Source organism: Vibrio sp. WZ-1 (genome assembly GCF_052037695.1).
In the GTDB taxonomy this organism is placed as follows: Bacteria; Pseudomonadota; Gammaproteobacteria; order Enterobacterales; family Vibrionaceae; genus Vibrio.
This window is the reverse complement of record NZ_JBQEQR010000083.1, coordinates 1-115343: the sequence shown is the minus strand read 5'-3', so window position 1 is coordinate 115343 and position 115343 is coordinate 1. Positions and strand designations below refer to the sequence as shown.

Annotated in this window: 94 protein-coding genes and 2 other annotated features (1 of these 96 running past the window's edge); of the genes, 55 read left to right on the top strand and 39 right to left on the bottom strand. The window is 45.1% G+C overall.

The features are described from left to right. The 3 genes from ftsA to lpxC form a co-directional block, all read left to right on the top strand. Window positions 1-1216 carry the 3' portion of a cell division protein FtsA gene (ftsA, locus tag ACTS60_RS20405; protein ID WP_010445869.1) on the top strand. Its footprint begins 47 nt before the window's first position, so the window shows 1216 of its 1263 coding nt (coding positions 48-1263); its start codon lies beyond the left edge, outside the window; its stop codon occupies window positions 1214-1216. 30 nt (window positions 1217-1246) lie between these two features. Further along, the gene (gene ftsZ, locus ACTS60_RS20400) at window positions 1247-2485 is read left to right on the top strand and encodes a cell division protein FtsZ (protein ID WP_440889746.1); all 1239 of its coding nucleotides are present in this window, start codon (window positions 1247-1249) and stop codon (window positions 2483-2485) included. A gap of 100 nt (window positions 2486-2585) precedes the next feature. Beyond that, complete coding sequence (gene lpxC / locus ACTS60_RS20395; protein WP_440889745.1) at window positions 2586-3503, top strand: UDP-3-O-acyl-N-acetylglucosamine deacetylase; 918 nt, start codon at window positions 2586-2588, stop codon at window positions 3501-3503. Window positions 3504-3564: 61 nt separating this feature from the next. Here the strand turns inward: lpxC and ACTS60_RS20390 are convergent, their stop codons facing one another. Next, the gene (locus ACTS60_RS20390; protein WP_440889744.1) at window positions 3565-4026 is read right to left on the bottom strand and encodes a DUF721 domain-containing protein; all 462 of its coding nucleotides are present in this window, start codon (window positions 4024-4026) and stop codon (window positions 3565-3567) included. Between the two features lie 406 nt (window positions 4027-4432). Between ACTS60_RS20390 and secA the strand changes: the two genes are divergently transcribed. From secA to carB, 5 genes are all read left to right on the top strand, one after another. Next, window positions 4433-7162: a preprotein translocase subunit SecA gene (gene secA / locus ACTS60_RS20385; protein ID WP_440889743.1), complete on the top strand. Its 2730-nt coding sequence runs from the start codon at window positions 4433-4435 to the stop codon at window positions 7160-7162. A 61-nt stretch (window positions 7163-7223) separates the two neighbouring features. Then, window positions 7224-7622: an 8-oxo-dGTP diphosphatase MutT gene (gene mutT / locus ACTS60_RS20380; RefSeq protein WP_440889742.1), complete on the top strand. Its 399-nt coding sequence runs from the start codon at window positions 7224-7226 to the stop codon at window positions 7620-7622. Window positions 7623-7735: 113 nt separating this feature from the next. After that, window positions 7736-8545: a 4-hydroxy-tetrahydrodipicolinate reductase gene (gene dapB / locus ACTS60_RS20375; RefSeq protein ID WP_440889741.1), complete on the top strand. Its 810-nt coding sequence runs from the start codon at window positions 7736-7738 to the stop codon at window positions 8543-8545. Between the two features lie 481 nt (window positions 8546-9026). Beyond that, entirely contained in the window at window positions 9027-10166 is a 1140-nt protein-coding gene (gene carA, locus ACTS60_RS20370) for a glutamine-hydrolyzing carbamoyl-phosphate synthase small subunit (RefSeq protein WP_010445883.1), read from the top strand. A 16-nt stretch (window positions 10167-10182) separates the two neighbouring features. After that, entirely contained in the window at window positions 10183-13416 is a 3234-nt protein-coding gene (carB, locus tag ACTS60_RS20365; protein WP_440889740.1) for a carbamoyl-phosphate synthase large subunit, read from the top strand. 82 nt (window positions 13417-13498) lie between these two features. Here carB and ACTS60_RS20360 read toward each other — a convergent pair whose 3' ends face one another. From ACTS60_RS20360 to ACTS60_RS20345, 4 genes are all read right to left on the bottom strand, one after another. Continuing rightward, window positions 13499-13891 carry a hypothetical protein gene (locus tag ACTS60_RS20360; protein ID WP_440889739.1) on the bottom strand — a complete coding sequence of 131 codons (393 nt, stop codon included), beginning with the start codon at window positions 13889-13891 and terminating at the stop codon, window positions 13499-13501. A 124-nt stretch (window positions 13892-14015) separates the two neighbouring features. After that, window positions 14016-14441: a hypothetical protein gene (locus ACTS60_RS20355; protein WP_440889738.1), complete on the bottom strand. Its 426-nt coding sequence runs from the start codon at window positions 14439-14441 to the stop codon at window positions 14016-14018. Window positions 14442-14531: 90 nt separating this feature from the next. Further along, entirely contained in the window at window positions 14532-14960 is a 429-nt protein-coding gene (locus ACTS60_RS20350) for a DUF1240 domain-containing protein (protein WP_440889737.1), read from the bottom strand. Next, the gene (locus tag ACTS60_RS20345; RefSeq protein ID WP_440889736.1) at window positions 14953-15753 is read right to left on the bottom strand and encodes a hypothetical protein; all 801 of its coding nucleotides are present in this window, start codon (window positions 15751-15753) and stop codon (window positions 14953-14955) included. Before ACTS60_RS20345 ends, ACTS60_RS20350 begins: the two co-directional genes overlap by 8 nt. A 250-nt stretch (window positions 15754-16003) precedes the next feature. Between ACTS60_RS20345 and ACTS60_RS20340 the strand changes: the two genes are divergently transcribed. Further along, the gene (locus ACTS60_RS20340; protein ID WP_440889735.1) at window positions 16004-16783 is read left to right on the top strand and encodes a TSUP family transporter; all 780 of its coding nucleotides are present in this window, start codon (window positions 16004-16006) and stop codon (window positions 16781-16783) included. Here ACTS60_RS20340 and ACTS60_RS20335 read toward each other — a convergent pair. The 10 genes from ACTS60_RS20335 to gltB (ACTS60_RS20290) form a co-directional block, all read right to left on the bottom strand. Further along, on the bottom strand, window positions 16713-17579 hold the full coding sequence (locus ACTS60_RS20335) for a LysR family transcriptional regulator (RefSeq protein WP_440889734.1): 867 nt from the start codon (window positions 17577-17579) through the stop codon (window positions 16713-16715). The genes ACTS60_RS20340 and ACTS60_RS20335 overlap by 71 nt on opposite strands. A 128-nt stretch (window positions 17580-17707) precedes the next feature. Continuing rightward, window positions 17708-18328, bottom strand: coding sequence for a TRIC cation channel family protein (locus ACTS60_RS20330; protein ID WP_017190089.1), 621 nt, complete (start codon window positions 18326-18328; stop codon window positions 17708-17710). Window positions 18329-18405: 77 nt separating this feature from the next. After that, window positions 18406-19230 (bottom strand): vitamin B12 ABC transporter substrate-binding protein BtuF, encoded by an 825-nt coding sequence (gene btuF, locus ACTS60_RS20325; protein ID WP_440889796.1) that lies wholly within the window; start codon window positions 19228-19230, stop codon window positions 18406-18408. Continuing rightward, the gene (locus ACTS60_RS20320; RefSeq protein ID WP_440889733.1) at window positions 19230-20183 is read right to left on the bottom strand and encodes a cobalamin biosynthesis family protein; all 954 of its coding nucleotides are present in this window, start codon (window positions 20181-20183) and stop codon (window positions 19230-19232) included. Before ACTS60_RS20320 ends, btuF begins: the two co-directional genes overlap by 1 nt. Window positions 20184-20197: 14 nt before the next feature. Then, window positions 20198-20893: a 5'-methylthioadenosine/S-adenosylhomocysteine nucleosidase gene (mtnN, locus tag ACTS60_RS20315; protein WP_440889732.1), complete on the bottom strand. Its 696-nt coding sequence runs from the start codon at window positions 20891-20893 to the stop codon at window positions 20198-20200. 65 nt (window positions 20894-20958) lie between these two features. Next, complete coding sequence (locus ACTS60_RS20310) at window positions 20959-21387, bottom strand: DUF1499 domain-containing protein (RefSeq protein WP_440889731.1); 429 nt, start codon at window positions 21385-21387, stop codon at window positions 20959-20961. 91 nt (window positions 21388-21478) lie between these two features. Then, on the bottom strand, window positions 21479-22891 hold the full coding sequence (locus tag ACTS60_RS20305) for an FAD-dependent oxidoreductase (RefSeq protein WP_038884203.1): 1413 nt from the start codon (window positions 22889-22891) through the stop codon (window positions 21479-21481). A 20-nt stretch (window positions 22892-22911) separates the two neighbouring features. Next, a complete protein-coding gene (gene gltB, locus ACTS60_RS20300) occupies window positions 22912-27375 on the bottom strand; it encodes a glutamate synthase large subunit (protein ID WP_440889730.1) in 4464 nt (1487 codons plus the stop codon). A gap of 452 nt (window positions 27376-27827) precedes the next feature. Then, the gene (locus ACTS60_RS20295) at window positions 27828-29297 is read right to left on the bottom strand and encodes a glutamate synthase subunit beta (protein ID WP_440889729.1); all 1470 of its coding nucleotides are present in this window, start codon (window positions 29295-29297) and stop codon (window positions 27828-27830) included. Then, window positions 29297-33835, bottom strand: a complete 4539-nt coding sequence (gltB, locus tag ACTS60_RS20290) for a glutamate synthase large subunit (RefSeq protein ID WP_440889728.1) — start codon at window positions 33833-33835, stop codon at window positions 29297-29299. The genes ACTS60_RS20295 and gltB (ACTS60_RS20290) overlap by 1 nt, the downstream gene beginning before the upstream one ends. Before the next feature lie 553 nt (window positions 33836-34388). Between gltB (ACTS60_RS20290) and ACTS60_RS20285 the strand changes: the two genes are divergently transcribed. The 4 genes from ACTS60_RS20285 (at window position 34389) to ACTS60_RS20270 (ending at window position 40136) form a co-directional block, all read left to right on the top strand. Further along, window positions 34389-35333 (top strand): TIGR01212 family radical SAM protein, encoded by a 945-nt coding sequence (locus tag ACTS60_RS20285; RefSeq protein WP_440889727.1) that lies wholly within the window; start codon window positions 34389-34391, stop codon window positions 35331-35333. 50 nt (window positions 35334-35383) lie between these two features. Then, the gene (locus ACTS60_RS20280) at window positions 35384-37129 is read left to right on the top strand and encodes a diguanylate cyclase domain-containing protein (protein WP_440889726.1); all 1746 of its coding nucleotides are present in this window, start codon (window positions 35384-35386) and stop codon (window positions 37127-37129) included. A 195-nt stretch (window positions 37130-37324) separates the two neighbouring features. Further along, the gene (gene arcB, locus ACTS60_RS20275; protein WP_440889725.1) at window positions 37325-39685 is read left to right on the top strand and encodes an aerobic respiration two-component sensor histidine kinase ArcB; all 2361 of its coding nucleotides are present in this window, start codon (window positions 37325-37327) and stop codon (window positions 39683-39685) included. A gap of 1 nt (window position 39686) precedes the next feature. Beyond that, a complete protein-coding gene (locus tag ACTS60_RS20270; protein ID WP_440889724.1) occupies window positions 39687-40136 on the top strand; it encodes a hypothetical protein in 450 nt (149 codons plus the stop codon). A 69-nt stretch (window positions 40137-40205) separates the two neighbouring features. Here the strand turns inward: ACTS60_RS20270 and arcA are convergent, their stop codons facing one another. Next, a complete protein-coding gene (gene arcA, locus ACTS60_RS20265; protein ID WP_010445924.1) occupies window positions 40206-40922 on the bottom strand; it encodes a two-component system response regulator ArcA in 717 nt (238 codons plus the stop codon). A 358-nt stretch (window positions 40923-41280) separates the two neighbouring features. On the opposite strand from arcA, the gene ACTS60_RS20260 reads away from it, so the two are divergent. Together ACTS60_RS20260 and ACTS60_RS20255 are read left to right on the top strand one after the other, a co-directional pair. Continuing rightward, window positions 41281-41688 carry a DUF3293 domain-containing protein gene (locus tag ACTS60_RS20260; RefSeq protein ID WP_440889723.1) on the top strand — a complete coding sequence of 136 codons (408 nt, stop codon included), beginning with the start codon at window positions 41281-41283 and terminating at the stop codon, window positions 41686-41688. Window positions 41689-41747: 59 nt separating this feature from the next. Further along, a complete protein-coding gene (locus tag ACTS60_RS20255; protein WP_440889722.1) occupies window positions 41748-42230 on the top strand; it encodes a putative 4-hydroxy-4-methyl-2-oxoglutarate aldolase in 483 nt (160 codons plus the stop codon). Here ACTS60_RS20255 and ACTS60_RS20250 read toward each other — a convergent pair. After that, window positions 42227-42697, bottom strand: a complete 471-nt coding sequence (locus ACTS60_RS20250) for a ribonuclease regulator (protein ID WP_440889795.1) — start codon at window positions 42695-42697, stop codon at window positions 42227-42229. The two genes, ACTS60_RS20255 and ACTS60_RS20250, sit on opposite strands and share 4 nt — an antisense overlap. A gap of 443 nt (window positions 42698-43140) precedes the next feature. Continuing rightward, window positions 43141-43257 (top strand) — a sequence feature (Thr leader region). A gap of 54 nt (window positions 43258-43311) precedes the next feature. Between ACTS60_RS20250 and thrA the strand changes: the two genes are divergently transcribed. From thrA to thrC, 3 genes are read left to right on the top strand one after another with little or no spacing between them, the layout of a single operon-like run. After that, the gene (gene thrA / locus ACTS60_RS20245; RefSeq protein WP_440889721.1) at window positions 43312-45771 is read left to right on the top strand and encodes a bifunctional aspartate kinase/homoserine dehydrogenase I; all 2460 of its coding nucleotides are present in this window, start codon (window positions 43312-43314) and stop codon (window positions 45769-45771) included. 20 nt (window positions 45772-45791) lie between these two features. Beyond that, window positions 45792-46748, top strand: coding sequence for a homoserine kinase (gene thrB / locus ACTS60_RS20240; protein WP_440889794.1), 957 nt, complete (start codon window positions 45792-45794; stop codon window positions 46746-46748). Continuing rightward, window positions 46745-48025 carry a threonine synthase gene (gene thrC, locus ACTS60_RS20235; protein ID WP_440889720.1) on the top strand — a complete coding sequence of 427 codons (1281 nt, stop codon included), beginning with the start codon at window positions 46745-46747 and terminating at the stop codon, window positions 48023-48025. The genes thrB and thrC overlap by 4 nt, the downstream gene beginning before the upstream one ends. Before the next feature lie 245 nt (window positions 48026-48270). Here the strand turns inward: thrC and grcA are convergent, their stop codons facing one another. After that, window positions 48271-48648, bottom strand: a complete 378-nt coding sequence (grcA, locus tag ACTS60_RS20230) for an autonomous glycyl radical cofactor GrcA (RefSeq protein ID WP_010445942.1) — start codon at window positions 48646-48648, stop codon at window positions 48271-48273. A 327-nt stretch (window positions 48649-48975) separates the two neighbouring features. Here grcA and nfo point away from each other — a divergent pair, with 327 nt between their 5' ends. From nfo to ACTS60_RS20215, 3 genes are all read left to right on the top strand, one after another. After that, complete coding sequence (gene nfo, locus ACTS60_RS20225; protein WP_440889719.1) at window positions 48976-49875, top strand: deoxyribonuclease IV; 900 nt, start codon at window positions 48976-48978, stop codon at window positions 49873-49875. Window positions 49876-50288: 413 nt separating this feature from the next. Further along, entirely contained in the window at window positions 50289-50969 is a 681-nt protein-coding gene (gene ung / locus ACTS60_RS20220) for a uracil-DNA glycosylase (protein ID WP_143691968.1), read from the top strand. Between the two features lie 134 nt (window positions 50970-51103). Next, window positions 51104-51655: a hemerythrin domain-containing protein gene (locus tag ACTS60_RS20215; protein WP_010445948.1), complete on the top strand. Its 552-nt coding sequence runs from the start codon at window positions 51104-51106 to the stop codon at window positions 51653-51655. Window positions 51656-51885: 230 nt separating this feature from the next. Here the strand turns inward: ACTS60_RS20215 and ACTS60_RS20210 are convergent, their stop codons facing one another. Beyond that, window positions 51886-52071 carry a DUF3545 family protein gene (locus ACTS60_RS20210; RefSeq protein ID WP_010445950.1) on the bottom strand — a complete coding sequence of 62 codons (186 nt, stop codon included), beginning with the start codon at window positions 52069-52071 and terminating at the stop codon, window positions 51886-51888. A gap of 718 nt (window positions 52072-52789) precedes the next feature. On the opposite strand from ACTS60_RS20210, the gene ACTS60_RS20205 reads away from it, so the two are divergent. Both ACTS60_RS20205 and yaaA read left to right on the top strand, forming a co-directional pair. Next, window positions 52790-54226, top strand: a complete 1437-nt coding sequence (locus ACTS60_RS20205) for an alanine/glycine:cation symporter family protein (protein WP_440889718.1) — start codon at window positions 52790-52792, stop codon at window positions 54224-54226. 110 nt (window positions 54227-54336) lie between these two features. Beyond that, window positions 54337-55113 carry a peroxide stress protein YaaA gene (gene yaaA / locus ACTS60_RS20200; protein ID WP_440889717.1) on the top strand — a complete coding sequence of 259 codons (777 nt, stop codon included), beginning with the start codon at window positions 54337-54339 and terminating at the stop codon, window positions 55111-55113. Between the two features lie 100 nt (window positions 55114-55213). Here yaaA and srmB read toward each other — a convergent pair whose 3' ends face one another. Then, window positions 55214-56437 carry an ATP-dependent RNA helicase SrmB gene (gene srmB / locus ACTS60_RS20195; protein ID WP_440889716.1) on the bottom strand — a complete coding sequence of 408 codons (1224 nt, stop codon included), beginning with the start codon at window positions 56435-56437 and terminating at the stop codon, window positions 55214-55216. A gap of 107 nt (window positions 56438-56544) precedes the next feature. Then, on the bottom strand, window positions 56545-57264 hold the full coding sequence (locus tag ACTS60_RS20190; RefSeq protein ID WP_440889715.1) for a tRNA1(Val) (adenine(37)-N6)-methyltransferase: 720 nt from the start codon (window positions 57262-57264) through the stop codon (window positions 56545-56547). A 329-nt stretch (window positions 57265-57593) separates the two neighbouring features. Here ACTS60_RS20190 and brnQ point away from each other — a divergent pair, with 329 nt between their 5' ends. After that, window positions 57594-58907, top strand: a complete 1314-nt coding sequence (gene brnQ / locus ACTS60_RS20185) for a branched-chain amino acid transport system II carrier protein (RefSeq protein ID WP_010445961.1) — start codon at window positions 57594-57596, stop codon at window positions 58905-58907. Between the two features lie 87 nt (window positions 58908-58994). On the opposite strand, the gene fldB is transcribed toward brnQ, so the two are convergent. Beyond that, on the bottom strand, window positions 58995-59513 hold the full coding sequence (gene fldB, locus ACTS60_RS20180) for a flavodoxin FldB (protein ID WP_005447890.1): 519 nt from the start codon (window positions 59511-59513) through the stop codon (window positions 58995-58997). Window positions 59514-59671: 158 nt separating this feature from the next. Between fldB and xerD the strand changes: the two genes are divergently transcribed. The 7 genes from xerD to ACTS60_RS20145 all read left to right on the top strand — a co-directional run bounded on the left by xerD (window position 59672) and on the right by ACTS60_RS20145 (window position 68400). Further along, the gene (gene xerD / locus ACTS60_RS20175; RefSeq protein WP_088881314.1) at window positions 59672-60589 is read left to right on the top strand and encodes a site-specific tyrosine recombinase XerD; all 918 of its coding nucleotides are present in this window, start codon (window positions 59672-59674) and stop codon (window positions 60587-60589) included. A gap of 61 nt (window positions 60590-60650) precedes the next feature. Then, window positions 60651-61439, top strand: a complete 789-nt coding sequence (gene dsbC, locus ACTS60_RS20170; RefSeq protein WP_440889714.1) for a bifunctional protein-disulfide isomerase/oxidoreductase DsbC — start codon at window positions 60651-60653, stop codon at window positions 61437-61439. Between the two features lie 46 nt (window positions 61440-61485). Then, window positions 61486-63225 (top strand): single-stranded-DNA-specific exonuclease RecJ, encoded by a 1740-nt coding sequence (gene recJ, locus ACTS60_RS20165; protein WP_440889793.1) that lies wholly within the window; start codon window positions 61486-61488, stop codon window positions 63223-63225. A gap of 173 nt (window positions 63226-63398) precedes the next feature. Continuing rightward, a protein-coding gene (gene prfB / locus ACTS60_RS20160) for a peptide chain release factor 2 (protein ID WP_440889713.1) occupies window positions 63399-64497 on the top strand; the annotation gives its coding sequence in 2 pieces (ribosomal slippage) (window positions 63399-63473 and window positions 63475-64497; 1098 coding nt in all). Window positions 64498-64531: 34 nt separating this feature from the next. Then, on the top strand, window positions 64532-66064 hold the full coding sequence (gene lysS, locus ACTS60_RS20155) for a lysine--tRNA ligase (RefSeq protein ID WP_440889712.1): 1533 nt from the start codon (window positions 64532-64534) through the stop codon (window positions 66062-66064). Between the two features lie 244 nt (window positions 66065-66308). Next, complete coding sequence (vpsR, locus tag ACTS60_RS20150) at window positions 66309-67643, top strand: cyclic-di-GMP-binding transcriptional regulator VpsR (RefSeq protein WP_440889711.1); 1335 nt, start codon at window positions 66309-66311, stop codon at window positions 67641-67643. A 505-nt stretch (window positions 67644-68148) separates the two neighbouring features. Beyond that, window positions 68149-68400 (top strand): hypothetical protein, encoded by a 252-nt coding sequence (locus ACTS60_RS20145; RefSeq protein WP_010445979.1) that lies wholly within the window; start codon window positions 68149-68151, stop codon window positions 68398-68400. 117 nt (window positions 68401-68517) lie between these two features. Here the strand turns inward: ACTS60_RS20145 and ACTS60_RS20140 are convergent, their stop codons facing one another. After that, window positions 68518-69552, bottom strand: a complete 1035-nt coding sequence (locus ACTS60_RS20140) for an NADP(H)-dependent aldo-keto reductase (protein ID WP_010445981.1) — start codon at window positions 69550-69552, stop codon at window positions 68518-68520. A 154-nt stretch (window positions 69553-69706) separates the two neighbouring features. On the opposite strand from ACTS60_RS20140, the gene ACTS60_RS20135 reads away from it, so the two are divergent. Next, entirely contained in the window at window positions 69707-70018 is a 312-nt protein-coding gene (locus tag ACTS60_RS20135; protein ID WP_010445983.1) for a DUF6482 family protein, read from the top strand. Here the strand turns inward: ACTS60_RS20135 and mutH are convergent, their stop codons facing one another. Then, window positions 70019-70699, bottom strand: coding sequence for a DNA mismatch repair endonuclease MutH (gene mutH, locus ACTS60_RS20130; RefSeq protein ID WP_440889710.1), 681 nt, complete (start codon window positions 70697-70699; stop codon window positions 70019-70021). A 618-nt stretch (window positions 70700-71317) separates the two neighbouring features. Here mutH and rppH point away from each other — a divergent pair. From rppH to ACTS60_RS20105, 5 genes are all read left to right on the top strand, one after another. Then, a complete protein-coding gene (rppH, locus tag ACTS60_RS20125; protein WP_010445987.1) occupies window positions 71318-71836 on the top strand; it encodes an RNA pyrophosphohydrolase in 519 nt (172 codons plus the stop codon). 9 nt (window positions 71837-71845) lie between these two features. Beyond that, window positions 71846-74092 carry a phosphoenolpyruvate--protein phosphotransferase gene (gene ptsP / locus ACTS60_RS20120; protein WP_440889709.1) on the top strand — a complete coding sequence of 749 codons (2247 nt, stop codon included), beginning with the start codon at window positions 71846-71848 and terminating at the stop codon, window positions 74090-74092. 6 nt (window positions 74093-74098) lie between these two features. Beyond that, the gene (locus ACTS60_RS20115) at window positions 74099-74890 is read left to right on the top strand and encodes a sulfite exporter TauE/SafE family protein (RefSeq protein WP_440889708.1); all 792 of its coding nucleotides are present in this window, start codon (window positions 74099-74101) and stop codon (window positions 74888-74890) included. An 88-nt stretch (window positions 74891-74978) separates the two neighbouring features. Continuing rightward, window positions 74979-75800 carry a prolipoprotein diacylglyceryl transferase gene (lgt, locus tag ACTS60_RS20110; RefSeq protein WP_440889707.1) on the top strand — a complete coding sequence of 274 codons (822 nt, stop codon included), beginning with the start codon at window positions 74979-74981 and terminating at the stop codon, window positions 75798-75800. 9 nt (window positions 75801-75809) lie between these two features. Continuing rightward, window positions 75810-76661, top strand: coding sequence for a thymidylate synthase (locus tag ACTS60_RS20105; protein WP_440889706.1), 852 nt, complete (start codon window positions 75810-75812; stop codon window positions 76659-76661). 479 nt (window positions 76662-77140) lie between these two features. Here the strand turns inward: ACTS60_RS20105 and ACTS60_RS20100 are convergent, their stop codons facing one another. Then, on the bottom strand, window positions 77141-78286 hold the full coding sequence (locus ACTS60_RS20100; protein WP_440889792.1) for a Na/Pi symporter: 1146 nt from the start codon (window positions 78284-78286) through the stop codon (window positions 77141-77143). Between the two features lie 384 nt (window positions 78287-78670). Here ACTS60_RS20100 and nhaR point away from each other — a divergent pair, with 384 nt between their 5' ends. After that, window positions 78671-79561 carry a transcriptional activator NhaR gene (gene nhaR / locus ACTS60_RS20095; RefSeq protein WP_440889705.1) on the top strand — a complete coding sequence of 297 codons (891 nt, stop codon included), beginning with the start codon at window positions 78671-78673 and terminating at the stop codon, window positions 79559-79561. A 133-nt stretch (window positions 79562-79694) separates the two neighbouring features. Then, window positions 79695-79991: an ArsR/SmtB family transcription factor gene (locus ACTS60_RS20090; protein WP_440889704.1), complete on the top strand. Its 297-nt coding sequence runs from the start codon at window positions 79695-79697 to the stop codon at window positions 79989-79991. A 121-nt stretch (window positions 79992-80112) separates the two neighbouring features. Here ACTS60_RS20090 and rpsT read toward each other — a convergent pair whose 3' ends face one another. Further along, window positions 80113-80373, bottom strand: coding sequence for a 30S ribosomal protein S20 (gene rpsT / locus ACTS60_RS20085; protein WP_005447926.1), 261 nt, complete (start codon window positions 80371-80373; stop codon window positions 80113-80115). Window positions 80374-80667: 294 nt separating this feature from the next. On the opposite strand from rpsT, the gene murJ reads away from it, so the two are divergent. The 6 genes from murJ to ispH all read left to right on the top strand — a co-directional run bounded on the left by murJ (window position 80668) and on the right by ispH (window position 88291). After that, complete coding sequence (murJ, locus tag ACTS60_RS20080; protein WP_440889703.1) at window positions 80668-82230, top strand: murein biosynthesis integral membrane protein MurJ; 1563 nt, start codon at window positions 80668-80670, stop codon at window positions 82228-82230. A gap of 69 nt (window positions 82231-82299) precedes the next feature. Continuing rightward, complete coding sequence (ribF, locus tag ACTS60_RS20075; RefSeq protein ID WP_440889702.1) at window positions 82300-83235, top strand: bifunctional riboflavin kinase/FAD synthetase; 936 nt, start codon at window positions 82300-82302, stop codon at window positions 83233-83235. A 64-nt stretch (window positions 83236-83299) separates the two neighbouring features. Beyond that, the gene (ileS, locus tag ACTS60_RS20070; RefSeq protein ID WP_440889701.1) at window positions 83300-86128 is read left to right on the top strand and encodes an isoleucine--tRNA ligase; all 2829 of its coding nucleotides are present in this window, start codon (window positions 83300-83302) and stop codon (window positions 86126-86128) included. A 73-nt stretch (window positions 86129-86201) separates the two neighbouring features. Beyond that, complete coding sequence (gene lspA, locus ACTS60_RS20065) at window positions 86202-86708, top strand: signal peptidase II (protein WP_440889700.1); 507 nt, start codon at window positions 86202-86204, stop codon at window positions 86706-86708. Between the two features lie 161 nt (window positions 86709-86869). Then, entirely contained in the window at window positions 86870-87301 is a 432-nt protein-coding gene (gene fkpB, locus ACTS60_RS20060) for an FKBP-type peptidyl-prolyl cis-trans isomerase (protein ID WP_005447933.1), read from the top strand. 24 nt (window positions 87302-87325) lie between these two features. Continuing rightward, window positions 87326-88291 carry a 4-hydroxy-3-methylbut-2-enyl diphosphate reductase gene (gene ispH / locus ACTS60_RS20055; protein WP_440889699.1) on the top strand — a complete coding sequence of 322 codons (966 nt, stop codon included), beginning with the start codon at window positions 87326-87328 and terminating at the stop codon, window positions 88289-88291. An 81-nt stretch (window positions 88292-88372) separates the two neighbouring features. Here the strand turns inward: ispH and btsR are convergent, their stop codons facing one another. The 3 genes from btsR to ACTS60_RS20040 form a co-directional block, all read right to left on the bottom strand. Further along, window positions 88373-89101 (bottom strand): two-component system response regulator BtsR, encoded by a 729-nt coding sequence (gene btsR / locus ACTS60_RS20050; RefSeq protein ID WP_440889698.1) that lies wholly within the window; start codon window positions 89099-89101, stop codon window positions 88373-88375. 33 nt (window positions 89102-89134) lie between these two features. Next, on the bottom strand, window positions 89135-90805 hold the full coding sequence (locus ACTS60_RS20045) for a LytS/YhcK type 5TM receptor domain-containing protein (RefSeq protein ID WP_440889697.1): 1671 nt from the start codon (window positions 90803-90805) through the stop codon (window positions 89135-89137). 139 nt (window positions 90806-90944) lie between these two features. Continuing rightward, entirely contained in the window at window positions 90945-92429 is a 1485-nt protein-coding gene (locus tag ACTS60_RS20040; protein ID WP_440889696.1) for a carbon starvation CstA family protein, read from the bottom strand. 316 nt (window positions 92430-92745) lie between these two features. Between ACTS60_RS20040 and ACTS60_RS20035 the strand changes: the two genes are divergently transcribed. Next, complete coding sequence (locus ACTS60_RS20035; protein ID WP_440889695.1) at window positions 92746-93087, top strand: DUF2799 domain-containing protein; 342 nt, start codon at window positions 92746-92748, stop codon at window positions 93085-93087. Between the two features lie 110 nt (window positions 93088-93197). Then, window positions 93198-93527, top strand: a complete 330-nt coding sequence (locus ACTS60_RS20030; RefSeq protein WP_440889694.1) for a hypothetical protein — start codon at window positions 93198-93200, stop codon at window positions 93525-93527. Between the two features lie 68 nt (window positions 93528-93595). Here ACTS60_RS20030 and murQ read toward each other — a convergent pair whose 3' ends face one another. Both murQ and ACTS60_RS20020 read right to left on the bottom strand, forming a co-directional pair. Beyond that, a complete protein-coding gene (gene murQ, locus ACTS60_RS20025) occupies window positions 93596-94522 on the bottom strand; it encodes an N-acetylmuramic acid 6-phosphate etherase (RefSeq protein WP_440889693.1) in 927 nt (308 codons plus the stop codon). A gap of 63 nt (window positions 94523-94585) precedes the next feature. After that, complete coding sequence (locus ACTS60_RS20020) at window positions 94586-95698, bottom strand: anhydro-N-acetylmuramic acid kinase (protein WP_440889692.1); 1113 nt, start codon at window positions 95696-95698, stop codon at window positions 94586-94588. Window positions 95699-95798: 100 nt separating this feature from the next. On the opposite strand from ACTS60_RS20020, the gene nagZ reads away from it, so the two are divergent. The 3 genes from nagZ (at window position 95799) to tyrA (ending at window position 99246) form a co-directional block, all read left to right on the top strand. Beyond that, window positions 95799-96782, top strand: coding sequence for a beta-N-acetylhexosaminidase (gene nagZ / locus ACTS60_RS20015; RefSeq protein ID WP_440889691.1), 984 nt, complete (start codon window positions 95799-95801; stop codon window positions 96780-96782). 238 nt (window positions 96783-97020) lie between these two features. Continuing rightward, the gene (locus ACTS60_RS20010; protein ID WP_440889690.1) at window positions 97021-98094 is read left to right on the top strand and encodes a 3-deoxy-7-phosphoheptulonate synthase; all 1074 of its coding nucleotides are present in this window, start codon (window positions 97021-97023) and stop codon (window positions 98092-98094) included. A 24-nt stretch (window positions 98095-98118) separates the two neighbouring features. Further along, window positions 98119-99246 carry a bifunctional chorismate mutase/prephenate dehydrogenase gene (gene tyrA / locus ACTS60_RS20005; RefSeq protein ID WP_440889689.1) on the top strand — a complete coding sequence of 376 codons (1128 nt, stop codon included), beginning with the start codon at window positions 98119-98121 and terminating at the stop codon, window positions 99244-99246. Between the two features lie 68 nt (window positions 99247-99314). On the opposite strand, the gene ACTS60_RS20000 is transcribed toward tyrA, so the two are convergent. The 3 genes from ACTS60_RS20000 to ettA all read right to left on the bottom strand — a co-directional run bounded on the left by ACTS60_RS20000 (window position 99315) and on the right by ettA (window position 102581). Then, complete coding sequence (locus tag ACTS60_RS20000; RefSeq protein WP_440889688.1) at window positions 99315-100316, bottom strand: peptidoglycan DD-metalloendopeptidase family protein; 1002 nt, start codon at window positions 100314-100316, stop codon at window positions 99315-99317. A 26-nt stretch (window positions 100317-100342) separates the two neighbouring features. Then, complete coding sequence (locus ACTS60_RS19995) at window positions 100343-100711, bottom strand: PilZ domain-containing protein (RefSeq protein WP_440889687.1); 369 nt, start codon at window positions 100709-100711, stop codon at window positions 100343-100345. Between the two features lie 202 nt (window positions 100712-100913). Next, entirely contained in the window at window positions 100914-102581 is a 1668-nt protein-coding gene (ettA, locus tag ACTS60_RS19990; protein ID WP_440889686.1) for an energy-dependent translational throttle protein EttA, read from the bottom strand. 374 nt (window positions 102582-102955) lie between these two features. Between ettA and sltY the strand changes: the two genes are divergently transcribed. Together sltY and trpR are read left to right on the top strand one after the other, a co-directional pair. After that, a complete protein-coding gene (gene sltY / locus ACTS60_RS19985; protein WP_440889791.1) occupies window positions 102956-104902 on the top strand; it encodes a murein transglycosylase in 1947 nt (648 codons plus the stop codon). Between the two features lie 13 nt (window positions 104903-104915). Then, entirely contained in the window at window positions 104916-105218 is a 303-nt protein-coding gene (trpR, locus tag ACTS60_RS19980; RefSeq protein WP_440889685.1) for a trp operon repressor, read from the top strand. Window positions 105219-105299: 81 nt separating this feature from the next. Here the strand turns inward: trpR and yjjX are convergent, their stop codons facing one another. The 5 genes from yjjX to ACTS60_RS19955 all read right to left on the bottom strand — a co-directional run bounded on the left by yjjX (window position 105300) and on the right by ACTS60_RS19955 (window position 110300). Continuing rightward, window positions 105300-105833: an inosine/xanthosine triphosphatase gene (gene yjjX / locus ACTS60_RS19975; protein WP_440889684.1), complete on the bottom strand. Its 534-nt coding sequence runs from the start codon at window positions 105831-105833 to the stop codon at window positions 105300-105302. Between the two features lie 24 nt (window positions 105834-105857). Continuing rightward, window positions 105858-107036, bottom strand: a complete 1179-nt coding sequence (pheA, locus tag ACTS60_RS19970; RefSeq protein ID WP_440889683.1) for a prephenate dehydratase — start codon at window positions 107034-107036, stop codon at window positions 105858-105860. A gap of 12 nt (window positions 107037-107048) precedes the next feature. Beyond that, window positions 107049-107170: a sequence feature (Phe leader region), on the bottom strand. A gap of 107 nt (window positions 107171-107277) precedes the next feature. Further along, window positions 107278-107604 carry a ribosome hibernation-promoting factor, HPF/YfiA family gene (hpf, locus tag ACTS60_RS19965; RefSeq protein ID WP_005447957.1) on the bottom strand — a complete coding sequence of 109 codons (327 nt, stop codon included), beginning with the start codon at window positions 107602-107604 and terminating at the stop codon, window positions 107278-107280. Window positions 107605-107980: 376 nt separating this feature from the next. After that, the gene (locus ACTS60_RS19960) at window positions 107981-109450 is read right to left on the bottom strand and encodes a transglycosylase SLT domain-containing protein (RefSeq protein WP_440889682.1); all 1470 of its coding nucleotides are present in this window, start codon (window positions 109448-109450) and stop codon (window positions 107981-107983) included. Window positions 109451-109571: 121 nt separating this feature from the next. After that, complete coding sequence (locus tag ACTS60_RS19955) at window positions 109572-110300, bottom strand: outer membrane protein assembly factor BamD (protein ID WP_440889681.1); 729 nt, start codon at window positions 110298-110300, stop codon at window positions 109572-109574. Window positions 110301-110436: 136 nt separating this feature from the next. Here ACTS60_RS19955 and rluD point away from each other — a divergent pair, with 136 nt between their 5' ends. From rluD to clpB, 3 genes are all read left to right on the top strand, one after another. After that, a complete protein-coding gene (rluD, locus tag ACTS60_RS19950; protein ID WP_005447961.1) occupies window positions 110437-111414 on the top strand; it encodes a 23S rRNA pseudouridine(1911/1915/1917) synthase RluD in 978 nt (325 codons plus the stop codon). A 1-nt stretch (window position 111415) separates the two neighbouring features. Further along, window positions 111416-112144 carry a peptidoglycan editing factor PgeF gene (gene pgeF / locus ACTS60_RS19945; protein WP_440889680.1) on the top strand — a complete coding sequence of 243 codons (729 nt, stop codon included), beginning with the start codon at window positions 111416-111418 and terminating at the stop codon, window positions 112142-112144. A 162-nt stretch (window positions 112145-112306) separates the two neighbouring features. Then, complete coding sequence (clpB, locus tag ACTS60_RS19940) at window positions 112307-114880, top strand: ATP-dependent chaperone ClpB (RefSeq protein ID WP_440889679.1); 2574 nt, start codon at window positions 112307-112309, stop codon at window positions 114878-114880. The last annotated feature ends 463 nt before the right edge of the window (window positions 114881-115343 follow it).

The following is a 115343-nucleotide window of genomic DNA, read 5'->3' as shown; positions in this document are numbered from 1 at the left end:
CACTGCAACCGTGTCAGCTCTAGTGGGTGAAATTTTACCTGATGGCCAAATAAATATTATTGGTGCAGGTAGCAGCCCGTCACGTGGCATGGATAAAGGTGGCGTGAACGATTTGGAATCGGTAGTAAAATCGGTCCAAAGAGCCATTGATCAAGCCGAACTAATGGCAGAATGCCAAATTAGCCGAGTGTTTATCTCATTATCAGGTAAGCATATTGCGAGCCGTATTGAGAAGGGCATGGGAACTATTTCCGATGAGGAAGTATCCCAAGAAGATATGGATCGTGCTATCCATACTGCAAAATCGATTAAAATCGGTGATGAACAGCGAATCCTTCATGTGATTCCACAAGAGTTCACCATCGACTACCAAGAGGGTATTAAAAATCCGCTTGGTTTATCTGGAGTGAGAATGGAAGTAAGTGTCCATTTGATCTCATGCCATAATGATATGGCACGCAATATTATTAAGGCTGTAGAGCGTTGCGGTCTTAAAGTAGAGCAACTGGTATTTTCTGGGCTTGCTGCGAGTAACGCAGTGATCACCGAGGATGAAAGAGAGCTCGGGGTTTGTGTGGTTGATATTGGCGCTGGCACGATGGATGTATCTATCTGGACTGGTGGTGCGCTACGTCACACAGAAGTGTTTTCTTACGCAGGAAACGCTGTAACAAGCGATATTGCTTTTGCTTTTGGTACGCCTGTAAGCGATGCTGAAGAGATAAAAGTGAAATATGGTTGTGCCCTAAGTGAACTGGTCAGTAAGGATGACACGGTTAATGTCCCAAGTGTAGGTGGTCGACCTTCGCGTAGTCTGCAGCGTCAGACACTATCGGAAGTGATCGAACCTCGTTACTCTGAGCTTATGGGATTGGTTAACCAAACTATCGACTCTGTACAAGCAAAATTGCGCGAAGAGGGCATTAAACATCATTTAGCTGCAGGTGTAGTTTTAACTGGTGGTGCTGCGCAAATTGACGGAGTGGTAGAGTGTGCGGAACGCGTATTCCGCAACCAAGTTAGGGTTGGTAAACCACTTGAAGTTAGTGGTTTAACTGACTATGTAAAAGAGCCGTATCATTCTACGGCAGTTGGATTACTTCATTACGCAAGAGACATGCAGTCCAGTGATGATGGCGAGTATAATGAACCGAAACGTTCATCTGTTACTGGCTTCTTCGGTAAATTGCGTAATTGGATACAAAAAGAGTTTTAACCTGAGTTGCAGGATAAACGGAGACAACACATGTTTGAACCGATGATGGAAATGTCTGACGATGCAGTAATCAAGGTCGTTGGGGTTGGTGGCGGCGGTGGTAACGCTGTTGAACACATGGTGCGTGAATCCATCGAAGGTGTGGAGTTCATCAGCGTTAATACTGATGCGCAAGCACTTCGTAAGACAAGCGTTGGCAATGTGATCCAGATTGGTGGTGATATCACTAAAGGTCTGGGTGCTGGTGCGAATCCACAAGTTGGCCGTGACGCAGCTCTCGAAGATAGAGAAAGAATTAAAGAGTCCATCACTGGTGCCGATATGGTATTTATCGCAGCTGGTATGGGTGGTGGTACAGGTACTGGTGCAGCACCTGTTATTGCTGAAGTGGCTAAAGAGCTTGGCATTCTTACTGTTGCGGTAGTAACAAAACCGTTCAGCTTTGAAGGCAAAAAGCGTTTGGCGTTTGCTGAGCAAGGTATCGATGAGCTATCTAAGCACGTTGACTCTTTGATCACAATTCCAAACGAAAAGCTACTTAAAGTACTGGGCCGTGGTGTAACGCTACTAGAAGCTTTCGCAAGTGCGAACGATGTTCTTAAGAATGCGGTTCAAGGTATTGCTGAGCTAATTACTCGCCCTGGCATGATCAACGTCGACTTTGCGGACGTACGTACTGTGATGTCTGAGATGGGACATGCCATGATGGGTAGTGGTATTGCAAAAGGTGAAGACCGTGCAGAAGAAGCTGCTGAAATGGCAATTTCTAGCCCACTTCTAGAAGATATCGATCTAGCAGGTGCGCGTGGCGTTCTTGTTAACATCACCGCTGGTCTGGATATGCGTCTTGACGAGTTTGAGACAGTGGGTAACACAGTGAAAGCTTTTGCTTCTGATAATGCAACTGTGGTTATTGGTACTTCACTCGATCCAGATATGACAGATGAAATCCGCGTGACTGTTGTTGCTACTGGTATTGGTAATGAGAAAAAACCAGATATCACGCTAGTTGCTGGTGGTAAAGCGAAAGTGGCACCTGCGCCACAAGCGCCACAACCACAAGCTCAAAGCGTAGCGCCACAAGCTGAAGAGAAACCGGCACAAACTTTGCAGACAAATCCTGTACAAGAGAAGCCACAAGTAACTCCTCAGCCGACAAACACAGTTTCATCTTCTCCTGCAGCTGGTGGTCAAAACGCAGCACCTAAGCAAGAGAAAGAAAGCGGTTATTTAGATATTCCGGCATTTTTGCGTCGTCAGGCTGATTAATTATTAACCCGTAAATTTGACACAGCTCAAAATTATGGTAGCATTCACGGTCGACGTTACAATCGGCCGTGTTTTGTAGCACTTTTTAAGAGGCAAGCAGATGATCAGACAACGTACTCTGAAAGAAATAGTGAAAACAACTGGTGTGGGCCTCCACTCTGGTCGTAAAGTTACGCTTACTCTGCGCCCTGCTGCTGCAAATACAGGCATTATTTACCGTCGTACAGACGTAAATCCTCCTGTAGATTTCCCAGCAGACCCAGAATCAGTTCGCGATACAATGCTTTGTACAGCATTGGTGAATGATGAAGGTGTACGTATCTCAACTGTTGAGCATTTGAATGCGGCACTTGCTGGTATGGGTATCGACAACATTGTTGTTGAAGTTGATGCACCTGAAATCCCAATTATGGATGGTAGCGCAAGCCCTTTTGTTTACCTGCTTCAGCAAGCGGGTGTTGAAACACAAAATGTACCTAAGCGCTTTATCCGTATTAAGAAGCCAGTCCGTTTTGAAGACGGTGATAAATGGGCAGAGTTTGTTCCGTTTAACGGCTTCCGTATGGACTTCGAAATCGACTTTAATCACCCTGCGATCGAATCAGACGAGCAACGTCTTTTGTTTGATTTTTCATCTCAAGGTTTTGTTCGCGAGATTTCTCGTGCACGTACGTTTGGTTTTATGCGAGATATCGAATACCTACAATCTCAGAACTTGGTTCTTGGTGGTAGCTTTGATAACGCAATTGTACTGGATGACTACCGTATTCTTAATGAAGAAGGTCTTCGCTTTGAAAATGAGTTTGTTACTCATAAAGTGTTGGACGCAATTGGTGATCTTTACATGTGTGGTCACGCAATTATCGGTGAATTCCGAGCGTACAAGTCAGGTCATGGCCTGAACAATCAACTTCTACGTGCAGTCCTTGCTGATCAAGAAGCATGGGAATGGACAACATTCGAAGAAGAAGCGGGTTCACCGGTTGCTTTTGCAGAACCAAATATGGTTCTAGCGTAATACCTAAACACGCAATAAATTAAAAAAGCCAGGCAATGCCTGGCTTTTTACTATTTGCAGATTAGGATTCTTTGCTTTTCTTTTCTGCCATATCAGCAAGACGTTTTAAACGTTCTTGGATCTTTGGCGGAGCCATATCAGCAATGATTAATAGCGAGTTTGCTGCAGCTTCAGTTAACGGTGGTCGTTTGGGCTTTTGTTCTTGTTCGTAACGATTGCGGTAGAGAGATGGGTTAATCCTCACTTCTACACTCATCAGCTTTGCATGCCCTTGGCTTCTTAGTTTATTCAAGATCATCAGACGATCATAATCGATCTTCATTTTGATCGCAGCGCTAGCCACGTCGATCAATAGATGTCCATTTCGCACGTTTGCCACACGGCAATGATCGGCCGTTCCTTTTGGTAAAATCTCTTGTAATGCTTTGTTCAGCAGTAAGATCTCGCCAGCGTGTTCTTGAAGCTGACTAAGCCGAGATTCAGCGATGAGCTCTTCAGTAGAGGTAGGACGATGGTCGCGCATAGATAAAAACTAATTTTGTTGAGATAAAGCTATTCTAGAGCAGCTTTCTGCTCAGGTATAGTTTACATTATGGCCTTTAATTTATAGTTGCATATCTCTGATGGATATTTCTGATTGCTTGAGACACAAAGCTTTGGGGATTTTGCATGAGAATATTGGCTAATCCATCATCACTTTGGATAAAAACTTCCAAGTGCTTCAAACAAATTGGGCTATTTATGGTTGGATTGAAGAAAAATCCTTACACTATGCCACATTGTTTCAAATTTAAGCCTTGAAAATTGGACGTTTGAACTCAATATCTTTGATAAATGATTTATCTCAGTATTCTTAGTTCCAAACTGGTAGAGACTGAAGGCATTCAAGTAGATCGGGAACGGTCTGATAAACGAGAGATTTACATAAAATGATAACTAAGCTACTGACAAAAGTAATTGGCAGTCGCAACGACCGAACACTGCGCCGCCTTAGAAAAATTGTAAAAGAAATAAATAACTACGAACCAACGTTCGAAGCACTATCAGATGAAGAACTAAAAGCGAAAACTGTTGAGTTCCGTGAACGCCTAGAACAAGGTGAAACGCTTGATAAGCTGCTTCCAGAAGCATTTGCTACGGTTCGTGAAGCATCTAAGCGTGTTTACGGTATGCGTCACTTCGACGTTCAGCTTATCGGTGGTATGGTACTGAACGGCGGCCAAATTGCGGAAATGCGCACTGGTGAAGGTAAAACTTTAACTGCAACCCTTCCTGCTTACCTAAACGCACTTCCAGGTAAAGGTGTACACGTAGTCACAGTGAACGACTACCTAGCGACACGTGATGCTGAGACTAACCGTCCACTATTTGAATTCCTAGGTATGACTGTTGGCGTGAACGTGCCAAACATGCCACCTCAAGCTAAGAAAGAAGCTTACCAAGCCGACATCTTGTACGGCACAAATAACGAGTTTGGTTTTGATTACCTACGCGACAACATGGCTTTCCGCAACGAAGATCGTGTTCAACGCGCACGCTTCTTTGCCGTTGTCGATGAAGTGGACTCAATCCTTATCGATGAAGCTCGTACACCTTTGATTATCTCTGGTCCAGCAGAAGACAGCTCTGATCTATACACTCGTATCAACCTGCTTATTCCACAGCTTCAAAAGCAAGATAAAGAAGATTCTGAAGAATACCGCGGTGACGGTCACTACACAGTAGATGAGAAATCTAAACAGGTTCACCTAACAGAAACGGGCCAAGAATTCGTTGAAGAATTGATGGTGAAAAACGGTCTGATGGCAGAGGGTGATACGCTTTACTCTCCAGCTAACATCAGCCTACTGCATCATGTTAATGCAGCACTTCGTGCACACGTATTGTTTGAACGTAACGTAGACTACATCGTAAATGATGACGGTGAAGTCGTGATCGTTGATGAACATACTGGTCGTACAATGCCTGGTCGACGTTGGTCTGAAGGTCTTCACCAAGCGGTTGAAGCGAAAGAAGGCGTTAAGATCCAAAACGAAAACCAAACGTTGGCATCGATTACCTTCCAGAACTACTTCCGTCTATACGAAAAACTGTCAGGTATGACAGGTACAGCAGATACTGAAGCATTCGAATTCCAATCGATTTACGGTCTAGAAACGGTTGTTATCCCAACTAACAAACCTATGATCCGTGACGATATGCCAGATGTGGTTTACCGCACTGAAGCCGAAAAATTTGCTGCAATTATCGAAGACATCAAAGAGCGTGTAGAGAAAGGTCAACCGTCTCTAGTGGGTACGGTTTCTATCGAGAAATCAGAGCTGCTATCTAATGCACTTAAGAAAGCTAAGATCAAGCACAACGTACTGAACGCGAAATTCCACGAACGTGAAGCTGAGATTGTTGCAGAAGCAGGTACGCCTGGTGCAGTAACTATCGCGACTAACATGGCAGGTCGTGGTACCGATATCGTGTTGGGTGGTAGCTGGCAAGCGAAAGTGGAAGCACTGCAAGATCCAACCAAAGAACAGATCGATGCTATCAAAGCTGAGTGGAAACAGGTTCACGATCAAGTACTAGAGTCAGGTGGTCTACACATCATCGGTACTGAGCGTCACGAATCTCGTCGTATCGACAACCAGTTACGTGGTCGTTCTGGTCGTCAAGGTGACGCGGGTTCATCTCGTTTCTACCTATCGATGGAAGATTCACTGCTGCGTATCTTCACTTCAGATCGTATGGCTAGCCTTATCCAAAGTGGTATGGAAGAAGGTGAAGCGATCGAATCTAAGATGCTGTCTCGTTCAATCGAAAAAGCACAGCGTAAAGTGGAAGGTCGTAACTTCGATATCCGTAAACAACTTCTTGAATACGATGACGTGGCGAACGATCAACGTAAAGTGGTTTACGAATTGCGTGATGAGCTAATGAGCGTTGACGACATTAGCGACATGATCGAGCAAAACCGTGAAGATGTTATCACTGCGATCATCGACGAATACATTCCACCACAATCTCTAGAAGATATGTGGGACGTAGAAGGTCTACAAGAACGCTTGAAAGCAGACTTCGATCTGGATGCGCCGATCAAAGAATGGCTTGAGCAAGATGACAAGCTATACGAAGAAGCACTGCGTGAGAAGATCATTAGCCTAGCAGTAGAAGTTTACAAACAGAAAGAAGAAGTGGTTGGCGCACAAGTGCTACGTAACTTCGAGAAGTCGGTAATGCTACAAACGCTAGATACGCTATGGAAAGAACACCTAGCGGCGATGGATCACCTACGTCAAGGTATCCACCTACGTGGTTACGCGCAAAAGAACCCGAAACAAGAGTACAAACGTGAGTCGTTTGAACTGTTTGAAGGTCTACTAGAAGCGCTGAAAACAGATGTGATTACTGTTCTATCCCGTGTTCGCGTTCAACAGCAAGAAGAGGTTGAGCGTATGGAAGAGCAACGTCGTGCGCAAGCTGAAGAAGCGGCTCGTCGTGCACAAGCTCAGCACGCGGCAGCACAAAACCCACTGTCTGAAGGTGAAGAGTCGGAAGAAGGTTCTCATCAACCAATGGTTCGTGACGAACGTAAAGTGGGCCGTAATGAGCCTTGTCCATGTGGCAGCGGCAAAAAGTACAAACAGTGCCACGGTAAAATCGACTAATACAGTCTGAAAACATAAATAAAGAGTCGCTTAGGCGGCTCTTTTTGTAGGAACTAATCTAATGAAAAGAATTCATATTGTTGCGGCGATCATCTTCAACCAAGACAAATCGCAAATCTTCATCACCAAACGTCCAGATGACAAACACAAAGGCGGCTTTTGGGAGTTTCCTGGTGGCAAAGTTGAGCAAGGTGAAAGTGTTGAACAAGCGATGATTCGTGAACTTGAGGAAGAGATTGGTATTACGGCGACAGAGCAAGCCTTGTTTGAGCGCTTGGAATACGATTATCCAGATAAGTCTCTGAAGTTTGATTTCATGACGGTCACTCAATTCAATAACCAACCTTATGGTCGTGAAGGTCAAGAAGGCCGTTGGGTCGATATTACAGCATTGCCTGATTACACCTTCCCTGAAGCGAATGTACCTATCCTTGAGCGAGTAGTAAAAGAGTTTTCTTAACTCACCGCGAACTATCTTGTGGTTAACTCGGGATATTGTTAGTTTAAAAAGATACCGCGAAACGAAAGAGAACGAGAACAAGCCTCGTTATCCAGAGAAGGAGAGAAAGCGCAATGGTTCGTATTGCAATCGCAGGAGCGGCTGGCCGTATGGGTCGCAACCTAGTAAAAGCCTCACACTTAAATCCAGAAGCCTCTGTCACAGCAGGCTCGGAACGTCCAGAGTCTTCACTAGTTGGTGTTGATATCGGTGAATTGTGTGGTGAAGGTAAGTTTGATGTCTTTCTGACAGATGATTTAGCAAAAGAAGTCGACAACTTTGACGTTGTCATCGACTTTACTGCTCCAGTGAGCACGCTAGCGAATCTAGAGCTTTGTAAGCAGCATGGTAAGAGTATTGTGATTGGTACGACGGGCTTCAGTGAGGAAGAACGTGAACTGATTGATGAAGCTGCTAAGCAAGTGCCTGTTGTCATGGCTCCGAACTACTCTGTTGGGGTAAACCTTGTCTTCAAGCTTTTGGAGAAAGCCGCCAAAGTGATGGGAGACTACTGTGATGTTGAAATCGTCGAAGCGCATCACCGCCATAAAGTGGATGCACCATCAGGTACCGCGATTGGAATGGGTGAAGCGATTGCTGGCGCGATGGGTAATAAGCTAAGTGATGTTGCGGTATACGCACGTGAAGGCATTACTGGTGAGCGCACCAAAGACGAAATAGGTTTCGCGACAATTCGTGCGGGCGACATCATTGGTGAGCATACCGCAATGTTTGCTGATATTGGTGAGCGTGTCGAAATTACCCATAAAGCAACTGATCGCATGACCTTTGCAAATGGTGCGGTAAAAGCAGCAGTTTGGCTTAATTCTAAGCCTTCAGGCTTCTATACCATGACCGATGTGCTCGGCTTGAACGAGCTTTAAATACATAATTATTCGCCGGCGTAAGCCGGCTTTTTTGTATTTAGAGGAAAATATGTAAAGAAATTGAGTCGGGCCATCTGCGATTTCATCTTGAGTTATTGTGTGTTTTTGGGTGTCTTGTTATGAAAAATACTTGAATCACTCAAAAGTAGAGGTTGTTTTTGTGTGATGAACGTTTGCGCAAAAAACTCACAAAATTTTGTGATCTGCAATAAGTTCAAATTTGTAAAATTTACAAAAAAGGCCAACTGTCGGGAATGGATAACGATAAAACTTACAATTTTAGGGCTTTTTCTGTTTAAATGCCCTTACTCGCTAGAAAGTAATAATTTATTTTTCAATGTGTGTTGACAGTTTTGAAGTCCGTCATTAGAATACCGCCAATTTGTCAAAAATACCTGTTTATGTAAGTTTTCAAGGTAAAGGAAGGCAGATTTGCAGCTTAATTTATTTTTTATGCATTTTTATTCTGGAGGTTGTCTTGGGTAAATTAGCACTGTTAGTCCTAGAAGATGGGACAGTGTTCCGCGGTGTTTCCATTGGAGCAGATGGTATTTCCGTTGGTGAAGTTGTTTTTAATACCTCGATGACGGGGTACCAAGAAATTCTCACTGATCCTTCCTATTCTCAACAAATCGTTACTCTCACTTATCCTCACATTGGCAATACCGGAACCAATTCCGAAGACGAAGAATCTTCTTCAATCCACGCACAAGGCCTTGTGATTCGCGATCTTCCTCTTATCGCTTCTAACTTCCGTAATGAACAATCCCTTTCTGATTACCTCAAGTCGCAAAATATCGTCGGCATTGCAGACATCGATACTCGTAAGCTGACTCGTATCCTACGTGAGAAAGGTGCGCAAAACGGTTGTATCGTTGCAGGTAACAACCTAGATGAAGCTTTGGCATTAGCGAAAGCAAAAGAATTCCCTGGCTTGAAAGGTATGGATCTTGCGAAAGAGGTTACAACAAAAGAAGCGTATCAATGGAAACAAGGTTCGTGGACGCTTGAGGGTGGACTTCCAGAAGCGAAAGACGACAGCGAATTGCCATATCACGTTGTTGCCTACGACTTCGGCGCAAAACGCAACATCCTGCGCATGTTGGTTGACCGAGGCTGCCGCCTAACGGTTGTTCCTGCTGAAACTTCAGCAGAAGAAGTTCTGGCTCTAAACCCAGATGGCGTTTTCCTATCAAACGGCCCTGGCGACCCAGAACCATGTACTTACGCGATTGAAGCGACAAAAGTATTCCTAGAAAAAGGCCTGCCAATCTTTGGTATCTGTCTAGGCCACCAAATCCTTGCGCTAGCATCGGGTGCACAAACAGTGAAAATGAAGTTTGGTCACCACGGCGCAAACCACCCAGTAAAAGATTTGGAGCGTAATGTTGTGATGATTACGTCGCAGAACCACGGTTTTGCAGCAGACGAAGCAACACTACCTGAAAATCTACGTGCTACTCACGTATCGCTATTTGATGGCTCTCTACAAGGTATTCACCGCACAGACAAGCCAGCATTTAGCTTCCAAGGTCACCCTGAAGCGAGCCCAGGTCCACACGACGCGGCACCGCTATTTGACCACTTTATCGAACTAATCAAAAAACACAGCGCTTAATTCGGAGTAGTAGATAATGCCAAAACGTACTGACATTCAAAGTATTCTTATTCTTGGTGCTGGTCCGATTGTTATCGGTCAGGCATGTGAGTTTGACTACTCTGGCGCACAAGCGTGTAAAGCACTGCGTGAAGAGGGTTACCGAGTTATCCTAGTAAACTCTAACCCTGCAACCATCATGACTGACCCAGACATGGCGGATGCAACTTACATCGAGCCAATCCAATGGGAAGTGGTTCGCAACATCATCGCGAAAGAAAAGCCGGATGCAGTACTGCCAACAATGGGTGGTCAAACTGCATTGAACTGTGCACTAGACCTAGAGAAGCACGGTGTTCTTGAAGAGTTCGGCGTTGAGATGATCGGTGCGACTGCTGACGCAATCGACAAAGCGGAAGACCGTTCTCGTTTCGATAAAGCGATGAAGTCTATCGGCCTTGAGTGTCCACGTGCAGATACTGCAAAAACGATGGAAGAAGCTTACGCTGTACTCGATATGGTTGGCTTCCCATGTATCATCCGTCCATCATTTACTATGGGTGGTACTGGTGGCGGTATCGCATACAACAAAGAAGAGTTCGAGGAAATTTGTCGTCGCGGTCTAGACCTGTCGCCAACTAACGAGCTTCTTATCGATGAATCGCTTATCGGTTGGAAAGAGTACGAGATGGAAGTGGTTCGTGACAAAGCGGACAACTGCATCATCGTATGTGCGATTGAAAACTTCGACCCAATGGGCATCCACACGGGTGACTCAATCACGGTTGCACCAGCGCAAACACTAACAGACAAAGAATACCAGCTAATGCGTAATGCATCTCTAGCAGTACTGCGTGAGATTGGCGTTGAAACAGGTGGTTCTAACGTACAGTTTGGTATCAACCCGAAAGATGGCCGTATGGTTATCATCGAGATGAACCCACGTGTATCTCGCTCTTCTGCTCTAGCATCGAAAGCAACAGGTTTCCCAATCGCTAAGATTGCAGCGAAACTGGCAGTTGGCTTTACGCTAGACGAGCTAATGAATGATATTACTGGTGGCGCTACGCCAGCATCATTCGAACCAACAATCGACTACGTAGTAACTAAGATTCCTCGCTTTAACTTCGAGAAATTTGCTGGTGCTAACGACCGTCTAACGACGCAAATGAAGTCAGTTGGTGAGGTAATGGCAATTGGTCGTAACCAACAAGAATCACTACAAAAAGCACTTCGCGGTCTAGAAGTTGGTGCGACAGGCTTTGATGAGATGGTTGACCTAGATGCGCCAGATGCACTGACGAAAATCCGCCATGAGCTGAAAGAAGCAGGCGCAGAGCGTATTTGGTACATCGCGGATGCATTCCGTGCGGGTATGTCAGTAGATGGCGTATTCAACCTAACGCAAATCGACCGTTGGTTCCTAGTTCAAATCGAAGACATCGTGAAGCTTGAGCAAGAGCTAAAAGCAAAAGGCTTCGCTGGTCTAAACAAAGAAGAACTAAACAAGCTGAAGCGCAAAGGTTTTGCTGATGCGCGCCTATCTAAGATTCTAGGTGTTGCGGAAAGCGAAATCCGTCGTCTACGTGACCAGTACGACATCCACCCAGTGTACAAACGCGTTGATACGTGTGCGGCTGAGTTCTCTTCTGATACAGCTTACATGTACTCATCTTACGATGACGAGTGTGAAGCGAACCCAACAGACAAAGACAAGATCATGATTCTAGGCGGCGGTCCAAACCGTATCGGCCAAGGTATCGAATTTGACTACTGTTGTGTACACGCATCGCTAGCACTGCGAGAAGATGGCTACGAAACTATCATGGTTAACTGTAACCCTGAGACAGTTTCAACAGACTACGACACGTCTGACCGTCTGTACTTCGAACCAGTAACACTGGAAGACGTACTAGCAATCGCTCGTGTTGAGAAGCCAAAAGGCGTTATCGTTCAATACGGTGGTCAAACACCACTGAAACTGGCTCGCGCACTTGAAGCGGCTGGCGTACCAATCATCGGTACTAGCCCTGATGCAATCGACCGTGCAGAAGACCGTGAGCGTTTCCAAGTTGCTGTTGACCGCCTAGGTCTTCTACAGCCAGAAAACGCGACAGTAACGACGATGGAACAAGCGGTAGAGAAATCTCGTGAAATCGGTTACCCACTGGTTGTACGTCCTTCTTACGTACTTGGTGGTCGTGCGATGGAAATCGTATACGATGAGCAAGACCTACGTCGCTACTTCAACGAAGCAGTTAGCGTATCAAACGAATCTCCAGTTCTTCTTGATAGCTTCCTAGACGACGCAGTTGAAGTCGATATCGATGCTATCTGTGACGGTGAGCGCGTGGTTATCGGCGGTATCATGGAGCACATCGAGCAAGCGGGTGTTCACTCAGGTGACTCAGCATGTTCTCTTCCTGCATACACGCTAAGCCAAGAAATCCAAGACGTAATGCGCGAGCAAGTTGAAAAGCTAGCGTTTGAGTTGGGTGTTCGTGGTCTGATGAACACGCAGTTTGCGGTTAAGAACAACCAAGTATACCTAATCGAGGTGAACCCTCGTGCAGCACGTACAGTACCGTTCGTATCTAAAGCAACGGGTGCACCAATCGCTAAGATTGCTGCGCGTGTAATGGCGGGTCAATCGCTTGAAGCTCAAGGCTTTACGAAAGAAATCATCCCACCTTACTACTCAGTGAAAGAAGTTGTACTTCCATTCAACAAGTTCCCTGGTGTTGACCCACTGTTAGGCCCAGAAATGCGCTCTACTGGTGAGGTTATGGGTGTTGGTGCAACGTTTGCTGAAGCGTACTCTAAAGCTGAATTGGGTTGTGGCAACATTTACCCAGAAGGTGGTCGTGCACTACTGTCTGTTCGTGCAGGTGACAAAGAGCGCGTTGTGGACCTAGCGTCTAAGTTGACAAAACTTGGTTACCAGCTGGATGCAACACACGGTACAGCAGTGATTCTTGGCGAAGCGGGTATTAACCCACGTCTAGTAAACAAAGTACACGAAGGTCGTCCTCATATTCTTGACCGTATCAAGAACAACGAGTACACCTACATCGTGAACACTGCTGCTGGCCGTCAAGCGATTGAAGACTCTAAAGTTCTTCGTCGCGGTGCACTGGCTGAGAAAGTGAACTACACGACAACACTAAACGCTGCATTCGCAACTTGTATGGCACACACTGCAGACGCGAAGAGCACGGTAACTTCGGTTCAAGAGCTACACGCAAAAGTGAAAGCTAGCCTAGAAGCGTAATAGATAAAAATCAGTAAGCCCGGAAAATAGGGCTTATATGACAACCTCATTGCCCGCTCATTTGAGCGGGCTTTTTTTGTCTTTAAGGTTTCTTAAAATGAAGAGAATTGAAGTGCGCTAAGAAAGCTTGGTAGAGCGGACTTTTGTATAGCATCAAACTGATAACTGAAAGTAACGTCCCTAAAGATGAAGCAATAGTACTGCCATTTGTAATAACAAAATTAGCGCTACAAGTAACCAGAATAAACGCAATGGTTACCAAGTTTACTTTAGCTGCAATACTCAAGCCTTTGCTTATCGTCAGAATATTTGGAACACATATTACTGTTGCAGTTATGGCACCGAAGAGAATGAAATAAGTATCGAGTTCCATTTGTTGAGTGATAGAAAACCACTCATTCCAGATGTTTAGGCTTATTGCTAGACCAATGGTCAAGCATAGATATAAAGCTATAGGGAGAACCATTTTAGTCATGTGACCCTCTTTAATTTTTAAACTGAAATTTGGTATGTGTCCGACATTACGAAGTAACTCATAATTAGATCAGTACTCCACATGCTGAGCTCTATCAGTGTGGTAGTTATAAAATAAACTCTAATTACTTATTTATTTTGTATGCTCTCTTTTCCAGTAAAATATTGTAAGTCGATTCGTCTTTGCTAAATGTATAGTTATTAGGCTTAGCAAATACACCAGCTAAGATAGTTGCAGGGTATAATGATAAAAAAGTAGTTACAGAGAGTGCTAAAAAAATCTTACTTGATTTTTTGAATTGACTCTTAGTTACAAAGTTATTTGATATAATTGAGATAACAAGTATTCTCAAGCATTCAAAAAGAATGAAACTCGCTCCAAGCATATATACATATACTTGTTCAAAAGTTGCTATTTCACTTTTAGTGGTTATATTGTCATAGAAGCCAGTTATGCCTTTTAGTGAGTATATAAATAGAGAGGTTGATGATACGAGTAAGAATATCAAGTAGAATAATGCTTGTTTTCTATCATAGTTACCATGTGTCATTATTATAGCCCTTTACTCATTTGTTAATATTCTATTTATATCTAATGTAGAGGGTAATTAATCCAAATAATATTGGATTTCTAAGTTTTATCACTTTACATAAACGTAGTTCTTATCATATAACCAGGACTGGCTTAATTTTTCTGAGTATTCATATCCATTTTCTAGTGCAATTTTCTCTAAATAGTAGCTAACAGGGTATGGTGATATTATAGATATGAAAGATATTGTAAAAAATATTTTTAACATTACATCATTTGTCTTTTGGGAGAATTTTTTATTTCTAATTAATGCAACTAAAGAGTAGCCGGAGAAAAATACAAATAACATTGATCCAGAAGTTAAGGCTATGGATGAACGTGAAAAATTTACACTACTTTCTTCGCTCTCTATGCTTTTGATAAAATTAATCATTTCAACTATTGATATATTAATCATCAAGATTCCAATTATGGAGAAGATTATTGAGGATAGAAGAATGTATTTTTTGTTGTCTAATTTTCTTTCGTTATTATTCATTTTTAAATACGCCTCGGTATCCAGAATTTTTCAGGTTTTTAACAATAGTTGACTTTATACTATTAATATCTTCATTGAGGGTTGGCTTATTTTTTATCATGTCGTGAATTGCTTTTTGAAGATTGGTAGTGATCTTGTAGTGTTCATCTATCTTATTCAATGCGTAGCCTGATAGTATTCCAACAGATATAGCCAGAATTAAAGGGCCGGTCGTCATTGCTGTGCTTGCGTAAGCTAAACCAGTTGAAGCCTTTACTGCAAGGATCGATAGAGCAGCTGAAATACCTACTTTCAATATATCTGTTGAAACTGCACCAAGAAACTTAGATAAAGTATGTTTGTTTTTTGCGGAGAAAAATAAATCTAATACCCTGAATGAACTAACGAGTACAACGGTAATTAGCCCGCCTTTAAGAACTGAACTTATAGTGTCCTTAGTTCCAATTGCAATGTGGGTTACTATAGGTGGAGAGCTCAGTTTAGTGAAACCAGATAGCCTGGACTTTAATACCGGACTACCTTGCATAGTTAGATGAGGCTGTCCATTTAAATAATCAATACTAATTATGGTGTTTGTGCCATGTATGTAGCTTGTTAGCTTAGCCAACAATACTAAATCATCAGCAGATGCGTAGTAGTTTGAAGAGTTTTCGAATGCCTTTTTGAGATTCTCCCAACGAGTAAGCTCTACTTTGTTTTTTAAGTATGCTTTTAGTGTAGTGTCAAAATTTTCGATTGAAAAAATATAGATTTCTTTTTTAGGTGAGTTATCTTGAGAAGTTACTGGATACATGGTTTTTAAATTTTAGTTATCTGGATTGATAATTATTTTGCATCAATTCATTGATGGGGTAAGCCATTGTTGTTATTTATTGGGCGGAGTTAAAAGTCTTTGTGTAATAATCTATTTTGTTATTTATTGTTTTTTAAGTTAAATGATGAAAATCTGGAATAGGTTGGTGTCTTGAGTTTCCTTTTGCGCGTTGGTGTGGTGGTGCTATCGTTGCCTTCTCTTCGTTACATATTTTTACAAGGACGCATAAGTGGAAATCACTTTTGAGATTTTAGTTGCATTGTTTTTTGTTGCATCGGCAGCGGGATTTATCGATGCCATGGCTGGTGGTGGTGGCCTATTGACTCTGCCTGCTTTATTGGCGGCGGGGCTCAGTCCCACTCAGGCGCTAGCGACCAACAAGTTACAAAGCTCATTCGGAAGTTTTTCTGCCAGTTGGTATTTTGTGCGTAATGGTATTGTTAGCCTTAAAGAGATGCGCTTAGCGATTCTATGCACCTTTATTGGCTCTGCTATTGGTGCAGAAGCTGTGCAGTTTATCGATGCAGGTATACTAACTAGCCTTATCCCTGTATTGCTGATTGCGATTTCTCTCTACTTTTTGCTCTCCTCTACCTCTAAAACAGCGGAAGGGGAGCCGAAGCTTTCTGAAGCGATGTTCGCTTTGTGCGTTGGTGGCGGCGTGGGCTTTTACGATGGCTTTTTTGGTCCAGGTACTGGCTCTATCTTTGCGCTTTGCTTTGTCGCACTTGGTCACTTCTCTTTGGTTGATGCGACCGCTCGTACTAAGATTCTTAACTTCACCTCAAATATTGCGGCGCTACTGTTCTTTATTCTTGCTGGTTTGCCTGTGTGGGAAATCGGTCTGACCATGGCGGTAGGTGGCTTTATTGGTGCTCAACTTGGTGCCAAAGTTGTCGTCACCAAAGGTCAAAAATGGATTCGACCTTTAGTTATAACTATGTCAATGCTGATGGCGGCGAAACTTCTTTGGCAACAACATCAACAATGGCTTCTATCACTATTTTAACTCGTTCATTACGGTAGGCGTTGTGGCGTAGGCAGATGTGCATTGGACGAATCAAGGGCGCGAGTTCCTCAAAGTTGTAGCAGTATTCCTCGGCGATATTCAGTGTTTTAATGATCGACCTTGGAATTAAAGCTGGTGCCATACCACCTAACGCTAATTGTGCAGCAGCCGTGTACGAGTCCATTTCCATTAAAGGTTGGATATTGTGTTTAGAGAGCACTGCCTGCTGATAAGTGTTGGCTGGGTTATTTAAGTCATTGGTCAGAATTGCTTTTGGTATCTTTGTGAGCTCATGTCTGCTGATGATAGAGAAAGGTTCATCTGCTAGATGAAAACTCATCAAACCATGATGCGGAGGTAAGTAGCCCGCGCAGAATCCAAGAGTGGCTTTGCCTGATTTTACGTTTTCGACGATGCGTGGTGTATGGTTGGTTGAAATTCTGAGGTAAGGATCTTGGGCCAAGCGCTCTTCCATGATCAAGCTGAGGTAACCTGCAACTAACGTTTCCGAACAGTCCATCCTTATCAATGACGAATCTTCGAGTTCTTGTTGGTCATGTATCTGCCCACGCAACTCATTAAACGTAGGCTCTATAGTGCTTATTAGTGCTGTAGCATCGGAAGTGAGCTTTATATGGCGACCATTTGGTTCTATCAATTTTTTCCCTAGTTTTTTTTCTAGGTTCGCAATGCGTTTGCTGACTGCTGATTGGCTGATGTAAAGCTGACTTCCAGTACGACTCATGGTCTTTTCTTTACTCAATACCAAGAGTGTTTCGATGCCTTCCAGTAACATGTCTATCCATGAATGTTGGGAATAATAGCCTTAATATAACTAAGCTTTGTGCGAGAAGCGATAGGCGTTTGGGGCAAACAAAAAGAGCCATCGATTAGGACGGCTCTTTTCAGTTAATTGGCTGAAGATTATCGATTGATGGCAAAGGTTGGCAGTGATAAGTGCCAGCGAATCGCACCAAGGCGAATAATCAATGTTGAAACGACGCCAGCGAGTAGGGCGAAAGAGTGGTCATGACCCATGCTCAATGCCGTGGTGTGGAAAATACCGCCGATGATACATGCGGTCGCGTAGACTTCGCTTCTTAAAACCATTGGCACTTCACGAGCTAGCACATCGCGAATAATGCCACCACCGCAGCCAGTAATGACACCCATGATAACCGCTACCATGCCGGATGCGTTGTAGGCCAGGGCTTTTTCGACACCGATACCAACAAACACTGCCAAACCAATCGCGTCACAGACAGGAAGCACCCACCAAGGTAGACGTTTAGGACGACGAACCAGAATCATAGTGAGCAAGCAGGTAATGAATATTACCCAAAGATAGGTAGTGTCAGTGATCCAGAATACCGGGGTTGCGCCAAGCGCCATATCACGAATAGTGCCACCACCAATAGCGGTCACACTACCGAGCACGATCACACCAAAAGGATCCATCTTTAATCGGCCTGCGAGCAAAACACCAGAAACCGCAAAGACAGCAGTACCGAATAAATCGATCATATAAAGCAGCATGGAGTCCATGTTACTTGGTACCTTATAAACAAATTGTGGGGGAACAGAAATGGGACGGAAATTGTACGGGATTTCCAACGGAAACGTTAGCGTTTTTGCCGAACGGTTTCAAAGTGTTCGCACACCTCTGTGATCGCGTTTAAGGTTCTCGGGGTTGGTCGGTTGATCCAATCGGAATTAAGTGACCAAACATGGTCATTTTTTAATGCAGGGATGTCGTTTTTCCACTCTGCCCACATACCATCATCACTCATGGCATGGCGAGAGGTAAATAGGACTTCGGGTTGGCGAGTAATCACTTGCTCGATACTGACTTGCGGGTAAGGGGCACTGCCTTTGGCAAAGATATTCTCTCCACCGCAGAAGGTGAAAACTTCACTTGGCCAATTCTTGCCTGCAACAGTGATGATCGGTTTTTCACTTAACTGATAGAAGTAGCTGACTTTATCTTCGGTATTGTATTTTTCTTTTAGTACTTCCAGTTGCGCGCGAAAATCTGCTGCGGCCTTTTGTCCTACATTCGGTTTTTCACTGTACTGGCTGAGCTGCTCAATATTCTTGGCTATGTCTTCTAGCGTCCCTGTTGTTGAATAGTAGATAGGGATACCAAATTGTGTGAGCTTCTCAAGTTCTTTAGCAGGATTCCCTGCAGGCCAAGCGATAACTAAGTCGGGCTGCAGGGCGATGATGCGTTCGAGTTTAATGCCTTGATAGTTAGATACTTTTTCTAGGTCCTTGGCTTGCTCTGGGTAGTCACTCATCTCACTGGCTGCAATCAGTTTGTCTCCAAGTCCTGCAGCATAAGCGATTTCCGTTGCGTGTGGTGCTAGGCTGATGACACGTTGAGCAGGCTCATTGGCAAAAGAAACGGCAGAAAAGATAAGAGGGAGGGCAAAGCAAAGTTTGTTCATCATAGTCCTTGATAAATGAATCCGAGAATAAGGCTTTGGATAATAATCCAAGCAAAGATACGCCAAACTATCAATGTTTGGATTTGCGCTAGGTGGATAGCGGAGGGCGCAATGCGACCACCAATTTTTGCACGCTCGGCTCGCTGTCCTTGATACAAAGCGGGGCCACCAAGTGACAATTGAAGCTTGTTACCAATTGAGCACAACAACCATGCCGGACCTGGAAGCGGCCAAGATTTTGCTTGTTGAAGCATAGCAGTTGCAACATTCGACAGATTTTTACCAATGCTAATGAAGATGGCAAATAAGCGTAAAGGAACAATTTCTAACGCTGCGGTCAATTGAATGGCTGGTTTTCCAAATGGCTTGTATTGGTGACGACTCGGAGACCATGCTCGAGCAAGTTCTGCTGTTAGGCGATACATCAGTGCGCCAATTCCACCAGTTAATCCATACCAAAACAATACGCACACTACGTTACGTCCGTATCCCATGATGATGGTCTCAGCTCCTGCTTTACCAATGCCTAATAGAGATAAGCTCTCTGTATCACGGTTCAGGTAAGGTTTGAGTAGTGCTCGGCATTGAGCTTTGTTCTCATTCGACATTGCGGTGACGAGTTGTTTGGCCAGTGATTCGTTATTACGCCAATCAAGAGCGATAAGCATGAGTGCCAGCTCAAATAACGGCGCTTGCCAAACCAAAGGTTTCATTGCGAGAAGTAATATCAAGCAAGGTACAAGCATGAGAACTAGTGCGAGTCCGCCAGAGATAACACTCTGTGAGTAGCTGTGGTTGGTATTGACCTTGCTCGCCAGTTGTTCGGCGAACTTATGCCACAAAGTGACTGGGTGAGCTGCGTGAGGAATAGGAATTAAAAGGTGAAATAACAATGCGCCCCACATGACAAGGAGCGCACCGTTGGCATAAAACTGCTGAAAGGTTTCTTCCATGAAATTCGACAGACTTACTTAATCAGTTCCAACATTTTGAATACCATTTCTGAAGAGCTTTTCGCTGCTAGCGGCAGGAACTCTTCGAAGCTCATTGGTGATTCTTTGTCTGCTACGTCAGAGATTGCACGCACAACAACAAACGGTGTGTTGAATTGGTGACAAGTTTGAGCGATAGCAGATGCTTCCATTTCTACAGCGATAACTGATGGGAAGTGTTTACGAATGAACTCTTGGCGCTCTGCAGTGCAAACAAACGCATCACCAGTACAGATCAGACCGCGAACAGCGTGGGTGTTTTCCATTTGAGCCAATGCTTTTTCAGCAAGGTCCATTAGCTTCTCATCCGCTTTGAATGCTGCTGGTTGACCTGCCATTTGACCGATTTCGTAACCAAACGCCGTTACGTCTGCATCGTGGTGACGAACTTCAGTCGAGATGACTACATCACCTAGGTTTAGGCTTGAGTCAAAGCCGCCCGCAGAGCCAGTGTTAATAACAACGTCAGGTTGGTATTCATCTAGAAGAACAGTTGTGCCAACCGCTGCCGCTACTTTACCGATGCCAGATTGAAGCAGTACCACATCAACGTCGTTAATCTGACCTGAGAAAAACGTACAACCTGCTTTGTTTACTGTTTCGCAGTTTGTCATTGCTTCTTTCAGGATGGTGACTTCTTGTTCCATCGCACCGATGATACCAACTTTCATAACACTCTCTTTCGATAAAAATTAAAGTTGGCGAGAGTATACCACTCTGCACCGAGATGTGGTTGTTATTTGATTAACTCAGCATTGGTTAACAATAAACGCAATTGATCCGCTCGTTTTCGGTTAACCCCAAAATCTGAATAGCCAACGCGAGATTCTGAGCGAACAATTAACTGGTTGTCTTCAATCTTGAGCTCCAAATCATCCACAAAGCGCATGATTTTAGATGTGCACTCGATACGCAGGTAATTACCTTCTTTCACTGCTGTTTTCGCACCTGGCAGATTAAGCGCCACCTGCTCAATAGCATCGATGCTCGCGGGTTCGGTAAGGGTGAATGGCGTTAGGTTATATTCTTCACGCGTATCTTGGGTGGAAACGCAGTTTGGTTTGTCACCACAAGGTGATTGAGAACGATCCGTCATGGTTGTGACTCCTTGGCTACAAGCAGTTAAGCCGAGCAAAGTGATGGAAAGGAGAGCGGCTTTTTTCATTGTATTTACTCTTATAATTTTGCTTCTAATTATATGGATACAAAAGAAAAAGGATCCAATAATAGGATCCTTTTTGTGATGTTAGCTGTGATTAAACTTCGAGGTAATCGAGAATGCCTTCTGCCGCTTTTCGCCCTTCATCTATTGCAGTGACGACCAGATCTGAACCTCGCACCGCATCGCCACCCGCGAAGATCTTTTCGTTGCTGGTCTGGAATTGGAACTCTTGCTTTGCAGGGGCTTTGATGCGACCCCATTGATCCAAATCGACATCAAACGGAGCTAACCAGTCCATTTTGTGTGGCTGGAAACCAAACGCCATGATCACTACATCTGCAGGTAAAACGTGCTCGCTGCCTTCGACGGGCTCTGGACGTCGGCGACCTGCTTCATCAGGCTCACCAAGGGCGGTTTTCACCACTTTGACACCCGACACTTTGCCTGACGCATCCACTTCAATCCCTAGAGGTTGAAGGTTGAACATGAACTTCACGCCTTCTTCTTTGGCGTTTTTTACCTCACGGCGAGAGCCTGGCATATTGGCTTCATCACGACGGTAAGCACATACAACGTTTGACGCGCCTTGGCGGATAGAGGTACGAACACAGTCCATTGCGGTATCACCACCACCGAGTACCACAACGCGTTGTTTCGCCATGTCGATAAATGGTTGGTCGTGCTCTAAATCCATCACTTTGTAGGTATTTGAAATCAAGAATGGCAGAGCATCGTAAACGCCCGGCGCACCCTCATTTTCCAACCCTGCACGCATGTACTTGTAAGTACCAACACCCAAAAAGACAGCATCGTATTCATCAAGTAGCTCTTGCATTTGCACATCTTTGCCCACTTCGACATTCATGCGGAACTCAACACCCATCTCGGTAAAGACGCGGCGGCGGTTTTCCATCACACCTTTTTCAAGCTTGAATGAAGGGATACCGAAGGTCAGTAGGCCTCCAATTTCAGGATAGCGGTCAAATACGACAGGTTTCACGCCATTACGCACAAGGATATCAGCGGCTGCCAAGCCTGCGGGGCCTGCACCAATGATGGCAACCTTTTTATCGGTCCATTCCACCTTGGACATATCAGGCTTCCAGCCCATTTCGAAGGCTTTGTCGGTAATGTATTTTTCAACGTTACCTATGGTGACTGCGCCAAAGTCCTCATTGAGGGTACAAGATCCCTCACACAGACGATCTTGCGGGCAAACTCGACCACAAACTTCAGGTAAGCTGTTGGTTTGATGCGACAGCTCAACGGCTTCGAGGATACGGCCTTCATTGGCCAGTTTTAGCCACTGTGGGATGTAGTTGTGGACAGGGCACTTCCATTCACAATATGGGTTACCACAATCCAAGCAGCGATCCGCCTGCGCAGTCGCTTGTTGCTTGGTAAATGGTTCATAGATTTCAACGAACTCGATCTTACGAACTTTGATAGGCTTCTTCGCAGGATCTACGCGTTGAACATCGATAAATTGATAAACGTTCTGACTCATGATTCAAACATCCTCCATGATTACTGGGCTTGAACGCGCAGTTCTGCGGCACTGCGACTCTGGTGACCAAGTAGCGTGCGTAAGTCCGCCGCTTGTGGTTTCACCAAGTAGAACTTTGGAATCCATTCATCAAAGTTCGCCAAGATATCTTCTGCGTGGCTAGAGCCGGTTTCTTCAAGATGTTCGGCAATCAGACCACGTAAGTGCTCTTGATGGATGTAGAGATCCGACAGAGAAATCGCTTCAACCGATTCGTTGTTAACGCGACCTTGGAAGTCTTGGTTCTCATCTAATACGTAAGCAAAACCGCCAGTCATGCCAGCGCCGAAGTTCACGCCTGTCGCGCCAAGAATGGCGACAATGCCGCCAGTCATGTACTCACAAGCGTTATCACCAGCGCCTTCAATGACGGCAATCGTACCTGAGTTACGTACGCCGAAACGCTCACCTGCTTTACCTGCCGCAAACAGTTTACCGCCGGTCGCGCCGTACAAACAGGTGTTACCAATGATGGTCGCTTCATTACACTTAAATGCTGTACCAAGGTGAGGTTTGATAACCACCTTCCCGCCGGCCATGCCTTTACCTACGTAGTCGTTCGCATCACCAGTGAGGTACAGCTCTACGCCACCCGCGTTCCAAACGCCAAACGACTGACCAGCAGTACCATCCAAGTGCAGTTTGATTGGCGTCGCTGCCATGCCTTGGTTGCCGTAACGCTGAGCGATTTCACCTGATAGGCGGGCACCAACAGAACGGTCAGTGTTGATCACGTTGTAGAAGAAGCTAGCTGATTGACGTTTCTCAACTGCTTGCAACGCGTCTTCGATGATCTTGTTGTTTAGCTCTGCTTTATCAAATGGTGTATTTGGTTGCGTCCAGTAAAGAGGGTGCTCTTCTGGAGAGACTGGTGCCTCAAGGATATTCGACAAATCCAGCTTGGTTTGTTTTGCTGTCAGACCTTCAACGGTTTCCAATAAATCGGTACGACCAATCAAGTCAGTCAGTTTTTCAACACCAAGTTCAGCAAGTAATCCGCGCACTTCGTCCGCCAGACCGATGAAATAGTTCATCACCATTTCCGGTAGACCTTTGAAGTACTCTTTACGTAGTGTCTCGTCTTGAGTTGCAACACCAGTTGCACAGTTGTTGAGGTGACAAATACGTAGGAACTTACAACCCATTGCCACCATTGGCGCAGTACCAAAACCGAAACTTTCTGCACCGAGAATCGCCGCTTTCACCACGTCTAGACCAGTTTTTAGACCACCATCTACCTGTAGACGAATCTTATGACGTAGACCATTAGCAACCAGTGCTTGTTGTGTTTCTGCCAGTCCCAATTCCCAAGGGCTACCTGCGTATTTCACTGAAGTTAATGGGCTTGCTGCGGTACCACCGTCGTAACCCGAAATGGTAATGAGATCTGCGTAAGCTTTCGCGACACCTGTAGCGATGGTACCGACACCTGGCTCAGAAACTAACTTCACCGAAACCAGCGCATTGGGATTGACTTGTTTTAGGTCGAAGATCAGCTGGGCTAAGTCTTCAATTGAATAAATATCATGGTGTGGAGGAGGGGAGATCAGAGTCACCCCCTGTACCGAATAACGCAGTTTTGCAATTTCTGCGGTGACTTTGTGTCCCGGTAACTGACCACCCTCACCCGGCTTCGCACCCTGTGCCACCTTGATCTGCAGTACGTCTGCATTGGTTAGGTAGTGAGGCGTAACACCAAATCGACCTGAAGCAATCTGCTTGATGCGCGAGTTACGCTCGGTGCCGAAACGGCGAGGATCTTCACCACCTTCACCCGAGTTAGAGTAACCACCAAGACGGTTCATCGCTGTTGCAAGTGCTTCGTGCGCTTCTGGGCTAAGTGCACCAATCGACATTGCTGCCGAGTCAAAGCGTTTGAAGAGTTCTGTACTTGGTTCGATTTTCTCAAGTGGTAGCGGGGAATCGGATTTTTTCAGTGACATTAAGTCACGCAGCATAGCAACAGGGCGTTGGTTCACCTGCTTAGCAAAGCTCTGATAATCGTTACTTTCGCCTGATTTCACAGCGGTTTGCAGTGTGCCAACCACGTCTGGGTTGTAGGCATGATATTCACCACCGTGAACGTATTTCAGTAAGCCGCCATGCTCGATGGCCTTACGTTTCGCCCAAGCTTTACGAGAAAGGTTGTACAAGTCTTGTTGGAAGTCGTCGAAGTTCGCGCCTTCAATACGAGTTGTTACACCTTTAAAGCACAAGTCGACCACTTCTTTGCTCAAGCCAACTGCTTCAAACAGTTGCGAGCAGCGGTAAGAGGCGATGGTTGAAATACCCATTTTTGACATGATCTTGTACAGACCTTTGTTGATGCCGTATTGGTAGTTTTGCATCACATCGCGATAGTCCTTTTCTAGCGCTTTATCATCAATGAGCTTACCTAGCGCTTCATAAGCAAGGTATGGGTAAACCGCAGTGGCACCAAAGCCAAGCAAGACGGCAAATTGGTGTGGATCACGCGCCGTGGCTGTCTCAACAACAATGTTGGCATCACAACGTAAGTTGGCGTCGATCAGGCGAGTTTGAACAGCACCGACCGCCATTGCTGCAGGAATTGGCAGCTTGCCTTTGACTAAAGCGCGATCTGAAAGCACCACCAGAACCGTGCCTTCACGTACGACTTGTTCTGCTTGCTCACACAGATCATCAATAGCTTGTTTGAGATCTTTCTGCTGTGGGTCGTAGTTGATATCGAGAATGGTATTACGGTAATGATCGTCACCAAGCTCGAGTAATTGCTGCATGTCTGAGTAAAGTAATACTGGCGAATCGAAGGTCACTCGGTAGGCGTGGCCATCGGTTTCACAGAAGACGTTCATCTCCTGACCAATACTGGTCGCCAGTGACATCACGTGTTTTTCACGCAATGGATCGATTGGCGGGTTGGTTACCTGAGCAAACTTTTGGCGGAAGTAATCAGTCACCAAGCGCTCTTTAGAGGATAAGACGGCCATCGGGGTGTCATCACCCATAGAGCCGACAGCCTCCTGGCCCATATCACCAAGGACACGCAGTACTTGATCGACTTCTTCATTGCTCATGGCAAATTGTTTTTGATAAGTCTTAAGCAAGTCTTCATCAAAGCTACGTTCACCTACTTGATCTTCAGGTAGCTGAGCAAAAGGCGTGAGTTTGCGAACGTTGTTTTCCATCCATTCGCGATAAGGGTGGCGAGATTTCAGATCGTTATCGATCTCACTTGATTGCCATAGTTTGCCTTTGCGAGTATCGACAACCAGCAGTTCGCCTGGACCAACGCGCCCTTTTTCGGCAACCTCATCCGGAGCGTAATCCCAAATGCCGATCTCTGATGCTAGAGTGATCAGCCTGTCTTTAGTTATCACATAACGTGCAGGACGCAGACCATTACGATCTAAGTTACATGCGGCGTATCGACCATCGGACAGAACGATACCTGCCGGACCATCCCATGGCTCCATATGTTTGGAGTTGAAGTCATAAAACGCTCGCAGATCTGGGTCCATATCTGGGTGATTTTGCCATGCTGGTGGCACAAGCATGCGCATAGCACGGAAGATATCCATACCGCCTGCTAAAAAGAGGTCCAACATATTATCCAAGCTGGAAGAGTCAGAGCCTGTCTCGTTCACAAATGGTGCTGCAGTTTGAAGATCTGGCAACAGTGGCGATGAAAACTTGTAAGCACGAGCTCGCGCCCATTGGCGGTTCCCTTCAATGGTGTTGATCTCACCATTATGAGCGAGGTAGCGGAACGGTTGAGCTAGAGGCCAACGAGGTTGAGTATTGGTTGAAAAACGCTGGTGGAACAGGCAGATAGCAGACTCCATGCGTAGATCAGCAAGATCAAGATAGAAGCGCGGTAAGTCCGCAGGCATGCACAAACCTTTGTACACCAGAACTTGCGTTGACAAGCTACAGATGTAGAAATCAGGATCTTCGGTGATTTGTTTCTCGATGCGTCGGCGTGCGATGTAGAGGCGACGTTCAATGTCGCGCTCGCGCCAACCTGCCGGTGCAGAGATAAAGACTTGCTGAATGTCTGGAAGTGAATCGGCAGCGATTGGGCCGAGTACTTCTGAATTGGTTGGTACTTCACGCCAGCCCGCAACAGTTAGTGTCTCTTGCGCGAGCTCTTTGTTGACGATGTCTTTTGCGAGTTGAGCTTTCACCGGATCTTGGCTGAAGAAAATCATCCCTACGGCGTATTGCTTGCCAAGGTTGAAGCCATTTTCTTCGGCGATAAGGCGTAAGTAGGAATCGGGCTTTTGTAAAAGAAGGCCACAACCATCCCCGGTTTTTCCATCGGCGGCGATGCCACCACGGTGAGTCATGCGATCAAGTGCAGAAATTGCTGTACGTACCAGCTTGTGGCTTTGCTCGCCTTCCATGTGCGCGATTAAGCCAAATCCACAGTTGTCTTTCTCAAGACTTGGATCATAAAGAGCCATTGCAATTCTCCCTTTGCTTATCTGTCATCCCGACAGATATATCAACACTGCTCAAGTTGATAATGATGACTAACTATGCGTCACTTTCTATGTTTTATGTATATATATTCAATAAAAGCTGTCAAATATCTTAACAAAAATTATGTGTTTTATTTTCACCAACTTCACAACCTATAGCTTATTGTAAAAAAGGTCAAGTTATTAGTGAATCATCGCGTGAATATGCGATTTACCATTTAATTAGCTAAAATAATTCAAGGAAAACAGTGAGATAGAAAAGTTGTTGTTACAAAAAAGTAACATTTGATTCTGGCGGGCATAAAAAAGACCAGCACAAAATGCTGGTCAAAATAAAAAGGTTGGAAGGAACTGTTTTCTTTCCTGACAACCAGCCATCGATAGTACTGATGGCTGGGTTTATGCCTCGAAAAGAGGAAGTGAGCGCACTCCCTTTAAGCTGAAAGCATCAGTGAATCTGCTTTTGCTTCTAGGTTCGTGCCACCCATTAGGTAATCATCGATAGCACGGGCACATTCGCGGCCTTCGTTGATACAACGAACAACCAGAGATTGTCCTGTTCTCATATCACCAGCTGCAAATACGCCTTCTTGGTTGGTAGCAAAACCTTGAGTTGCTACGTTACCGCGATCGTCTAGCGCGATATCCAGTTGAGCAAGTACGCCCGTTGGTTCTGGGTGCAGGAAGCCCATCGCTAGGAATGCCATATCACATGGAATCACACGCTCGCTGCCTTCTACTTCTTTAAAGCTTGGACGCTCGCCTGGTTTCGCATCTTGCCAAACGATATCAGCAAGACGAAGGCCAGTGACTTCACCCTTGTCATTACCAACGAACTCTTTGGTCAGGATGTTCCAGTGACGATCAACGCCTTCTTCATGAGATGTCGAAGTACGCAAGATCATCGGGTACTGTGGCCATGGCATATTTGCAGGGCGTTTCTCTGGTGGAATCGGCATGATTTCAACCTGAGTGATGCTTGCTGCGCCATGACGGTTAGAGGTACCAACACAGTCAGAACCGGTATCACCACCACCGATAACCACAACATGTTTGCCCGCGGCGTGAAGTTCTTCACCCTTAAGATCCATGTTGTTGGCACGACGGTTGTTTTGACCAAGGAATTCCATAGCGAAATGAACGCCTTTCAGCTCACGACCTGGAACTGGTAAATCACGAGGAACCGTTGAGCCACCAGTCAGTAGAACCACATCGAACTCTTGACGTAGTTGCTGAGCATTCACATCAACACCAACGTGTTGGTTTACTTTGAATTCGATGCCAGCTTCTGCCATCAGGTTGATCTTACGATCAATCACGTCCATACCCAGTTTGAAGTCTGGGATACCAAAACGTAGCAGACCACCCACTTTCTCGTCTCGCTCGAATACTGTCACAGTATGACCAGCGCTGTTTAGCTGCTCAGCAGCCGCAAGGCCAGCAGGGCCAGAACCGATGATCGCAACGGTTTTACCAGTGCGAGAGCGAGGTGTTTTTGGTTTGGCGTATCCTTCACGATACGCCGTTTCTACGATGGTTTTCTCGATATTACAGATGGTGATTGGGTCTTGGTTGATGCCAAGTACACAAGCACTTTCACATGGAGCAGGGCAAACTCGACCAGTAAACTCAGGGAAGTTATTCGTCGAGCTTAGAATGTTCCATGCTTCTTCCCAGCTATCGCGATAAACCGCGTCGTTAAACTCTGGGATGATGTTACCGATAGGGCAGCCGTTATGACAAAACGGCACACCACAATCCATACAACGAGAAGCCTGAGTATTGATTTTGCTACCAAACTCCTCGTTCAGAACGAACTCTTTGTTGTTCTTGATACGTTCAGCTGGGTCGATCTTCTGTGGAAGTTCACGACCATGCTCTAAAAATCCAGTAGGCTTACCCATTACACTGCCTCCGCTTCAGTTTGTTGCGCTTCAGCTTTACGCTTTTGAAGAACCGCTTTGTAGTCACGCGGCATCACCTTAACCATAGAGGCTAGGCTTGTTTCAAAGTTGTCTAGGAAAGACTGAGCGACTTCACTTCCTGTGAATTGAACATGCTTGGTTAGCATGTCGAGTAATAGATCTTTGTCTTCTTGCTCGATTGGGTCTAGGTCAACCAGCTCTGGGTTCAGTTTCGACTCAAAGTCGCCTGACTTATCCCATACGTAAGCCACACCGCCACTCATACCTGCGGCAAAGTTACGACCCGTTGAGCCAAGGATGATAGCTGCACCACCTGTCATGTATTCACACCCGTGGTCACCGACGCCTTCTACTACTACTTTCGCACCTGAGTTACGAACACAGAAACGTTCGCCAGCCATACCGCGAATGAAAGACTCACCCGAGGTTGCACCGTAGAAACATACGTTACCAACCACGATGTTATCTTCCGCGACAATGCTTGATTTCGCGTCAGGGTAGAGCACCAAGGTACCGCCAGATAAGCCTTTGCCCCAGTAGTCGTTTGCATCACCTTCCACTTCGAACTTCACGCCCTTAGCTAGGAATGCACCGAATGACTGACCTGCAGAGCCGTTGAACTTCACGTTCATTGGTTGAGGAAGGCCGGCATCTTTGTACACTTTCGAGATTTCGTTCGACAGCATGGTACCTGCAGAACGGTCCGTGTTAACGATAGGGAATTCGGCAGTCACCGCTTCACCTTTCTCGAGAGCAGGAATGGCAGCTTGAATCAGCTTACGGTCTAGTACTTCTTCTAAGTTGTGGTTCTGCTCAGCTTGGTTGAACACGCCGTCCGCTTCGCGTGGCTGTTCAACATGTAGAACAGGAGACAGGTCTAGGTTCTTGTATTTCCAGTGAGAAACATCTTGGCGAACTTTCATTTTCTGACCTTGGCCTACCATCTCATCGATAGTGCGGAAGCCAAGTTCAGCCATGATTTCACGCAGACCTTGTGCCATGTATTGGAAGAAGGTCACGACGTCTTCTACACGGCCATCAAAGCGCTCGCGAAGTGTCTTGTTTTGAGTCGCGATACCAACAGGACAGGTGTTCTTATGACACTTACGCATCATAATACAGCCTTCAACCACCAACGCTGCGGTTGCTACGCCCCATTCTTCTGCGCCTAGTAGTGTTGCGACTGCAAGGTCACGAGGTGTCTTCATCTGACCATCTGCTTGAACCACGATACGGTTACGTAGACCGTTTTTCAGTAGCGTTTGGTGCGTTTCTGCCAAGCCAAGTTCCCAAGGAAGACCTGTATGACGGATTGAAGACATTGGGGATGCACCAGTACCGCCGTCGAAACCTGCGATAAGTACAACGTCAGCTTTCGCTTTTGCTACACCAGAAGCGATCGTGCCTACGCCTGCTTCCGATACCAGTTTCACGTTTACACGACCTGCGCGGTTCGCGTTCTTCAAGTCGTAGATCAGCTGAGCCAAATCTTCGATTGAGTAGATATCGTGGTGTGGCGGTGGTGAGATCAGACCGACGCCTGGAGTCGAGTGACGTGTTGCACCGATCCAGTCATCCACTTTATCACCCGGTAGCTGACCACCTTCACCTGGTTTTGCACCTTGAGCCATCTTGATTTGTAGCTCATCAGCGTTAGTTAGGTAGTAAGAAGTTACGCCGAAACGACCTGAAGCCACCTGCTTGATCGCAGAGCGTTCCCAATCGCCGTTGTCTTTGCGTTCGAAACGCATTGGGTCTTCACCACCTTCACCAGAGTTCGATTTTGCGCCAAGGCGGTTCATCGCAACAGCCAGTGTGGAGTGTGCTTCGTAAGAAATAGAACCGAATGACATTGCACCTGTTGCGAAGCGTTTTACGATGCTTTCAATTGGCTCGACTTCGTCGATAGAGATAGAACCTGCTGGGTTCTTAATGAACTCAAGTTGGCTACGTAGCGTTACCGCGTTGTCGCCTTGCTTATCTACTGCTGTTGCGTATTGCTTGAACTGCTCGTAGTTCTTGTTGCGCGTAGACTCTTGCAGTAGAGAGATGGTTTCTGGGTTGAATAGGTGTTTTTCACCACGTTGTTTCCATTGGTAAACACCGCCAACATCCAGCATTTGAATTGGGATTTCGCGTTGTGGGTAACCGATGCGGTGACGGATCAGTACTTCTTTGGCGATATCATCAAGGGTGAGACCTTGGATACGGGAAACCGTACCTGTGAAGTATTTATCTACTACAGACTTGTGAATGCCCAAAGCTTCGAAAATTTGCGCGCCATGGTACGACTGTAGTGTCGAGATACCCATCTTCGAGAAGATCTTCAGAAGACCGCCATTGATCGCTTTACGATAGTTGTTGAACAGATCGCGAGGGTTCGCTTCTGGATCCAACTTCTTAGTACGTTGAAGTTCAATGATGGTTTCAATCACTAGGTAAGGGTTAACCGCATTCGCACCGTAACCAAGTAATGTTGCAAAGTGGTGTGTCTCACGTGCGTCACCGGTTTCAACCACGATGTCACACTTCGCACGTAGACCTTTGCGGATCAAGTGGTGGTGTACTGCGCCAACTGCCAGCATTGCTGGGATCGCCGCGTGGTTTGAGTTCACTGCACGGTCAGTTAGTAGGATGATTGAGTAACCATCGATAACCGCGTCTTCTGCGTATTGGCAAATACGTTTTAGTGCGCGCTCAAGCTTACCTTGATCTTCATTGGCTTGGAATACGATATCCAACGTCTTCGCTTGTAGGTGCTCGTTATCGATCGCACGCAGTTTCTCAAGTTCAGAGTTCGCCAGAACTGGTGATTCCAATTCGACTTTCTGACAGTGAAGTGGTGTTTCAGTCAGAAGGTTTTGGTCTTTACCCAAGTACGTGTTCAGCGACATCACCATACGCTCACGGATCGGGTCGATCGGTGGGTTAGTTACCTGTGCAAACAGCTGCTTGAAGTAGTTTGAAAGGTGCTGAGACTGATGAGATAGAACCGCAAGAGGCCAGTCGGCACCCATTGCTGACAATGGTTCTTTCGCGTCATTCGCCATTGGAACGATGATTTCGTTCACTTCTTCAGTGCTCACACCGAAAGCTTGTTGACGGTGCAGCAAGCGCTCAGGAGAAGGTTGACTGAACTGGTTGCTCGCATCTGGCAGTTTCTTCAAGCTCAGTAGGTTTTCTTCTACCCACTTCTCGTAAGGCTGCGCTGTTGCGATGGTGTCTTTCACTTCTTCATCAGAGATGATGCGACCTTGCTCTAGGTCCGCAACAAAGATACGGCCTGGTTGCAGACGACCACGGAACTCAACGTTCTCTGGTTCAATATCCACAACACCAGATTCAGATGCCATCACTAGGAAGTTGTCTTTGGTCACTGTGTAGCGAGAAGGGCGCAGACCGTTACGGTCGAGTGTCGCACCAACTTGAACACCGTCAGTAAAACATACTGAAGCAGGACCATCCCATGGTTCCATGATGTTCGCGTGGTACTGGTAGAACGCGCGGCGCTTAGGATCCATGTTTTTGTTTTCTTGCCATGCTTCCGGAATCATCATCATCAATGCGTGTGGCAGGCTGCGACCAGAAAGAACTAGGAGCTCAAGTGCCATGTCAAAGTTAGATGAATCCGAGCTGCCTTCCTGACAGATAGGAAGAAGCATGTCGATTTCAGCCTGAGTAAACAGGTCTGATTCTAGAATTGCTTCACGGGCTTTCATCCAGTTCAAGTTACCGCGAACTGTATTGATTTCACCGTTGTGGGCAATGTAACGGAAAGGCTGTGCAAGACGCCATTTCGGGAAGGTGTTGGTAGAGAAACGAGAGTGTACCAGTGCTAGTGCGGTCACCATGGTCGGGTTTTGTAGATCAAGGAAGTACTGAGGTACTTGCTCTGTCGTTAACTGACCTTTGTACACCAATGTCTTGTAAGACATTGAGTTAATGTAGAAGTCGTCACCAATGTTCGAAACGCTTTCTAGGCAAACTCGCACTGTGTAGTTACGAAGTACGTACAGTTTGCGCTCTAGCTCTTCAGGTGTGATGCCAGGGCCACCAGAGATAAACACATGCTCAAACTGAGGCTCTGTGCTTAGTGGGTCTGCACCGATCATTGAGTTGTCGGTTGGCAAAACGCGATAGCCGATAACTTCAAGATCTAGACGCTGGGCATTGCGCTCTAGAATGTCACGACACTGTGCGCGTTTGTATTCGTCTTTCGGGAAGAGAACGACACCAACACCATACTTTTCAAACGAAGGCAGTTTAATGCCTAGCTTAACAGCTTCTTCTAATAGGAATTCATGAGGTTTTTGTAACAAGATACCTGCGCCATCACCACTGCAAGGGTCACAACCTTGACCACCACGGTGTTCCATGCGAGCCAGCATATCCAATGCTTGAGTCACTACTTCATGAGATTTACGGTTTTTAAGGTGAGCAACAAAACCGATACCACAAGCGTCATGCTCCAGCTCCGGAGTGTACAGACCCTGTGGATTTTGCTCTCTATCTACCATAGATACATCCTTCCAGTTCAATGTCGACGTAAGAACCCCAGACAGATCTTGGCTGTCTATGGACGTTCTGCACGTCTTATCCTTTATATTTATGATTCGCCACTGGCCGAGGTTGACCAGTCTTGATTCCTTTCCGTATCTCGCAGGAAAAATTTTGCGAGAAAAACAATCCTTGGTGATATCCCTTTATTTATTGCCACAATTTAGTGACTTATATAGGTGGGAGCGGGATAACACCGACAATTCCCGTCGTTGATATTGTAATAAAAGTCACAAAAACGGCGGGGTTGTGTAAGTATCCTACAATTTTGTGACTTCGGAATGCAACGAAAAGTCGCCTTTGTGACCCAAATTTTTCGTTTAAATATGCACTATTTGTTTAACATTTACGCAACATTGCACGTTTTGAGTTGGTTTTATGCAGTTTTATTGATTTGGCTCCGCTACCAGGTTGTTTGAATTAACTAGAATCGTTTGTTTTTTCTTGCAGGGATGTAATTTTGTTACATAGATCGTAGTGAGATTTATTACGGTTTACTATTGGTGAGAATTTATGCAGTTACATGAGTTGGTCAACACACTAGGCCAAGATCTACAGCGTCGTTACGGTGAAAAAGTCCATAAGCTGACTTTACACGGTGGTTTCAGTTGTCCAAATCGCGATGGCACCATTGGTCGAGGAGGATGCACATTTTGTAATGTGGCCTCGTTTGCCGATGAAGAAGTCCAGATCAAAAGTATTCACGAACAATTGAAAGATCGTGCTGGAGAGATCCATCGAGCGAAGAAGTACCTAGCATATTTTCAGGCATACACCAGTACCTATGCAGAAGTACAAGTCCTCAAAAACATGTATGAGGAAGCATTGAAGGCAGCAGATATAGTCGGTCTCTGCGTGGGTACTCGTCCAGATTGCGTGCCTGATGCAGTATTAGACTTATTGTCTGATTACGTGCACCAAGGTTACGAGATTTGGCTAGAGCTAGGTCTTCAAACTGCCAACAATGACACCCTCAAGCGTATCAACCGAGGTCATGATTTTGAGTGCTACGCTGAGATCACCAAACGTGCTCGAGCTCTAGGCATAAAGGTGTGTACGCATCTGATCGTTGGCCTGCCGAAAGAAACCCGTGATGACAACGTTGAAACATTGCGAAAAGTTCTGGATGTCGGCACTGACGGTATTAAGTTACATGGCCTACATATTGTTGATGGCAGCACTATGGCAAAAGCGTGGCGTGCCGGAAAGCTCGAAGCACCAGAGCTTGAGGAGTATGTTGCGATCGCCAGCGAGATGATTCGAATGACACCAAAAGAGGTGATCTATCATCGCGTATCTTCTGCGGCTCGTCGTCCTACGCTGCTTTCGCCACTGTGGTGTGAAAACCGTTGGTTAGCAATGACCGAAATTGGTCGTGCATTGGATCGAGAAGGCTCACAAGGTAGCTTAACTGGTGATGCTTTCATCTATACCAAGCCGGAATTAAAGGCAGATTGATTGATTAATAACTGATATATTTCTCACTGTTATTGGAATGGAACAGAAGAATGGATCAGTTATTTACTTGGCTTTGGAGTGAGCAAAATGACTACGGATACGTTATTTTGCTCACTATAGTGAGTGCGGCTGTTTTAGCACTTATCCACTATCGCTATCAGCAAGCTCTCAAACAACTCATCACTGATTCTCCATATTCTGTATTTGTTATTGATGCAGGGCACGGACAGATCCTGCTAGCCAATGACTCTGCCACACAGTTTCTGGGCATTCGCGCACTAGGGACGGGTTTTCTCTATCCTGCTACTTTTCGCACAAACGATTTACTTACCATAGTGTCTAGCTTTGCTAGTCGTTCATTTCGCCAGCAACTGTTTGACTGGCACTTATCTGAAAGTGAAAGCACCAGAGTTGAGTTGTCTGGGAGAAAGAGCTTTTACAACGGACATCGAGTTTGGATCCTGTACGCTCAACCTTATCAAGTGACCTCGATAGAGTTCCAACAAGAGCAAGCCGAGTTAAATATGGCACGCTCCGCATTAGATTCACTTTCGGAGTTGGTTTGTCTACAGGATCAGCAAGGTAACCATTTAGCAACTAACCGTGCTTTTGATTTATTTTGGGAAGGAAGAAGGGAAGAAGCTGGTATTACGCCTCATGATGCGTTGGCAACTAGAAAAACAGAACGACGCTGGACGACTGATGTGAATGGCCGAAGTTGTCTTTTAGAAGTAAACCAGAGTGCGCTTGTTTCACAAGTTGGTGAGTTGATTGGTACTTTATCTATCAGTCATGATGTCACTGAGTGGCATAAAATGCAGCAAAACTTACGAGATGAGATGGAGCGCCGTAAGGACACTGAGGTTGCCCTTGCTCAACGCGATACTATTTTGCAGACTATTTTGGATGCAAGCCCTGACTCGATTGGTATCTTCAATGAAAATCTAGTTTATCAGGCATGTAACAAGCCATTCGTAAATGCTCTCGGCATTTCTGATGTGTCTGAGCTAATCGGAAAGCGTCTTCAAGATGTCATTCCTGAAGAACTATATCTCCGTTTAAAGGCAAGCGATGTTCAAGTACTTAACGATGCGGAACCTGTCAGATATATCGATAAAATTCTCACATCGGACGGGCATTACACTTGGTTTGATGTAGTGAAATCACCATTTAAAGACAAAGCGTCTGGGACTAACGGAGTGCTGATTATGGCTCGTGATATTTCTGAGCGATACTTAGCCGAGCAGAAGTTAGAAGAAGCCAACCTTGAACTAGAAAAGCTTAGTTTCCTAGATAGTTTGACCCAGGTGGCAAACCGTCGTCGCTTTGATGAACAGCTACAGACATTGTGGTATCACCACGTTAGAGAAAAACTTCCTTTGACCATTATGCTTTGTGACATTGATTTCTTTAAAGATTTCAACGACAGCTATGGGCACCAAAAAGGAGATGAAGCACTGATTCAGGTGGCTAATGTTTTTAAAACGGTTGTTAACCGTTCTTCAGACTGTGTCGCGCGTTATGGTGGGGAAGAGTTTGCCTTTATTCTGCCCAATACAACGACTGAAGGTGCTGAGCAAGTCGCTTTGCGTATTCATCAACAAGTTCACCGTGCTGCAATTGAACACATGAGTTCTAGTGCTGACCAAAATCTAACCGTTAGTATTGGCTTCGTTTCCTATGTGCCACAGCATGGGGATGAGCCTGATATGGGTGTCGCCATGGCAGACAGTGCACTATACCAAGCAAAAGCAGATGGCCGTAACCGTACTCGTATTCACCCTAGCTCGTTGTAGCGCTTTGTGACCGCTTACTCTAACTTGAGAGTGGGTGGTTTTAATCACCGTATTAAACACGTTAAACTGCGAACAACATAGCATAAGCCTGTGATATCCCTTGTGACTTGTTTTAGTTGCAACAATGCTCTTTACCTTAATCTGTCTGATACGTAAGTTGAAGTCAGGTGCCTAGCTTGTTCCATGGAGTAGTGAATGAAGCCCATGAAAAATCTCGCCCAGTATTACGTTGATCTGTTGGTCAAACTGGGGATTGTCCGTTTCTCTATATTGCTAGCATTGGCGCTTGTTGCCTTAGCTGTAGTGGTGCAAGTCGGCATTACGCTCGCATTGAAGGGCAGCGTTGATGATATCGATATTGTACGGTCAGTTTTTTTTGGTCTACTGATTACGCCGTGGGCGGTTTATTTCTTATCTGTTGTTGTCGATCAGCTTGAAGAATCACGTCAAAGACTGACTAAGTTAGTCGCCAAACTTAAAGATATGCGTTCTCGCGACCAAGAGCTCAACTTTCAATTGCAGCAAAATATTGAAAAACTCAATCAAGAGATTGAAGAGCGTATTAAAGCAGAAGAGGCTCGTGAAGAAGCGATGCAAGACTTAGAAAATGAAGTCTTCCAACGTGAGCGAACACAACTTGAGTTGGCTGAACGAACGGCTCTTCTTCGATCCTTTATTGATGCATCCCCTGACCTCATTTACTACCGAAATGCTGACGGTGTCTTCTCTGGATGTAACCGGGCAATGGAAGAGCTGACAGGTAAGAAAGAGCATCAACTTGTTGGTTTGAGCCCTTGGGATGTCTACAGTAAAGAAGTGGCTGAACATATTGTGGATACCGACCAAAAAGTCTTTGCTGACAATCAGGCGTTAACCTACGAACAGTGGTTAGATTACCCGGATGGGCGTAAACACTATTTTGAACTGCGCAAAGTGCCATTTTACAGCAAGGATGGCCGACATCTTGGCTTGGTCGGTTTTGGTCGTGATATCACGGAACGTAAGCGCCACGAAGAGTCCCTGGAAAAAGCCAGCCGAGATAAAACCACCTTCATTTCTACCATCAGCCATGAATTACGTACTCCACTTAATGGCATTGTCGGCTTGAGTCGCATGCTGCTTGATAGTCAGTTGACCGAAGAGCAGCGTAAGCACATGCAAACCATTAATGTGAGCGCGATTACGCTAGGCAACATCTTCAACGACATTATCGATATGGACAAATTTGACCGTCGTAAACTGGAGCTGTTACCTGTGCCACTCAACTTTGAAGATTTTGTCGCAGAAATTGAAAGCATCTCAGCATTGATGGCAGAACAAAAAGGGCTGCGCTTTGACCTAGAACGTTTGAGTGAGTTGCCGAAAGCGATTGAAGTGGATGCTACCCGTCTACGTCAGGTTATTTGGAACTTGGTGAGCAATGCGATGAAGTTCACCAAAGAAGGTGGCGTCGTAATGACGGTGAGTGCAGATGTTGAAGAAGACTATGCAACCATCATTATTGAGGTAGAAGACACTGGCATTGGTATTCCTGAGGATGAGGTCGAAAAGATCTTTGCCATGTATTACCAAGTTAAATCAGGTAAAGACAACCTCCATGCCGTTGGCACTGGTATTGGGTTGGCGGTATCGAAGCAGTTAATCAATATGATGGATGGTGACATTACGGTGGCGAGTGAAGAGGGCTTTGGCAGTACTTTCACCGTGTCGATTCATGTTCCAGTTGTTGAGATCGAAGAGCCAGTTATCAACGCTAAACGTGATAATGTGCACCTTAATATCTTTATGGTTGAAGATATCGAGCTTAACGTGACAGTGGCGAAGTCTTTACTTGAAAGCCTAGGTCACTCAGTCACTGTTGCCATGACTGGTGAAGAAGCATTGGTGAATTTTGTGCCTGATGAATACGACTTGGCTCTGCTCGATATCCAATTGCCAGACATGACTGGTTTTGATGTGGCTAAGTACTACCGTGAGCATTACGACAATCTACCGCCGCTGGTGGCGTTAACTGCGAATGTGATGAAAGATCGCCGTGAGTACTTAGATAATGGTATGGACGATGCGATTAGTAAGCCTCTCGCTGTGCAGGCTCTTCAAGCTGTTATTGATAAATTTTTCGCTGACCGCATTGATGGGCAAGAGGAAAAAATTGTTAGCCAGAAAGTGATAGAGGATACGGTATCTGTACCATCTCCAGTGATTGAGACGCACTTGTTGGATTTGGATATGTTAGAGTCTTACGTAGATATCGTTGGTGTGAAGCCTGTGTACGATAGCATCAAAATGTTTGAAGACATGATGCCAGATTATATTGAAGTCTTGGATTCCAATATGACGGCGAAAGATCAAGATGGCATTGTCTCTGAAGCACATAAAATTAAAGGTGCAGCGGGCTCGATTGGTCTCAAACATATTCAAAGTGTCGCCCAGAAAGCACAGTCACCAGACATGCCTGCTTGGTGGGAGAATATCTCAGACTGGGTTGAAGAGATTAAAAACGAATATCGAAACGATATTCAAGTATTGAAGAGTTGGTTGGAACAGAGGAAATAACATGAAGAAATTTGCGTCAGCAGCGTTAGCCGCAGCTCTTTTGGCTGGTTGTAGTTCTGCTCCACAAGTAGGCTGGCAAGAAGATAGCCAAATCACAATGAATCAAGTGAATGTTGAACTGAAAAGTAACCTTTGGGTCAACATGATGCCGACGATCGGCGAAGTTCAAGAACAGAACGTACACGGCGCGTTGTACTTGCAAGCAGACAGAGATCTCCCAGCAAACCTTACCGTGGAATCACTAATTCTAAAGCAAGGAGATTCCGAATGGGTGATTGACGGCGACCTTCTTGAGCTAAGAACGCACAGTGAAAACCAGTGGGAAGTTGCGTTTGTATGGCAAATTGAAGCTGATGCAGAGAAGCCGATAGATTTAGCACTACTATTGGATGATGCTGGTAAAACAGGCTGGCTAGTTGAGAAAAACATCAAAATCGACAGAGTGTACTGATCTTACCAAGTACCAGATAAAAAAAGGGCTTGCTCATGGAGCAAGCCCTTAATGTTTGTATTGCAGCGATTAGTCTTCTAGGTCGCCACAGAAGCGGTAGCCTTCACCGTGAATAGTCGCGATGATTTCAGGCGTACCTGATACTGACTCAAAATGCTTACGAATGCGACGGATGGTTACGTCTACAGTACGGTCGTGTGGCTTAAGCTCACGGCCAGTCATTTTCTTCAGTAGATCTGCACGAGTCTGGATCTTGCCTGGGTTTTCACAGAAGTGAAGTAGTGCACGGAACTCTGAGCGAGGTAGCTTGTAACCTTCACCAGCTGGGCTCACTAGTGAGCGGCTGTTGATGTCTAGTACCCAACCGTTGAACACGTATTTTTCTACTGAACGCTTTTCTTCTTGAACAGCATTAGTGCTCATTGAACGGCTTAGTAGGTTACGTGCACGGATAGTCAGTTCACGTGGGTTGAAAGGCTTAGTGATGTAATCATCAGCGCCGATTTCAAGACCTAGGATCTTGTCTACTTCATTGTCACGACCAGTTAAGAACATTAGCGCGATGTTTGCTTGCTCACGTAGTTCACGAGCTAGCAGTAGGCCGTTCTTACCTGGAAGATTAATATCCATGATTACCAAGTTGATTGAGTTTTCAGACAACACTTGGTGCATCTCTTCACCGTCGCTGGCTTCGAAAACAGCGTATCCCTCTGCTTCAAAAATACTCTTAAGAGTGTTACGAGTTACTTGCTCATCTTCAACGATAAGAATCTGCGGGGTTTGCATTGGCGGTACCTAAATTTGTGACAAAATTGTGCTAATAGAATAAATTCTAGGCAAAAATATAACATACAGGTAATGTGATTTTGATAATAAAACAAGTTGATCAAAAAAACACTTCTTTCAGTTATCCGCCCTCCTTGGAATCTTGCCAACTCACCAGTGTCCAATGGCGACTTTATTCTATAGGGTTTGTTTACCTTTCAAATCCAAGCTTTACGGGCCTGAAACGTAAACACCCTAAGATATGGAGCGAATTTTATATTGTTAACAGCATGCTAACAATGCTCAAATGTTAATTCCATTCAGTTTGTTGATTTACATCAATTGATGAAATGTAACCGTTATTAATCGTTTAAGAGATATGATAGAAAAAAGTAATACGAACATAGACGCGGCGTTATGGCATGCTTATTCAGATTCATACTTTAGGTTTGAACAAGAATGGAGCGCACATCAGTATGCTGTCATAACTGCTTGGAACCCCTACAGTAAATTGCGGTCAAACAAAGAGAACTGCATAAGTAATCACGAACTAGAACAGCGCCTAAAGGGAATGAAATATGTTTCAGTCACTGTCGGCGACAAAGGCTTTCAATGGTTTGAAGAAAGCTATGCTGTAGAAATAAAACCACAAAAGGCGATAGCTCTTGCTAAAATTTTTAAGCAAAACGCAATTTATTATGTGGTGGATGGTGAACTGCAATTAATCTCTTGTGTAGGAGAAGAAACTCGTCAAATACTCGGAGAAATAAGCGATAAGCTCGTGTAAAAGGATAATACTTACTTAAGATGCTCTCGCTCTTGGGTAAGAAAATTCACGGAGGAAATATGAGAGACATAACACCAGATATTTGTGATCAGTTTGAAGAGCAGGTAACGCTATTGAGCTTACCACTGCAGAATTTTGGTCAACGTACCGCTTTTCATGGTGAAATCGTCACCGTACGCTGCTATCACGATAACTCTAAAGTTAGAGAAGTATTAAGTGAAGATGGTACGGGAAAAGTGTTGATCGTTGATGGTCACGGATCATGCCAAAAAGCGCTGCTTGGCGATCAGTTGGCTATTCTTGGCATCGAAAATGGTTGGGAAGGGATTATTGTCTACGGTGCCGTCCGTGATGTAGCCCAGATGTCTCAAATGGATATTGGTATTCAAGCTTTAGGAACGTGCCCATTTAAAACCGAGAAACGCGGTATGGGAGACGTTAATGTGACACTGACGATGCAAAATCAGATAGTACAGCCCAAGCACTATGTATATGCAGACTGGAATGGTGTATTGATTTCGAAAGAAGCGCTAAATTTCTAAAAGCGGAATCCTAATCCGACTTCAAAGCCTTGTTGCCAATCTTGATAGTCCAGCGTGGCATGAATATCGAGATTGTCCGTTATCTTAACGCGACTTGAGACCTCGGCAGCAAGGCTACTGTCTTCTTCTTTGATGCCGTCAGAACTTTCTGCTTTGTAGGAGCGGACTGTGCTTTTTAGTGTAACGCGGTCATTATACTGGTAGCTAATACCACTTAGAAAACCACTTTGATTTTTAGTCGGTGAATTGTTGACGCGAGCACCGACATAAAGATCGACAGAATCAAGCAGTTCATACGCATAGCCGCCATCGATATTCCAAACATCAAAACTATCATTTTGATAACTTTCACTGGAAATGAAGAGTTTATGAGGAGAAGGAGCCGTTTTACCAGGAAGAGGTGGCAAAGGGTTGGCTAGAGAGATCGCAGGCAATACAAGGGCAAGTAGGCAGAATAGGGCTTTCATCATTACCACTCCTTGTAATTAAATCGTTATTAGTATTGCCAACGGCTTTCAAATTATTAAAGCACATATTATGAAAGCTGGCTCATTAATTTTGCTGATATTTTGATCATGTAAGCTTTGTTCATAGTTAAGCTATTGTGAACTAAAATGCTGCCTTGACAGTATTTTGATCAACGTTGCCCTAGAAATGGATCTTCTTGCACAAACTCATAAGATCTAATTCTTGGGATCTAATAGTATAAAGATAGTTTTTTGCCTGTTTTGCGGAGCTGTTCAAATCTTTGTTATAAAAGTATTTTCTGACATTTTAATCAACACAACTTTTCAACCTAGAACGTAAAATATACAACTTTTTTGTTGACTCTAGTTAAGAAACTCGGTAAACGTAGAGTTAAGCAAACACATTATTATCGTTGAATATTTATTTATGACATCTCACAGCCAAGTAGTAATGACCACCACCATTATTATTACCGACACGACACATGTTGGGGCAGGCTGCTGAGCGAAAGAAATTCACAAAGAAGGCCTGTATCCAACAAGATACAGGCCTTTTTTTATGCTTTTTTTATACAGAATTTAGACAGATCTAGAAAGATACATCGGAGGAAGGGATGCGAGTATTAAAGTTTGGCGGCTCATCATTAGCGGATGCAGATCGCTTTTTAAGAGCGGCGGATATCATCGCCAATAATGCACAACAAGAAGAAGTCGCAGTGGTACTTTCAGCACCAGGTAAAACGACGAATAAGCTGGTTGCGGTGATTGAAGGCGCACTTCGCAATGGCGAAGCAGAACTACAAATCAATGAGTTGGAAGCATCGTTCAAAGCATTGTTTACAGAGATCCAAGATGTATTGCCAAACATCGATGGTGCCGGATTTGATAACCAAGTTAAAACTTCACTGTCTCAACTTCGCCAGTTCGTTCATGGCATCAATCTTCTTGGTATGTGCCCAAACAACGTCAATGCACGCATCATCAGTAAAGGTGAGCGTGTTTCGATTCAGCTGATGAAAGCGGTATTAGAAGCGAAAGGCCAACCAGCACATCTTATCGATCCAGTTGAGTATCTGTACGCGAAAGGTGATCACCTAGAAGCGATGGTCGATGTTGAAGTCTCTACGCAAAACTTCCGTCAAAACCCTCTTCCTCAAGGCCATGTAAGTATCATGCCAGGTTTCACCGCGGGTAATGAAAAAGGTGAACTGGTTACGTTAGGTCGTAATGGCTCTGACTACTCAGCAGCGGTTCTTGCAGCATGTTTACGCGCCGATTGCTGTGAAATCTGGACAGATGTGGACGGTGTCTACAACTGTGATCCTCGCCTAGTCGAAGATGCTCGCCTGCTTAAGTCACTTAGCTACCAAGAAGCAATGGAGCTTTCTTACTTCGGTGCTTCCGTTCTGCATCCGAAAACCATCGCGCCAATCGCGCAGTTCCATATTCCTTGCTTAATCAAAAACAGCTTTAATCCTCAAGGTGCAGGTACACTGATTGGCCAAGATACAGGTGAGGACAACCTAGCGATCAAAGGCATTACGACGCTAAACGATCTGACAATGGTCAACGTATCAGGCCCTGGCATGAAAGGTATGGTAGGCATGGCAAGCCGAGTATTCGGCGCAATGTCATCAGCGGGTGTCTCTATCGTACTTATCACTCAGTCTTCTTCTGAGTACAGCATCAGCTTCTGTATCGAAGCGCAAGATAAAGCGCAAGCCCAACAAGTATTAGCTGATGAATTTGAACTTGAGCTGAAAGATGGCCTACTTGAACCCGTAGACTTTATCGATAATGTATCTATCGTCACTCTCGTTGGTGATGGTATGCGTACGTCACGCGGTGTCGCTTCTCGCTTCTTCTCTTCTCTTGCTGAAGTGAACGTTAATATCGTAGCAATCGCACAGGGTTCCTCTGAGCGTGCTATTTCCGCTGTAATTCCTGAAGATAAAATCTCTGAAGCGATTAAAGCGTGTCATGAGAACCTATTTAACTCGAAGCACTTCCTAGACGTATTTGTTGTCGGTGTGGGCGGTGTTGGTGGTGAACTGGTGGATCAGATTGAACGCCAGCAAGCGAAGCTAGCTCAAAAAGGTATCGTGATTCGCGTATGTGGCTTGGCAAACAGCAAAGGTCTTCTACTCGATAGCGAGGGCCTCCCGCTAGAACATTGGCGTGATCGCATGTCGGCATCGACAGAAGAGTTTAGCCTAGCGCGCTTGATTTCTTTGGTTCAGCGTAACCATATCATCAACCCAGTGTTGGTTGACTGTACGTCAAGTGAAGCTATTGCCAATCAATACGCAGACTTCCTAGCAGCAGGTTTCCACGTCGTAACGCCAAATAAAAAAGCTAACACGGCAAGCATGGCGTACTACCACCAACTTCGTGGTGTGGCACGTAGTTCTCGTCGTAAGCTGTTGTACGAAACAACCGTAGGTGCTGGCCTACCAGTGATCGAAAACCTACAGAACCTTATTGCTGCTGGTGATGAACTGGAGCGTTTCAGCGGTATCCTTTCCGGTTCTTTGTCTTACATCTTCGGTAAGTTAGATGAAGGTATGAGCCTAAGTGAAGCGACGAACATCGCCAAGCAAAATGGCTTTACTGAACCGGATCCTCGTGATGATCTATCCGGTATGGATGTGGCGCGCAAACTTCTGATCCTTGCGCGTGAAGCCGGTATGTCATTAGAGCTAGAAGACGTTGTGGTTGATCAAGCTCTGCCACCAGGCTTTGACGATTCAGGCAGCGTTGATGAGTTTATGGCGCGTCTACCGGAAGCTGATGCTTACTTTAAAGAGCTGTCGGCTAAAGCGGCAGAAGAAGGCAAAGTGTTGCGCTATGTTGGTGAAATCATCGATGGCAAATGTAAAGTAAGCATTGCCGCGGTGGATGAAAATGACCCGATGTTTAAGATCAAAGATGGTGAAAACGCACTGGCATTTTACAGTCGTTACTACCAGCCAATTCCACTAGTATTACGTGGTTACGGTGCCGGTACAGAGGTAACAGCAGCTGGCGTATTCTCGGATGTGATGCGTACTTTAGGTTGGAAACTAGGGGTATAACAACAATGAGTTCAAGTGATATGGATGTAGTGGTTTATGCCCCAGCATCAATTGGTAATGTAAGCGTTGGTTTTGATGTTCTGGGGGCGGCGGTGTCCCCAGTTGATGGCACTCTATTGGGTGACCGAGTATTGGTTAAATCTGGGGCTGAGCCGTTCAGTCTAAAGACGGCTGGTGACTTCGTGGAGAAGCTACCAACTGAGCCAAAAGAGAACATCGTTTACGATTGTTGGGTGGTGTTTGCTCGTGAGCTAGACAAAAAAGGCGTCGCACTAAAACCACTTGAAATGACGCTAGAGAAGAACATGCCGATCGGCTCTGGTTTGGGCTCGAGTGCTTGTTCTATCGTTGCCGCATTAGATGCATTAAACCGATTCCATGGTCAGCCGCTTAACGAGACAGAGTTGCTTGCGCTGATGGGAGAGATGGAAGGTAAGATCTCTGGTGGCATTCACTACGATAACGTCGCGCCATGTTACCTTGGTGGCGTGCAGTTAATGTTGGAAGAGCTTGGGATTATCAGTCAAGAAGTGCCTTGCTTTGATGATTGGTACTGGGTAATGGCGTATCCGGGCATTAAAGTATCAACAGCAGAAGCGCGTGAGATCCTACCATCTCAATACCGCCGACAAGATATCATTGCTCATGGCCGTCATCTTGCAGGCTTTATCCATGCGTGTCATTCTGGTCAGCCAGAACTTGCTGCAAAAATGATCAAAGACGTGATCGCAGAACCGTATCGTGAGAAACTGCTTCCAGGGTTTGCAAATGCACGTCAATACGCAGCGTCTGCGGGTGCATTGGCAACCGGTATTTCTGGCAGTGGGCCGACACTGTTCAGTATTTGCAAAGAGAAAGATGTCGCTGAGCGAGTTGCTCGCTGGTTAGAACAGAACTACGTACAAAATGAAGAAGGATTCGTCCACGTTTGTCGTCTAGATAAGCAGGGTTCGAAAGTAACAGGAAGTGAGCTATGAAGCTTTACAATATAAAAGAAAATGATGAACAAGTTTCCTTTGGCCAAGCCGTTCGCCAAGGATTAGGCCGTAACCAAGGTCTATTTTTCCCATCGGAATTACCAAAATTTGAAGACGTTGATGCGCTACTGGAAGAAGATTTTGTCTCCCGTAGTACTAAGATTTTATCGGCGTTGATCGGTGATGAACTAGCGGAAGAGCAGGTTAACGCATTGGTTGACGCTGCATTCCAATTCCCAGCACCAATTAACCAAGTCAAAGGTGGTGTTTACGCACTGGAACTTTTCCACGGTCCAACGCTCGCGTTTAAAGACTTTGGTGGCCGCTTTATGGCGCAATCACTGGCAGCCGTTTCGGACGGTGGCAAGATCACCATTCTGACTGCAACTTCTGGCGATACTGGCGCAGCCGTTGCGCACGCTTTTTACGGTATGGAAGACATCAACGTTGTGATCCTTTACCCGAAAGGCAAGATCAGCCCGCTGCAAGAGAAGCTATTCTGTACGCTTGGTAAGAACATTCACACGGTAGCGATTGATGGCGACTTCGATGCGTGTCAGGCACTGGTTAAGCAAGCTTTCGATGATTCTGCACTACGTGAAGAGATTGGTCTGAACTCTGCAAACTCAATCAACATCAGCCGTTTGATGGCGCAAATCTGTTACTACTTTGAAGCAGCCGCGCAAATGAGCAAGCAAGAGCGTGAAAACCTAGTGGTATCAGTACCAAGTGGTAATTTCGGTAACCTAACTGCAGGTCTACTGGCAAAAGCGTTGGGTCTGCCTATCAAACGCTTTATCGCTGCAACTAACGCTAATGACACCGTGCCACGTTACCTCGAAACAGGTAAGTGGGAGCCAAAACCGACGGTAGCAACCACGTCGAACGCAATGGACGTGAGTCAACCAAACAACTGGCCTCGTATCGAAGAGCTATGCCGCGTGAAAGAGTGGGGCTTAGAGACGCTAGGCAAAGGTGCGGTTTCTGACCAGCAAAGTGCACAGTCAGTTAAAGACCTGTACGCACTTGGCTACTTATGTGAACCGCATGGTGCGATTGCTTACCGCGTTCTTGAAGAGCAACTGCAAGAAGGCGAAACCGGCCTATTCCTATGTACTGCGCACCCTGCGAAGTTCAAAGAAGTGGTTGATGACATCTTGCAATCTGATATCGACCTTCCTGCACCACTAGCGAAGCACGCTGAGATGGAACTGCTATCGGAAGATCTAGATGCAGACTTTGATGCATTGAAACAAGTACTGCGCCGCGTGCAGTAAGTATCAAAAACAGAAATAGCTGAAAGGTGAATGAGCGATCATTCACCTTTTTTATTGCCGGTAAGATTTGACTCTCTTTATGATTGAGGCCAAATAAGATTAAGCGAACATGAGACGGGAAGAGACGCGTGCATTGGCGAAAGGTAATGCTCTGTTTTTGGAAAGATCGAGCAGGATCCGGAAATAAAAAAAAGCTTGGTCATTGCTGACCAAGCTTTTTAAATTCTAGCAAGCTAGTTTACTGATTATAGAGACTCAGTAAAAGTACGAGCGATTACGTCACGTTGCTGTTCTGGAGTTAGCGAGTTGAAACGTACTGCGTAACCAGAAACACGGATAGTTAGCTGTGGGTAGTTCTCTGGGTGTGCAACTGCGTCTTCTAGAGTTTCACGCTTAAGAACGTTCACGTTTAGGTGTTGGCCGCCTTCGATGCGAGGTGCCGCTTCGATTGCTACTTCACGGCTTTCGTATTCACCTAGGTCGCTGATTGCGATAACTTGGTCTGCTTCGTAAGTTGATGCTGCTGCAACACAACGCGCTTCATTCTTCTCGCTATCTAGTAGCCAGATAGAGTTTAGTAGTTCGTCGTTAGCTGCTTTAGTAATTTGGATACCTTGGATCATCACTATCTCCTAGACCACTTAACGTGGTGATTATTGGTGTTAATTTTCGAATTTTTGTTGAGCTAGGTATTATATAGCCAATATCCATTATTTTAATATTGATTTAGGTCAAAAAACAACTAAAAACCTTAAATTTTTGAAGGTGATTTTGTTGAGTTAAATCAATAAAACGTTTGAAAACATACTAGTTACAATTTATTTGATAATATAAAAAATATTTAAAAGTCATTTTTGTTGTAAATTTACTACAAAATGAGTTTAAAACTTAACCTGCTTAACGCAACTGCCTGTATTTAGGTAGCCATATTGAAAGTCTAAAGTGATTAAATGACAAACATGAAAAACAAGTTTGGAAACAAGTTTGGAAACAAGTTTATTGGTGCTCACGTGTCGGCGGCGGGCGGAGTAGATCAAGCACCTCTTCGTGCTCGTGAGATTGGTGCAAATGCGTTTGCCCTTTTTACTAAGAATCAACGTCAATGGGTCGCTAAGCCACTCGAAGAGAAAACCATCAGCGCATTCAAAGCAAACTGCAAAATGCTTGGCTTTGGCGCGGAGCACATTCTGCCCCATGACTCCTATCTGATTAACTTGGGCGCCCCAGAAGAAGAAAAGCTGAATAAATCCCGCGCTGCATTTATTGATGAGATGGAGCGTTGCAATCAATTGGGGTTAACGCTACTCAACTTCCACCCAGGCAGTCACTTAAAGAAAGTGTCCGAGCAAGAATGTTTGGCAACGATCGCTGAGTCGATCAATCTTGCGCACAAAGCCGTGCCGAATGTGATTGCTGTAATTGAGAATACTGCTGGTCAAGGAACGAACTTAGGCTGGAAGTTTGAGCATCTAGCTGAAATCATCGAGCAAGTGGAAGACAAAGAACGCGTTGGCGTGTGTCTCGATACTTGCCACACGTTTACGGCGGGTTACGATTTACGTACTAAAGAAGATTGTGAGCGCACCTTTGCTGAGTTCGACCGCATTGTCGGCATGCACTATTTAAGAGCAATGCATCTAAATGATTCAAAGGTTGAATTCGCTAGCAAGGTTGACCGCCATCATTCATTAGGTAAAGGCGAGATCGGTTGGAGCTGTTTTGAGTACATCGCAAAAGATCCTCGACTTGATGGTATCCCTCTGATTTTAGAAACAATTGATCCTGATATCTGGCAGCAAGAAATCGACACCTTACGCCGATTCCACATTGAAGAAATGGCGAATTTCTAACGGAATAGTAAAGTTGGCATCCTTCTTTCTTGATTAAAACTAATCGCGTTATTGCGTATTTGTTTTAAACGCCTAAATTCAATGTTGTATGTGGGCGATTGAGTTAGGAGGATGACATTATGTCTCGACCAGTTTCCTTTACCCCAGTGACACACTCTCGACGTGTATTACGTTTACCAACGCCAAATCGCCATATCACTGGACAAGGGCATTTTCGAACGCCGCAGCGTAATTAGCGTAATTAGCGTCATTACTACTCGTGATTTTGGTTTAGTCAAACCAGCACGGGTTCATGCCAGTTGTCTGCGAATCAGCGTTTGAGGAGCCGTCTCAACTTGGTGCTGGTGGTAAGTTTTTGTTTGTTTGGGTTTCGCTCGTTAGAATAGAGGGAAACTTTAGGACAGGAACTTTCCATGAATCAGTTACCCACTTGGCACGATGTGATCGGCGAAGAAAAACAGCAGAGCTACTTTGTCGACACTTTGAATTTTGTTGACGCAGAGCGAGCAGCAGGCAAAGCCATCTATCCGCCAGCCAAAGACGTGTTTAACGCATTCCGTTTTACTGAATTCAATGACGTTAAGGTAGTGATTCTAGGGCAAGACCCTTACCATGGTCCAAACCAAGCACATGGTTTGTGCTTCTCTGTGTTGCCTGGTATTAAAACGCCACCATCTTTGGTGAATATGTACAAAGAGTTGGCGCAAGACATCGAAGGTTTTCAAATTCCTCAACATGGCTTTCTACAAAGCTGGGCTGAACAAGGGGTGTTGCTACTCAATACAGTGTTGACAGTAGAGCAGGGCAAAGCACACTCACATTCGAAAACCGGCTGGGAAACCTTTACTGACCGCGTGATTGAGGCCATTAACCAGCATCAACAAGGTGTTGTGTTCCTGTTATGGGGGGCCCATGCGCAGAAAAAAGGTCGCTTTATCGACCGCAATAAGCATCATGTATTGACCGCTCCGCACCCGTCACCATTATCTGCACACCGTGGTTTCTTTGGTAGCAAGCCATTCTCGCAAGCAAACCAAATCCTTGTCCAACAAGGCAAAGAAGCGATTAATTGGCATTTGCCGATGACGGTGTAAGTATCGACATCTTATCCGAGACATAACAGTACAGCGATCGTGACACCACGTTCGCTGTTTTTTTGAACACCGTCGAGGCTGGTCGCTGGTTTCTCATATACACTTATTAAAAGTAAGTGTTAAGGAGAGACGCTATGATGATCGAGAGAATTCGACGCGAACACGGCTATATGGTCCGTTTATTGGCAATATTGCGCCATAAATTGAATGAGATTAAGCAAGAACGCGCTATTAACTATGCGTTGGTGAGTGAGATCGTGGATTACCTCTCTAATCACTCTGAAAAGGTTCATCACCCCAAAGAAGATATCCTCTACCATTACTTTCTAGAGCACTATGGTCATTTTAAGACGATTGAAAATCTAGAGTTAGAACATCAAGAGTTATCTAAAAAGACCAAACAGTTTGCTGGCATTGTAGAGATGATTCTGCAAGATGCTGTTGTACCCCAGGAGATGTTTACCCAGCAACTCGAGGATTTCATTACCAGTCAGAAACGCCATTTGGAAATGGAAGAGCGCCAAGTTCTACCACTGATTGAAGAGTTGTTTACTTCAGAAGATTGGCTAAATGTCGAAAGCCAATGGCAGGAAAATGAAGATGATCCTGTGTTTGGCAATACTATCGCTGATCGCTACAAACAGCTCGCCGAAAGAGTGCGTCATAATGACGCTGAGTTCGTCTAAAGCGTGAAGATGACAAGGTAAACGATTGCGTTTACGTGGTTTGTTTTGTCATTTTCTTATCTTATGAGAATTTGTTGGAAATTGATTCGCTATAAATATGAGTGAAAATGGATAGAAATTCTCAACAGGTAAGAATGGGAGTTATGCTAGTGAAATCAGCATAAAAATCCCCCATTTCTTGCAGTATCTATAATAGACAAAAGGCACCATCGAGGTGCCTTTTGTGTAAATTATAATTTGATGTCATCCAAAGTGATGTCGTTGCAGACATCGAGTTCACGCAGCTCCTTAAGTAAGTTGCGTCTATCGTTCATTGCTTCAATTTCACGCCATTTACGTTTCAATGGTTTTGAGCGTGATTTAGTTGTTGAGGTAGTTTCCAGATCAAAGATGTTGTCTAGTTGAAAGCCTTCCATAAGCCACCTTACCTTTTTAAATAAACTGTTATTGCCAGTCCTTTGTGGAGTTTTTTAAGTACCACAATAGCTTTGAAGATAACTATGATTCATTTCGCATTTGTGTCGGTAACATGACAGTTTCGTTTAAAAATCCCCACAAAATCACACTTTGACTAGGGGTTAGGTGCTTATAAAGTGAGCGATCGATCTCAAGAAAACGATTAAATGAAAGGGAAGAGGATGTTAATTCTCGTTACTTAATCGAAGAAATTAAACCTCGGATTAGTTGCATAAAATTGTATCGGCTAAAATATAACCAGTCAGGTTGGCATTGCAGAGAAAGTTTTATTGAATGCCTTGATATCACTAGCTTGATTTGAAATTAACAGTCTGCCATACCATTATGTTTGCATTGCCTTTTGTTGTTAATTGTTGGTTGTCTGTATGTTGCTGTTTGTGGGTTTTAAATTTCCCTTTTATGTTAACTTTTAGTGATTTTCTAGTGAAAAATAACATGTATAAAAAACTAATTTCATATTGATTTTTGAGGTTTGAGGCTGCATTATCCGCCCGTCAAAAATTACGCTAGTACGTAAAATGGAAGCATGAAGCGATATTTACGATTCTAGATTGCGCATAAACACTACTCCAAAAGCTAAGCAGACTTTGACACTTAGCAAGCAATCTAGTGGAAGGCTTGGAAGCATAAACTGGCGCAACTCACTTTGAGGTACACATGACAGACTTAATCAATTTGATGAACGATCTCCTTTGGGGTTCGATTCTGGTTTATCTTCTTGTAGGTGTAGGAATCTACTTCACTGTTCGATTGGGTTTCATCCAATTCCGTCACTTCGGCCACATGTTCTCTGTTCTGAAGAACAGCCGTAAAGCAGACAAAGCTGGTATTTCTTCTTTCCAAGCGCTTTGTACTAGTCTTGCTGCACGTGTAGGTACAGGTAACATGGCGGGTGTTGCAGTTGCATTGACTGCGGGTGGCCCTGGTGCAATCTTCTGGATGTGGTTGATCGCAATGCTTGGTATGGCAACGTCATTTGCAGAAAGCACACTGGCGCAGCTATACAAAACCAAAGATGATGATGGTAACTACCGTGGTGGTCCTGCTTACTACATGGAAAAAGGTTTGGGCATGCGCTGGATGGGCGTGTTGTTCTCGATTTTCCTAATCATCGCTTTTGGTTTGGTATTTAACGCCGTTCAAGCTAACTCAATTGCAAATGCAATGAGCACTGCATTTGGCTGGGATGACCTTTACGTAGGTATTGCAGTCGTTGCTCTGTCTGCCGTGGTTATCTTCGGTGGTATCAAACGTATCGCGAAAGTTGCTGAACTGATTGTTCCAGTTATGGCACTTGCGTATCTATTGCTAGCTCTGTTTGTGATGTTCTCTAACCTAGAGAAACTACCAGACGTATTAATGCTTATCTTCAAGAGCGCATTTGGCCTACAAGAAGCAGCAGCTGGTGGTCTTGGCTACGCAATCGCACAGGCGATGATCAACGGTATCAAACGTGGTCTATTCTCGAACGAAGCAGGTATGGGTTCTGCGCCAAACGCAGCAGCATCAGCAACACCTTACCCGCCGCACCCTGCGTCTCAAGGTTATGTACAGATGCTAGGCGTGTTCATGGACACGATTGTTATCTGTTCGGCGACTGTGGCTATCATCTTGATGTCAGGTGAGTACGTAGGTCAAGCGACGGAAGTGACAGGTATTGAGCTAACGCAGCGTGCATTGAGCTCACAAGTTGGTGATTGGGGCAGCATCTTTGTTGCAGTCGCGATCTTCTTCTTCGCGTTTACTTCAATCATTGCTAACTACTCATACGCTGAAACGAACCTAATCTTCCTAGAGCACAACCACAAAGCGGGTCTAGGTATCTTTCGTATCATTGTACTAGGCATGGTAATGTTCGGTGCGCTGGCGTCTCTACCAGTGGTTTGGTCATTGGCTGATGTATCGATGGGGCTGATGGCGATTGTTAACTTGGTGGCGATTCTGTTGTTGTCAGGCATTGTGATCAAGCTAGCGAAAGACTACAACCGTCAGCTAGACGAAGGTAAAGTGCCAACGTTTGATGCAAATGACTTCCCTGAGCTGAAGTCACAACTAGAAGATGGTATTTGGTATAACACCAAGAAAGAAGACTAAGTAATAGTCAATCATCGTTGAAAGCTATCAACACGATTCAAAAAGCCATGCAGACAATGCATGGCTTTTTTTGTACCCTAATGGAAAACAAAAATAGGGAAGTAAAAGTCATGCTCATCGTAGTTTCTCCAGCTAAAACGCTCGATTACGAATCACCACTCGCGACTGAGAAGTTTACTCAGCCAGACTTGGTAAGCTACTCAAAAGCGCTGATCGAGGTATGCCGTAAATTAACGCCTGCTGACGTAGCATCATTGATGAAAGTGAGTGACAAGATTGCAGATTTGAATGTAGGTCGCTTCCAAGAGTGGAGTGAAACCTTCACCCCAGAAAATGCGCGCCAAGCAATTCTTGCGTTTAAAGGCGATGTGTACACCGGTCTTGAAGCAGAAACCCTTTCTGATGCCGATTTCGATTACGCTCAAGATCACCTACGTATGCTCTCTGGCTTGTATGGTCTGTTGAAGCCGCTTGATTTGGTGCAGCCATACCGTCTTGAAATGGGTACCAAGCTTGCGAACGATAAGGGCACTAATCTTTACCAATTCTGGGGTAATGTGATCACCGATAAGCTGAATGAAGCAATTACAGCCCAGGGTGACAATGTACTTATCAACCTTGCATCGAATGAGTACTTTAAAGCGGTGAAGCCAAAGAACTTAGATGCTCAAGTGATCACGCCAATCTTTAAAGATTGTAAGAACGGCCAATACAAGGTGATCAGCTTCTACGCGAAGAAAGCGCGCGGCATGATGGCGCGTTACATTATTGAAAATCGCATTGAAAGCGTTGCGGACTTAACTAAGTTTGATGTCGCGGGCTACTACTTTGTTGAAGAAGAGTCGACACCTACAGACTTGGTCTTTAAGCGTGAAGAGCAAAAATAATTGAAGAGCGATTTTTGCTGTTAGCTTCAATCAACAGAAATGAAAAAGGGTTGGCACTGCCAACCCTTTTGCTTTTGTTATTAGAAATTAATTCGTACGATTATTTCTTCTTAGCGGTTTTCTTTTTCGCTACTTTCTTCTTGTCGTCTTTTTTCTTTTTCTTCTTAAACACAGGCTTTTTGTGTTTAGGACGCATCTCTTTCACGAAGCGCTCTTTGATGTCTTCTTTCACGTAACGTGCTACGCGATCCATCATTGGTTGGTCGTGTGCTTCTACGATAGAAATCGCGTTACCTTTCTTACCTGCACGGGCCGTACGGCCAATACGGTGAAGGTATACGTCTGCCGTGCGCGGCATATCGTAGTTGATGACGTGTGATACGTCTGGAAGGTCGATACCACGTGCCGCTACGTCGGTAGCAAGTAGTACGTTTACAGTGCCGTCACGGAAGCGGGCAATCGCGTTGTTGCGGCGATCTTGAGGCATTTCACCTTGAATCCAAGAACATGGAATCTGTGCGCTCTCTAGTTGCGCACGAAGCTCTGCCAAACGCTCACGAGTTTTGAGGAACACGATAGTGCGTTCTGCTTGCTCGGTGATGATGTGTTTTAGTAGGGCAAGTTTATGCTCGGCGTCATCAGCACGGTGGTACCACTGTGCAATCTTCTTACGCTCACGCAGTGGTGATTTTGCATCGATTTCTGCTGGCTCGTTTAGTAGATCTGCAGTGAACCCTTCTACGCCTTTACCCTCTAATGTTGCAGAGAACAGAAGGGTTTGCTTACGCCAGCGACATTCGTTAGATAAACGGTCAACCGTTGGGGCAAAGCCCATATCTAGCATGCGGTCTGCTTCGTCTAGCACTAGCCATTCAATTGCGCGACAGTCGAAGCGCTCTGCATCGATATATTCACGTAGACGTCCCGGCGTTGCTACGACGATGTCTTGTGTTGTTGCTAGGATATCAGCGTGCTCTTGGTATTGAACACCACCAGTAATGGTGAAGATGTTCAACTTGGTGTTTTTCGCTAGTGCACGGGCTTGATCGGCTATCTGCATTGCTAGCTCACGTGTTGGCGTAAGAATCAGAATGCGCGCAGGCCCTGGTTTACGGCGAGGGAAATCTTGCAAGTATTGCAGCGCAGGCAGTACGAAAGCTGCCGTTTTACCCGTACCAGTTGGCGCTGACGCTAGAATGTCACGACCATCTAACGCTTGTGGAATCGCTTCTGCCTGAATTTTGGTTGGGCGCTCGTAGCCCATCTCTTCAATGGCTTCAAGTAGGTTTTGGTCTAGATCAAGTTCAGCAAAGGTTCTGATCACAATGAGTTCTCCACAAGCAAAGCTTGGTTAATGGTTCGCCAAATCAGCATAGAATATAAAAAGGTCGCACATTATAAAGTGATTGGTGACAAGGATCACATGTTATTTCACATCTTAAGGTAAAACTCGTGAGTTAGCTGAGTAAAGTCGTCGCTATAACCCTCGTCCGTGTGGATGATCAAGTGCGTTTCCTGAGTATCACAAGCTTGCTTAGCTAATTCAAACAGTAAACGGTGCACAGGCTTTTTCTGTGATGGTTGCACACGGCACAGACGCGACAAGTGCCATCCGTGTTGCTGCGCCATACTAATAAACTGCTCGCCTTCGGTAATTGGTAGGACAAAACTGGCAGCTCCTTCCTCGGTCAGCAGCTCATGACAGCGTTTGAGTAATGCGCTGTGCTGCAAACTGTCTGTGTGTCGGGCGGTTGCACGTTGGCTTTGTTTTGATTGTTCACCACTGTTGAAGTAAGGCGGGTTACAGATGATGTGCTCAAAATGATGTGTAGGTTCAAACTGTAATACATCGGCGTGTTGAATATAAAGTCTGTCTGACCAAGGAGATTGAGTGAAGTTTTGTTGTGCTGCTTCTATTGCCGATATTTCAATATCAAGAGCGGTGATCTGTACAGCAGGAAATCGCTGTGCGCACATCAATGCCAGCAAGCCTGTACCTGTACCGATGTCCAAAATTTTACTCTGCGGTGAGCAGTTTGCCCAAGCGCCAAGCATCACGCCATCGGTACTGACAGGCATGCCACTTTCACCGCCGTGAATCGAAAACTGCTTGAACTTGAAGTCCTTGGTCTGAAATTTTTCACTCTTCATGATTGTTTTATTTTTACTCAATATTAGAGTTAATCTCTCTATTGTTTCTTAATTGTATAGATTGTTATCTTGTTGGTTATTAAATTGTATTTCAATTTGATCGAGATAAATATCTAGCTCATTATTTCAGGGTAGTGGTATCCACTGCTTTTTAATCCCTTAACTAAATTAATATGGTGTTTTTTTCTTAAAGGTTGCCAAATGATGGGTACTTCGTCATTATGCGGCGGAAATTTATAGATTGAACCACAGGTACTCATTAACTTTGGGTATACAAAAAAGTGGTCTATGCATACACAACATTCATCAATTTAGAAAAAGGGTTATCTGTGAAGCAGACGTTAAAACTAACAGATATTATCGCAGTAGGCTTTATGCTATTTGCGTTCTTTTTGGGTGCCGGCAACATCATTTTCCCACCACTAGCGGGTCAGCTAGCGGGCGATCATCTGATGCCAGCAATGTTCGGTTTCTTGCTAACAGCGGTAGGTCTACCTCTTATTACTATCGTTGCTATTGCTGTGGCAGGCGGCTCTTGGGATCACTTGACTCAAGATCTTCCTAAAAAAGCAGCAGTTCTGATGGCGGCGTTGATTTTCATCATCATCGGTCCTGCATTTGCTGCACCTCGTACAGGTCTAGTAGCGTACGAGATGGCAGTGAAGCCATTCTTCCTAGATGCATCTCAAGCGCATCTAACGTCATTCTCAATCTTGTTCTTCGCGGTAGCAATGATCTTCGCTTGGTTCCAAGGTCGCTTGATTGACTTGATTGGTAAAGTGCTAACGCCAGTTCTATTCCTTGGTCTTATCGTTCTTGCGATTGCGGTATTCGTTGACCCACAAGGCGAAATGATGGGCGCACACGGCGAGTACTTAACTCAGCCGCTGACTAAGGGCTTCCTTGAAGGTTACAACACCATGGATACGTTCGCATCGTTGATGTTCGGTATGCTAATGGTGGATGCGCTTCGTAGCAAAGGTATCACTGAGCGTGCGGCAACGACGAAATACCTAATTTGTGCTGGCTGTATTGCCGCTGCAGGTCTGGCGTTCGTTTACATCTCGTTGTTCTACCTAGGTGCGACGAGTTCAACTATCGCAGCAGGTGCAGACAACGGTGGTGCAGTACTGAGCCAATACGTTCAGGCGCTATTTGGTCCTTACGGTCAGGTTGTACTTTCAATCATCGTGCTGCTTGCATGTTTGACGACGGCGATCGGCCTTATCTCTGCATGTTCTGACTTCTTCAGCTCTAAGACGAAACTGACATACAAGCAATGGGTTATCATTAACGGCGCCGCTTGTGCTCTGATTGCAAACGTTGGTCTGTCACAGCTAATCTCATTGTCAGTTCCTGTACTGTTCGCGCTATACCCAGTAGCGGTTGCATTGGTTGCGCTAACGTTTGTTCGTAACAAACTGCCAAACCCACGCGTTGCTTACCGCGCAGTACTGCTTGTATCTCTGCTGTTTGCATTGATTGATGCAGCGAAAGTAGCGGGTCTAGATGTATCTGCATTCAACATGCTGCCACTATTTGAAGTGGGTATGGGTTGGGTACTACCAACGTTCGCTGCGATTGTTTGCATGTTCTTTATTGCTAAGTCTTCACAACCTGAGTTGACTGAAGAAGCGGCATAATTGCTGACTCGCAAGATAGAAAAAGCCCGGTGAAGTGATTCGCCGGGCTTTTTGTTTGTCTGTCGCTCTGTCAGCGTTGGTGCTGGCTCATAGCGTGTCGTGAAACTCCACTAACACTTGCTCACACCATTTCTCGATGCGTTCATCACTGAGTTCATACTGAGAATCTTCGTCTAATGCCAAGCCAACAAATTGGCTGCCATCTTCAGTTAGTGCTTTCGATGCCTCGAACTCGTAACCTTCGTTAGGCCAGTAACCAATGAATTGTGCGCCTGTTGCTTTGAGCTCGTCATGAAGTAGACCCATCGCATCAAGGTACCACTCGCCATAGCCCTCTTGGTCTCCCAAGCCGAATAAAGCTACGACTTTGCCTTTTAGCGGTGTGGTTGCAATATCTTCCCAGATTGCGCTCCAGTCTTCTTGGATTTCACCGAAGTCCCAAGTAGAGATACCAATCAGCAGTAAATCGTAATCTGCCATCAGTGACAGCGGTGTCTCTTTCACGTTGTGAATGTCGACAAGGTCTTCACCAATGATGTTGCGAATTTTCTCTGCTGCCATTTCGGTGTAGCAGGTTGTTGAGCCGTAAAAGAGTCCGATTTTCATTATATTCGTCGTTTTTTGTGTTGCTGTTGTGGCAGATTCTAACCATAAATTGGGGAAGATTGCAGCGAATATCCCGCGGGAGATGATTTTTTTATGGTATTGGCTGGGCAGTTGCCTTACTCTCAATACTGTAAATATAAACAGATAAGGAAGCGTTCATGACGGCACAACAGCCTGTCAATCAACAAGATTTTGGTCTGGTTGAACAATTCTTAGATGCAATGTGGATGGAGCGTGGCCTATCAGAGAACACGTTAGCTTCCTACCGAAATGATTTAATGAAATTGCTCACGTGGATGGGGCAACACAGCTACCGTCTCGATTTCATCAGCTTGTCTGGCTTGCAAGAGTACCAAAGCTACCTTGTCGATTTGGACTACAAACAGACATCCCGTGCGCGAATGCTGTCGGCGATTCGTCGTTTATTCCAATACATTCATCGTGAGAAAGTTCGTGGTGATGATCCGAGTGCTTTGTTAGTCAGTCCGAAGCTGCCGCAACGTCTGCCGAAAGATATTAGTGAAGAGCAAGTTGACGCACTGCTTGAAGCGCCGGATCCGAATGACCCAGTTGAGCTACGTGATAAAGCCATGCTTGAGCTTCTATACGCGACAGGACTACGTGTAACAGAGTTGGTTAGTTTGACGATGGAAAACATCAGCTTGCGCCAAGGGGTAGTACGTGTCACAGGTAAAGGTGGTAAAGAACGCCTTGTACCTATGGGTGAGAATGCGGTCGATTGGATTGAAACTTTTATTCAACAAGGCCGGTCTGCTCTATTGGGTGAAACTACCTCAGATGTGGTTTTTCCAAGTAAACGTGCTAGACAAATGACCCGTCAGACCTTTTGGCACCGCATTAAGTACTACGCTGTAATAGCGGGTATTGATACCGACCAACTGTCGCCACACGTATTGCGCCATGCTTTTGCAACGCATTTATTGAACTATGGCGCAGATCTCAGGGTCGTACAGATGCTGTTGGGGCATAGTGACTTATCGACCACGCAAATTTATACTCACGTGGCGACTGAGCGATTGAAGCAAATCCACAGTCAACACCACCCAAGAGCATAATGATGGTTTGTTTTATCTATTGTCTCGTTGGATGAAACGATTTTATTTTAAGGTGAATTTAATGAGCGTATTACGCCGACTAACTCTGCTGACTTTACCGTTTTTCGTAACCGCTTGTGGTGCTGAAGAAAGTCAGACAAAAACGGAAACTCCTGCACAACAAGTTGCTCCAGCAGCAAAACAGAACTTTGATGAGGCTGCACTAAAAGCCAAGTTCTCTAAACTGGGTGTGTCTATTCTTGATATCCAGCCATCGGATGTTGCTGGATTATTAGAAATTCAAACTAATGGTGGTGTGCTGTTTGCATCAAACGATGGCAGTCATTTTATTGCGGGTACGCTTTACGCTATTGATAACAACGGTGGCTACAAAGACGTGATTGCTGAGCGTCAAGCTCCGTTGAACGCTGAGAAAATCGCGAAATTCTCTGACAGTGTGATTGAGTACAAAGCGGATAACGAAAAATACGTTGTGACAGTATTTACGGACATTACTTGTGGTTACTGTGTGCGTCTCCATAGCCAAATGCAAGGTTACAACGACTTAGGTATTACCGTTCGTTACATGGCGTACCCTCGTCAAGGTGCAACCGGACCAGTTGCTGAGCAAATGGCAACGATCTGGTGTGCAGAAGATCCTCAAACGGCTATGCACAATGCAAAAGTAGAACGCACTTTTGACAATCCAGCTAAAGATCTTAAACAGTGTAAAGAAACCATTCAGGCGCATTACAACCTAGGTCGTGAACTTGGTATTTCTGGTACTCCTGCCATCTTCCTACCAAACGGTGAGCTAGTTGGTGGTTACCTTCCACCGGCAGAATTACTAAAACGTCTAGAGCAACAATAATCCTTTAAGGAGCAGAGCTAGCATGCAACGCTGGCTCTTTTCAAACATGATAGAAATTCAACGACGTCCCGAACCGGACCTTTCTCTTCTTCCCGATTCCATTCCTTCTATTCTTAAGCGTATCTATCTCAACCGTGGTATCACGGATATCGCACAGTTAGAAACCTCTGCACGTGGTTTGCATTCTTACCAACAGCTTGGTGGTATAGATAAAGCGGTTGAGCTGCTTTTTCAAGCGGTCAATGAGCAAAAGCGCATTATCGTTGTGGGGGATTTTGATGCTGATGGCGCGACCAGCTCTGCTTTGTCGGTACTTGCACTGCGTATGCTTGGCAGCAATAACGTCGATTACTTGGTGCCAAACCGCTTTGAAGATGGTTATGGCCTGAGTCCGGAAGTAGTGGATCAAGCGTTAGAGCTTGGTGCTGAAATGATCATGACAGTCGATAACGGTGTGTCGTCGATTGAAGGTGTTCGTTATGCCAAAGAAAACGGCATTACCGTGCTGGTGACTGACCACCACTTACCGGGGCAAGTGCTCCCAGACGTCGATGCCATGGTGAACCCAAACCTAGACAGCTGTGCTTTCCCATCGAAAGCGTTGGCAGGGGTGGGAGTGGCTTTCTATCTGATGATGGCGCTGTGTGTGTATATGCGCAAACAGAATTGGTTTGCGCAGCAAGGTATGCAAGAACCGAAGTTGATGGAGCTGATCGACTTAGTTGCCCTTGGCACAGTGGCTGACGTAGTGCCACTGGATGAAAACAACCGTATTCTCGTACACCAAGGTTTGCAGCGCATTCGTGCGGGTAAGGCGCGTCCGGGCATTCAAGCATTAATCGAAGTGGCGAAACGCGATGCGCGTCGTTTAGTCGCATCGGATTTTGGTTTCGCACTTGGTCCACGTATCAACGCTGCGGGTCGTTTGGATGATATGTCATTTGGTGTTGAACTGCTGATGTGTAACAACATCCATGCTGCACGCCGAATGGCGAGTGAATTGGATGGCCTCAACCAAACACGTAAAGAAATAGAAGAAGGCATGAAGCAAGAAGCGATGGCTTTCTGTGAACGTCTTCAGTTTGGTGAGAATACCGAGCTACCTTATGGCTTAGCTTTGTTTCAAAGAGACTGGCACCAAGGTGTAATAGGTATTCTAGCGTCGCGAATAAAAGAGAAGTACCACCGCCCTGTCATCGCTTTTGCGGATGGAGGGGAAGGGACAATTAAAGGCTCTTGCCGTTCGATTCCTGGGCTGCATATGCGTGATGCATTGGATTTTATTGATACGCAAAATCCAGGTTTAATCATCAAATTTGGTGGCCATGCGATGGCGGCAGGTTTAACCATCAAAGAACAAGATTTTGAGCGTTTTAGCCGTTTGTTCGATGATGTGGTGAAGAAAGAGCTGGATGAAGCAGCCTTGAAAGGTGTGATCCTATCTGATGGTGAGTTGAAACCGGAAGAATTCTCGATGCATGTCGCTGAGCAGTTACGCTCAGGCGGGCCATTTGGTCAAGCATTTCCAGAACCTATCTTTGATGGTGAGTTCAAAGTTCTGCACCAGAAATTGGTGGGAGAGAAACATCTTAAATTGATGCTAGAACCGCTTTATAAAGGTCACCCAACCAATGTAATGATCGACGGAATTGCCTTTAATATTGATTTACGTCGTTGGCCGGATGCATCGGTAAAAACAGTACGCCTTGCGTATAAGTTGGATGTGAATGAATTTAGAGGCAATCAATCACTTCAGCTGATGATTGACTATATCGAAGCCAAGTAAACCCTCGTTTTTCTCTTGCTATAGAGTACGGTCGCCCTTAAGTGGCATCAAAATTTTATGACCGTGCTCTCTCTAATTGCAATCTGATTTCCCAACCGAAATTTTCCTGTATCTCCGTCACATTTTTGAGTAGAATTTCTCGGTTAAATTCTATTCTAAAATGTTGAGCAAACATGTTTGAAATCAATCCAATTAAAAACCGTCTTCAGGACGTGTCTGAGCGCACGAATGTCCTGAGGGGGTACCTTTGACTATGACGCTAAGAAAGAGCGTCTAGAAGAAGTCAACGCAGAACTTGAACAACCCGATGTATGGAACGAGCCAGAACGTGCACAAGCATTAGGCAAAGAACGTGCATCTCTTGAAGCGGTTGTTGAAACTATTGATCAACTAGAGCAAGGTGTAGAGGACGTTGAAGGACTTCTAGAACTTGCGGTTGAAGAAGAAGATCAAGAAACGTTTGACGAAATCGAACCAGAACTTGCAGAACTGGAAGAAAAGCTAGAGCAGCTTGAATTCCGTCGTATGTTCTCTGGTGACCACGACAGCTCTGATTGCTACATCGACTTGCAAGCAGGCTCAGGTGGTACTGAGGCACAAGACTGGACCAACATGATGCTACGCATGTACCTACGCTGGGCTGAAGCAAAAGGCTTTAAAGCTGAGGTAATTGAAGTATCTGAAGGTGAGGTTGCTGGTCTTAAGGGCGCGACTGTAAGAATCTCTGGTGAGTACGCTTACGGTTGGCTACGTACTGAAACTGGTGTTCACCGCTTAGTACGTAAATCGCCATTCGATTCAGGCGGCCGTCGTCATACATCATTTGCTTCTGCGTTTATCTACCCAGAGATTGATGAAAATATTGCTATCGACATTAACCCATCTGACCTACGCATTGACGTTTACCGTGCATCAGGCGCAGGTGGTCAGCACGTAAACACCACAGAATCTGCGGTACGTATTACGCACGTACCAACGAACACAGTGGTGCAGTGTCAGAATGACCGTTCTCAACACAAGAACAAAGATCAGGCAATGAAACAGCTTCGAGCAAAGCTATTTGAGCTTGAATTGCAGAAGCAAAACGCGGAAAAACAAGCTAATGAAGACGCTAAGTCTGACATTGGCTGGGGTAGCCAGATCCGTTCTTACGTATTGGATGACTCACGCATTAAAGACCTCCGTACGGGCGTTGAAAACCGTAATACTCAAGCGGTTCTTGATGGCGATCTGGACAAATTTATTGAAGCTAGCCTTAAATCAGGCCTATAAAGCTTTTCACCGACAAAAACAGGATACATCGAAAATGACTGATGCTGTTCAAAACGAAACTGTACAAGAAGCCTCTACACAAGAAGAGAATAAGCTAATTGCTGAGCGCCGCGCTAAACTGGATGCAATCCGAAAGAGCTGCAAAGCAAATGGCCACCCAAACGACTTTCGTCGTGACGCACTAGCGGGCGACCTTCAAAAAGAGTTCGGTGAAAAGTCGAAGGAAGAGCTAGAAGAGCTTAACCACGTAGTTGCAATCGCTGGCCGTATCATGGCTAAGCGTGGTCCATTCTTAGTAATCCAAGAAACTTCTGGCCGTATCCAAGCTTACGCTGACAAAGCGGTACAAAAAGTACTTAAAGACCAGTACCAAGGTCTAGATATCGGTGACATCATCGGTGTTAAAGGTGCGCTACACAAGTCTGGTAAAGGCGACCTATACGTGAACATGGAAGAGTACGAGTTGCTAACTAAAGCACTGCGTCCACTACCAGAGAAGTTCCACGGTCTAACTGACCAAGAGATGCGTTACCGCCAACGTTACGTTGACCTAATCGTTAACGAAGAATCTCGCCAAGCGTTCGTAGTGCGCTCTAAAGTGATGTCTGCAATCCGTAACTTCATGATCTCTAAACAGTTCATGGAAGTTGAAACGCCAATGATGCACGTTATCCCTGGCGGTGCGAGTGCGCGTCCATTTATCACGCACCACAACGCACTAGACATGCCAATGTACCTACGTATCGCTCCTGAGCTATACCTGAAGCGTCTAGTTGTAGGTGGTTTCGATCGCGTATTCGAAATCAACCGTAACTTCCGTAACGAAGGTCTTTCTCCACGTCATAACCCAGAATTCACAATGATGGAATTCTACATGGCGTACGCGGACTACAAAGACCTTATGGATCTAACTGAAGAACTACTAAGCTCTGTAGCTCTAGAAGTTCTAGGTTCAACGTCAATGCCTTACGGTGATGACACGGTTGAGTTTGGTGGCACTTACACTCGTATGAGCATGTTCGAAGCAATCAAACACTACAACCCAGACCACGCGCAAATCCAAGCGTTAACAGAAGAAGACATTCAAAACCGTGAACTAATGGTTTCTATCGCGAAATCTGTTCACGTTGAAGTAGAACCTTTCTGGACATGTGGTCAGCTTCTTGAAGAGATCTTCGGTGAAACTGCTGAACCTAAGCTAATGCAGCCTACATTCATCACTGGCTACCCAGCGGATATTTCTCCACTGGCTCGCCGTAGCGATGACAACCCATTCTTCACAGACCGCTTTGAATTCTTCATCGGTGGTCGTGAAGTGGCAAACGGCTTCTCTGAGCTTAACGATGCAGAAGACCAAGATGCGCGATTCAAAGCACAGGTTGAAGCGAAAGAGTCTGGTGATGATGAAGCAATGTTCTACGATGCAGACTACATCACTGCACTAGAGCACGGCCTACCACCAACAGCAGGTCAAGGTATCGGTATCGACCGCCTAGTTATGCTGCTGACTAACACGCACACAATCCGTGACGTAATCCTATTCCCAGCAATGCGCCCACAAGCGTAATTTGGCAGGATGATCAAAAAAACCACCTTCGGGTGGTTTTTTTATGTTCGAAATTTGACGTTATTCAACCATTTGAATTTGATGACGAGTAATTTAATAGAGAAATTATTCGCCAAATCGCAATCTGTTGCATAGTCTTAATATTGAGACAGACTAATCGGGTGATAGTCTCGATAATGTTACCAGTTCGCAAAGTTTGGTTTGTGGAGCGAATTTTCTATTAACAGAATTTAAGGGTTAAAGAATGGCTGGGCAGTTTAAGATGGATTCCATTCCGGGGTCGCTGGTAGTAGTTGGCGGTACTTACGAACCTTGGTTATCAGTATTAGAACAAGTCGGATGGAAGTGTCACCAAGTGGGTGACCTGCGTAAGGCGAATACGCTCCTTGAGGACATTGGCCCCTGCATAGGTATTGTAGATTTAAGTCACGATGAGTTTAGCCTCAACGGCTTAGCAAACTTAGTGAGTTCTCACAAACATGTTCGTTGGTTAGCCTTCATTCGTGAGTCACAACTCGGTACCGATACCATTTGCCAGTTCATTGTGAACTTTTGTATCGACTTTTTTACTGCGCCAATTCCAGATGCGCAGTTACTAAGTACCATTGGTCACCAGCTTGGTATGCTCAAGCTAGAGAAGAAAGTGTGGCCAAGCTTTGGTAACAGCTTAGATATGGGGCTGGTGGGTGAATCAATCCCTATGAAGCGTCTACGTGATCAAGTGAAACGTATTGGTCCAACGGATGTGAGTATCCTTATCTATGGTGAAAGCGGTACTGGTAAAGAAGCGGTAGCGCGTGCTATCCATAAAGTCTCTTCTCGAGCACACAAACCATTTTTGTCAGTAAAATGCCGTGCGTTGAATGAACAGCGTTTTCAAGCGGAAGTCTTTGGGGCTAGCGATGAAGATGTGGCTGAGCCAAGTATTATGGAGCAGGCTGATGGCGGTACTGTTTTGTTCAACGACATTTTAACTATCTCAAAAGAGCAGCAAATGAACCTGTTGCGATTTTTGCAAGAAGGCACAATTGAGACCCGAGATGGCTTAAAAACAGTGAATGTTCGAGTTCTTGCCGCTAACTCATCAGATGTGGAAAAGGCGTTGATTGATGGTGATTTTAATGAAGAACTATACCATTACATTAATGTGCTACGTATCAATGTACCGAGCCTTAAAGAGCGTGCTAGCGATATAGGCCTACTGGCTCGTTATTATCTGCAAGAGTTTTCTAAAGAGTATAACTCTCAAGCGAAGGGCTTTTCTGAAGATGCACTTAAATCTCTGACGCGTTACTTTTGGCCAGGTAATGTTCGAGAACTAATGAACCAGATTAAGCGTGCGGTGTTAATGTCGGACAGTGTCATTATCGAAGAACATCACCTCGACTTGCCTCAACGAAATGATGCAAAGAGAAGCTTAAAGTCAATTCGCGAAAAGAGTGAGCGTGATGCGTTATTAGTGGTTCTCGAATCTCATTCAGGGCAAGTATCGAACGCGGCGAAAGAGCTAGGAGTATCTCGAGCTACCATGTATCGTTTGCTAAACAAACATAATTTGATATCAGAGCAGGTGGTTTAAGTTACTAGGTGTCAAAGGAAAAGAGGAGCGTATTGTCGCTCCTTTTTTGTACTTCGAATGCAATCATTTATAAAACTCGAAGCTTTATATATTCCACAGGTGAATATGTTATTCGAAAAACCATATGAAACCTAATTTTAGGTTATTGATTTGTTTTTAATAGAAAGGACAAAAATTGTTTGAATAATATCCTATGTTGCTTACAATTTAGCCGTAACTCAAAGAGTTATACCACATCAATCACGGATTAATTTTTAGCTAGGAGGCGCAAGATGAAACATTACGTTGTTAACACTACTGCTTGCGCTGATCGTATGCCTTCTGTTCGCTCAACCTTTGATGCGATCATAAAGGATACCACTGGCTCATTAGATATAATTAATCCGTAACCTATCTATTTTCACTAGGCTGCGGAAAAGTAGCGGCTTAGTATCAACAGAATCTTTCTGTTAAAGAATGCACTATTTTTCCCAGTCGATCATTTATCGTAATTTGGAGAAAAATTATGCGTCACTCTATCTATCTAAAACTCGCTACTGTGTTGCTAAAAGCGGATCTAAAACGTGAAGAAAAGCAATGGCAGAGTATGGTTCGTCGTAGCTCTCACAATATCCCTTGGACCAACGAACACTTGCTCAGGGATATTGGTTTAGATAAAGAAGGTCGTTCAACTCAAACTTGCATTCCTGATGCAGTCAAAGTTGAGCGCCAAGTTCGTCACCTTCGTCGTGTCTTAACATCGCGAATACCGACGTAATTCAAAGCCCAGATTGAACTCTCTAGTACATTTGATTCAATTTGGGCTTAATACAAGCAAAGGAGGCTGACCATGTGGTTAGCCTCTTTTGTTTTTGGTCTATTGGGAAATGAAACGCTATGGGCACGGGTTCGAGTAAGTAGTGCCAATCGCTTGGATGTCATTGAGTAACTCTTCACTTAAATGAATATCGATACTGTCGATGTTTGATTTAAGCTGCTCTAGGTTAGTTGCGCCAATGATGTTCGAGCCAACAAACGGGCGCTGGTTCACAAACGCCAGTGCCATTTGTGAGGGATCTAAACCGTGGTCACGAGCTAGGTTGACGTATGCTTCGGTGGCTTTTATGCCTTGCGGGGTGAAGTAGCGAGCAAAGCGCTCCCAAATCGTGCAACGTGCGCCTTCAGGTTTCGCTCCGTTTAGGTATTTACCGCTCAAGCAGCCAAACGCCAGTGGTGAGTATGCAAGTAGCTGAACGCCTTCGTAATGACTGATTTCAGACAAGCCAACTTCAAAGCTACGGTTCAATAAGTTATATGGGTTTTGGATTGAAACTATCCTCGGCAGATCGTGTTTTTCTGCTAAACGCAGCAGTGACATCACACCCCATGGGGTTTCATTCGATACACCGATGTAACGTACCTTACCTGCTTTAACTAGTTCGGTCAGCGCTTCAAGGGTTTCGATCAGCGTGACTTCTTCTTGCTTATCTGGGTAGGGGTAGTTGAGTTGACCAAAGCAGTTGGTTTGGCGCTGCGGCCAGTGCAATTGGTACAGGTCGACATAATCGGTTTGCAGGCGCTTTAAGCTGTCATCGATAGCGGTATGAATATGGCGGCGGTTAAGGCTCATGTTCTCACGAATGTACGGGACGCTACGTGGGCCTGCGACCTTCGTTGCCAATACCACTTTCTCTCGCTTGCCACTTTTCGCTAACCAATTACCAATGTATTGCTCAGTGAGTCCTTGTGTCTCTGCCTTTGGTGGAACGGGATACATCTCTGCTGTATCGATAAAGTTCACCCCATGATCGAGGGCAAAGTCGAGCTGCTGAAACGCTTCTTGTTCGGTATTTTGCTCACCAAACGTCATAGTGCCAAGGCAGATCTTACTGATCTCGAGTGATGAGTGCGGTAGTTTCGTATATTGCATTTCACATCCTTGAAGAGTTACCGACTGAATAAGTCATTCCAATATAGGGGATTTTTAGTCGTGGTCGCAAATGATTTAGTTTTCGCTTTATAGTTAACTCGAAACTTATCAATACGCTAACTAGACTTAAAGGATCTTGTGAAGGAGGTGCATTATGCAGAAGCATCAACTCGACATGTGGTTGCATGGCCACCACAAGGACTCCTATAAAACACCGAAGGTCTTTGTGATAGGTTGTTCTGATGTCTCTGACTATCTATTAGCAGTGGAGTACAAACACCAACTCGAGCCGATAAAAGATGGTGAAGATCCGATTCATTTTGGATCATTGGACTTGGTGAAAGAGGAGCTGCTTAGGTTAGGGATTGATAAAGCGTACTTGAGACTGCACAACGCGTACGATGAATGTGGTAGCGATGGCGCAGCCTCATACTGTGATATTGAACTGTCACTGGTAACGCATTAGTTACTCTGATTGGGCGTTAATATAATGCTTCAGTAGGATCTGCTCAGTAAACTGTGTCCTGAGATAGAAACCGCGAGGTAGGGTTTTGATTGGTTTTCCGTTCGAACTGTACGCTTCCGTTAAAGCTTTCGCATTTGCAGCTTTCGGACGTAAGTGCAGCGCTTCTCCGTGTCTGGCGGAAATTTGATCAAACTTGCCCAGTACGATCAACTCCATTAACTCTTCCCAATCGTTTTTCAGGGTCAACTCTTCTTCTTCATCCGGTGACCAAATCAACGGGCTCCCGACGCGGCGCTCAGCCAACGGAATCTCGCGCTCGCCTTCTACAGGAACCCAAAGCACCCGAGATAGTTTGTTACGTACATGGCTTGTTTCCCATGTTAAGCCTTGCACACCAGTCAATGGTGCGACTGAGACAAATGTCGTCTCCAACGGCTTGCCTGAGTAGCTGATCGGAATGCTTTTTAGCTCGATCCCTAGCTTAGCGAAATCTTGCTGCGGTTTGCTGCCCGCTGGTGCCCCCAAGTGCCATTCGAGCAATTGGCCTACCCACCCTTTATCGCGTTTTAAATTTTCAGGAACGGCCATGCCGGCTTCTTCGGCAAGTTCTGCAAAGCTTAAGCCTGCGATGTCTTGCGCACGTTCCATCAGCTCTGCTTCAGATTGTGGTTCTGGTTTCATAAAGACAAGGTGGTATTGGAAAACGTCTAGTCTAGCAAATTTGAGGAAAATCCTCTGTTGAAGATTTCATCGAGCTGGATTAAGAATGATCAATTCATAACTTATCCACAGATTAGGAAGTGAGCAATAGGATCTCTGCTTGGGCTGGATGAATAAACAGGGGTTAAAACGATGAACTACACTTGATTTTATTGAGATGGCATGAAGTCTTACCTGTGTGATGTGGATAAATTACCAATTGAGCGATCTTTGACCGATCTAAGTTTGGTGAAAAGATCATCAAAAAAAAGTAGTTTGTTACTTAATCGTTTTGTTGATTTATATTATATTAATCATTGGTTTATGCTTATTTTGCTTTCAGGGTGATAATTCTGTTTGTAATGGTTTTGAGCAAAAAAGTTTGTTGATCGCGTTTTCTTCACAAAGTTATTCACAGAAAAGGTGAATAAATGTGGGCTATGTCTCAAAGTTGTGTTGATAAAGTAAAGTCTGTTCAAAAGATATCCAAAAATGGTTCAAAGCTAATAAATCTTGCTCATATCACATCAGTAAGTTTGCTAGTAATGGGGATATGTGGAAAAATCACGGTAATAAAAAATTATTCATAGAGGTTAGCCGGTGATAGATGGCGATGGTTACCGACTGAACGTTGGTATTGTGATCTGTAATAACCATGGTCAGGTCTTCTGGGCTAAACGATACGGGCAACACTCATGGCAATTTCCACAAGGTGGAATTGACGAAGGTGAAACACCTGAACAAGCTATGTTCAGGGAGTTATATGAAGAAGTCGGTCTGACGAAAAAAGACGTTAAGATCATCGCGACAAGTCGTCATTGGTTAAGATATAAGTTACCAAAGCGATTGGTGCGATGGGACTCCAAGCCTGTTTGTATCGGCCAAAAACAGAAATGGTTTCTACTGCGATTGGATTGCGATGAATCGCATATCAATATGCAGCGTGGGAAATCCCCTGAATTTGATGGTTGGCGCTGGGTAAGTTATTGGTATCCAGTTAGGCAAGTTGTTTCTTTCAAGCGAGATGTTTATCGTCGTGCAATGAAAGAGTTTGCATCTTTAGCCATGCCTTTTCGAGAGCGAAAGACGAAAGGGAAAAGAAAAAAGCAACGTAGATAGAGGGTTAATATGCTTAGTCAGCTAAGGGAAATAGTTGAAAAAGTCTCCAGAGTCGATGATCTTCATCTCGCACTCGATATACTGGTAAAAGAGACTTGTGCAGCCCTATGCACTGAGTGTTGTACTATCTATCTTGCTAACCAAGAAATGCAGCGCCTTGAGTTGATGGCAACTCAAGGCCTTCTTTTTGAAGGCGATAGCATTCATATCAACTTCAATGAGGGTTTAGTCGGCTTGGTCAAGCGCAGTGCTGAACCGTTGAATTTAGCAGAAGCTTCCACTCATCCTGATTTCAAGTTTTTTCCGCAACTTGGTGAGCAGGTCTATCATTCCTTCCTAGGCACTCCAATTATTCATCGTAAACAAGTACTTGGCGTGTTGGTAATCCAACAAAAAGAGCCACGTTTGTTTAGTGAGATGGAAGAGTCTTTTCTTGTCACTTTGTCAGCGCAGATTGCGGTGTTGATCGCGCATGCTCAAAGTCTTGGTCACTGGCAATTAACCTCAACACCCACGGTGATAAAAGGCTTACCAGCCTCTACAGGGGTGGCGATTGGTGAATTCTGGTTTGATGATACTCAGCCAAACTTAAGTGATGTATTCCCTGCCTCTGCCTTAGATAAAGAGCGTGAACATGAGTTACTTGCGGTTGCAGTGGAAAGGGCGCTTAGCGATTTTCGCCGTATGCGTAAGAAGTTCGATAGCGAAATCAACAAAGACGCCTTAGCTATTTTCGACCTGTTTACTCACTTACTGAATGATCCTATGTTACGTGGCGATCTTAAGAAACAGATCGAAAAAGGTGACCGTGCGGACTGGGCTTTACGCCAAGTGGTCGAAACCTACTCAAACCGTTTTGCTCGAATGTCGGATGTTTATCTTCGTGAACGTGCACAAGACATTCGAGAGTTAGGGCAACGATTATTGTACTTTTTGCATAACAGCGAACAAGAACATGTATCAATCGATCGTCCAGTTGTTTTAGTTGCCAATGAGCTGACAGCGACGCTACTTGCCTCGATACCAAAGCAGCATTTACTGGCTGTTGTTTCCCTTGAGGGGGCCGCTAACTCTCATGCTGCGATTTTATCTCGCGCTCTTGGTGTGCCAGCCATCATGGGAGCAAATATCAATCCCCAAGAGGTAAATGGCAAGCAAGGAATTGTGGATGGTTACTCAGGGGAGATCTACCTTGAACCTAATCGACAATTGTTGCGAGAGTATCGTAGCCTAGTTAGTGAAGAATCTGAATTGTTCGCGATGGTGAACAAAGATTTAGCGCTGCCAGCAATTACCCAAGACGATTATTATATTGAAGTGATGCTCAATGCTGGTTTAAGTGCAGATAGCAATATTGCCATTAACTCCGGTGTTGATGGTGTGGGTTTATATCGAACTGAAATAGCTTTTTTACTTCAGCATCACTTTCCTTCAGAAGATGAGCAGTATCATCAGTATCAAGCGATTCTCAATAGCTATCCAAATCAACGTGTCGTAATGCGTACCTTGGATATCGGTGGTGATAAGCCATTACCTTATCTGCCTATTGATGAAGATAATCCGTTTTTAGGTTGGCGTGGTATTCGCTTTACTTTGGATCACCCTGATATTTTCTTGATCCAATTACGGGCAATGCTCAGAGCCAGTGCAGATAGTGGTAATCTAAGTATTTTGCTGCCAATGATATCTGGTATCAAAGAGTTCGATGACGCGATTACCTTGATTAATCAAGCTTACAGTGAAGTGGTACTGCTAGATGAACGTATTCAAGCTCCAAAGGTTGGGGTGATGATCGAAGTACCATCGATGGTCTATTTGCTGCCTGCCATTGCTCATCGTGTTGACTTCGTATCGGTGGGGACTAACGACTTAACGCAATATTTATTGGCGGTGGACCGGAACAATTCCCGCGTTGCAGATGTCTATGAATCCATGCATCCTGCAGTGTTACTGGCGTTAAAGCAAATTCATGATGTTTGTCATCAATATCAAGTACCAGTTTGTATTTGTGGTGAGTTAGCGGGGGACCCATTTGGGGCGCTGTTATTGCTAGGGTTAGGCTACAACAGTTTGAGTATGAATACCTCGAACGTGGCGAAGGTGAAGTATTTGATTCGTCATAGCCAACAAAAAGAACTCGAAAAACTCGTCAAGAAAGCCATGTCATGCTCTTACGGGCAAGAAATTCATCAGATGATGCATGATTTCTTTATTCAACAAGGCTTTGCTGGCTTTATTCGTGCAGGTAAGAAGTAGGTAACAGTGACCATCTCTTTATTTATAATATTGCTCGCGCTAGGCGCTTTTGTCGGTGTCATGGCGGGGCTTCTTGGTATTGGAGGCGGACTTATTGTCGTACCTGCACTACTTTACCTTCTTCCTCTTGCTGGCATTGCTCCTGAAATGAGTATGCATATGGCGTTAGCAACGTCATTGGCGAGTATCATCATCACTTCGGGCTCATCTGCACTTAATCACCTTAAGCTTGGCAATGTCGATATGTTCGTCATCAAATGGCTGATGCCAGGTGTGGTTATTGGCGGTTTTGTTGGTGCCAATATTGCCGAGTGGATACCGACACATTACCTGCCCAAAGTCTTTGGTATAATTGTTCTGTGCTTGGCAGTACAGATGTTCCGTTCAATCAGAACTAAACGAGAGAAGCCAATGCCGAGTAGTCCGGTCACTATGATGTACGGAACGGGAATTGGAGTGGTATCGAGTCTTGCGGGGATTGGCGGTGGTTCACTATCGGTGCCTTTCCTAAATAAGCATGGTATTGAAATGCGTAAAGCCGTTGGCTCCTCTTCGGTGTGTGGCTGCGTAATTGCGATTTCGGGTATGATTGGATTCATTTTACATGGTTACAAAGTGGAAGGTTTACCTGACTACAGTATTGGCTATGTTTATCTACCAGCTCTGCTCGCGATTGCTATGACGTCGATGCTCACGACGAAAGTCGGCGCAAAGATGGCAACCAACCTTCCTACGGCGGTCTTGAAGAAGATTTTTGCCGTATTCTTGATGTTTGTTGCAGCGACCATGTTGCTGTAACTTTATAGCCAATTTATTCCCGCTGAACCGAGCATCTTGAGGTTACTCGGGTATATTTGTTTTATTAGTAATAAGAAGAGAATGATTTATGTCTCAGGGATACTTTGAATTTCCCAATATTGATCCGGTTTTAGTCTCTATTGGTCCTGTTTCTGTTCGTTGGTACGGTTTGATGTATCTAGTCGGCTTCATGTTTGCACTATGGTTAGCAAATCGTCGTGCAGATAAGCCGGGTAGTGGTTGGACGCGTGAGCAAGTTTCTGACTTGTTGTTTGCGGGTTTCCTTGGGGTTGTGATTGGTGGTCGTGTTGGCTATGTTATTTTCTACAACTTCGACCTGTTCTTAGCGGATCCGCTGTACTTATTTAAAGTTTGGACGGGCGGCATGTCGTTCCATGGTGGTCTATTAGGTGTTATTACCGCCATGTTCTGGTATGCACGTAAGAATGGTCGTACGTTCTTCGGTGTCGCTGACTTTGTTGCACCGCTAGTACCATTTGGTCTTGGCATGGGGCGTATGGGTAACTTCATGAACAGCGAACTTTGGGGACGCGTAACGGATGTGCCATGGGCGATCATCTTCCCGAATGGCGGCCCACTGCCTCGCCACCCATCTCAGCTTTATGAGATGTTCCTAGAGGGCATTGTACTGTTCTTCATCTTGAACTGGTTTATCAAAAAGCCTCGTCCTTTAGGTGCGGTATCAGGGCTATTTTTGGCTGGATATGGTACATTCCGTTTCCTAGTCGAGTTTGTTCGCGAACCGGATGCACAGCTTGGTCTATTTGGTGGTTACGTTTCGATGGGGCAAATCCTATCTTCACCAATGATCATTCTAGGCGTGCTTATGATGGTTTGGGCATACAAACGAGGTCTTTACCAAGACAAAGTCCAAGCAGAAACGAAGTAAGGAATTGGTGTGAAACAGTATTTAGATTTGTGTCAGCGTATCGTTGACCAAGGCACTTGGGTTGAAAACGAACGAACAGGCAAGCGCTGCCTAACGGTGATCAACGCAGACTTGACCTACGATGTTGCCAACAACCAATTCCCATTAGTGACAACGCGTAAAAGTTTCTGGAAAGCGGCAGTTGCCGAGCTACTGGGTTATATCCGAGGCTACGACAACGCAGAAGATTTCCGTAAGCTAGGTACGAAAACGTGGGATGCGAACGCAAACCTAAATGAAGCATGGCTAAATAACCCACACCGTAAAGGTGAAGACGACATGGGACGCGTATACGGCGTTCAAGGTCGTTCATGGGCGAAGCCAGACGGTGGTCATATCGACCAACTGCGTAAGATTGTGGATGATTTAACGCGCGGTGTTGATGACCGTGGCGAAATCCTAAATTTCTACAACCCAGGTGAGTTCCATATGGGTTGCTTACGTCCATGCATGTACAGCCACCACTTCTCACTACTTGGCGATACGCTGTATCTAAACAGCACGCAGCGTTCTTGTGACGTGCCGTTAGGCCTGAACTTCAACATGGTTCAAGTGTATGTATTTTTAGCAATCATGGCGCAGATCACGGGCAAGAAGCCAGGTCAGGCGTACCACAAAATTGTTAATGCACACATCTATGAAGATCAGCTTGCGCCAATGCGTGATATTCAGTTGAAGCGTGAGCCACTTAAAGCTGCGACCTTCCACATCAACCCAGAAATCAAATCTTTAGAAGATTTAGAGACGTGGGTAACCCTAGATGACTTCTGGGTAGAAGGTTACGAGCACCACGATCCAATTCAGTACCCATTCTCAGTTTAACGAGTATGTTGAGTTTTCTAAGCCGCCTTGATGGGCGGCTTTTTTACGCCTGAAGGGCAGGGATAGAAGGGAACGGGCTTTGCCCTGAGGAACGCTTCGCTCCGAGATGTGAGAGGGAATAAAATATCTCCAACTCGCTCGTGCCTCGCTCTTGAGGATGACGTTCAAGCACTCTGAAATCAAATGGTGTCATTCCCGAAAGCTACGAAGGAGTGTCGTCGGGAATCTCTTTTAGCACCGTTTACTGCGTGATTAAGAAATGCGAGCACTTCGCTATAGGAGTCGAGAGGCGAATGTTGAAGGGGGCATGAAAGCCATTTGGCTCCGAAGGGTGTTGACAGGACTTGTTCTCAGAAATACAAAATAAGCTCGCTTCTCGCTTCTCGCTTCTCGCTTCTCGCTTCTCGCTTCTCGCTTCTCCAAAACGAAAAAAGGCCCCACCGAAGTGGAGCCTAAAATAAGCGATGATAATCTTATTGCTATGCTGTCATAGCTAGGATAGAACCTGGTAGCACGATGAATACTGCTAGAAGGTAACCCGCCACAACTGCTTTGTTCTTGATAGCCATTTCGGAAATCACTTCCGCACATTTCACTGGGATCTCACGAAGGAACGGGATACCGAAGATAAACAGTGTCGCCAGAATGTTGAACGTTAGGTGTACTAGTGCAATCTGTAGTGCGAATACTGCGAACTCGCCAGATACCGCTGTTGCTGCTAGTAGAGCCGTGATACATGTACCGATGTTTGCACCTAGAGTGAACGGGTAGATGTCACGTACTTTTAGAACACCTGAGCCAACTAGTGGAACCATTAGACTTGTTGTCGTAGATGAAGACTGAACAAGAACCGTTACTACAGAACCCGATACGATACCGTGGATAGGGCCACGACCGATTGCGTTCTTAAGAATGTCACGAGCACGACCAACCATTAGGCTCTTCATTAGCTTACCCATAACAGTGATAGCTACGAAGATAGTACCGATACCTAGAGCGATTAGTGCTACACCACCCATGGTGTCACCAAATGTAGATAGAGGCTCTTTAATCGCGCTGACCACAGGTTTAGTGATTGGCTTGATGAAGTCAAAACCACCCATGCTCATATCACCTGTTTTTAGTAGCGGTGATACCAACCAGTGAGAAATTTTCTCTAGGATGCCAAACATCATTTCCAGTGGTAGGAAGATCAGTACCGCAAGTAGGTTGAAGAAATCGTGGATTGTTGCGCTTGCGAATGCACGTTTGAATTCTTCTTTACAACGTACGTGGCCAAGCGAAACAAGAGTATTTGTTACGGTTGTACCGATGTTAGCACCCATTACCATAGGGATAGCGGTTTCTACAGGTAGACCACCTGCAACCAAACCTACAATAATAGAAGTTACGGTACTTGAAGATTGGATCAGTGCCGTAGCCACCAAACCGATCATTAGACCTGCGACTGGGTGAGACGCAAATTCAAAAAGTACTTTAGCTTGATCGCCAGTCGCCCATTTGAAACCGCTACCAACCATAGATACTGCTAGAAGAAGCAGATACAACATGAATGCCAAGTTAGCCCAGCGTAACCAGCGAGTTGTACTCGAGATTGGTGCTGCTGTAGAAGTAGCTTGGTTCATCATAATTTTCTCCGTGGACCTTTCAGTTCGTTTATTTGGTCTGTTGTTGAAACTGAGGGCGATGTTAGAGATTAAATATTTCAGTAATATTACAGTTCGATTGCTATGGCGGATTTTTATTATTCTTTTTGATGATTACGTGGAAGTAAAAAGGCATATCATTATAAGTTAATGATATTTAAGAGTTAATTTCTTATGTAAATCGGCTTGGTTGATTGCATTCTGGATTAAAAAAGTGCGTTTTGCTTCAAGTTTTGTGACAGTGTGAATATGGTAACTTCGAAAAAACCATGCTCTTTAATGATTATTGTAAGTTTTGCCGAATATCTTGTTAGTCGTTGTCACATTTGATATAAAAAAGTCATCTTTTTAACGGGGCTGTCGATGTCACATTTAAACTATAACCACCTTTATTACTTCTGGATGGTATGTAAGCAAGGTTCAGTTACTAAGGCTGCAGATGCATTATTCTTGACGCCACAAACAGTGACTGGCCAGATCAAAGCTCTTGAAGACCGTATGAAGGGAAAGTTAACTAAGCGAAATGGTCGAACTGTTGAACCAACTGAGTTGGGGCAATTGGTGTTCAAGTATGCAGACCGTATGTTTGGCTTGAGCTATGAAATGCTCGATATTGTTAACTATAGCCAACACTCCAATATCCTATTCGAAGTCGGCGTTGCCGATGCCCTTTCTAAACGCCTCGTCAGTAAAGTGTTGATGACCACGGTTCCTGAAGACAACAGTATCCATTTACGTTGCTACGAATCGACTCACGAGCTTCTATTAGAGCGTTTATCACAGCACAAGCTGGATATGATTCTTTCTGACTGTCCGGTGGATTCAACACAAAGCCCGGGTTTGTATAGTAAAAAGCTTGGCGAAAGTGGTATGAGCTTTTTTGCTTCTTCTGAAATTGCAGCGGTGAAGTTTCCTGAAGTATTAGAAAAGAAGAAGCTGTTAATCCCTGGGAGTCGCACCGCGATGGGGCGTAAGGTACTGCAATGGTTTGATCGTCAAGGTTTACAGCCGGATGTGTTGGGTGAGTTTGACGATGTTGCGTTGATGAAAGCCTTTGCTCGCTATCGCGATGATGTCATCTTTTTAGCGCCGACGGTTTATATGTCAGAGATTGAAGATGACCGAAATTTGCAGTTGATTGGTCACGTAGAAGACCTTAAAGAAGAATATTACGTGATTTTTGCTGAGCGAATGATCCAACACCCAGCAGTAAAGAATGTATGTGATGCAGATTTTAGCCAAATGTTTGAATGAACACGTTTCGTTGCTCAATCAAATAGATTACTATCGATAAAATTATAAGTCGAAATTATAAAATCTTTGTAACACAACAAAACAACAAGCTGGCCAAAGTTGGAAAAGTATGTTGTAGCTAGAGGTCCAACACATGAATCTACAAGAAATGGAGCAAAACTCCGCTAAAGCCGTCGTGTTGCTCAAGGCGATGGCAAATGAGCGACGACTACAAATTCTTTGCATGTTACACAACCAAGAATTGTCGGTTGGGGAGCTGTGTGCAAAGTTAGAGTTAAGTCAGTCAGCTCTGTCTCAGCATTTAGCTTGGCTGCGCCGTGATGAATTAGTCACAACAAGAAAAGAAGCACAAACGGTGTACTACACACTGCGAAGTAGTGAAGTAAAAGCGTTGATTAAAACGCTCCACCACCTCTATTGTGATGGCTAATCGAGTTCAAAAATGTGAAAAGCTGGCAGTTGCCAGCTTTTTTAATATTTATATCTCAAATTTAAGATATAAAAAAACCGGCGTAAGCCGGTTTTTTCTTCACTGTAGAATCAAATTTCTATTAAAGAGCTTTGATTTGAGCAGTGAAACGAGACTTATGACGAGCTGCTTTATTCTTGTGAATAAGGCCTTTAGTCGCCATGCGGTCTAGGATAGGTGTAACTGCAGCGAATGCAGCAGTTGCAGCTTCTTTGTCGCCTGCTTCGATAGCAGCAACAGTTTTCTTCATGTAAGTACGCATCATTGAGCGACGGCTAGCATTGTGCTGACGACGTTTCTCAGCTTGGATAGCGCGCTTCTTAGCAGATTTACTATTTGCCAAGGGTCTAACTCCCAAAAACTTATTTCTATGACAATTTAAGGGCGAGGACTATCCCTCATTTGCGCCTAAATGTCAAATGATTTGTGCAAAAACCCATCGAAACCAAAACAAATTTTGGTAAGAAAGGTCATCGCGGTTAAGATGGCGGGGATTCTAACAGCATTTTTAGACCATTGCTAATAATTATCCGCCTAGATCTGACAATAAACGGATATATTTTTAACGCCCATTTGGAGCTTTCAAAGGCTTAGAGGAATAGGGTTGGCTATCTTTTGGTGATATTCTGAGGTTACAGTGAGTAAACGACTGCTCAAGTCTGGCATGATCGTCAGTGCCATGACATTAATTTCGCGCGTCCTAGGTTTAGTTCGTGATGTAGTAGTAGCAAACTTGATGGGGGCCGGTGCGAGTGCCGACGTCTTCTTTTTTGCCAATAAAATTCCTAACTTTTTACGCCGTCTATTTGCTGAAGGCGCGTTTTCTCAGGCGTTTGTGCCGGTCTTAACAGAAAGTCATGCCCAAGGTGACATGGATAAAACGCGTGAGTTGATTGCTCGTGCTGCTGGTACATTGGGCGTGATCGTCTCTATTGTTACCATTCTCGGGGTTTTAGGCTCCGGTGTCGTGACAGCACTTTTTGGCTTTGGGTGGTTCCTAGATTGGATGCATGGTGGTCCTGCGGCTGAGAAGTTCGAACTTGCTAGCGTAATGCTCAAGATTACCTTTCCTTATTTATGGTTCATCACTTTTGTTGCCTTATCGGGAGCCATTCTCAATACATTAGGTAAATTTGCGGTTTCTTCTTTTACTCCGGTTTTCCTCAATGTAATGATCATCTTGGCGGCATGGTTTATTTCTCCACAGATGTCGCAGCCAGAGATAGGTCTTGCTATCGGTGTTTTTCTTGGCGGTTTGGTTCAGTTTCTATTTCAGATCCCTTTTCTTATTAAAGCCGGTGTGATGGTTAAGCCTAAATGGGGCTGGCGCGATCCGGGCGTGGTGAAGATCCGCACACTGATGATTCCAGCTCTATTTGGTGTGTCGGTAAGCCAAATCAACCTGTTGTTTGACACCTTTATTGCTAGCTTCTTACAAACAGGCTCTATCAGTTGGCTTTACTACTCTGATCGCTTATTGGAGTTCCCACTTGGCCTATTTGGTATCGCGATTGCGACGGTGATTCTCCCTGCATTGTCGCGTAAACACGTAGACGCACACAGTGAAGGTTTTGCTCATACGATGGATTGGGGCGTACGCATGGTTACCTTACTAGGTATTCCTGCGATGCTTGGTTTGATGGTACTCGCGAAGCCAATGTTAATGGTGTTGTTTATGCGTGGCGAATTCTCTCCACAAGACGTGCACCAAGCCTCTCTCTCTTTATTAGCGTACGCTTCTGGCTTGCTTAACTTTATGTTGATTAAAGTTCTTGCGCCGGGGTACTACTCGCGCCAAGACACTAAAACTCCAGTGAAATACGGCATTATTGCAATGCTGACCAACATGGTTTTCAACGCGATCTTCGCTTACTTTTATGGATACGTTGGTCTGGCTATTGCGACAGCACTTTCTGCTTTTGTAAACATGGCGCTGCTTTACCGTGGTCTACATATCGCTGAGGTATACCAAGTGACCAAACGAACAGTCTTATTCATTATACGTTTGATGGTGGCTGGTGCGGCGATGGTCGCGGCTATCTTATGGCAGTTAGAAGATATGTCTGTTTGGTTAAATTGGAGTTTTGCTCACCGTAGTGGCGTACTGGGAATGTTGATTGCACTGGGTGCCAGCGTTTACCTTGCCGTGGTGTTTTTACTCGGCGTACGTTTAAAAGACCTAAAAGCTGGGACAGAATAAGGTGGATTGGTATATAATCCGTCAGTTTCACACAGTGCAAAGTAAAACAGAGGCATAAAGCAGTATCCAATGGAACTGATTAGAGGCATTCACAATATCAAGTCGCGCCATCACGGTTGCGTACTGACTATTGGCAATTTCGATGGTGTACATAGAGGCCATCAACAAGTATTGCAGCAAGTGTCAGAACAAGCGGAGAAACTTTCGTTATCTTCAGTTGTGATGACCTTTGAACCTCAGCCGATGGAGTTGTTTGCCCGAGATAAGGCACCGGCAAGGTTAACAAGGCTACGTGATAAGTTTGTTCAACTGAGTAAGCTCAGTATTGATCGCCTGCTGTGTGTTAACTTCAATCGTCATTTTGCTGACCTAACGGCGGAAGAGTTTATCCGTGACTTGTTGGTGGAGCGATTGGGTGTTAAGTTTCTGGTTATTGGTGATGATTTTTGCTTCGGCAAAGGTCGAACTGGCAACTTCGCAATGTTACAAGATGCTGGGAAAAAATACGGCTTTGAAGTCGTGAGTACCCAGAGCTTTTGTCTACAGCAATTACGAGTGAGTAGCACGGCTATCCGTCAGGCACTAGCTCGTGATGATTTGCATTCCGCACAAGAGATGCTGGGAAGAAACTACAGCATCAGCGGTCGTGTTTCACACGGAAGAAAGCTAGGTCGAACCATTGGGTTCCCTACTGCAAACATTCCGTTGAAGCGCTGTGTATCTCCGGTTTCCGGAGTCTATGTTGTTCAAGCGCTTGGCTTAGGAAATAAGCCAATTGGTGGTGTCGCTAATATAGGCCAACGCCCAACAGTTAATGGTGTTCGTCAGCAGTTAGAAGTACACTTATTCGACTTTCACGCTAATTTATATGGCAGACAGCTAGAAGTGGAACTTTTGCACAAACTTCGAGATGAGCAAAAGTTTGAGTCGTTTGAAGCACTTAAACAACAAATTGAATTGGATGCTGAAGCAGCAAGGGTGTGGCTGCGTCAGCTTAAGCGTTGAGCGGTTTATTCCACCGTGCAACATAATGTCTAATTTTCGCCCAATATAACGGAATTAAGAATCGATGAGTGAGTATAAAGATACCCTGAATTTACCTGAAACAGGGTTTCCAATGCGCGGCAACCTGGCCAATCGTGAGCCAGAAATGCTTCAGCGTTGGTACAAAGAAGATCTTTACGGTGAAATCCGTAAAGCTAAGAAAGGCAAAAAGTCATTCGTATTACACGATGGCCCTCCTTATGCGAACGGTGACATTCACATTGGTCACGCACTAAACAAGATTCTTAAAGACATTATTATTAAATCCAAAACACTTTCAGGTTTTGACGCACCATACATTCCAGGCTGGGACTGTCACGGTCTGCCAATCGAACTGATGGTAGAGAAGAAAGTAGGCAAACCAGGCCAAAAAGTGACGGCTGCAGAATTCCGCGAGAAATGTCGTGAATACGCAGCAGGCCAAGTTGAAGGTCAGAAAGAGAGCTTCAAACGTCTTGGTATCATGGGTGAATGGGACAAGCCATACCGCACTATGGACTTCGCTACTGAAGCGAACATCATCCGTGCACTAGGTAAGATCGCAAGCAAAGGTCATCTACTGAAAGGTTTTAAACCAGTTCACTGGTGTACAGATTGTGGCTCAGCTCTTGCTGAAGCTGAAGTTGAGTACAAAGATAAAGTATCGCCATCTATCGATGTTCGTTTTAAAGCGGCAGACGAAGCGGCACTGCTATCTAAGTTTGAACTGACTGAAGGTCATGAAGGTCACGGTGACGTATCTATTGTTATCTGGACAACAACGCCTTGGACACTGCCAGCAAACCGCGCAGTATGTCTACGTGATGATCTAGAGTACGTACTTATCCAAACAGAAGGTGACAACGCTGAGCGTATCATCGTGGCTTCTGAACTAGCGAAAGACGTAATGGATCGTGCGGGTATCGAGCACTTCCACAACCTAGGCTTTGCAAAAGGTGCGGATCTAGAGCTTTCTCAGTTCCAACACCCATTCTACGATTTCACTGTACCGGCGATCCTTGGTGATCACGTTACAACTGATTCAGGTACTGGTGTTGTTCACACTGCACCTGGTCACGGTCAAGAAGACTTCGCGGTTGGTAACAAATACAACCTAGAAGTGGCGAACCCAGTTGGTTCAAACGGTGTTTACCTACCAGACACAGAGCTATTTGCTGGTCAGCACGTATTTAAAGCGAACGATGCAGTAGTCGAAGTACTAAAAGAGAAAGGTGCGTTACTACACCACCACGCTTACGAGCACAGCTACCCACACTGTTGGCGTCATAAGACTCCTATTATCTTCCGTGCTACGCCTCAATGGTTCGTTTCTATGGACCAAGCTGGCCTACGTGCTAAAGCTCTAGAGTCAATCAAGAGCGTAGAGTGGATGCCTGAGTGGGGTCAAAGCCGTATCGAAGGTATGATCGAAGGTCGCCCTGAGTGGTGTATCTCTCGTCAACGTACTTGGGGTGTGCCAATCGCTCTGTTCGTTCACAAAGAAACAGCAGAACTTCATCCAAACACGCTAGAGCTGATCGAGAAGGTTGCTAAGCTGGTTGAAGAGAAAGGTATTCAAGCATGGTGGGATGTTGATGCAGCTGAACTACTAGGTGCTGACGCTGACCAATACGAAAAAGTACTAGATACGCTAGACGTATGGTTCGATTCAGGTGTTACACACTTCTCTGTTGTTGATGCTCGTGAAGAGTACAACGGTAACAGTGCAGATCTATACCTAGAAGGTTCTGACCAACACCGTGGTTGGTTCCAGTCTTCGCTAATTTCATCTATTGCGATGAAAGACGAAGCACCTTACAAACAAGTACTGACACACGGCTTCGTGGTTGACGGTCACGGTCGTAAGATGTCGAAATCTATCGGTAACGTTGTTGCGCCAAAAGACGTAACCAACAAGCTAGGTGCTGACATTCTTCGTCTATGGGTTGCTTCTACAGACTACACTGGTGAAGTTGCGGTTTCTGATGAAATCCTAAAACGCAGCGCAGATGCGTACCGTCGTATCCGTAACACAGCGCGTTTCTTCCTAGCTAACCTAAGCGGCTTCAACCCAGAGACAGACATTGTTCCTGTTGAAGAAATGGTTGCGCTAGATCGCTGGGCGGTTGGTCGTGCACTAGCTGCGCAAGAAGAGATCGTAAAAGCATACGAAGAGTACAACACACACGGTGTGACTCAACGTCTAATGCAGTTCTGTTCAATCGAAATGGGCTCTTTCTACCTAGACGTAATCAAAGACCGTCAGTACACAGCAAAACGTGGCGGTCACGCTCAACGTAGCTGTCAGACTGCACTTTACTACATCGTAGAAGCGCTAGTTCGTTGGATGGCGCCAATCATGTCGTTCACTGCAGATGAAATCTGGAACGAAATGCCAGGCGAGCGCGACAAGTTCGTATTCACTGGTGAGTGGTTCGACGGTCTATTCGGCCTTGCTGAAGGTGAAGAGCTGAACAACGAATTCTGGACTGAGATCCAAGCGGTTCGTGGTGCGGTAAACAAACTTCTAGAAGATGCGCGTAAAGAGAAGACCATTGGTGGTGCACTTCAAGCTGAAGTAACGCTATTTGCTGATGATGCTCTAGCAGCGAAAATCAACAAACTAGAAGATGAACTACGTTTCGTTCTATTGACTTCTGCAGCGACAGTTAAGCCTCTAAGTGAGAAGACTGATGCAGCACAAGCAACTGATATCGACGGCTTGTTCGTTGAAGTTGCAGCAGCAGAAGGTGAGAAGTGTGACCGTTGTTGGCACCACACGCCAGACGTAGGCACAATCGAAGGTCACGAGAAGATCTGTGGTCGTTGTGTATCGAACGTTGATGGTGAAGGTGAAGTACGTAAATTCGCGTAATTATCCAGAACGACTGAACTTTTTTTAAAATTAACAGCCCCAGTATTTACTGGGGCTGTTTGTAGGTAAAGTAATGAGTGAAAAAGCACTGACGTTAAAGCAATCTGGAGTGCGCTGGCTGTGGTTGGCGATTCTGGTATTTCTTGCAGATATTGGCATCAAATTGGTGGTGATGGACAACATGGGCTATGGATGGGCAAACCGAATTGAGGTGCTGCCATTCTTTAACCTACTGTACGTTCATAACTACGGTGCGGCATTCAGCTTCTTGAGTGATCAAGCGGGTTGGCAGCGCTGGTTATTCACGGGTATTGCGTTCGTTGTAACCGGTCTTTTGACTTACTGGATGAGCAAGCTTCCAGCCAAAGAAAAATGGAACAACATCGCTTATGCGCTGATTATTGGTGGTGCAGTGGGCAACGTGTTTGATCGTGTGGTTCATGGCTTTGTTGTTGATTACCTAGACTTCTTCTGGGGTAACTACCATTGGCCAGCATTCAACCTTGCAGATACAACCATCTGTATTGGTGCGGCAATGATCATTCTTGATGGCTTCCGCAAAAAGGACGCTGACAAGTAATCTTTTGCGATATATCGAATAACCCTAAGCGTCGTCCGTTGATTCGGACGACGCTTTTTATTATGTTGGAGCGCAATCCGCGTATCTTCGTACAATAAAAAGCAATCACAGTACGTGATCAGACAGAAAGCTGGACAACCCAAGAACAAGGAAGCAGTAACGTGACAACAATAAATCAAGATTCAGCAGTAACGCTGCACTTCACCATCAAAATGCAAGATGGCTCTGTAGCAGACAGCACACACAATATGGGTAAGCCTGCTAAATTCGTCATGGGCGATGGCAGCTTGAGTGAGAACTTTGAGCAATGCCTACTAGGCTTACAAGTAGGTGAACAAAAGGCGATCGAACTAAAAGCGGCTGACGCCTTTGGTATGCCGAACCCAGATCATATCCACCATATGGATCGCACTAAGTTTGTTGGCGAAGCGGAAGTTGAAGTCGGTACTATCATGGCGTTCAGTGGTCCAGATGGCATGGAGATCCCAGGCATCATTACTGAGATTGCTGGCGACTCAGTAACAGTGGACTTCAACCATCCACTCGCGGGACAAGACGTGACTTTCGAAGTCGAAATTTTGTCAGTAGAATAGCGAACCAAATAAAAGATAACCTCCATGAGCAATGAAATGAAAATCCTGTTAGCTAACCCACGTGGTTTCTGTGCTGGTGTTGACCGTGCGATTAGTATCGTAGAGCGTGCGCTAGAAATGTATCAGCCACCTATCTATGTTCGACATGAAGTGGTGCATAACCGTTTTGTAGTCGAAGGCTTAAAGCAGCGTGGTGCGATCTTCGTTGAAGAACTGCACGAAGTGCCAGACAACAACATTGTGATTTTCTCCGCTCATGGTGTATCACAAGCGGTTCGCCAAGAAGCGAAATCACGTGACTTAACGGTGTTTGATGCAACTTGTCCACTGGTAACCAAAGTCCATATGGAAGTGGCGCGTGCAAGCCGCCGTAATATGGAAGTGGTGCTGATCGGCCATGCTGGTCACCCTGAAGTGGAAGGCACGATGGGTCAGTACTCCAGTGAGACTGGCGGTATGTATTTGGTGGAAACGCCAGCAGACGTTGAGAAGCTAAAAGCGATCGTAAAAGATCCATCCGATCTGCATTACGTGAGCCAAACCACGTTGTCTGTTGATGAAACCGCAGATGTGATTGAAGAGCTACGCCGCGTATTCCCAGATATCCAAGGCCCTCGTAAAGATGATATCTGCTACGCAACACAAAACCGTCAAGATGCGGTGCGTGAGCTTGCAAATGACGTAGATGTGATGGTCGTGGTAGGTTCCAAGAACTCGTCGAACTCAACACGTCTCAAAGAGCTAGCAGAGAAACTCGGTACGCCTGGTTACCTTACTGACTGTCCAGAAGACATTAAGCCAGAATGGTTTGATGGAAAAGTAAAAGTTGGTGTGACAGCGGGGGCATCAGCGCCAGAAGAACTGGTAAACCAAATTCTAGAACGAATCAAAGAACTGGTTGGCGCGCAAGCGGTGGACGAAGTACTTGGTCGTGAAGAGAACATGTTCTTCGAAGTACCAAAAGAGCTGCAAATCAAGCAAGTTGATTAAGGCGGTACGAATACTAAAAAGGCGACCATGAGGTCGCCTTTTTAGTTGGATGTTTCTACATGGCTCCGTCAGAGTCAGACCCTAGTGGCTAATACCTAGCATTTCCTTAAGTATTTTAAGGTAACGACGGCTCACCGGGATCTCAAAGCCGGTTTTGGTGATGATTTCAGCCAGTCCATTTTCCAGTAACTTTATTTCGCTAATAGCTTTGGTGCTAACAAGATATTGGCGATGGCAACGTACTAGTGGCGTTTTCTCTTCCAAGGTTTTTAGCGTCAACTGTGTGCTTGCCGTTTGACTTGCGGAGCGGACATGTACACCACTAATGTCACTGTAAGCGCATTCAACGGTTTCGGTTGCCATGATCACAATGCGGTTGTGCCCAATACATGGAATTTGGTCTAGGCTCTCGGGGGCGATGGCTGACAATTGTTGAGTGAGGGCTGATTGACTCATCACTTTGTTAAGACGTTTCACCGTCTTGGTCAGGCGACACGGGTCTACTGGTTTAAGTAGATAGTCAAATGCGTTGTCTTCAAAAGCCTGAATAGCATACTGGTCGTAAGCGGTAACAAACACCACATAAGGCATGGTTTCTGGATCGAGCATGCCTAACAGTTCGATTCCCGTCACTTGAGGCATTTGGATATCTAGAAACACCACGTCAGGTTTTAGCTCATTGATTTTCTTGAGTCCAGTAATGGCGTTTGATGCATTGCCAATCACCTCTATCTGACCGGTTTCATCCAATAGTTCTGCCAGCTCTTCACGAGCATACTGTTCATCATCAATGACGAGAGCGGTTAACATCCAAGACTACCTTCTTAAGTGAGTTGACAGTGTTTATTGTGAATGGGGAATGATAAAACTCATTTTAGTAAATTGGTGCTGCTGAGAGGTAATTTTTAGCGCTGAATCACGCCCAAATTGATTCGATAAGCGCTTATCAACAATTTCCATCCCTAAACCAGAATGATTCTCTTTTGGCGGCTCATAGCTCCCAGCATTGTCCTCTACGGTAATCAGGTGCCCTTGTGCATGCGCTTGGCTGTAAATCTTCACTTTGCCACCTTCTAGCATATTGGAAATACCATGCTTAATAGCGTTCTCGACCAAAGGTTGAAGGGTGAAGCTTGGCAGTTTGATATCCAGCAGTTCAGGTTCAATATCAATCTCTACTTCTAGGCGATCGGTAAAGCGCGCCTTTTCGATCGACAAGTAGGAGTTCACGTGAGCCAATTCTTCCTTTAGCGTTACGGTGTTGATGTTCTGTTTTAAGTTACTACGGAAAAAGTGCGACAGGTTTTGGATCAGTTCTCGCGCCTTGTCTGGATCTCGACGAGTGATGGCGCTGATGGTGTTTAGCGCATTAAACAAGAAGTGTGGGTTCACTTGAGCGTGAAGCAGTTTGATTTCTGCCTGAGCCAGCAGGGTTTGTTGCTGCTGATAATCACCATACAAGATTTGGCTCGAAAGAAGCTGAGCAATCCCTTCCGCCATTGACATATTGGCTGTCGAGAACAGTTTGCGTTTTGGCTCATAAAGCTTGATGGTGCCCACCACCTCTTTCCCTGCGCGTAGAGGAATAATCAATGCAGAGCCCAGTTTACAATCTTGTGCTAATGAACATTGGTAAGGGCGTTCACTGCCATCAAGGTAGATGATGTCGTTCTTCTCCATCGAATCGAGTGTGCTTTGTGATGAAATTGGAGTATTTGGCCTATGGTGATCATCACCAATACCAACGAAAGCCAGAATTTTTTCCTGGTCGGTAATGGCGACCGCGCCGACTTTGGTTTCTTCATAGATGATACGGGCAATTTTATCGGCGTTCTCACTATTAAATCCGTTGCTAAGAATACCGACAGAGCGGTCGGCAATGCTCAATGCGCGGCGAGAGAAGGTCGCTGAGTACTTTTCAAAAATGGTTTTACGATCTTGCAGGATACTCATGAACAGGGCTGCACCAACTGAGTTGGCAATGATCATCGGAGCAGCAATTGCTGAAACGAGTTCATAGGCCTGGTCGAATGGCTTGGCAACGGCGAGTAAGACGATCATCTGTACAATCTCTGCTACAAAGGTCACGCTGAAGACGACACTGGGGTTAAACAGCATCGAGCCTTTTTTTCGCTTAATTAGGTAGACATGTAGCAGGCCGCCAATCAAGCCTTCTGCCGTGGTAGAGATTGCACAGGCTAAATCTGTAAAGCCGCCTAATGTATAGCGGTGAATGCCTCCGGTTAATCCCACTGCAAAACCCACTACTGGGCCGCCAAACAGGCCTCCCATCACTGCGCCAATAGCACGAGTGTTGGCAATGGCATCATTAATGTGCAAGCCGAAGTAGGTGCCTAGAATACAAAAGCCAGAGAAGAGTACGTAACAAATGAGCCGATGACTGAGGCGAGAGGAGATACTCAGCAGGGGCAAAATGATTGGCGTTTTACTCAGCATGTAAGCCAGCACTAAGTAAACACACATTTGTTGTAAAAGGGAGATGACCAGTTCCATAGCGAACCTAACCTAAAAATGATGTTTTTATTGTAAGTGAATTAAATCTTCGAAGAGAAACAAAAAGAGCCTGCAAAGGGCAGGCTCTTGGTTTTATCCAGACATTGATAATGAATCGGTTAGCAAGCGAAGGGATTCATTATGCGGTTTCTGAAGCTGCTTGTGGTTTCTCTTCGTCGGCTAGGTCTGTTTCGCCTTTACCTTTTGAAATCTTGATAACGTAACCCGCTGTCGCTAGTGCAAATAGAACGCCTGCGATAGTTGATACTTGAATCGGTAGACCAAAACCTAGTGTGCTGTTATTTAGAATGAAAGTTGCACACACGGTAGTCATGAATATCGCTGGTACTGTTGTAATCCAGTGCAGTTTGTTATGGCGTAGTAGGTAAGCCGATGCAGTCCAAAGCATCATTACTGCTGTTGTTTGGTTCGCAAAGCCGAAGTAACGCCAGATAATACCGAAGTCTACTTGAGTCAGAATGCCACCGATAACGAACAACGGTACAGCCATTAGCAGGCGGTTACGCAGTGTTTTCTGTTCCATACCGAAGTATTCAGCAAGAATTAGGCGGCTTGAGCGGAACGCTGTGTCACCCGATGTGATTGGCAGAATAACCACACCAAGGAAAGCAATCACACCACCGAAAACACCTAGCAGACCAAATGAAGCGCTGTATACCACGTTACCAGGACCGCCGTTCTTCACCGCTTCTGCAAGACCGTCTAGAGTACCGAAGAAGGACAGAGCGATAGCACACCAAATAAGTGCGATAACACCTTCACCAATCATTGCACCGTAGAATACGAAGCGACCGTTTTTCTCGTTTTCCATACAACGCGCCATCAGTGGAGACTGAGTTGCGTGGAAGCCAGAAATTGCACCACACGCGATGGTGATGAACAACGCTGGCCATAGCGGCATATCGTTCGGGTTCAGGTTAGTCAGCATGTCGCTCACTTGGAAATCGCCCATTACGGTATGTTCGCTAGAGAATGCCACTGCTGTCATTAGACCAACAGACATGAAGATCAGGAGTGCGCCGAACAGTGGGTAGAAACGACCGATGATTTTATCAACAGGAACAATTGTCGCGATGATGTAGTAAGCAAAAATCAACACAACCATGGTTGTCATGCTTACGTTTAGGCTGGTTTGGTCGTTGATTAGGTTAGTAATCATGCCTGCTGGCGCAGATACGAATACCACACCAACAAGAAGCAATAGGACAATGGCAAAGATGTTCATAAAGTGTTTTGCGCCATTACCTAGATAGCGACCAGTAATCGTTGGCACTGATGCACCGCCGTTACGAACAGAAAGCATGCCTGAGAAGTAATCGTGTACTGCACCTGCGAAGATACAACCTACAACTATCCACAGCATTGCAGCAGGGCCGTATAGGGCACCCATGATTGGACCGAAGATAGGACCAACACCAGCAATGTTAAGCAGTTGAACGAGGTAAACGCGTTTGGTTGACATTGGAACGTAGTCAACACCGTCGGTTTTGGTATGGGCAGGCGTTTGGCGATTCTCATTGATACCGAAAACTTTCTCAACGAAAGCGCCATAGATGAAGTATCCGCCGATGAGGGCTGCGACACAGGTTAGAAACCACATCATAGCAATTGTCCTTGGTTTATTAGGTAGGGTAATTTTTTAAGCTCAGGTTGTATGGTATTCGCCTCTTTTGTTAAGTGCATTCAGTCTGTGGATGAGTGGTCGAATAGAGAAGCGAGTGGTCGATATAAGGATTAAGTGGTTTTATCGTTTGCTTAGTGGTCGGGACATCCATTGAGTGGTGGAATTCGGTACTCAATGGTCGTTATGTATCGTGAGTGGCCATTGGGGAAACTCAGAGGTTAAATCGACACAGCAGCGGCAAAGCACAGGCTTTAGTGGTAAGCTTGTTTGGAAAACAACTAGTTAAGGAAGAATCATGAAAAAGGCAACGTTAGGCTTGGCGCTGGCTTTACTCGCTGGGTGTGCGGCAACCACGGAAGAATTGGCGCAATCTGGTGATTGGTATCAGATCGGTTATCAAGATGGTGTTGCCGGACACACCTCTCGCACGGTGAAAGAGCTCAATCAATTCGGTAACGCTAAGCAAGGTGATTACGACCAAGGTTATCTAGAAGGCGTGACGGAATACTGTAATCCGAATTTCGCTTACCAAATGGGCTTGTCTGGTCAATATTATGAAGGTGTATGTGAAGGTACGCCTCAAGCACAGAAGTTCCGTATGGAATGGCAACGCGGCTGGAACGAATACAGCAACTAGTTCTGTTTCATAATCAAGACGGCAATCTTCCCTGTTAATCTTCTGACATTTGAATTTTATTGCTTTGGTTTACTGGTGGTATCAGATTCAATCAGAAGTGAAATAGAAATATGAAGAAGATCTTTTTGGTCGCATTGGCGCTCTTTCCCCTAACGGTTGGTGCAACCAACGTATTGAAAGAGTCGATAAAGATGAAGCGTAAGTACGATCATGACAAGCATCGTATTACCAACACCATCAATCATACTAAGCGTAATATCAAAGAGATCACCGATGGCACTTATGTAGAGAATCAGGTTAAGCGTGAAGTAAACCAAACCACGCGCAAGTACACCAACAAAGTGGATAATGTTAAGAACATGACGAATCCCGATCACATCAAACGCAAAGCGAATGACAAGCTTAACCAAGAGTTTGATGAGTGGTTGTATGAAGACTAACTCTTGATACCAGACGAAAAAGGAGACTTGGAGGTCTCCTTTTTGTTTGCTTTGACTTTATCATCCCACTATTTAGGCTGGTGGCTTTCCACTGCCTTACGCAAGAAACCATCTTGGTGATGCAAATGCGCGCGAGCAGATTCAATATCAAGATCGGTCAGGATCATTAAGATCGCCAGTTTCACTTCGTAATCCGTTTGTTTGAGCACTTCGGTTGCTTGTTCTTTGCTGCAATCGGTCGCTTGCATCACAATTCGCGCCGCGCGTGCAACGAGCTTGTTGTTGGTCGCCTTCACATCGACCATCAGGTTTTGGTAGCTCTTACCCAAACGGATCATGCTTGCTGTGGTCAGCATGTTCAGAACCAGCTTCTGCGCGGTACCCGATTTCAAACGTGTTGAACCTGTCAAAGCTTCTGGCCCCACGACTGGACAAATTGCGATATTAGCGATGTCTGCAATTGGTGAGTCTGGATTACAAGAAAGCGCAACTGTGGTTGCGCCAATTTCGTTAGCGTATTCCAAACCGCCAATTACATAAGGCGTGCGACCGCTAGCGGCAATGCCGACCACCACATCACGATTGGTGAACTCGATGTCTTTCAAATCCTGCTCACCTAAAGTAGGAGAATCTTCCGCACCTTCTTTGGCTTTGAGAATTGCCTCGGGACCACCTGCAATCAAACCAATCACCATTTTGTCAGACACCCCAAAGGTTGGCGGACATTCAGATGCATCAAGCACGCCTAAGCGGCCACTGGTGCCTGCGCCCATGTAAATCAGACGACCGCCGACTTTAAATGCATCGGTGATCTTCTCTACCGCGAGGGCGATCTCAGGTAGCACTTTCTCTACTGCAAGTGGGACCAGTTTATCTTGCTGGTTAAGGCGCTGAACGATGTCCAGAGATGGAAGTAAGTCAATGTCCATCGTATCTGGGTTGCGACCCTCTGATACAAGGTGGGCAAGAGCAGCAATAAGCGCGTCATTTGTCATAATGGTTTAAGCCTTTTAATACTGATTTTGATTTATTTTGTCGCTGTGTCTGACACAACGCATTTAGTTTTTAGGATAGAGTACACCGAGTGAAGCAAGACGGCTCGCACCAGTCACTTCAGGTAAGTTACTCGGCAGGCCGTCGATATGTCGCTGTGCAAGCCAAGCAAATGCCATCGCTTCCATGTAGTCTCCATCAACGCCTTTGTCGTTCGTTGTCGCGACTTGCCACTGAATCAGAAGCGCTGTTAAACGTTGCATCAGTAGTGGGTTCCTTGCTCCACCGCCACACACTAATAGTTGAGGTTTTTGACCATAAGTGAACTTTTCCACTTCATTTGCGATAGTCACCGCAGAGTATTCACAAAGTGTGCGTTGTACATCTTGTGCAGAAACGTCGTAATTCGCTAACTGTTTATGCAGCCAGTCAATATTGAACAGCTCACGCCCTGTGCTTTTGGGCGCTGACATTGCGAGGTAAGGCTCTGCTAAGAGTTGAGTCAGTAATGCTGTATCGATATTGCCTTGCAGAGCAAATAGGGCGTCTTTGTCGAAGCCTTGTCCGGTATGCAGCTCACACCATGCATCCATCAACATGTTACCTGGGCCAGTATCATAGCCAATCACCGCTTGCTGGGGATACAGTACCGAGATATTGGCAATACCACCGATGTTAAGCACCACGGTTGTAGAATCTTGCATAGCAAAGATGTTTTTGTGAAACGCCGGAACGAGTGGTGCACCTTGTCCACCTAATGCCATATCTTTGCGACGAAAATCTGCCACGGTGTCAATGCCAGTCTTAACAGCAATGATGTTAGCGTCACCCAGTTGGGTGGTGAAAGGTAGATCGCCGGTTGGTTGGTGGAATACGGTTTGACCGTGATTGCCAATGGCTCGGATCTGGTCAGCAGAATAGCCAGACTTATCTAATAGCTGTAGCACTGCATCGGCAAACAGATGACCAAGTTGATGGTCGAGCTCGCCAATGGCTTTTAGGTTCGTATTTTGTCCAGTGCAAACCGATAATAGGGTTTGTTTAAGGCCAGCAGGCATTGGATAGTCATCAGAGGCGAGCAGGCGAACATGGCTATCTTCAATTTCTACCAGTACCGTATCCACGCCATCCATGCTGGTTCCAGACATCACACCGATGTACAGATTGTTAAGATTCACAGTCGATTCCGTCAATTCTTCGATTCACTTATTGTAAAGCAATTCTGAAGCGAATAACCTCATCGAATACGAGATATTCAGCCGATTTTGAGGAGAAACAATGGGACCGTTATGGGTTGATGTTGCAGGTTATGAACTGACCGCAGAAGACAGAGAAATTTTGGAGCATCCAACGGTTGGAGGTTTGATTTTATTTACTCGTAACTACCACGACAGCGAACAGCTTCAAGCTCTTACCCAATCTATCCGTAAAGCGGCTAAGCGTCCGATTTTGATTGGTGTTGACCAAGAAGGTGGGCGTGTTCAGCGTTTCCGTGAAGGCTTCTCACTGATTCCGGCGGCAGACGAATACGCCAAGCACCAAAACAGTGAAGAACTGGCACGCATGGGCGGTTGGTTGATGGCGGCAGAATTGATTGCTCATGACATCGACCTAAGCTTTGCCCCAGTACTGGATAAAGGTCACCAGTGTAAAGCGATCGGCAGCCGAGCTTTTGGTGAGGATATGGATACAATTTTGCGTCATAGCACCGCTTACATGCAGGGCATGAAGAGTGTCGGTATGGCTACAACAGGTAAACACTTCCCGGGCCATGGTGGTGTGATTGCCGATTCACACCTAGAGACGCCATACGATGAGCGCAGTGATATCTTCGAACAGGATATGGCCATCTTCAAAGCGCAAATCGATTCTGGCATCTTAGACGCGATGATGCCTGCTCACGTTATTTTCCCTAATTATGATGACCAACCTGCTAGTGGCTCTGAGTATTGGCTAAAACAAATCCTGCGCCAGCAACTTGGCTTTAAAGGTTTGATCTTCTCTGATGACTTGACCATGGAAGGCGCTGCGATCATGGGGGGGCCAGCCGAGCGGGGTATACAAGCATTAAACGCTGGCTGCGATATGCTGCTGGTTTGCAACAAGCGCGATGCGCAAGTTGAGGTGCTTGATAATCTGCCAATCACTTCTGTTCCTCTTGCTGATGCCTTATTGAAGAAGCAAAGTTTTTCTCTAAGCGAGCTAAAACTCTCGCAAGAGTGGAAAGAGGCCTCTGAAGCTATGAAGCGATTGATTGGTTAATCATGTAAACCCTGATTGATGGTTTACTTGGGTATATATGTAAACTGCCAAAAACACCTATTTTAAGCCGAAGTGCTCTGTACTTCGGTTTTTCTTTGATTGTAAATTTATATTTACACTAAATGTTTTTTATTGTGTACGCTTGTATTTCTTTTTTAGCCTGTTATCTTGTCGATAAAGCTTAGTTTTCTCACCAAGAATTTGGTTGGGTGTAAATAAAAATATACAGGTCGAAGTTATGCAAAAAAGTGAATTGAGCAACATCAACATCAGCGAAGAACAAGTTCTTATCACACCTGAGGAGCTAAAAGCTAAGCTTCCTCTAAGTGAAAAGGCGCGACGTTTCATCCAAGAGTCTCGTCAAACTATCGCAGACATCATTCACAAAAAAGATCATCGCCTACTTGTTGTATGTGGACCATGTTCCATCCATGACGTAGAGGCTGCGAAGGATTACGCTAAGCGTCTAAAAGCTCTTTCAGAACAACTAAGCGACCAACTGTATATTGTAATGCGTGTTTACTTTGAGAAGCCTCGAACCACCGTTGGGTGGAAAGGCCTAATCAATGACCCACACCTAGATGGCAGCTTCGACATTGAGCATGGTCTGCATGTTGGTCGTGAACTGCTGGTTGAATTGGCAGAGATGGAAATCCCGTTAGCAACAGAAGCCCTTGACCCAATCAGCCCACAATACCTTGCAGATACCTTTAGTTGGGCAGCGATCGGTGCTCGTACTACGGAGTCACAAACTCACCGTGAGATGGCAAGTGGTCTTTCTATGCCTATCGGCTTTAAGAATGGTACGGATGGCAGCTTGGCTACCGCTGTTAACGCGATGCAAGCAGCCTCTTCTAGTCACCGTTTCATGGGTATTAACCGCGAAGGTCAAGTGGCGCTACTGACGACACAAGGCAACCCAAATGGCCATGTGATTTTACGTGGTGGTAAGCAAACCAACTACGATTCAGTGTCAGTGACGGAATGTGAGCAAGAAATGGCGAAGTCTGGTCTTGATGCCTCTTTGATGGTCGACTGTAGCCATGCTAACTCCCGCAAAGATTACCGCCGTCAGCCATTGGTCGCAGAGGATGTGATTCACCAAATCCGTGAGGGTAATAAGTCGATCATTGGCTTGATGATTGAGAGTCATATCAATGAAGGTAGCCAATCTTCAGACCTGTCACTCGAAGAGATGAAATACGGCGTATCGATCACCGACGCATGTATCAATTGGGATTCAACTGAGGCACTATTACGTCATGCACACGAAGAGCTGGTGCCTTTCTTAGAGAATCGTCTAAAAGGCTAACAACACGGGATTTAAGGAACATCAATGGCAGTTGAACTTAACGCATTACGCGATCAGATTGATGCAGTCGATAAGCAAATGTTGGAGCTACTGGCTCAGCGTTTAGCTCTAGTAGAGAAAGTGGGTGAAGTAAAAAGCGAACACGGTTTGCCAATTTACGCCCCAGATCGTGAGGCAGCTATGTTGGCATCACGACGAGCTGAAGCAGAAAAGATGGGGATCCCCCCACAGCTGATTGAAGACATTCTTCGTCGAACCATGCGTGAGTCTTATGCCAGCGAGAAAGATTCCGGTTTTAAGTGTTTGAACCCAGAATTGCGCTCAGTGGTCATTATTGGTGGGAATGGCCAGTTAGGTGGTCTGTTTGGTCGAATGTTTAAGCTGTCTGGTTACCAAGTGAAAGTGCTGGGCAGTAAAGACTGGGATCATGCAGATGACATCTTGAAAGATGCGGGTCTGGTGGTGGTTACTGTGCCGATTCATCTAACAGAAGGCGTGATTGAAAAGCTAGGTAACCTACCAAAAGATTGTATTCTGTGTGACCTGACTTCTATCAAGTCTAAGCCGCTACAAGCAATGTTGAATGTGCACCAAGGCCCAGTAGTTGGTTTGCACCCTATGTTTGGCCCCGATGTACCGAGCCTAGCAAAGCAGGTGATAGTGTACTGTGACGGCCGTGGTAACGATCAATACCAATGGTTGCTGCAACAGTTTGGTATTTGGGGCGCAAGTTTGTGCCAAATCGATGCGCAAGAGCACGATCATGGCATGACGCTGATTCAGGCGTTGCGCCACTTCACCTCGTTTGCTTATGGCATGCACCTAAGCAAAGAGAATCCTAACATCGAACAACTGCTAAAACTGAGCTCACCAATCTACCGCTTGGAGTTGGCGATGGTAGGGCGTCTGTTTGGTCAGGATCCAAATCTCTACGGTGACATCATTCTCTCTTCGCAAGAGAACATCGACATGATTAAGCGTTTCCATCAACGCTTCGGTGACGCGCTGAGCATTTTGGATAGCAAAGACAAAGCAGAATTCGTTGAAAGCTTTGAACAAGTCAGTGATTGGTTTGGTGAGTACTCTCAGCAATTTATGAACGAGAGCCAGAACTTGCTCAAACAAGCTAACGATAATATCCATCGTGGATAAGTACTAATTTAAAATGCAAAAAGAGCAGCTCACGGGCTGCTCTTTTTATTTGAAGACTTTGAAAACTATCAGTTGGTCGAGGTGCCACTGTTGTCTTCACTCGATACTGTGTTGATGCTGGTATCACGGTACGGAGAGTTGGTTAGATTGATTTGCAGGCGAACCACATTATCAATTAACTGAACTAATGGGCCCCATTTCACCATCTTCTCTTTTTCAAACACGGAGTTGAAGTTTTCCGGTGTCCAGTCCATTAGGTAACGTGGGTTTAATGTGCGACCTAGGAAGCGTACTTCGTAGTGAAGGTGTGGACCGGTTGAATTGCCAGAGTTACCACATTTTGCAATCACGTCGCCTTTACTGACGAACTGACCACTCTTGACCTTAAATCTGTTTAGGTGCGCAAAAGAGCTTGAGAAACCAAAAGAGTGTCGCAGAGTTAGATAGTTTCCGTAGCCTTTGTTGCTTGGGCGAACCGTTTCAACCACACCATCAGCGGGAGCGAGGATCTCTTCACCACGTTTACAGGTTAGGTCAATACCGGTGTGGACATGACGTTTCCCTGAAATTGGATTAATACGGCTGCCATATGGCGATGAGATGCGCTGATAAGTCATCGGACTGTCGTTGGGGATCAAGCGAAACATCGTCGCACGTACTGCAGAGTCAATAGCGGCTGCATCAATACGTTCTTCTAGAGCGAGACTGTTTTCTTCTCCGATCAGTTCTTCATCTGCAAGGCCAAGTACTGACTCAACATCAAAGACGCGTTTGCCTAGTAGTTGGATCTGGTTGTTTTTATCTGTAAGCGATTGAGATAGAGCATGATTAGTATCCAATTGCTCTTCATATAGCGCTGTTATTTGGGCTTTTTCGCTTTCTAGCTTCGCAATGGTTTGGTTTAGGTTCTCTTGGTTTTCAACTTGTTGTTGATTTAAGTACCAAGCGCCACCGATCACCGCAGGAAGTGCGAACAGGGATGCAAAAATAGCAAGGATCGAAGGGCGACCCAAATAAAATAGCTGATCTCCGTTTTTAGTTGGGATCTGCATGGTTATTTTTTTAGACATGGCTCTTTACTGAGTTGAGTTGTGAATTACTCCGCTCCGAGATCTGAAAGGTGCTCTAACTCTCGATTCAGGAGTTCATCACTACCAACATTCAATTCTATGAAACGTCGTAATTGACTAATGCTATCAATATCAATGCTGCTAATTCTAAGCCGAATGGCGTTCTGATTCAAACTTACTATATTTGCTGTCAAACAAACACTTTGTTCTGATTCAGAAAATGCGAAACAGATTTCGACAGGAGAGTGGAGATCTAACTCTGCAGACGAACTTGTTCTGAGTAGCAATCCGTGCAAAGACAAATCTTGAATTGTGGTATCGAGCTGGTTTAGCCCTTGTGTGAGCGTAGCAGGTACACGATAGATAATACGAGAAAAGCGGCGTCGTTCCGTCATAGCACTTTCTTTTTTTGGTCGATATGACTAACTAGTCTATCAGAAAGCGCGCTAATTATTCGATCTTGGTTCAAAAACTGTGGTTTTTAAATAAGATTATGGCTAAATATGCAACAAAGGTCGCCATGATAGCGACCTTTGAACAAATTACAAGCACAGGTGGTTTTTAGACACCATCTGGCATATCAATACAGCGTCTAAGTTACTTAGATACGCGCTTGTACTTGATGCGGTGTGGCTCAGCTGCTTCAGGACCAAGGGTCTTCTTCAGCCATTCCATGTACTCGTTGTAGTTACCTTCGTAGAAGTTAACTTGGCCTTCATCGCGGTAATCGATGATGTGCGTAGCGATACGGTCTAGGAACCAACGGTCGTGCGAGATAACCATTGCACAGCCAGGGAATTCTAGTAGAGCTTCTTCTAGTGCACGTAGCGTTTCAACGTCAAGGTCGTTGGTTGGCTCATCGAGTAGTAGTACGTTGCCGCCTGCTTTCAGCAGTTTAGCAAGGTGTACACGGTTACGCTCACCACCAGATAGCTCACCAATCACTTTCTGTTGGTCTGAACCTTTGAAGTTAAAACGTGAACAGTATGCACGAGCTGGGATTTCGAAGTTGTTGATCTTAATGATATCAGCACCTTCAGAAATCTCTTGGAATACCGTGTTCTTGTCGTTCATTGAGTCACGGAACTGCTCAACAGACGCCAGTTTCACTGTTTCACCCAGTTCAATTGTACCTGAATCTGGCTGCTCAGTGCCGCTTAGCATCTTGAATAGAGTAGATTTACCTGCACCGTTGGCACCGATGATACCTACGATTGCACCCTTAGGCATGCTGAACGATAGGTCATCAATAAGAACGCGACCGTCAAATGACTTAGTCAGGTTGTTCACTTCGATAACTTTATCACCTAGACGCTCACCTGGCGGGATGAACAGCTCGTTGGTTTCGTTACGTTTTTGGTGGTCAGTGTTTTGTAGCTCTTCAAAGCGCGCCATACGTGCTTTAGATTTTGCCTGACGACCTTTAGGGTTTTGACGAACCCACTCAAGTTCTTTCTCGATGGTCTTTTGGCGAGCTTTTTCTTGAGACGCTTCTTGTTGTAGACGCGCATCTTTTTGCTCTAGCCAAGAGGTGTAGTTACCTTCCCATGGAATACCTTCACCACGGTCAAGTTCTAGGATCCAACCCGCAGCGTTATCTAGGAAGTAACGGTCGTGGGTAATCGCAACTACAGTACCAGTGTAGTCAACTAGGAAACGTTCTAGCCATGCAACAGACTCAGCATCCAAGTGGTTGGTTGGTTCGTCTAGTAGTAGCATGTCTGGTTTTTCTAGAAGCAGACGACAAATCGCAACGCGGCGACGCTCACCACCTGATAGGTGTTGGATCTTTTGATCCCACTCAGGTAGACGAAGAGCATCTGCAGCACGCTCTAGCGCGTTGTCTAGGTTGTGACCGTCTTTCGCTTGAATTAGCGCTTCTAGTTCGCCTTGCTCTTTTGCAAGTGCGTCGAAATCTGCATCTGGTTCTGCATACGCTGCATATACCGCATCCAAACGCTTAAGAGCGTCAGCAACATCTGAAACGGCTTCTTCAACGATTTCACGAACCGTTTTAGATTCGTCTAGTACAGGTTCTTGAGGCAGGTAACCTACGTTTAGACCTGGTTGTGGGCGTGCTTCACCATCGATATCAGTATCGATACCAGCCATGATACGTAGCAGTGTAGATTTACCAGCACCGTTCAGACCTAGAACACCGATTTTTGCACCTGGGAAGAAGCTTAGAGAGATGTCTTTAAGAATTTGACGCTTAGGTGGCACGATTTTGCTCACCCGCGACATGGTATATACGTATTCAGCCATTGCCGATCGTTCCTAAATTAACTGTCATTCAAAGGCTCTATTTTATACCAACTCCTTGAGTTTTGTTACCGCAATGCAAGAAATTCACGGTCAGTTCTATTTCTGATTTCTTGCTGACCGGAAACTCACAACGTTAGGGTATACACTTTTCTTGTTCGCCTATAAATAAATACCAATAGTTCACCGTGATGGATGAGTTAGTGGCAATTTATTGGTCTTAAAAGGCTCAAAAGTTTTACGAGTACAACATTTATTACATCAAGTCGCTTTACAATAAGTGCTGAATACGGTGTAAATAGATGCATATGCTTGACGACTTGCCATTCTTTGGGTTCACCAGTGGCAAGCGTTGCAGTGATAAACGTCTGGGGAAAATGACGCACATGAAATTCAACGTATCTGAATTGGCTAAAACAGTATGCTACGCAGCCGCTTTATGTGCAGTTAGCGTATCAGCAAATGCAGCGCTGAGCCTTGAGAAACAGCGCCAAGTTTATGAGCAGGCACAGAATTTATTAGATGAGAATGACATTGATGGTTACTTGTCTATTCGTTCTAAAATTGCCGATTATCCATTGACGCCTTATGTGGATTATCGTGTGTTTCTGAGGCAATTATCGAGTAAGTCTCCACAACAGGTGGATGAATTTATTAAAGACCATGAGGCTTTTCCATTTTCACGTCGGATTCGAGCGCCTTACTTAGATAGCCTGTATCGCCAGAAAGACTGGAAAACCATTACCGAGTTCCAGAAGTTTGAGCCAAGTGGTGAGCGCTATCAGTGCATTTTTTATGTTGCTCAGCTAGAACAAGGAAAACAAGTTGCGGCCTTTAAAGGTGCTGAACATATGTGGCTGCGAGGTAAGAGCATTGCCGATGAATGCGATCCGTTATTTTCTGCTTGGGATAAAGCGGGCGGCCGTACTGATGACATGATCTTGCAACGCATGCTATTGGCGTTTGATGCGCGAAATAGTAGTTTGATCAGTTACCTGCAGAAACTGCCAGAATCAGCAAAAGCGCAGCAACAAGCTAAAGCGATGAAAGCGTTGTTTGATAAGCCAGAAACGGTCGCTGCATTTGCTAAGAAGCAACCTGCAAATGACTTCAACCGGGCTCAGAGTGAATATGCACTCGAGAAACTTGCACGCAAGAACACCAAGCAAGCACAAGAGGCTTACGCGGCGGTCGTGAAAGGACAAAAATTCTCTCCCGAAAAAGCGCAAGCACTAGCCGATTACATTGCAATCCGTTTGATTCGTACAGAATCAGATTCACTTGCTAAGTGGCGTGATGACAATACGAAAACCAGTGAACATTTACCTTTGATTGAGAGCCGCATTCGTTTGTCGATTCAAAACGGTGATTGGCAAGGGGTACAAAAGTGGATCGCGGTGCTTAATGATGAAGAGCAAGGTTCGCTTCGGTGGCAATATTGGTTAGGACGTAGTGAGATTGCACTGGGTGATGAAGTCGCAGGTAAGCAAAGACTGTCGAAGTTAGTAGGGCAACGTAATTTTTATAGTGTTGCGGCAGCCAATGCGATTGGCCAGTCGATAAAATATCCATCATCAACAGTTAAGTTAGAAAAGAGAGTACTCAAGCCATACCAGAGCTCTCTAACTCGAATTGAAGAGCTTATCGAGACAGATAAAATTGCGGCTGCAAAGAGTGAGTGGTCTCATTTACTTGGTCGAGTGAGTAAAGAAGAAAGAACTATGTTGGCAGCTTATGCAGCTTCTAAGCGTTGGCATAACTTAACGGTTACGGCGAGTATTCAAGCAAAAATGTGGGATAACATTCCATTACGTTTCCCAATTGCTCACCGCTGGTGGTTTAACTTCTATGCTGAGAAGCACAATATCGACCCGATAACAATGATGTCACTGGCTCGACAGGAAAGCGCTCTAGATTCAGAAGCGCGTTCGCCAGTTGGTGCTCGAGGTCTGATGCAAATCATGCCAGCAACCGCAAAGTATACTGCACGTAAATACAAGCTTAAGTATCAAGGTACGGAGGACTTGTACAATGTGGGTAAAAATATCGAAATTGGTAGCCACTACTTGCAAGGTTTGATGGAGGATTACGATAATAATCGTATTTTTGCGCTCGCTGCTTATAATGCTGGGCCAAACCGAGTAAAAACGTGGCGAGAGCGAACTCAAGGTAAAGTGGATGCTTATTCCTTTATCGAAGCGATTCCATTTAAAGAGACCCGCGGTTATGTGCAAAACATTTTGATGTTTGAAACCTATTACCGTGACCTTTTAGGTGTCGATGGTGCGTTCTTGACCCCAAATGAGATCAATACCAAGTATTGAGTGAGGTAACTTGATGTCACACGAACCTGAGTACAAAGACTGGCAGCAGATTGTTGAACTGATCCGCTCAAGTGTGGATAACCAGCAGCACGAGATGCTGTTGACCATGCTAATGACGCCGGATGAGAGGGAATCGCTCACTGCACGCGTGAATATCCTAAATGAACTTCTCAAAGGCGAGTTGTCACAACGTCAGATCAGTCAAATGCTGGGGGTTGGTATTGCAACGATTACTCGTGGCTCAAATGAGCTGAAGTCAAAGTCAGGTACTGACAAAGATAAGCTTAAGGTATTGTTAGAGCAGGGAGCTCAATAACCGTTGAGTCGAACTCCCTGAGGTACAGACGGCAAAAAGGGCGGATTTACCGCCCTTTTTACTATGTGATTTTTACCATTACTACAAGTTAGCGGGGAAGTGCTCTGGATTGGTAAATGGGATTAGCGCCAGAATCAAAGCTTGGTGATAGACTGAGCTGCGCGTTAGCTGGTTTTGAGTCAGCAAACCAATTGCCCCACCTTTCTGCTTGATATTGTCGGTACCAAACACTTCATCCATTACATCGCCAAGTTCATTAGCGTGCTCAAGCTTCTGTAGTACTTCTGGTGGTAACATCAGACTCGCCGAACGAGATTCACCTCGGAGTGTGTCAGACTCAATTACCATCCAAGCAAATGTCACTGTCCCTTCGATTCCCGCTTCCAAACCGACATAAAAATCTGCATTCGATATTGCCACTTTTGCATTACGAACTCGGTTAAGCGCGCCAAGATAAGTTTCGTCATTGGTCATTGGCTGATCCGCAACTTCACTCGGTACACTGACACCAACAAACTCAAAACTTTGCTTAGGGAATGCGCTTTGAAACGCACTCTCTACCGCTTTGATTTTTGCTGGGTTTAAGGAAGCGATAACGACTTTTTGGGTTGCCATGATCTTTTTACCTATCGTAGTCCATTAGCTTAATTTTACTTGAGTAGGCTTGACGTTCTCACTTGGATAACAACCTAATACTTTCAAATGCTTAGTGATCTTTGTTAGCTCATCTAATACTTGCTGCATCTCTGTAGAACCTAGATGGGATTCAAGGTCGACATAGAACATTTCTTCCCATGGGTTACCCATGATTGGACGAGACTCTAATTTGGTCATGTTGATGCCAAAACGTTGCAAAACCAACAGGGTTTCTACTAAAGAACCAGCTTCTTGTGAAGTGGACATGATTAGCGTGGTCTTGGCTGGAATTTGCGTTGACACTTCTACTGGTTTACGTGCTACGACGATAAAGCGAGTGTGATTTTCAGTTTGGTTTGCGATGTTTCCTTGGATTGCTTGTAGACCATAAAGCTTACCGCTTGAAGCGTTACCAATTGCAGCTGCGTCATCGCGGTTAAGTTCTTGCACTTTTTGCATCGCATCTGCAGTACTTGCACAAGATTCTAGTTTCACGCCTTTCATGCGGCTTAGGAACTCGCTGCATTGCTGGTGTGGCTGCGGATGTGAGTAAAGTGTTTTGATGTTCTCAAGACGAATATCTTTGGTTGCGACTAGGCAGTGCTCAATAGGCTGAGTCAGTTCACCAACGATGTACAGCGTAGTGTGTTGTAGTAGATCGTACACTTCGTTGATAGAGCCAGAACTGGTGTTTTCAATTGGCAGAACACCATAGTCAGCATGGCCAGATTCCACTGTTTGAGTCACTTCTTTGAAGTGATCACAATTAAGCTCAATCAGCTCTGTATTTTTACGGCTGAAGTACTCACGGCTTGCAAGGTGGGAGTATGAGCCTTTTGCACCAAGGAAGGCTACGCGAGCTAGTGGCTTGCGGCTCTGCTGTGGGTTAACTAGGTTTTGTAGATAACTTTGTTGCAGAAGAACCGAGTCTTCAATAATGGTGTGGAAAAGTTTGGTGATGTACTGAGCGTCGAGTTCGTATTTATCACGACCATTGGTAATCAGTTTTACCAGAAGTTGCTGTTCACGGACGGCATCACGAACAGGCTTTGAGGTTTGGACTTTGCTTTTTGCTACTTCAATACTGAGTTTGCGTCGTTCAGACAGCAGACTCAAAAGCTCGTCATCAAGCTCATTCAAACGTAAACGAATTTCATCCAGGGAAATAGGTTGGTCAGTCATCAATTCTTTCCTTATAAAAAAGCCCCCCAATTTGGGAGGCTTTCTGTTTGTTTTTGACTTTTCTTTCACAAACGAGTTAGCCCCTCCAACTATGGAAGGAAAAAGAAGTCAAAAAGAAACAGATGAGTTAAATGCATAAATAGTGCTTAATTTGTGAGTGTTTAAACACAATAAGCAAGCAGGCGGGGAGCGTCAAGCAAAAAAATAGCGCCTTTCGGCGCTACTTCCTCAATCTGGACGTTTACTCTTCTTCTTCCACTAACTCAGGCTTATTCGCTCGTCGAGCTTCAGGTTTGTGGGTCAGCTTATTCAGTTGTCGTTCTAGTTTTTGCTCCACTTCATTGATAGCTGCGTAAAGATCTTCGTGAGTTGCTGAGGCGATTAGCTGGCCTTTAGGAACTTTAATAACGGCTTCGAATTTCTTCTGTTTATTTGGTTCCTCACTGAATGTTGCTTGGCATCCGATGATGTCTACTTGCCATTTCTCCAGCTTTTTAAATTTGCTCTCAATATGAGCACGGATTGCAGAGGTGATTTCGATGTTTTTACCAGTGATGTTCATTGTCATAAATGTTTTTCCTCTGTGTCATCCCTCATGGGTTGAATTCAGATTACCGCTTTGAGGATAAAAGAATGTGATCTAGGTCACTTTTTTGAGTGGGTTTTTCAAGATGGAAAACGAATGTGATCTCACTCAAGAACTGTTGAGATTTATGTGAAAATTGCTTGTTATCGGATGCTAAATCATTAGATTGGGTAAAGTACTGAGCTGAAAACTCTTCCGTTTTTAGGGGAGTTATACGGCCTGTAATTCTAGTTAGTCAAAAATTAACCAGAACAAAGATGTGAATCAGATCACTCTTAAAGTGCACAGTAAGTTAGATTCAAAAACGCCGCTCAATTATCGAGCGGCGTTTTTGGTTTTTTGGTTCTTAGCGTGTCGTTTAAGGCGTTTGGGTGATTTTGCGTAGCGGCGTCATAAAGACAGGATCTTCTGGAACCAACAGAACATTGTCGAGTGTCTTAGCAAGGTCGAGGCTTTCTAACTGTTTGTAGATAACGTAGTAGCGATTCACATTGGTTACATATCTCACCGTTTCTCCTAAGCTTCTACGTGTCACCACTTCAACATTGTTGAACCATACATTGGGGTCATAACCTTGTTGAGCAGCACGCTTACGCATTTTCTCTACATTTCCTGGTCCGGCATTGTATGCTGCTAGTGTTAAATAGAGCTTGTTCTCTTTAGTGATGGCATTATCGCTAAAGTAGTAGCGACGCAGAAAAGCCAGGTATTTCACGCCCGCATGGACATTATTTTCCAAGTTATGGATGTTCTTGATATTCACATTAGGATCGTTTGCCGTGCTTGGTAAGATCTGCATAATGCCGACCGCACCGCGGCTAGAGGCTAAGCTGTTATCAAATCGTGACTCTTGATAGGCTACTGCAGCGATGAGCAGATAGTCGAATTCGTATTTCTCTCCGTACTTAGAAAACAGAGACGAGAGCTTTTCAAGCTGGGCGATCTTTTTCGGATTCAATGCCTTGTTTAGCCAATTAGTATTGTCGATGTACTTACCGTATATGACGTTACCAAGTAGGGTGCCTGATTTGGCCGTGCGAATAAATTTATTTACCACCTTCATTAACTCGGGGCTATCGTGACGCATTGCCCAAGCGATCTCGCCTCCTTTTCGAACTGGAATTTTGGTGTGTGCACGGATATCGGACATAACGTTCAACCATAACTTGGCTTTATGGCTATCAAGAACAATCGCTTTGACATAACCATTATTGAGCATTCCAACCAGCTCGTAGTCTTGTAGTGTTTCTTCAATAAAATGCACCACAATAGGAGGCAAGCCTTTTTTATTGAGTTTTTTATTTAGCGTTTGGATACTTTCGAAGTAGCTTGAGCTAGCGCGTACCCAAATTTCTTTGCCACTCAGTTGCTCGATCTTGGTCATTGCTGGGATATCTTTGTTGGTGATTACCCATTCTTCAATACCTGTAATCGCAGGATCACTGAAGTCGACTTGTTTTTTGCGTGCTTCGGTAATGGTAAGGTTTGCCACCACCAAATCTCCTAAGCCTTGCTCAAGAGAAGGTAAAAGTTCATCACGAGAGACTGGGATGATTTGGATATTGAGTTTAGGTTTGAGTTTTCTTAGGTCTGTCTCAAAGTGCGCTAATAACTCAGCCCCAATCCCTTTGGGTTCACCGCCTTCGATGTAATAGAACCCTAAATCAGCTGATACTAAGACCCGTAGTACATTTTTTTCTTTAATGACATCGAGGTCTCCAGTGTAGGGAGGCTGCCTGAGCGGGGAGAGTTCGAGCGCAAAACTCGAAGCGGAGACTAGGAGTAACAGTCCCGTCCATAACTTTGATAGTGTCACGTTCACATCCATGCTGATGGTGAAGGAGAACTTTAAGCATATGTAGCGCTTATAAAATCATCAAGTTAGCGGGTGAGGCAAAAATAAGAAGAGAAAACAAAATCGCCACAGTTTAGGCTGTGGCGATTGGAGATTATTTGACAGGGTTAAGCTTGATTAGCTCTTCTGTTCTAGCAATTGCGTCTTTCAGCTCTAGCTGCTTGTATGCTTCAAGTTGAATCTCTAGCGACTTGCGTGCGGCTTCAGTATCTGGGAACGATTTTTGAAGTTCTTGTGCACGGTTGATTGCTGCAATCCATGCTTCACGACGCAGATAAAAGTCTGCAGTAGCTAGGTCGTAATTTGCTAGGCGGTTTTTCAGTGCCACCATACGTTTTTGTGAATCTTCTGCATAAGGGCTGTTTGGGTAACGCTCTAGTAGCTTTTTGAAATCATCAAACGCTTTCTTTACTGGTTCTGGATCGCGATCGCTACGATCTACGTTAAATAGATCATGCATAAAGTTACGATCCTGTGCCATATGGCTCAAACCGCGCATGTACAATACCCAGTCCATTTTTTCGTGAGTCGGGTTCAAGCGCATGAAGCGAGAAATCGTTGCCAGGCCTAGTGCTAAGTCGTCGTTTTTATAGTACGCATAGATAAGGTCAAGTTGTACCTGCTCTGAGTAGGCACCAAATGGGTAACGTGAATCCAATGCTTCTAATTTCTCGATGGCAGAAAGCCAGTTACCACTTTGAAGAGACGTTTGTGCGTCTGCATACAGTTCAGAAGGTGGCACATCAGGAACGATTTCTTCTTTGCTTGCACAGCCAAACAGAAGGGATACCGCTAAAAGGCCTATTAAAGTCTGATGTTTCATATCAGGAGTCTGTTCCTTGAATCTAAATATTTCTTAAGCTGCCGTTACTTTCTTTCCAGTAACAGATACAATGACGTAATAGTCTATTTTTCCACAGTCGTGAGCATTAGTCTCACAGTTTTTAAAAAAGTTCGATATGGCTCAGCAGATTGTTTTAACCAACACCGTAAAAGATAGCCAGTTAGGTCAACGTTTAGACCAAGCTATCGCCGAATTGTTCGCTGACTTCTCTCGCTCTCGCTTGAAAGAGTGGTTGCTTGACGGGAAAGTACAAGTGAATGGTGAAGTTGTCACTAAACCTCGCACCAAAGTAATGGGTGGTGAGGAAATTACCTTGCAAGCCGAGCTGGAAGATGAAGAGCGCTGGGAAGCACAAGATATCCCTCTCGATATCGTCTACGAAGATGAAGACATCATCGTAATCAACAAGCCTCGTGATTTTGTAGTCCACCCAGGTGCGGGTACACCAGATGGCACTGTACTGAACGCATTACTGCATCACTACCCAGACATCGCCGAAGTACCTCGCGCAGGTATCGTGCACCGTCTGGATAAAGACACTACGGGTCTGATGGTGGTCGCGAAAACAGTTCCAGCACAAACTCGCCTAGTACGTGCACTGCAAAAACGTAACATCACTCGTGAGTATGAAGCGATTGCAATCGGTCGTATGACTGCGGGCGGCAAAGTGGATCAGCCGATTGGCCGCCACTCTACTAAACGTACGCTTATGGCGGTTGCTCCTTTGGGTAAGCCTGCGGTTACACATTACCGTGTGGCGGAACACTTCCGTGAGCATACACGTATTCGTCTACGTCTAGAAACAGGTCGTACACACCAAATCCGTGTGCATATGTCTTACCTGCAGCATCCGCTACTGGGTGATACTGCATACGGTGGTCGCGCACGCATCCCAACAGGTGCATCGGAAGAGCTAACAGCTATGATCCGTGGTTTTGACCGTCAAGCGCTGCACGCGGTAATGCTACGCTTTGAACATCCTATCACTGGGGAAGAGCTAGAGTTCCACGCTCCTGTTCCTGATGACATGGTAGAGATGACAGAGGCACTGCGTAAAGATACTGAAGAGTTCGGTCTGCCTGACGAGTTCTAATATGAAGACGATTATTCCTAACTGGCCCGCTCCGAAAAACGTCAAAGCTTTTGCATCCACAAGAGTTGGAGGTTTTTCAATAGCACCTTATCAAGGACTGAACCTTGGGGCGTATGTTGGGGATGATAGTTCTATCGTAGAGAAAAACCGTGATTGGTTGGCGCAACGAGCGAATATGCCAAGTGCGCCAATTTGGTTGAACCAAACTCATTCTACTGTGGTTGCCCAAGCAAGTGTACCAACAACACAGGTGCTCGACGCTGATGGTGTATTTACCTCTTCAAGTAATGTTGTCTGTTCTGCTATGACAGCAGACTGCTTACCCGTCCTATTGACTAATACACAAGGTACTCAAGTGTCGGCTGTACATGCCGGTTGGCGAGGTTTAGCTAATGGTATAGTTGAAAATGCTTTAGAGTTGTTTTCTGGTGAAGTCATTGCTTGGCTTGGGCCCGCAATTGGCCCTAAAGCATTTGAAGTCGGTGAAGATGTTCTACAAGCCTTTATGGATTTCGACCCACAAGCTTATCAAGCATTTACACCACGTAATGTAGAGGGCAAGTGGCTGGCGGATATGTCCAAGCTCGCGACCCAGCGTCTTAACAGGGCTGGCGTAACTAAGGTGTTTGATTCTGGGCTGTGTACCTTCCAAAATAAAGAAGATTTCTTCTCATATCGCCGTGATGGTGTGACGGGTCGACAAGCCACTTTTATTTGGATTGAGGACTAAATTAAATAGGAACTAATTAGTTCATCAAAAACATGCAGAGATGCATAGCTTCATTTTTGCAAAGCTATCTTTATTAAGCCTCTCCCTTGAAATTCCTTCTCTTCGTATCCATCTTTCTAACTGTCAAAAGAATTTTCTTCAATTGAGGTTAGGAAGGAAGATATGCGTCTTGATAGATTCACAAGCAAGTTTCAAATCGCTATCTCTGATGCTCAGTCACTAGCGTTAGGGCGCGATCATCAATATATAGAACCAGTGCACCTAATGGTGGCATTGCTCGATCAGAACGGTAGTCCAATTCGTCCACTGCTAACGATGTTAGATGTCGACGTGACTCATTTACGCTCTAAGTTGAGTGAAATGTTAGATCGACTGCCTAAAGTCAGTGGCATCGGCGGTGATGTTCAGCTGTCTAGCTCTATGGGAACACTTTTCAATCTATGTGACAAAGTGGCTCAAAAGCGTCAGGACTCCTATATCTCGTCCGAAGTTTTTTTGCTTGCAGCATTAGAAGATCGTGGTCCGCTTGGTCAACTATTGAAAGAGATGGGCTTGACCGAGCAGAAAGTTAGCCAAGCGATCGAAAAGATCAGAGGTGGTCAAAAGGTCAATGATCCTAATGCGGAAGAGCTTCGCCAAGCATTGGAAAAATTCACCATAGACCTTACCGAACGCGCAGAGCAGGGTAAGTTGGACCCGGTGATCGGCCGTGATGATGAAATTCGTCGTACCATCCAAGTATTGCAACGTCGTACTAAAAACAACCCTGTAATCATTGGCGAACCAGGTGTTGGTAAAACGGCTATCGTAGAAGGATTGGCTCAGCGCATCATTAATAATGAAGTTCCAGAAGGTCTACGTGGTAGACGAGTGCTTTCATTAGATATGGGTGCTCTTGTTGCTGGTGCTAAGTACCGTGGTGAGTTTGAAGAGCGTTTGAAATCCGTATTGAATGAACTAGCTAAAGAAGAAGGCAATGTCATTCTGTTTATCGATGAGCTCCATACCATGGTAGGTGCTGGTAAGGGCGAAGGCTCAATGGACGCTGGTAACATGCTCAAACCTGCATTGGCTCGCGGTGAACTTCATTGTGTGGGTGCAACTACGCTGGATGAATACCGCCAATATATAGAGAAAGATGCGGCTCTCGAGCGTCGTTTCCAAAAAGTGCTGGTGGATGAGCCTAGTGTTGAAGATACGATTGCAATTCTACGTGGCCTAAAAGAACGCTATGAGCTTCACCATCACGTTGAGATCACAGATCCTGCGATTGTTGCAGCGGCAAGCCTATCTCATCGCTACGTATCTGATCGTCAGTTGCCAGATAAAGCAATCGACCTTATTGATGAAGCAGCTTCTAGTATTCGTCTACAGATTGACTCTAAGCCAGAGTCACTAGACAAGCTCGAGCGAAAAATCATCCAACTGAAAATTGAGCAGCAAGCGTTAAGTAATGAGCATGATGAAGCAAGTGAAAAACGCTTGGAGGTGCTTAATGAAGAGTTGAATGAGAAAGAGCGTGAGTACGCAGAGCTAGAAGAAGTGTGGAACGCAGAAAAAGCGGCGCTATCTGGCACGCAACATATTAAAAGCGAGCTAGAGCAAGCGCGTATGGATATGGATTTTGCTCGCCGAGCGGGCGATTTAAATCGTATGTCTGAGCTACAATATGGCCGGATTCCAGAACTTGAAAAGCAACTAGACCTCGCCACTCAAGCAGAAATGCAAGAGATGACCTTGTTACGTAATAAGGTTACCGACAACGAGATTGCAGAAGTGCTCTCTAAGCAGACAGGGATTCCTGTTTCAAAAATGCTGGAAGCAGAAAAAGAAAAATTGCTCCGTATGGAAGATGTACTGCATAAACGTGTCATCGGCCAAGCAGAAGCTGTTGAGGTGGTATCGAATGCTATCCGCCGTAGCCGAGCTGGCTTATCGGATCCAAATAAACCAATCGGTTCCTTCTTATTCTTAGGTCCAACTGGTGTAGGTAAAACCGAACTGTGTAAGACACTTGCAAGCTTCATGTTTGATAGTGAAGATGCCATGGTGCGTATTGACATGTCAGAGTTCATGGAGAAACACTCTGTGGCAAGGCTAGTGGGTGCTCCTCCGGGTTATGTAGGCTATGAAGAAGGTGGTTACCTGACAGAAGCAGTTCGTCGTAAGCCTTATTCTGTCATCTTATTAGATGAAGTAGAAAAAGCGCATCCAGATGTGTTCAATATTTTGCTGCAAGTATTAGATGATGGTCGATTGACTGATGGTCAAGGTCGTACAGTTGATTTCCGTAATACAGTAGTCATCATGACGTCAAACTTGGGGTCTACTCGAATTCAAGAAAACTTCGCGACTCTGGATTACCAAGGTATCAAGAATGAGGTGATGGATGTGGTAAGCAAACACTTCCGTCCGGAGTTCCTAAACCGTGTTGATGAAAGTGTGGTGTTCCATCCGCTTGGCCAAGAGCACATTAAGTCGATTGCTTCTATTCAATTGGAGCGTCTAGCGAAACGTTTAGAAGAGAAAGGCTATCAATTAGAGGTATCTGAGAAAGCACTCAATCTGATTGCTCAGGTTGGTTTTGATCCTGTGTATGGTGCTCGACCTTTAAAACGTGCAATCCAACAGAATGTAGAAAACCCACTAGCGAAGTCGATTTTGGCTGGTCAAATACTGCCAGACAAGAAAGTTCAGTTGATTGTTAGCAATGACCAAATCATTGCTCATCAATAATTGCATTAATGCAGTTAAAGTGGGATTAAGTTCAAACTTTGGGGGGATTTAGCCCCCTTTTTGCTGTGCTTTTACTGCTCTTTGTTTGTTTTCTGTACGAACAAACCAAAAAGCTAAGTTTTTTTAGGAAATAGGCTTGTGTTCCTAAACGAACTCCCTATAATGCGCCTCCGTTGTCACGGGAAAGCAAGTAAAGCGAAGTCGAGATAACAAGGCCAGTGAGTTCGAAAGTAACTCACAGAGAAATAACTTAAAAAAGTGTTTGACACGATAAGTTATCTCGCTAAAATGGCCGTCCACTTTGAAGAGAACTTCAAAGTGTGCTCTTTAAAAATAAGAACCTATCAATCTGTGTGGGCACTCGTTGATGATAATCCAATTAGAAACTTCGGTTTCAAATTAGGTTTCAATGAAACGAAGTGACCATTGAATCGAAAGATTCAGCACAGTCAATTCAAACATT

Bases quoted from the DNA above. Each gene is read 5' to 3' on its own strand.
- ftsZ (WP_440889746.1), top strand. From the start codon at position 1,247: ATGTTTGAACCGATGATGGAAATGTCTGACGATGCAGTAATCAAGGTC.
- lpxC (WP_440889745.1), top strand. From the start codon at position 2,586: ATGATCAGACAACGTACTCTGAAAGAAATAGTGAAAACAACTGGTGTG.
- ACTS60_RS20390 (WP_440889744.1), bottom strand. From the start codon at position 4,026: ATGCGCGACCATCGTCCTACCTCTACTGAAGAGCTCATCGCTGAATCT.
- secA (WP_440889743.1), top strand. From the start codon at position 4,433: ATGATAACTAAGCTACTGACAAAAGTAATTGGCAGTCGCAACGACCGA.
- mutT (WP_440889742.1), top strand. From the start codon at position 7,224: ATGAAAAGAATTCATATTGTTGCGGCGATCATCTTCAACCAAGACAAA.
- dapB (WP_440889741.1), top strand. From the start codon at position 7,736: ATGGTTCGTATTGCAATCGCAGGAGCGGCTGGCCGTATGGGTCGCAAC.
- carB (WP_440889740.1), top strand. From the start codon at position 10,183: ATGCCAAAACGTACTGACATTCAAAGTATTCTTATTCTTGGTGCTGGT.
- ACTS60_RS20360 (WP_440889739.1), bottom strand. From the start codon at position 13,891: ATGACTAAAATGGTTCTCCCTATAGCTTTATATCTATGCTTGACCATT.
- ACTS60_RS20355 (WP_440889738.1), bottom strand. From the start codon at position 14,441: ATGACACATGGTAACTATGATAGAAAACAAGCATTATTCTACTTGATA.
- ACTS60_RS20350 (WP_440889737.1), bottom strand. From the start codon at position 14,960: ATGAATAATAACGAAAGAAAATTAGACAACAAAAAATACATTCTTCTA.
- ACTS60_RS20345 (WP_440889736.1), bottom strand. From the start codon at position 15,753: ATGTATCCAGTAACTTCTCAAGATAACTCACCTAAAAAAGAAATCTAT.
- ACTS60_RS20335 (WP_440889734.1), bottom strand. From the start codon at position 17,579: ATGTTACTGGAAGGCATCGAAACACTCTTGGTATTGAGTAAAGAAAAG.
- ACTS60_RS20330 (WP_017190089.1), bottom strand. From the start codon at position 18,328: ATGGACTCCATGCTGCTTTATATGATCGATTTATTCGGTACTGCTGTC.
- btuF (WP_440889796.1), bottom strand. From the start codon at position 19,230: ATGAACAAACTTTGCTTTGCCCTCCCTCTTATCTTTTCTGCCGTTTCT.
- ACTS60_RS20320 (WP_440889733.1), bottom strand. From the start codon at position 20,183: ATGGAAGAAACCTTTCAGCAGTTTTATGCCAACGGTGCGCTCCTTGTC.
- mtnN (WP_440889732.1), bottom strand. From the start codon at position 20,893: ATGAAAGTTGGTATCATCGGTGCGATGGAACAAGAAGTCACCATCCTG.
- ACTS60_RS20310 (WP_440889731.1), bottom strand. From the start codon at position 21,387: ATGAAAAAAGCCGCTCTCCTTTCCATCACTTTGCTCGGCTTAACTGCT.
- ACTS60_RS20305 (WP_038884203.1), bottom strand. From the start codon at position 22,891: ATGAGTCAGAACGTTTATCAATTTATCGATGTTCAACGCGTAGATCCT.
- gltB (WP_440889730.1), bottom strand. From the start codon at position 27,375: ATGGCTCTTTATGATCCAAGTCTTGAGAAAGACAACTGTGGATTTGGC.
- ACTS60_RS20295 (WP_440889729.1), bottom strand. From the start codon at position 29,297: ATGGGTAAGCCTACTGGATTTTTAGAGCATGGTCGTGAACTTCCACAG.
- gltB (WP_440889728.1), bottom strand. From the start codon at position 33,835: ATGGTAGATAGAGAGCAAAATCCACAGGGTCTGTACACTCCGGAGCTG.
- ACTS60_RS20285 (WP_440889727.1), top strand. From the start codon at position 34,389: ATGCAGTTACATGAGTTGGTCAACACACTAGGCCAAGATCTACAGCGT.
- ACTS60_RS20280 (WP_440889726.1), top strand. From the start codon at position 35,384: ATGGATCAGTTATTTACTTGGCTTTGGAGTGAGCAAAATGACTACGGA.
- arcB (WP_440889725.1), top strand. From the start codon at position 37,325: ATGAAGCCCATGAAAAATCTCGCCCAGTATTACGTTGATCTGTTGGTC.
- ACTS60_RS20270 (WP_440889724.1), top strand. From the start codon at position 39,687: ATGAAGAAATTTGCGTCAGCAGCGTTAGCCGCAGCTCTTTTGGCTGGT.
- arcA (WP_010445924.1), bottom strand. From the start codon at position 40,922: ATGCAAACCCCGCAGATTCTTATCGTTGAAGATGAGCAAGTAACTCGT.
- ACTS60_RS20260 (WP_440889723.1), top strand. From the start codon at position 41,281: ATGATAGAAAAAAGTAATACGAACATAGACGCGGCGTTATGGCATGCT.
- ACTS60_RS20255 (WP_440889722.1), top strand. From the start codon at position 41,748: ATGAGAGACATAACACCAGATATTTGTGATCAGTTTGAAGAGCAGGTA.
- ACTS60_RS20250 (WP_440889795.1), bottom strand. From the start codon at position 42,697: ATGAAAGCCCTATTCTGCCTACTTGCCCTTGTATTGCCTGCGATCTCT.
- thrA (WP_440889721.1), top strand. From the start codon at position 43,312: ATGCGAGTATTAAAGTTTGGCGGCTCATCATTAGCGGATGCAGATCGC.
- thrB (WP_440889794.1), top strand. From the start codon at position 45,792: ATGGATGTAGTGGTTTATGCCCCAGCATCAATTGGTAATGTAAGCGTT.
- thrC (WP_440889720.1), top strand. From the start codon at position 46,745: ATGAAGCTTTACAATATAAAAGAAAATGATGAACAAGTTTCCTTTGGC.
- grcA (WP_010445942.1), bottom strand. From the start codon at position 48,648: ATGATCCAAGGTATCCAAATTACTAAAGCAGCTAACGACGAACTACTA.
- nfo (WP_440889719.1), top strand. From the start codon at position 48,976: ATGACAAACATGAAAAACAAGTTTGGAAACAAGTTTGGAAACAAGTTT.
- ung (WP_143691968.1), top strand. From the start codon at position 50,289: ATGAATCAGTTACCCACTTGGCACGATGTGATCGGCGAAGAAAAACAG.
- ACTS60_RS20215 (WP_010445948.1), top strand. From the start codon at position 51,104: ATGATGATCGAGAGAATTCGACGCGAACACGGCTATATGGTCCGTTTA.
- ACTS60_RS20210 (WP_010445950.1), bottom strand. From the start codon at position 52,071: ATGGAAGGCTTTCAACTAGACAACATCTTTGATCTGGAAACTACCTCA.
- ACTS60_RS20205 (WP_440889718.1), top strand. From the start codon at position 52,790: ATGACAGACTTAATCAATTTGATGAACGATCTCCTTTGGGGTTCGATT.
- yaaA (WP_440889717.1), top strand. From the start codon at position 54,337: ATGCTCATCGTAGTTTCTCCAGCTAAAACGCTCGATTACGAATCACCA.
- ACTS60_RS20190 (WP_440889715.1), bottom strand. From the start codon at position 57,264: ATGAAGAGTGAAAAATTTCAGACCAAGGACTTCAAGTTCAAGCAGTTT.
- fldB (WP_005447890.1), bottom strand. From the start codon at position 59,513: ATGAAAATCGGACTCTTTTACGGCTCAACAACCTGCTACACCGAAATG.
- xerD (WP_088881314.1), top strand. From the start codon at position 59,672: ATGACGGCACAACAGCCTGTCAATCAACAAGATTTTGGTCTGGTTGAA.
- dsbC (WP_440889714.1), top strand. From the start codon at position 60,651: ATGAGCGTATTACGCCGACTAACTCTGCTGACTTTACCGTTTTTCGTA.
- recJ (WP_440889793.1), top strand. From the start codon at position 61,486: ATGATAGAAATTCAACGACGTCCCGAACCGGACCTTTCTCTTCTTCCC.
- lysS (WP_440889712.1), top strand. From the start codon at position 64,532: ATGACTGATGCTGTTCAAAACGAAACTGTACAAGAAGCCTCTACACAA.
- vpsR (WP_440889711.1), top strand. From the start codon at position 66,309: ATGGCTGGGCAGTTTAAGATGGATTCCATTCCGGGGTCGCTGGTAGTA.
- ACTS60_RS20145 (WP_010445979.1), top strand. From the start codon at position 68,149: ATGCGTCACTCTATCTATCTAAAACTCGCTACTGTGTTGCTAAAAGCG.
- ACTS60_RS20140 (WP_010445981.1), bottom strand. From the start codon at position 69,552: ATGCAATATACGAAACTACCGCACTCATCACTCGAGATCAGTAAGATC.
- ACTS60_RS20135 (WP_010445983.1), top strand. From the start codon at position 69,707: ATGCAGAAGCATCAACTCGACATGTGGTTGCATGGCCACCACAAGGAC.
- mutH (WP_440889710.1), bottom strand. From the start codon at position 70,699: ATGAAACCAGAACCACAATCTGAAGCAGAGCTGATGGAACGTGCGCAA.
- ptsP (WP_440889709.1), top strand. From the start codon at position 71,846: ATGCTTAGTCAGCTAAGGGAAATAGTTGAAAAAGTCTCCAGAGTCGAT.
- lgt (WP_440889707.1), top strand. From the start codon at position 74,979: ATGTCTCAGGGATACTTTGAATTTCCCAATATTGATCCGGTTTTAGTC.
- ACTS60_RS20100 (WP_440889792.1), bottom strand. From the start codon at position 78,286: ATGAACCAAGCTACTTCTACAGCAGCACCAATCTCGAGTACAACTCGC.
- nhaR (WP_440889705.1), top strand. From the start codon at position 78,671: ATGTCACATTTAAACTATAACCACCTTTATTACTTCTGGATGGTATGT.
- ACTS60_RS20090 (WP_440889704.1), top strand. From the start codon at position 79,695: ATGAATCTACAAGAAATGGAGCAAAACTCCGCTAAAGCCGTCGTGTTG.
- ribF (WP_440889702.1), top strand. From the start codon at position 82,300: ATGGAACTGATTAGAGGCATTCACAATATCAAGTCGCGCCATCACGGT.
- ileS (WP_440889701.1), top strand. From the start codon at position 83,300: ATGAGTGAGTATAAAGATACCCTGAATTTACCTGAAACAGGGTTTCCA.
- lspA (WP_440889700.1), top strand. From the start codon at position 86,202: ATGAGTGAAAAAGCACTGACGTTAAAGCAATCTGGAGTGCGCTGGCTG.
- ispH (WP_440889699.1), top strand. From the start codon at position 87,326: ATGAGCAATGAAATGAAAATCCTGTTAGCTAACCCACGTGGTTTCTGT.
- btsR (WP_440889698.1), bottom strand. From the start codon at position 89,101: ATGTTAACCGCTCTCGTCATTGATGATGAACAGTATGCTCGTGAAGAG.
- ACTS60_RS20045 (WP_440889697.1), bottom strand. From the start codon at position 90,805: ATGGAACTGGTCATCTCCCTTTTACAACAAATGTGTGTTTACTTAGTG.
- ACTS60_RS20040 (WP_440889696.1), bottom strand. From the start codon at position 92,429: ATGATGTGGTTTCTAACCTGTGTCGCAGCCCTCATCGGCGGATACTTC.
- ACTS60_RS20035 (WP_440889695.1), top strand. From the start codon at position 92,746: ATGAAAAAGGCAACGTTAGGCTTGGCGCTGGCTTTACTCGCTGGGTGT.
- ACTS60_RS20030 (WP_440889694.1), top strand. From the start codon at position 93,198: ATGAAGAAGATCTTTTTGGTCGCATTGGCGCTCTTTCCCCTAACGGTT.
- murQ (WP_440889693.1), bottom strand. From the start codon at position 94,522: ATGACAAATGACGCGCTTATTGCTGCTCTTGCCCACCTTGTATCAGAG.
- nagZ (WP_440889691.1), top strand. From the start codon at position 95,799: ATGGGACCGTTATGGGTTGATGTTGCAGGTTATGAACTGACCGCAGAA.
- ACTS60_RS20010 (WP_440889690.1), top strand. From the start codon at position 97,021: ATGCAAAAAAGTGAATTGAGCAACATCAACATCAGCGAAGAACAAGTT.
- tyrA (WP_440889689.1), top strand. From the start codon at position 98,119: ATGGCAGTTGAACTTAACGCATTACGCGATCAGATTGATGCAGTCGAT.
- ACTS60_RS20000 (WP_440889688.1), bottom strand. From the start codon at position 100,316: ATGTCTAAAAAAATAACCATGCAGATCCCAACTAAAAACGGAGATCAG.
- ACTS60_RS19995 (WP_440889687.1), bottom strand. From the start codon at position 100,711: ATGACGGAACGACGCCGCTTTTCTCGTATTATCTATCGTGTACCTGCT.
- ettA (WP_440889686.1), bottom strand. From the start codon at position 102,581: ATGGCTGAATACGTATATACCATGTCGCGGGTGAGCAAAATCGTGCCA.
- sltY (WP_440889791.1), top strand. From the start codon at position 102,956: ATGACGCACATGAAATTCAACGTATCTGAATTGGCTAAAACAGTATGC.
- trpR (WP_440889685.1), top strand. From the start codon at position 104,916: ATGTCACACGAACCTGAGTACAAAGACTGGCAGCAGATTGTTGAACTG.
- yjjX (WP_440889684.1), bottom strand. From the start codon at position 105,833: ATGGCAACCCAAAAAGTCGTTATCGCTTCCTTAAACCCAGCAAAAATC.
- pheA (WP_440889683.1), bottom strand. From the start codon at position 107,036: ATGACTGACCAACCTATTTCCCTGGATGAAATTCGTTTACGTTTGAAT.
- hpf (WP_005447957.1), bottom strand. From the start codon at position 107,604: ATGACAATGAACATCACTGGTAAAAACATCGAAATCACCTCTGCAATC.
- ACTS60_RS19960 (WP_440889682.1), bottom strand. From the start codon at position 109,450: ATGGATGTGAACGTGACACTATCAAAGTTATGGACGGGACTGTTACTC.
- ACTS60_RS19955 (WP_440889681.1), bottom strand. From the start codon at position 110,300: ATGAAACATCAGACTTTAATAGGCCTTTTAGCGGTATCCCTTCTGTTT.
- rluD (WP_005447961.1), top strand. From the start codon at position 110,437: ATGGCTCAGCAGATTGTTTTAACCAACACCGTAAAAGATAGCCAGTTA.
- pgeF (WP_440889680.1), top strand. From the start codon at position 111,416: ATGAAGACGATTATTCCTAACTGGCCCGCTCCGAAAAACGTCAAAGCT.
- clpB (WP_440889679.1), top strand. From the start codon at position 112,307: ATGCGTCTTGATAGATTCACAAGCAAGTTTCAAATCGCTATCTCTGAT.